Here is a 115343-nt window from a genome sequence, read left to right on the forward strand (position 1 = left end):
TGAAACAGTGCACAGTAAAAAACTAAAAAGTAAGCTGCTCACTTCTGATGAGCTATAAATGAATCCCACAAATAAGATTACGTTAAATGCAGCTAGCAGTGCCCATCCCCTAAACTCATAGCGCTTTTCTAAATCAATGACCTTCATTTTTGTTCCTAGATTTTTATTTTTTGCGATGGTGTCAGCAAAATGTGGAAGAAAAATGGATTTACCTAAAAGCACGCTAAATTAGCATTTATTTTATTCTCACTTTCAGCTTGTTACATAAAAGGTACAAAGGTGTTGATCGAAACTTATCATTAGCAATTCAAGTTACATTAAGTTTTAGTTATTACACTATTAGTAAATTTTTAGAACACAAAGGGAAGAAATGATGAACTTTAAAACTACATTACTTAGCAGCGCCGTTTTATTTGCACTTGTTGGTTGTGGCTCAGATGACGACAAGAACGATTCGGTTGATCCTCAGCCGCAAACTGCACAGTTCACGTTAGGTGTGTCTGATGCACCTGTAACAGGTTTAAAAGCTGTAAATGTTGTGTTTGATTCAATCACATTGAAAACCCAAGGTGGTGAAGAGTTCACTTTTGAGACCCGTGAAGATGATGATGAAACCATGCCTGAAATGGTTAATTTATTAGACTACACAGGTGATGATGTATTTTCTTTATTAGAAGATGAAGAAGTAGCTGCGGGTGAATATCAATGGATCCGTGCAGATGTCATCAATGGTGACACAAACGATTTAACCATGACTTCGCATGTTGTTTACGAAGATGACAGCATTGCACCACTGGTTGTTAAACGTAAAGGCAACGATGGTATCGGTGAAATTCAACTTGATGGTTTTACCCTAAACCAAGCTGGTAACGAGTTTGTTATTGAATTTGACCTTAAAAAGTCACTAGTTGATCCACAAAATAGTGATGAGATCTTCTTAAAACCACGCGGTGTTCGCTTAGAAAACCTTGCTGAATCTGAAGATATCGAAGGCACTGTAAGCGATGTACTTATCGCTAACTGTGAAACTGATAATATCGATATCGCACTGGAAGATGGCTCATTCGGTCATGCTGTTTACTTATATAGCAGCGATGTTGAAATGCCAATGGACAACTATGAAGTTAACGAAGATGAAACACCATTAGATGCACCTCTTGCAACGGCGGATGTTGTTTTCGATAGCGAAGATAACCAATACGAATTTGAACTTGCGTTCATTCAACCTGGTGATTATCAACTTGCTTATACCTGTGCAGCACATATCGATGACGTTGAAACGCAAGACGAAGCATTTACGCTTTATCAAGTAAAACCAATTACAGTAACATCGGGTGAAGACTTAGACGTGTCTTTCACTGTTTCTGAATAATATTGGCATACCCCATCAAAAGCCCGCACTGCGGGCTTTTTGTTGTTTATAATGTATCGTAACGAATAATTACTTCGGATATTTGATCCACCACTTTATCCGCACCGGTTTTAATGTCTTCCATGATCATGCTGACTTCTTCAACATTTTGCTGAGACTCGCCAGACAGAGCTTCGATTTCTTCGATAAGAGCCGTCATTTTTGCTGCGATTTCTTGCGTCTTACCAATTAAGCCTGATATTTCACTGGTCGACACAGAAGTACGTTGCGACAAATTTCTTACTTCATCGGCAACCACCGCAAAGCCGCGGCCATGCTCCCCGGCTCTGGCAGCTTCAATCGCTGCATTTAAGGCAAGTAAGTTTGTTTGCTCTGCGATGCTATTAATGGTGGTTACAATTTCACCTATTTGTGATGACTGCTGCGCTAAAACATCCGACAGTTCGCGGGTTTGATGAACCTGCTCGCTCACTTTTTTTGAAGACGCAACACTACTTAAAATTCGCTGCTGACCATTAGTCACGACTTGCGAGGTTTCTTCAGACGTGTGGCCGGCATTTTCAGCTGCATGTTTAACTTCTTCGGTGCTGTTAACTCTGGCAGTGACATCAGATGCAAACTTAATGATCTGCGTCACTTTACCCTGTTTATTAAAAATAGGGTTATAGGTTGCCTCTAAGTAAAGCGGGCTGCCATCACGTTTTTTACGAGAAAATTGCCCAGAGAAAATGCGCCCGTTAGCAAGCTCTTGCCAAAAGTTGGGGTTCTTTTGATAAAAGTCGTCATAACAAAACAGTTTGTGATGCTGACCTTGGATTTCAGCAAGACTGTAACCTACAACATTTAAGAAATTATCATTTGCAGAAATAATATGACCATCCGGCGTAAAGCGGATCATCGCGGTGCTTTTATTAACGGCATCATAGATTGCCGACATTTCATCAAGTTTTTCGACTTCTTTAGTAATTTCTGAAGCGAACTTAATTGCACAGCGCACCTTGCCATCATCACCGCGTACCGGAAAGTAGGTTGCACGCAGCCAAATATTTTCGCCGGCACCATTTATGCGCGAGAAAACCCCTGACTTTGCTTGGCCTCTAGCAATATCTTGCCAAAACGTTTGATACTCTTTTGAGCTGCTATATTCAGGCGCACAAAACTTACTATGATGCTGACCAATAATATCGCCAGCTTGCACTTTCATTGTTTTACAAAACAAATCATTGGCTTCGAGAACAGTTCCATCTGGTGTAAATTCGATATAAGCAATATTTTCTCTGATCCCAGCTAAATATTGCTGACTTTTATCAACATCATGCTGCAAGGCATCAATGAGTTGATCTTTATTTTTACTAAACCACATTGAAACACCAGTTATTAGGGTAGTTAAATAAATATTAGCTCAGTAGCACAAGAAATAGAATTACAAAATGGTTCTTTTTTCTTAATGATTAACAGGTTAACCAACTGCCAGTTCTAACACTCAAGCGCTTTCTTCTTAAACATTGAGCAAATATATAATATTATAAGCCTTACCTAAACAGCCTAGGCTTTGTTATGACCTCGCGTATTCTCAAATCGATTTTTTACTCATCTTTTCTATTAGGCTCTGCTGTATTTTTGCAAGGCTGCCAAGAACAACCTCAATCAGATCAAATCGCCGTCACTGGCGGGCTTATCCAAGGGCAAAAAGAAGGGCGTTTTATTGCCTATAAAGGCATTCCGTATGCTGCACCTCCGGTGGGAGAGTTACGCTGGCGAGCACCAGAGCCTGTGCCTAAGTGGCAAGATGTAAAAGTACTTAACGATTATGCGCCTGACTGTATGCAAAAACCATTTGCAGCCGATGCAGCACCGCTTACAACAACCCCTTCGGAAGATTGCCTTTATTTAAATGTATTTAAACCCACTAAACACAGCGATACCCCTTACCCTGTTGTGGTTTGGATACACGGTGGTGGCTTTGTAAACGGTGGCGCATCACCCGCTGTTTATTCAGGTGAGAGCTTTGCTAAACAAGGGGTTATTTTTGTTAGCTTTAATTATCGCCTAGGCCGATTTGGCTTTTTTGCGCACCCTGCTCTTAGTCGTTTTGAGAACGATGCACTGGGCAACTACGCTTTAATGGATCAAATTGCGGCTCTAGAATGGGTTAAACAAAATATCGCTCAATTTGGTGGTGATGCTGCAAAAGTAACACTCATGGGTGAATCTGCGGGGGGCGCATCGGTACATGCGATGATGCAAACCCCTGCTGCTAATGGCTTATTCCAGCAAGCGATTATTATGTCAGCAGGCGGACGAGAGCTTTTTAAGCAGTTGCCTCTAACTAGTGATGATGACACCGTATTAAGCGCCGAAAAAATTGGCGAAAACTTTGCCAAGCAACACACCATTTTAGGCAGTGATGAAAATGCCCTTGCTGCACTACGTGAGTTATCTGCCGAAGACGTGGTTGATGACCTAAATCTGAGCACATTAAACCGACAAAATGATGTTGAACCTACGTACGTTGGCGGGCCAATTATTGATGGCACCATCATCAATTCGGCGACTGAAGCGCGCTTGAGTAAAGGCACATTTAGCCATGTTGCGACCATGGTTGGCACAACAGATATGGATTTAGGCTTTGCTAATTTTGCTTCTAAAGAGGCGTTATTCGCAAGTTTTGCTCCACACAGTACACAAGCAAAAATGACTTACGATGCAAGCGGCGAAACGCCATTGCCTTTACTCAATTACCAAGTTGGTCAAGATGCTTTAATGCAAGAGCCTGCAAGGTTCGTTGCAAAACGTGTGACAGATATGGGGAAAGATGCCTTTTTGTATCGTTTTGGTTATGTGGCGCAAACCTTAGATAAACCTGGTGCAGAGCACGCTAGCGAAATTCCATACTTTTTTAATACTGTGGCAGCGAAATATGGTCATGTCACCACTGAGCAAGATAAGCAAGCCGCTAAAATAGTGCACCGTTATGTGACGAATTTTATTAAATTAGGCACACCAAATGGCCCGGGTTTACCGACTTGGCAAGCATATAAAAATGATGAATCTTTTATACTGCAAATGAGTAAATCAGGGACTGCAGAGTTTTTACCGGATCCCTTACAAGCAAGGTTAAACATCACAGAAACAAAAGCTGAAAATTAATCAAATAAGGCGCTTAATATAAGCGCCTTATTTTTACCCTTGCTGCTGAACATACTCAAGTGCAGTCATTTTGTGATATGTCACATTAGGATGAAATACATGAGTAGGATCTGGGTCAACCACTTCAATTGGCGTGCCTTGACTGCGTGCAATATCGAGTGCCATTTGGGTAATATTGACGCTAAATGAGGTGCCAATAAAGACGATTTTATCGGCATCAAGCATACGCTGTTGCGCCTCAGAGATTCGATAAAGCTCAGTGTAGTATTCGTCAAATAACAACACGTAAGGCTTAAACGACTCGTTGAGCTTGGGGCTTTCATTAATAATATTGAACACCTCAAGTAGTGAGTGGTGGAGGTTGTCTTCGTTGACTTTATCCCACGGCGCGTTAAAAGCCATTACATCGTCACCTTGATGGTGAAACAGTGTCATTTGATCTAAACGACCATGAATCGCAATAAAGTCAGTGTTACCTGCTTTACCATCAAGGCCATCGATATTTTGCGTAATGAGATTTTTATCACTCAACCAATGATGCACCTCATTGGGACCGTGATGGCGATAGGTTGCAAAACGATGATAATACCAAGCTAAAAATTCGCGGGGATTATTTTCGTACATAGCACGCGTTGCCATTTCCATCGGCGTATAATTTTTGCTGCCAATGGTCCAATAACCATCCTCGCCACGAAAGGTCGGTATACCGCTAGCGGCACTCACTCCCGCCCCTGTAATATAGAGTGTATTCATAGAGATAACTTTACCTTGTAACCAAGTGCATCGGCTGTCACTTGTTGATTATTATCCATACCACCAAGACGATACAAACTTCCTTGGTGCTCTAATAAACCTCGATGATCCATGCTCGCGGTACCGGCTTTTGGCATCACTTGCCACGTGTTTTTATCAACATCAAAGCGCCAAACATGATCACTCGCTGGCGCTGGTTTACCATCGTACCCCATACCATTGTAGTTATATGGGTTATCAGAGCCGCCCATCATATAAATGTCGCCATTAAAACTGGTTGCTGCCATACGGTAATGGGCAACACCTGTTGGGTGTGGCACGGTACGCCAATCTATCTTTAATGGGTTATCAGCATCAATCGTACCTTTTAAGCACTGTGCAACCGCAGCGAAAGAACGGCGTTTATCAGCATTCGCCTGTGTTTTAACGCCATCACATACCAATATAGTGTTTCCACTAATTGCCGCCGCTTGGCCAAACACCGGTTGACCTAAAAATGGCGAAGCCTGTTGCCAAGTATCCGTTTGCGTATCATACACTTGTACTAAGTTAACATTGCCATCGTTATGCCAACCACTGACTAAATAGATATAACGCTGCTGGTACGAAAGCGCCACGCTGTCATCCACCGGCACTGGCATATTGGCCAGTTGCGTATATGAATTAGAGAGCACATCATAGCGATATACATCGGGTGTAGAGATTTCTTGATGATCGGCGCTAACGGTATACCCACCAAATACATAGGCATGTTGACCCACACCCACCGCAGTACTCGCCAAGCGGCCACTAAGAGGCAACGTACTTGGTACGGCTTTAGCTGCTTGCCACGCCTTATCGCCCACTTTAAGGACCCACACTTTATTGTGAACATCTGTATGTGCTTTGCCTGAGCTCAAGCCCATAAAGCTTAAAAAGTATGCTTGTTCATCAATAACAACTTTGGCTACAGCGTTGTTCGCGACGGGTTCAGGTAAGGCAGGTATGGTTGCAAGTGCAATAGAAAATAACAGGCTCATAAATTAAATAGGTAACTTAACACATCGCTAAAGAATACCATTTTATGAGCCTGAAGAAAGGCTCGCTATTAGTAAGCAATACTAATACGTTGATTTAAATGAGCTGCCGATTGTGCTTCATCAAGCATCGCTTTAGCATAATCAGTGACTGATATTTTGCTTTCGCCGTTTGCATCAGTAAAGAAGCTGTCGCCACCAACACGGTACGGGCCTTCTGACTCACCTGGGTAAATGACCGCAGCTGGTGATACAAAAGTCCAAGCTGTATCTGCTGTTGATGCTCTAAATACATCAAGTGCTTCACCTTGAGCTATGGCTTCTGCTTTGTATTCAGCAGGAAAGTCTGGGCTTGATACCAGTGTTACACCAGGTGCCACTTCTAAGCTACCTGCACCACCCACCCATAAAATGCGTGTGCCTGTACCTGCAAGCGCGTTTAATAATTGCTTTGCTGTGTTTGCAACAATTTCATGGTTACCTAAAGCACGACCACCAATTGCCGCAATAACAACATCACTACCTGCAGCTGCAGTTGCGATATCGTCTTTTGTTAAATCAAATTCAGTCACAGTAACGTTATCTTGAGTTACTTTACTTACGTCTCTAACTAATGCATTTACTTGATGACCACGTGCGATTGCTTCTGAAGTAATGTGGCTGCCAATCCAACCTGTTGCGCCAATAACTGCTAATTTCATGAGGAATTCTCCGTTGTTTGTTTCAATGATTGCAGTTTACTTGTTCACTAATTACTGATAAATACACTAAATAGATACACATTGTTTCACTTTAAGATACCAATGGATAAACTCAATTCAATTACTAGCTTTGTCGAAGTTGCCCGTACAGGCAGTTTTACTCAGGCTGCAGAGCATTTAGGTTTAAGCCGATTACAAGTTTCTAGACATATTCAAGATATTGAAAAGTGGCTAAATTTAAGATTGTTTCATCGTACAACACGCAAAGTAAGTTTAACCCTTCAAGGCGAAGAAGCCCTTAGCTATTGCCAGCAAATATTAAATCAAGTATCTGATTTACAAAGCCGAGCGCATAGCCATAACAACGAATTAGTGGGTACTATTCGCGTTGCCTCACCGATTGGGCTTGGCCAACATAAACTGTTTGATGCCATTAAAGAGTTTACCAAACGCCATCCACAGACGCGCTTTGAACTGTTACTTTCAGATAGTTTATCGCAGCTGGTTGATGACCGCGTTGATATCGCTTTGCGCTACATCCACCAGCCTGACGAAGGTCTTATTGCCCGTAAGCTAATGTATATCGCAACCGCCGTATGTGCTTCTAACGATTATTTAGCTGCGAACCCACCGATTAATGAGCCGAGTGAATTATCTGTTCACAATTGCCTTGTTCATAACAAACACACTATTTGGCAATTTCAACACGACGACAACACACAAAAAGTCACGGTTAAGGGCAACATTGTTGCCAACGATATGGGCGTACTTTTAAAAGCAGCAAAACAAGGAATCGGGGTAGCTCACCTACCATGTGATCTCGCCAATGACTATTTGGCATCAGGTGAGCTTGTAAAAGTACTGCCAGAGCACACTACTATGGGCTCTCACTTATGGGCGGTGTACTTATCGCGTAACTTCCAACAAAATGTGGTGAGAGCGTTCATCGACTTTTTAGCAGAGCACTGGCAACACGATATCTTATAATCTAAACCTGCTGCAAATACGTATAGGCTATAAAAAGGAGCCGAAATGCAGCACTTAGATCATGAAATATCACGCATCATAGAGATGGCGTGGGAAGATAGAACCCCGTTTGAAGCAATAAACCAACAGTTTGGATTAAACGAAAAAAACGTTATCGCGCTAATGCGTGAGCAATTAACACCTTCGAGTTTTAAACTTTGGCGAAAACGCGCAGCGGGTAGGCAAACCAAACACTTAAAACTACGCCATCCAGATATATCCCGTGGTTATTGTAAAACCCAATATAAACATAGATAGTTTACTCGGCTTAAAACCTAGTATGAAAAAGATTACTGATTCAGTTGATTAGCAAATTGCCCTACTGCATCAACCACTTGCTGGGCACCGTGCTGTATGTCTTCCATCACTTGACCAGACTCATTTGATAAAGACACGCCTTGTTCAGCTTTCACCTTACCTTGCTCAATAACCTTTACTGTATTTTGCGTAAGTGACTGATTATTATTTACCACTTCAACAATTTCTTCGGTGGCTTTTGAGGTTCTTGAAGCAAGCTGTCTGACTTCATCAGCAACCACCGCAAAACCTCGACCTTGCTCACCGGCACGAGCGGCTTCAATTGCTGCGTTTAGCGCCAGCAAGTTCGTTTGCTCCGCAATGCTACTTATACTTTGCACAATGGCTGCAATTTGTTGTGACTGTTTATCAAGAGCTGAAATCTCTTGGGCTGCTTGCTCCATCTGCTGGGCTAATTCATTCATCACCGTCATGGTGTTTTGTAACACCTCAGCCCCTTGTTGAGCCAGTTTATCGGTCTCAGTTGATGTGCCATACGCAATTTCGGCCGCTTGTGAAATTGCCTGTTCACGATTAACTTGCTCAGTGATCACAGTGGCAAACTTCATCACTTTGTAAAGCTCACCAAAATCATTTGAAATGGGGTTGTATGAAGCTTCAAGCCACACTTCATTGCCATGACGGTCAACACGTTTAAAGCGATCAACAACAAACTCACCACGCTTTAAGCGCTGCCAAAACTTCTCATACTCAGCTGACTCAGCAAGTTCAGGCTCACAAAACATACTATGATGCTTGCCAACGATCTCATCTTTTTTATAACCCATACTCTCTAAAAACGGTTCATTTGCGTTAATAACCTTGCCCTCAAGGTCAAACTCAATAACCGCCATCGAGCGATAGATAGCATTAATAGTATCGCGCTGTTCACGAGAAGTAGAAATTGCATCGGTAAGCACAGTGCCGTAAATAGCAAAGTAATTAAGTTCGCCTTGCTCTGTGTGTACCGGGTGTGCAATCAAACGGAGCCACTCAAGCTTGCCATCATAGCGAGTTATTTGTAAGTGCCCTACTCCATGCTGCTGATTTTCAATGGCGTTTTTTAAGTCTTTAAATTGGTCAGTATTTCGAGATTGTTCAGTAATAATATCTTGGAAGGGCGAGTCAATTAGCTGGTTGTGCGAGTAGCCTAATTCATCTAAAAAGTTCTGGTTAATATAAGCCATCGTGCCATCAGCACGCAGCCTAAGCACCAACATCTCTTCATCAATACCCGAAGTGAGATCTTTTAGCGGATAAAGCTCAGCTTTTAACGCATCAATTTCAGCTTGTAAGGATTTACTAAACCACATAAAACGCCCTGATTTTTTATTAACGTGTTGTTGTTCATAAAATTGTAGAACAATTAACGCAGGGCGCTACTTTAAAATAAGGAAAAAGAATTAAGAAAAGTAATTTAACTAAGAAACTTGAGAGGTCAATTTAACGTATTTCTCAGCCAGCTCATCTAAAGTTTCACGATGATTTGGATCTGGCTTAATGCAATCAATAGGACACACACTCACACATGTAGGATTATCGTAATGTCCAACACACTCAGTGCATTTATTTGGATCTATTTGATATATCTTCGCGCCCATATATATAGCCTCATTCGGGCACTCAGGATCACACATATCACAGTTAATACATTTGTTATTGATGAGTAATGCCATGACACACCTTTAAGCACGATGATGGAGTATTGCCTTTAAAAGCTAATATAGATTTCAAAAAGCAGCGAAAATTGCAGCCGCGTAATATAGATTGCTGCGAATGAAGTTTCTTTGATCTGGATCAAGTTTAAAAGTAGTTAAGATTCTCCAAGAGAGATATTACAGAACTAATGCACTGGGATTATCTATCGAACCAAGCTATGTGACGAAATAAGTGAGGGGTTTTATGGTGACTAGATGAGTTTTCGGTATGGGCAGAGTCTTAAGGGCATAGCTCGTTTATGGACAAAGGTGCGATCGAGGATTTAATCGTAACGCTCCGCAAGCCTGTTGTAGGCGCGAAGTGGCTAAAATTTATAAATTTTAGCCAGGTAGTGAAAATAAGTATTTAGCGGCTTGTTATGTATTTTCTTTAAAAGAATACTCTTCTATTTCACTTACAGAGCGTAGGGTAATCTCTGGGAAGTCCACACAAATACGCAGGCTATAGGGAGCCTGCGTGTTTGTTTCCCAACGAGCACTAATGAGCGACTAAAGAGGTTGCTTTTAAACCACTTGCTCTGCACTACCTCTCAAGGTTTTTGGAATATAGCGAATTAATTGTTCATAACTTTGAATAGTTAAACGCTGCTTTGGGAACTCATGTAGTTGAATATTTAAGTACTCAGTTTTTGAAACTGGTTTAGCCATACGCTTCAGAAAGCCCGGAGTACTTTCTGAAAACAAACCACTTTCTAATGTAACAGCCGAGATTTCTTGCCAGGGAATAAACAGGTTTTTATGACCAAACTTAAAGGGAAAAAGCACTCTTAAATAAAGCCCCCTGTTATTTGCTGCAACCTTTAAGATTCCGTTATGTCGTATTTTACCAATATACCCACTTCCAATTCGGAAGCTTTCTTCTAAACCCCAGTCATTATTTTTTCTGTATCTTTTAGCTAAGTTTTGCCAGCCACTTTCTTTTCCTAGTCCATAACAAACTCCAAACCAACCAACTACAAAAACAACATAAAACCAGTTTGAAGTGAAAAAAGACGATAAAACTGTCTGAGAGTAGATCACATACTCTTGAACTAAAGGAGATATTTCACCTCCAATTCCCACGTAGATGAATAGAACAAAAAACGAAAGAAAAGAAATAGTCCAAATCAATCCAATAAATTTAAAAACAATCTTCATACTTTCCTTGTGTCCTAATCAGCTTGCGGGCGACATAATTTTTTATATACGAGTTTATTACAACCTATCAAATTTCATTACTCTGTAAAACTCACCAGAATTAGAGCATTTATAGTTGCTACCATTTAAACCTCCGCCTTTGATCTTAACGAGAGTTTTGTCTTCGAAATAACACGTATTCAAAGTGGACGTGAATATAGCCTCACCTCTGAAATGATTAAAACCACCATTAATGGAGGCACCATTTTCAGTCATCTGTGATATTGCAGTTACAAACTTTAATTTTCGAGACAAGTGCAGAAATCTTCCATAAGTATCAAGGCTTCGATAAGGGGCTAAAAATTGTTTGCTAAATGTTGAGGAGCCAAAACAGCAAACTGTTTTTTGTCCTTGTTTATTAGATTGTTAGGGCTACTTTTACCCAAATGGTGATTTAAAGCAACTACGTTTATACTCTTTAATTGTTATATCAGCACTGAAGAGACTTTAAGGCTTAATTTAGCTTCGCTTACTAACTCTTCTGAAAGAGCCAAGAACCTGAAGCTGATATTTAGTTCAATGTCTGCGCCCATTTGGTCTGTCCCTAGATGCATAAGAATTTGATAGTGCGAGTTACATATTTTTCTGCTTATTCGGAATGCGAAAAGGCTACAGCAATACGCAGCTTTAATTTGTTATGCAACTTCCAACCACAAATCAATATTGAATTCCTTTAGGTGTTTTTTAATTGCACCAATTAGATTAATAATTTCTTGTTCAGGCATTACTTGGGCTTTGATATAAATATCGCTATTACCCTGACCATACTTGGATATCCACTCATCGGAGAAGATGGTATCCGTATAACTTTGAATCTTAGTTTTCAGAAGTTGTTCGTGATACTCACAATCCCTTAGTGCACTTGACAATACAATAACCAAATCGACACCACCATCTTTTCTTTCTCCAACGATATCGATTTTATCTAAGTTCTCAATAGGGTCATCCATGTTCAGATTCCTTAAGTTACGTGATATTCAAGTCTTTGTGACATGCGGTTTGTCAGGCAAGAGCAAAGCAACTGGTTTTGTCAGCGCTTTTAATTTGCCTTGCTATATGCAAGTGACACAAATTTCATTATGTCATCTAGCAATATTAGTATTGCAAAGCTAATGATTAAAACAATTAAATAGTACAAATTATAAGGTGACCAACTAGCAAGTAGTGTGGCTTTATCACTATCTGATAAACAAGACTCTAAGATGCCATTTAAGCAGCGTTTTTGAGCTAAAATGAACTGCTCACTACTTCTATATGACATTCCAAACATAGTACTTGTGTAGCCTAATATGCCAAACAAGAGTCCTTTCAAAATCCTTTTATACATTGATTAGACACCCTAAACCTTCATGTGAATATAATTTTATAGTGATCTTCCCCTGAACAACTACTCCTTTATTCGATAACCCTTTACTAAAGATTCGTTTTAAATTGACTGACGGCCTCAACCACTTCTTTAGCACCTTTTTGAATATCATCGATTACACTTCCTGCGCTATTAGATAACTCTAATGCATCTTTTGCTTCTACTAGACTAGATTCAATTTGAGTTACCGCATCTTGTGTTAGTACTTTATTTTCCGTCACGACACCTATTATCTGCTCAGTAGCGGCACTCGTTCTTGAAGCAAGCTGCCTCACTTCATCAGCCACAACAGAAAAACCGCGTCCTTGCTCTCCAGCTCTTGCAGCTTCTATTGCAGCATTGAGAGCAAGAAGATTAGTTTGGTCTGCAATACCTTTAATACTATCGACCAAGTCAGCTACTTTAGCTGACTGTACATCTAATTTATTGATACCTTCACTGGCTGTTTCGAGTTTCTTAGAGAGGGCTTTCATCGTTGATATTGTTTGCTTAACAACTTCTAAACCGTTTTCTGCATCTGCGTCTGTTTGCTTTGAAATATCGTAAGCAATCTCTGCAGTCTGTGAGATTGCTTGCTCTCTTTTCATTTGTTCTGTAATGACAGTCGCGAACTTAGCAACTTTATATAAATCACCATTGTCGTCATGAATTGGGTTATATGAGGCTTCAAGCCATACCTCATTACCGTGGCTATCAATCCTTTTAAAACGGTCTGAAATAAAGCGCCCTTGCTTCAGCTCAGACCAAAACTGTTTATAAGCACTCGATTCAACTTCATGTGGATCACAAAACATGCTGTGGTGCTTTCCTAATATTTGATTTTGAGAGTACCCCATGGCTTTCAAAAAGTTATCGTTAGCATTGAGTATTATGCCATCCAGGCTAAATTCAATCACAGCAGAAGAGCGACTGAGAGCAGTAAGCATATCTTCTTTCTCTCTTGATTGAGATATAGTTCTTGTCAGTTCAGCTGAATACACGGCAAGTTCGCCATTTATTGGTTGTAAAATGCTCCTGAGCCACAGTTCACGACCTGTATTAGTTTGTAATTGTAAGGCGCCGTGCCAATGGTTTAACTTATTTATTGCCGAGAGTAATTTTTGTGTGTGGGGTTTATTAATTGATTTTTTTAAGAGCAAATCATTTAAGTTTTTACCAACTAGATCATTCGCTTGAAGGTCTAGCGCTGCTGCAAATCGCTCATTTACTTCAATGATGGTGCTATTTTTGTTCAGCAGAAAATACAACATCTCTTCTTTGAGCTCATGCTTTATATTTTCGTATTCAGCAGCCTGCTCTTTTAAATAAATATTTTCGGATAACAGTTTGCGATTAGTAAACCACATTAGGTATGTTCCTTTGGATTATGAACTCAAGATTTGAGTAATTTTTATCATAATACAAATATAATTGCTTATTAATAGTACATTAAGATGAATGGGTACAAAGAGAGGTTAAAAACCAGGACGTTAACTCAGAACTCCAAACTTTGTTTTAAACAACACTTTCACACAAGTATAGTTCCGTACCTTATTGACCTAGGGTGATTTACTCGCGCGTTGATAATCTCTGATGAATTGAGGTTTTGATGTACTCATGCGTTTCCAAGTTAGTGTTTGACCCAACACTAACTTGGCTTGATGATAACGAATGGTTAGTAACACAGATAAGTTTCATTGCTGTGTTACGAAATACTTAAAGTGAAAATCGAGAAAAAAATGAGTAGCCTCGTTGCGTCATGAGCAAGCCCTAATAAATCCGAGTATAGGATTTCAAGGCTTATCTATGGTGACCTAACTAAACTTTACTTTTTTAAAGGCAACATACGTTTTAAGGTATTATCAGCCAAAATGTAATGATGGAATAATGCAGCTGCGGCATGCAAGCCTATTAAGTAATAACCTACTTCACCCACAGTCTCGTGTATTTCTTTGATAGTTTTAGCAAGATCTTTATTTTCACTTGCTAATGGAGGTAGCTCTAAGCCAAAAAATGGCACTGGTTTACCAGCCATACTCAATATCAGCCAACCTGCTATTGGCATTGCAATCATGAAGACATAGAGCGCTAGGTGCACAAGTTTGGCTAATGTATTTTGCCACATTGCAGGCTCAGGTTTTATTGCAGGCGTTGAGCCTGCCAGCACACGCGCCACTAACCTTATAACTACTAGAGCTAAAACAGATAAACCCAACATAAAATGCCACATTTTAAAAGCGTCGCGGGTTTCAGTGCCTTTATCAAATAACTCGCGTAATTCAATACTGCCAAACACTGTCACGATTAAAATAAACATAAGCCAGTGCAATACAATCGAGAACGAACTGTAATGAGTCGTTGTATTTTTAATCTTCATAATGCCCCTTTCGTAAAACGCGTTCAGATAACTGCTAAATTTATACGTGATATAGACTCACAATTACGCTATCCTTTGAACGCTCTTGCTGTAATGATCTAAAACAAAAAATGAGCTATCTTAAATTATCTTGTTTACTTATTAGCGAAACTTTACTGTACTTGTTTAAACTTAAAATAAACTTAAGTCATTTAATTATATAAGCTTACTACTCTTTATAGCCCTCAAGATCCACCTTACATTATCGCAAGCAATACCCAGTTTATTGCCCCAACTGACATGCATATTTACGAACAACTCTCACCATCTACTTCTATTTGAGTTCGTAGACTTTGAAATAAAACTCTCTGAACATTACAGTGAAAATTAAAATCCAGTTTTTCGATTGCAACAATCTTTTTATTCCATTTTAAAGATTGAAAATAATGAGCAATACTAAACTCATCAAATTATGAGAGTTAGGGTATTCAAAATGATTAAGACAGTTACTTTTGCAATGATGCACTTCGCAATCGCTTTTACAGTGACTTACTTTTTAACCGGTAGTTTTTTAATTGGCGGCTTGGTTGCTATTGTTGAGCCAGCTGTGAACACTGTTGCGTTTTACTTCCACGAAAAAGTATGGCGTAAAGTTGAAACTCAGAATAACTTTAAACAAGATTCAGATGGGATAATGTTTGCATAAGAATTAACTAGATTGAATTGGCTCACAAACCAACGAATATCCCCATATTACACCTCGAACTGTAAATTAAGCTTTGCCACTAGAGCCGGTGGCAGAGCTTCAGAGCAAAAAGGCTAAAGCTGTTTTTAATTATTAGCCGAAATTAACGAGCCCTTTTAATACTTCTTGTAAAAGAGCTCAAAACTCCCTTCCCTAGATGCATGATAATTAAAACTAAACAAAATAAACATATAACCTTGAATTAAATAAAAAAAGAAAATTAATCCATTCTTTTTTCATTAAATATAACCCCCTAAAAGCAAGGTTAAGCCCTTTCAATTTAGAGCTAATACTCAAATTAGGCTTGCAATTATCACTTTTCAGCTTACACTTGCGCGCCAGGTGAGCGTACACTTGTAAGCTAAAGGCGAAAAATGAGAGCGTTATTAAATTCATTATCAAAACATTTATTGCATCATCAGTCATGGGCAGGATACTGGGAGCCTGTGATTCAGTGCTTTAAACCAGGCTGGCGCGAAGGCTACTTTCGTGCACAAGTAAAACATGTACAGGTGTTTGCTGAACAAAGCGTTGAGTTGATTATAGAGCCAGAGAAAACATGGCCAGTTCATCAAGCAGGCCAGCACATTGCGTTAACAATCCAAACGAATGGTCGAATGCTAACGCGTGTATTTACAATCGCAAGCGAACCACAATTGGCAAGGCAGCAGCGACAAATTCGTTTATTGATCCGCAGCCAAGAGTTCGGCGCATTTACATCAAAGCTAATAAATTTGAGGCTAGGGCAATGGCTTAATATTTCTGAGCCTAAAGGCCAGTTTGTTATACCAAATACCGCGCGCTCTTTAATCATGCTTGCCGGTGGCTCAGGCATTACGCCATTTATAGCCATGCTTAAATCTTTACCTGCAGATAGCAAACACACTATAACCCTGCTTTACTATGCAAAGCCGAACAGCCACTGGCTTAAAGATGAGCTTGAGCAACTAAAGCAATCACTGAGCAATTTTGATTATCACTTACTTGAGCGCAACAAAGATGGCGATGCGACGACATGGCTGACAAAAAATGCGCATAAACACTGGTTAGTGTGCGGCCCAGCTGCTTTGTATAAGCAAGCAGCCGCTTTAGCTAAGCAATTAGATACGCCTATCGACAGTGAGCATTTCAGTGCAGTCCCTGCAGTTTTAGCAACCTCTGATAAGCACGAACTAACACTCACTCATCAGGGCAAAACATTCACGATTGATAACCAACAAACCTTACTGTCCCACTTACAAGCGAATGAACAGCCGGTGTCAGTTGGCTGTGGTATGGGAATTTGCCATCAATGCCAATGCGTTAAAAAGCAAGGCATCGTACGTGATATTCGCACCGGTGAGCTCTCTGATAGCTCAGAGCAGTTAATTCAACTTTGTATATCGCAACCAGTCAGTGACGTGGAGTTATCAGCATGAAGACAACAAAAACAGTCAATTTTGAAAAATTAGCAGCTCAACTCGATAGCGTTAAAACAGATGTAAAATCAAAACTCGGTGAGCAAGATGCAAAATACATTCGCCGCGTTATTGTTTGCCAGCGAGTGTTTGAATGGAGTGGCCGAATTTTATTAATGCTAGGCTTTATTCAGCCTGTTTTATGGCTCGTGGGTGTGCTTAGTTTAGCCACAGCAAAAATCCTCGATAACATGGAAATTGGCCACAATGTGATGCATGGCCAATACGACTGGATGAATGATAAATACATAAATTCAAAGTCTTACGAGTGGGATATAGCGTGCGATGGGGCTAGTTGGAACCGCGTTCATAACTACGAACACCACACCTATACCAATATTATTGGTAAAGATCGCGACTTCGGTTATGGATTACTGCGCTTATCGAATGACTTTCGTTGGCGAGTAAAAAACCTATGGCAATTTGTCACTTACTTATTGCTCAGTGTGCTGTTCCAATGGGGTGTGTCGTACCATGAAATGGCAGCCGAGCGAGTATTTTTTGGCAAGAAAAAAGATGACCGCGATTACAAAGTACCGCATAGCGAACTGAAAAAGCGCTTTTTTAGTAAAGGGGCACGCCAGCTAGTGAAAGACTACCTGCTCTTTCCGTTGATTGCTGGGCCTTTATTTTTGTGGGTTTTGGCGGGCAACTTAGCGGCTAATTTATTACGTAACCTGTGGACCTCAACCATTATCTTTTGCGGGCATTTTACCGGTGAAGTTGAAACATTTAACCAGCAAGACTGCGAAAATGAATCACAAGGTCAGTGGTATTACCGCCAAGCGTTGGGGTCATCAAATATCAAAGGGGGTAACCTGTTTCATGTAATGACTGGGCACTTGAGCTATCAAATAGAGCATCACTTATTCCCAGATTTACCTGCAAAACGCTACCGCGAAATTGCCCCTAAGGTGCAAGCTATCTTTAAAGAGCACGGTGTTCACTACAATACCGGCGGCTTCTTTCGCCAGTACTTTTCTGTTGTAAAACGGATTGTGCGCTATTCTTTTCCATAATTGATAAACGCCAGTGCATAGCGCTGGCTTTTTTATAAATAATTTTAAGGCAAGGAATTAGCTTCGAGGATCAGTTCGTTAATTTCTAACTGTAATTCATCATCTGCTGCTTGTTCCGCGAAAGTTAAAGCTGTATTAGCAAAATTTAGCGCTTGGGCCTTATCGGCTTTCTCTAGGTAATTCTCTGCAATCGCAAAATTAATCGACGCTAAATAATCCTCTAGTTTGAATAGCATTGCTAACTCTAGCGCCTTGAAATAATAGCTAAGTGCAACTTCTGGCTTTTGATAGGTAAAGTCAGCGAGCGTTTCCCATTGAAACGGATGATCAAGCGGTGTGCCTGCAAACTTGTCGCATATTTCTTTTATTTTATTGTACGCCGCCCACTCTTGTTGTTTATTTGGAGCATTAACAATATCAAGCGCAAGTTGATGAATCGCCTCATAATGAGGTGGCTTTTTAATTGATTCAACCTCTCCAAATTGTGCCTTATGCATTCCCTGCCCTCTCTAAGCTAATTAAATCTCATTCGATTCAGACCAAACCCGTAACTCATCGAGAATATGCAGTGCTGAGCGGCCAAAGTCAGTAAGCTCATAGGTCACCGCTATCGGGCGGGTGCTAATAACATGACGGGTGATCATCGCTCTACTTTCAAGCTCTTTTAGACGTTGGTCGATCATCTTTTTGCTTGCACCACCCAGCATACGCGTTAAATCATTAAAACGCACAGGGCCATCTTTTAAATGATAGATAATAGATCCCGTCCATTTACCGCCAATCAAACGCATGCCTTTTTCAATTGCACACGGCTCCATGCAAGCATTTAAAACTTTTTTTCTACCCTTACTATCTGTTTCTACTGAACTTTCCAAAACATCCTCGCATTTTTCAGACTAGTTACAAAAAGGTGACTGGTTGATTAAATAATCTAGGTTACTATTATATACCACAGAATACATTTTGAACACGATAAAGTAATTAGCAAACGGATACTCAACTATGAAAAACGTATTAATTCTTAACGCACATCACTATTACCCTTTTTCTGAAGGTAAGTTAAATGCTGCTTTAATCGAAAAAGCCGACGCTTTTTTTAAAGCAAAAGGCTATCAAACTCGTGTGGTTAATACACAAGACGAATTTGATGTAGAAACTGAACTTGAGAACCATCAATGGGCAGATATCGTCTTTTTGCAATCACCTATTAATTGGATGGGCATGACTTGGTCATTCAAAAAATACATGGATGAAGTGTACACCGCGGGCATGGGTGGAGCGCTTTGCCATGGTGATGGTCGCCATCAAGACAATCCAAAAGCCAATTACGGTAAAGGCGGAACCTTAAATAACACTCAATATATGATGTCGCTGACTTTAAATGCACCTGCAGAATCATTTGCAGATGCCACTGACTTTTTTGAAGGTAAAAGTGTTGATGACCTTGTTTTCCCAATGCATATGAACTTTAAGTTTTTCGGTATGCAAGCGTTACCTACTTTCGCCTGTTATGACGTGATGAAAAATGCAGACATCGAGAGCGACTTTGCGCGCTTTGAAAAACACTTAAACGAGAACTTTTAAGGAGCACTCATGAGTAACGAATCTATTTATAGCAATAAACTTCATCCGGGCAGTGCTTTTCCTAGTATTAGTGCTGCACTATTGAATGGTGAAGAGGCTGTTCTTGGTCAACCTCAACACGGTGCAAGCTGGCAGCTTGTTGTTGTTTATCGTGGTAAGCATTGCCCTTTATGTACTCGCTATTTAAATAGCCTCGAGCAGTACAAAGCTGCGCTATTAGAAACGGGAGTTGATGTAATTGCTGTTTCAGGTGATAGCAAAGAGCAGTTAGAAGCGCATTTAGAACAGTTATCTGTGTCATTTCCACTTGCTTACGGTTTGACTACAGAGCAAATGCAAGCATTAGGTACTTACATATCTGATCCCCGTTCACCGCAAGAAACAGATCACCCTTTCGCAGAGCCTGCACTGTTTGTGGTTAACGAGCAAGGTAATGTACATGTGGTTGATTATTCTAATAACCCATTTGTAAGACCTGATTTAGCAACCTTGGTAAGTGGACTTAACTGGATACGCGATCCAAAAAATAACTACCCAATTCGCGGTATGCATAAATAGAGAGTAGCCATGAGCAAATTTACAACTTTGCTGATTGGCTTGGTGAGCATAATGATGTGCTCACCACATGCCTTTTCAGCACAACTCCCCCATGCACATATTGCTTCACCTAATCACTATGAAGTATTGCTAGATAACAGTGAAGTACTTGTTTTGCGTATGACTTTAGCACCTGGTGAGCAAGATAATTGGCATAAGCATAATGCTGAAACTGTCTACTTTGAGACAGGTGGAAAGGCAACCATCAGTACAAAAGAGTCACAAACAACACTCGAGATCCCCAATGGCTATGTGATGTGGCATGACGCATGGACTCATCAAGTCAAAAATGAGGGTGAAACCACCATCACTGCAATTATTGTTGAGAGCAAATAGGTAGGATCAATTATGGCATTAGAAAACCACCCAATGTGGCGCTTACCTAAGCATCACCTAGATTTAAAAAGTTCACATGACCATGTTCATTGGGTTGAATTATTTTATGACCTTATCCATGTGGTAATCATTTTTCTGCTAGGTAATTTTTTAAGCGACCACTTACATTTAAGTGGTTTTCTTACTTTTGCAGGTTTATTCATCACCGTATGGTTCGCGTGGGCTGACTCCAGCGTTTTTAACTCACTCTATGTCAGTACCGATGTAAAACATCGGCTGATCATGGCCTGCCAAATTGTCACCGCCATGGTTATGGCAGCCTCTATTCCCCATGTACTTGACAAAGGCTGGACATATTTTGCATTGGCCTATGCCGCAAACCGACTTATTACAGCGTATTTATTTCATCGCACCAATCAATTGGGGATCGAATCAACAAAATTAGCACGCACTGTGAGCCGTAACTACTTTGCTCTTGCCATTATCTTTGCGACCACAGCTTTTATGCCTGCACCCTATCGTTATTGGGTATTTGGCACTGCGATTGCCGCTATCCAAGTTTTATATATGGCTCCAAAAATTGGTGTACTTGAAAATAAACGTTTTTTACCACGCCTTGGGCATATGTCTGAGCGCTTTGCCCTTTTACTGCTCATTGTCGTAGGCGAAGGTTTCTTTAAATTGGTGATTACTTTATCAGAAAAAGGAATTTATAAAGTCGACCCCTCTGTACTAGCTAACTTTATGTTTGGCGGTATTGCAGTATTTGTGCAATGCTGGATTTACTTTGACTTTGTTGGCAATGGTAAACCTAAAAATCAGCATAAATGGACACTCGTAAGTTGGTGGTTAGCACACCTATTTTTAATGTTATGTGCAGTTATGGTTGGCGTTGCACTCGCCGGCGAAGTGAAAGCTGGGTTTTGGCAACCTTACCCACTTAAATATGGTGTCATTGGCTGTGTAGGGTTAGCAGGCTACTTATTGAGTTTATTGTGGATCCAGTTAATGATCGAACACCGCGTAGCCCATCGTTTTGCAACAGCTAAAGTAAGAATGTTTGGCGTTATACTCGCTTTAGTTACCATTCTCATTTTACCCCATGTACCTTCGCTCATTGGCAACTTACTTTGGGGCACAGCACTGATTTCACAAATTGCCTACCCAGTCACTCGCGCATACTTTACCCTTTCAAAAGAAGAAGCTAATTCATAACGATTAAAACACCTTTGCAAAAATGACAAAGGTGTTTTGTTATCCCTGCTGTTTTTCGCAAAGACTTTCCTAGCAATAATATCGCTATTCAATCATCCCTTCTTAGGGGTTGAAACAAGCATTAACGGACTCATGTCATAACTAAAGGCAATGAAAAATGCCGGTGTGAATCACATTGGCCTGCACTTTAGACGTAACGAATTACCCATCGAATGGGCATTAAAGCACATCGGCGAACATGTTTTGCCCAAGTTCCATAATTAAGGAGTTATGATGTCACAATCAATTATGCCAAAACTGGGTTTTGGTACATTTAGATTACAAGACGAAGTTGCATATCAAAGTGTGCTAACAGCTATTGAAGAGGGCTTTAGACACATCGACACCGCGCAAATATACGGTAATGAAGAAGCTGTTGGCCGAGCGATTAAAGACAGTGGTGTTGCACGTGGTGAGTTATTTATTACCACCAAAGTATGGAATGATAAGTTAAATAAAACGGACTTTATTAACAGCGTAAAAGAGAGCCTGACTAAACTACAACTAGATTACGTCGATTTACTGCTTATTCATTGGCCAAGCCCTGCCAATGGCGAAAGCATGGATGAGTATTTAACCGAGTTACAATCAGCAAAAGAGCTTGGTTTGACTAAAGAAATTGGTGTTTCAAACTTTACCATTGCACAAATGGAAGAAGCCTTAAGTATTTTGCCAAAAGGCGCGTTATTTACCAATCAAGTAGAAGTACACCCCTACCTAACCAACCAAAAGGTACGTGATTTTTGTACGCAAAACGACATTCTCGTTACCGGCTATATGCCATTTGCGGTAGGTAAAGTACTTAAAGATCCAACCATTAAAGCGATTGCAAACAAACACCAAGTAAGCACTGCTGAAGTGGTCATTGCTTGGGAATTAGCGCATGACATGGTGACGATACCGTCATCGACCAAACGCGAAAATATGGCTACCAACTTAAAAGCCCTTTCGCTTAGCTTAAGCCAAGACGAGATTAATCAAATTGATGCCCTTAGCTGCGGCGACAGGCAAGCAAACCCGGACTTTGCTCCTGACTGGGATCATGATGAAGTAAAAACAACTCATGCTTGGCAATTTCAAGGTGCTGATAAAGCGCTCACTTTGGGATTAAAAGCTGTACCAGCACTTAAAGCAGGGCAAATTTTAGTTCGTAACCTTGCGATTGGTATCAATCCAGTTGATTGGAAGTTTATTCAAGCTGATCCTATTAATTGGCCAGATACACACACACCTGGCGTAGACGGTGCTGGGGTTGTTGAGCAGGTAGGCGATGGCGTAGATACCAAACTAATTGGTAAAACAGTCGCTTATCATCATAGCTTAAGTGAAAACGGCAGCTTTGCTAAGCACTCGGTTCTTTATGCTGAACGTGTTATGCAATTACCAAAAGAGTTAGCTGCTAATGTTGCTGCTGCATTGCCTTGCCCACTGCTTACTGCGTGGCAAGCCTTTAGCAAAATACCACTACGCAAAGGCGAAAAAGTATTAGTTACCGGCATGGGAGCTGTTAATAAACTGCTGACGCAAATGCTGAACCACAGTGGCTTTGAAGTTCATGCATTATCAAAAAGCTTAACTTCAGAGCAAGCAGAAAAGCTTGGCGTTAAGTTAGTATTACGCGACGCGCCTTCTGAGGGTGGCTACTTTGCACTCTTTGATGCTAATGGCCCTGAAGAAGCTAAAAAGTTAGTGCCACTCCTACAAGCAAATGGTCATGTGATCAGTATTTTAGGGCGTATTGAAACCCCAGTCGATGAGCCATTCACACGCACTATTTCTTATCATGAAATTGCCCTTGGCGCATTACACGATTATGGTGATACACAGCAATGGCAACGTCTTGTAAGTGATGGCGAAAAGCTCCTTAATGACATTGCGTCGGGTACTTTAAATGTTGAAGAACCTACAGACTTTGAATTTAACAATCTCAACGATGCGCTTGAGTTTTCTAAAGTTCAAAAGCAAAAAGCCGTTGTAGTTGTTTAGTGATCATTTAAAAGGCCTCTTTTGAGGCCTTTTTTATTTTATGCGACTGTTTCGTTGGCTGTATTATTGATTACAGCTAGGTGATAAATAATCACTAAGTTTGCAATAAACCACAGATCTTTAATCACAAATTGACCAAGTCCTGCTAAAACCGTCGAACTGCTAAGCGCATTCGGTGCGGTAATTAAAAATGTTTGTGTCATGATAAAAACAACGCAACAGGCAAGCCCTGCCAATACTATTAATTTGTTGTTTTTAATCAACAAGCCAACACAAAGCAACAGCACACTGACAATGTCAAACACACCAATTACATTCGATGCACCCTGCACACTAAAAACCTGATATAACCACGACATAAACGGCGATGTTTCGACAAGTGTTACAATCCCCTTCGCTTCAAAAGCAAAAAACTTCATGGCGCCAATCCAAACCAACACTAATGCCACCGATGCATAATTTAAAGCAATATGCGCTTTATCACTTAAAGCCTCTTTGTAAAACACAAATAAAAACAGTGGAATAACAGCAAAATACTTAATGATCCCCTGCCCTGAACCAATCACAGGAAAGCCTCCTTCACTTGCAAGCCAACGATTAGCGCCAAACAGCGTAATCAAACAGAGCATTGATATAGAAAATGCAGTGATGGTCGGAAGCGCTCTATTGATAAACCCCAAATGTGAATGAAGGCTGGTAATGCCAACAAAGCAAAAAGCAAAGCCTGCGATCATACTCATGATGTGAGCTGGCACCTGAGCGTCTAATTTATAGAACGAAAAAATACTGCCAATGGCATTGGGGTTTGCTCCCAAGATAAAAGACAAACCCAATAACGAAAAACTGATGGTGATAAGTGCAATCACTAAATTATTTGATGTACGTAAATTCATTTAAACCCCTCTCTACTGCTTGTTTAAAAGACCTCAGTTAGGGATAAAAACATTCACACTGAATTAAAATATAAGAAAATTCTGATAGTCATTTTTTATAAACCATTGAAAAATTATGAAAAGAATCGACACTGCTTGATTTTATTTAGGCAAAAAATAAACCTCTTTTTTTCAATATCAGCAATTTTGTTCAAGTTTTTAGGTTGCCTGCTTCGCTATATTGGCGTAGGAATAATAACGAAGCGCACAACCTTCAGGAGCATCTGTGAGCAAAGACAATCACTTTAAGTACATCAACAACGAACAGCATCAGAGCATCTCGATGTTGACTGCGACTATGAGTGATTTTACCTATGCAAAGCATGCTCACGAAGAGTATTCAATTGGCATTACTCTACAGGGGCGGCAAGATTTCTTTTGTCGTAATGCGTTTTATAAAAGCGTACCTGGCAATGTTATTTTGTTTAACCCTGAAGATATTCACGATGGTCACTCTGGCACTGAGCAAAACCTAGAGTATCTAATGCTGTATATTCATCCCGATGAATTTCAGCCTTTGTTCAAAGCGCTAGGATATCAGCAAGATTGTACATTACGTATGGCAAACACCTTGTATGCTGATCCATTACTGCGTAATCAAGTGATTCACTTATCAAGGCTTTTACAAACCAATAGCACCAGCAAAATAGAGCGAGAAGCTGCAGTATTGCAAATGGCGCAATCTTTAGTAAGGCTCAACGGCAGCCTTGATTTACCGACTTTAAGCACCCGAGTTGATAGCTTACTTCTGCGCGCAAAAGACTATATTTTGGCAAATATCGACAATGACATTGCTATTGATGACATTGCCCATGCTGCCACTATGTCGAAGTTTCATTTTATCCGCCGCTTTCGCGAGCACTTCGGTATTACTCCACATCAATATGTTTTGAACTGTCGTATTAATTATGCCCGTAGAGCGTTACAAGTTGGCCGCGATGCCACCAGCGTGGCGGTTGAATCTGGCTTTGCAGATGCCAGTCACCTCAATCGTAACTTCAAACGAGTATTCGGTATGACACCAAAACAATTTCAACTGCAATGGGCTCGTAGATAGAGCTAAATTACTGATTTGGAGCTGTTATGGCAGATATTTTTGCATATGCTATTGGCATTATGTACACCCCTGGGCCAATCAATTTACTCGGTTTAAGCAGTGGCTTAAATAAACAAACACGTTCACACCTTGGGTTTTTTATCGGCGTGGGTAGCGCGATGTTTATCTTATTTGTGCTGCTTAGCTACCTTGGCTTACAAGTGATCAACCCGCAATTTTTGCCTTATGTGAGCTTAATTGGTTGCGGCTATATTTTGTATATTGCTTGGAAGGTCGCAAAAGCAAAAGTACAGGTGAGTGATACCTCAGCGGATGCCTCACTTAGCTTTTTCGATGGCCTGTTTATGCAGCTATTAAATCCAAAAGCCTTGGTGGCCACTTTGCCAATTGCTACGATTCAGTTCCCAAGCGCAGATATTACCGGCGCTGCAATCGTATTTTGGTCTCTTATTTTAACCATTCTTGCCTTTGGTGCGCCTACAAGTTACTCGTTAGCGGGCTTAATGCTTGGCAAGCAAGTATCACGGCCGGGTGTTTTTAATGTGTTTAATAAGCTGATGGCTATTTTGTTGGTTTATGTCGCACTAATGATTGCCTACGAGCATGTGCTAACCCCGTTAATGGCCTAAAATTGATCATCCCTCGCAAACAGGCATAATAGCGTTATTCAGCAAACGGTTATCACAAAATGATGCAAGGCAATCTATCTATCCGCTCTTACAGTACTAAGCCTGTTAGTCATAGCCATGACTATCATCAACTTGTACTGCCCTTAAAAGGTGTGATTGCTATTAGTGTCGGTGATTTTCAAGGTAAAGTCGCCCCCGGTGAATGCGTGGTTGTCAAAGCCTCGCAAACACACCTGTTTACCGCAATGCCAGAGGCGCGATTTGTGGTGGCCGATATGCCAAAGCTACCAAGTAACCTAGCCACTGCTGAGCGCTGCGTGTTTGCAATTAATCAATCACTTTGGGCATTTTTGCAGTTTGTGGCAAAGCAACTTGAGCAAGCGGTTAATCGTGAATTAGAACTTGCCATGTTTAACACCTTCAATTTGCTGTTAGCTGAGCAAATTATGCAGCCTAAGGTCGACAGCCGTATTAGCGAGGCCTTGCTTTATATTGACAGTCACTTAGGTACTCCTCTTCAAATCAAACACCTTGCCAGCATTGCCTGTTTAAGCCCAACGCAATTTAAGCTGCTGTTTAAGCAACAAACCGGATTGACTGTCATGAACTATGTAACCAAACAGCGAATGGAAAAAGCCCAAGCCTTACTCAGTCATACCGACTATCCGTTACAACGTATTAGTGAGTTAGTTGGTTACAATGAGCTTTCATCTTTTAGCCGTAGTTTTTCAAAGTACTTTGGTTTATCACCAAGTAAATTCAAAAAATAACTTTAGTTTTAAACGCCAACAAAACCGTCCTTTTTGTCAAAAATTGTGCATTGATTTTGATTATGCTTTTGATATCTTAAATTTAAAGCGAATCACCAATGAACCATACCATCGCGACCATTGCCGTTTTAGTTGCCAGTGTGTTTTGGGGCACAACTGGTACAGCCGCAAGCTTTGCACCAGACATTAGCCCTTTTGCAATAGGTGCGTTTGCGATGGGATTTGGCGGGGTATTACTTTGCCTAACCTCAATAAAACAGCTAATAAACAATACTAGTACATTGCGTAAGCATTACCACCTAACCCTACTAGGCTCAGCCTGTGTTGCTATTTATCCGCTGGCATTTTATACCTCAATGAATAGCGCTGGTGTGGCAATAGGCACTGTTGTTTCGATTGCCAGCGCCCCTTTATTTACCGTCTTATTGGAATACTTAATTGAGAAAAAGCCTATTGCAACTCGCTGGCTAGTGAGCTTTTGCTTTGGTGCAGTAGGCATTAGCTTAATCGCGTTAGGTAAAGAGCATAACCTTGCTGCTAAGGGGCTGTTTAGCCAAAACATCGGAATTTTACTTGGCTTAATTGCAGGGCTTACCTATGCGGGTTATTCATGGGTTGCCAAACGCTTAATTAGCTACGGCATTCATTCAAGAGCGACCATGGCAAGCCTATTTGGTGGCGCTGCATGTGTACTCTTGCCTTCGTTATTAATCACTGGAGATGCGCTTTTTGCCACAGTTACCAATACCAGCGTGGCGCTTTACATGGCCATAGTACCGATGTTTTTAGGTTATTGGCTATTTAGTATTGGCTTAAAAACCATAGCGGCTAGCCAAGCCGTGCTCATTACTTTACTTGAGCCTATCATCGCCACCATACTGGCTATTGTGATTTTAAATGAGCAATTTCAGCAAATTGGCTGGCTTGGCATTGGCTTAGTGAGCATTAGCTTGGTAATTCAAACAGTCAATATTAAGCAGTTCGTGATACACTGCAAAAAACGCATATTGACGATTTAAGATGAGAAAAGACAGCCGACTATCACGGGTTTTACATGTGCTGATCCATTTAAACAGTTACAGCCACCCTGTTACATCAGACACATTAGCAAACATGTTAATGACCAACCCTGTGGTTGTGCGCCGTACTATGGCGTTACTGCGTCAAGCAGGTTATGTATCGGCAATTAAAGGTCACAATGGCGGCTGGCTACTGGCCACTCCCTTAACAGACATCACCTTATTTGATATTCACCAAGCGCTTGGCGAAAAGAACCTGTTTGTAATTGGTCTAACCGATGAGCACAGCAACTGCCCTATCGAGCATGCAGTTAACAGCGCCCTGCAAAACGCAATGGATGATGCAGAAGCACTGTTATTAAAACGTTTTGCTGAAGTGTCGCTTGCAGAGCTTGCCAGCCAATTTAAAAAATAAACGTCGTTACACTGCCTATTAATTGGCTTACAGCAATAAAAATAGGCAATAATAGCTTCATAGCGAGCCTTATACTTATAAAGCAAGCGGCATTTCGATTTTAGAAATAAAATCTCATCATTATCATCATGTAGAACAAGTACTCTAAACACCCTGCAAACCCCACCATTTCAAGCGATTAAGTAAATTCTTAATCTATTCTGGTCATTTTCCGATTGCCTGCCATAGGGCTTTTTCGGCATTTTAGACAAACACCCTGTCATTTTAGGCAAACATTCGTTTCAGCCGACTTCTATACTTAATCTCAATCAAGGACGCAAAGCAAACAGCTCTGCAATCGAGAATAGTCTCTGTCATTACTTATTAACCCAAAGAGAATTTACGCTCATGAACAAAGTTACTTTTCCAAACACTAACGGTTTAGATATTACTATCGCTGGCTTATTAAATTTACCTGCTGATTTTGATGAAACGAAAACATACCCAGCCGTTGTCGTATCGCACCCAGGTGGTGGTGTTAAAGAGCAAACAGCAGGGACTTACGCACGTAAACTAGCTGAGCAAGGTTTTGTCGCTATTGCATACGATGCATCTTACCAAGGTGAAAGCACTGGCGAGCCACGCCAACTTGAAAACCCACATGTTCGTACCGAGGATGTGAGTGCAGTAATCGATTACTTAACGACCTTACCTTATGTAGATAATGATCGCATTGGCGCAATGGGTATCTGTGCAGGGGCAGGTTACACCGCAAATGCTGCAATTAACGACCGCCGTATTAAAGCCGTTGGCACAGTAAGCATGGTAAATATTGGCCAAATGTTCCGTAATGGCTGGGATAACAATGTAAAAGACAGCGACGCTATCCCATATATCCAAGCTGGCTCTGATTCTCGCACATCGGATGCAAGTGGTAACGACATTGCGACCATCCCAATGGCACCGCTGAAAGAAGAAGATGCACCAAACGAAGAGCTTCGCCAAGCGTGGGAATACTACCACACAGACCGCGCAGCTTATTGCACGGCACCGGGTTTTGCGACTGCACGCAGCTTAAATCAAATCATCACTTATGATGCATTCTTTAAAGCTGAGGCATTTTTAACGCAACCATTACTGACCGTCGTCGGCAGCAATGCAGGCAGCAAGTGGATGAGCGATGACCTAATGGCACGTGCAGCATCAAGCAGCAAAAAAATGTACATCGTTGAAGGTGCAAACCACATGGACCTATACGATGGCGAAAGTGAAATCACTGAAGCCATCAGCGTATTAACCCCTTTCTTTACAAGCAACCTGTAATTATTAATCCGTATGAGCCCACACAGGGCTCAAACCTAAACGGTATTTAGGAGAAAAACATGAATATTCAAACAGTTAGTATTAAAAACCACGATATGGCATGGGCTATCTCAGCACTTGTTTTAACACCTGCTAATTTTGATGAGTCAAAAACCTACCCAACCATGATCAGTGTTCACCCATTTGGTAGCTGTAAAGAACAAACCTCAAGTAGTGTATATGGTAAAGCACTTGCTGAAGCGGGTTATGTGGTTATTGCCTTCGATGCCAGCTATCAAGGTCAATCTGGCGGTACACCTCGCTTTATTGAAAACCCATCACAACGTGTTGAAGATATTAGCCATGTTATTGATTATGCGGTGACACTCCCTTATGTCGATAACGAGCGCATTGGTAGCATTGGGGTATGTGGTGGGGGTGCTTATGTATTTAACTCAGCACTGACTGAAAAACGCGTAAAAGCCGTTGTCGGCATTACGCCAGTTAATTTAGGTCGTCTTTTCAGAGAAGCATTCACCGAGTTTAACCCGCTAGGCTCACTTGAAGCGATGGCAGCACAACGTACTGCTGAAGCACTTGGTGGTGATTTACAAGTTAACGAATTACCCCCACCAAGCATTGAGTTTGCCCGCGACAATGGCCTGACTGAACGTGATGTTTTCGAAGCGACTGATTACTACAAAACACCGCGTGGTCAAAGCGAAGGTGGCGCAACACGTATGTTATTTTCTCATGCACAAAAAACCCTCACTTGGGATGCTTTCGCGTTTGCCGAAACATTAATGACTCAACCTATGATGGCTGTAATTGGTCAAAAAGTAGGGGCATTTGGTGCATACCGTGACGGTAAAGAAATTTACGGAAAATCATTTGCATCAAAAGACAGACAACTCGTTGAACTAGAAGATTGGTCGCACTATGACCTGTACGATAAGCCTGAACCAGTTGCGTTAGCGATGCAGCAAATACTGCCTTTTTTAACCAAGCATTTATAAAAAGGCACTTGTAAGCTGAGCATGCATAAAGCAAAGAAGTTAGGCCTCATGCTTGGCCTAACTTACTTTTTTTGTTGATTTGAATTTGTGATTTTAGGAGTTAACACAATGATTAAATGGCTATTTATAATACTCGCAGTTGTAATATTAGGGCTTTTATCTGTTTCCATTTGGGTCACACAAACTGAGAAATCACAGCATGCTAAAAACAGCTTACGTCTACACAGTGCTGAGCCGAGAATCACGCTTGATGCCAAAACAGCCGTCGTGGTTTTTTCTCGCTCTGGGAATACTGGGGTTTTAGCAGATCACATAGCACAAAAGCATAACGCGGAGCTGTTTGAGATAACGGCTACCGATTACGAACTAGGTATTCCTGGTTGGATAGCCGCTCTAAACGATGCCAGAAGCAACGTAGCAACAATTACCCCGAGCAATATTAACCTTGAAAAGTATCACACCATTTATTTAGGCTCGCCTATTTGGCTTTATAGCCCTGCCCCACCGATTTGGCAGTTTGCAAAAAATAATGACTTTTCAGGTAAAAATGTGATTTTATTTAATACCTTTAACAGTAAATTCGAACAGCATTTTATTGATGATTTTGAAAAGCTAGTTCGGGCAAATGGCGCAAAAACGTTTTCTCACAGGTACGTGAATCGTGGCCGTATGGGCTCTCAAATTAGTAGCCAAGATATGCTTAATAAATTTGACAGCCAAGATAACTAACCGTGAGTTTTAAACATGATAGACACCAACCATCAAGAGATTGCTAAACCACTCGCGCAAAAGATTATGTTATTCGCTAATAAAGCGGGTGATATTACCTCTCATACACCAGAGCTCACATTGCACATTCGTAATGCACCAACCGACCCCTTGCATTGTATTTACACATTAAGCCTTGCGGTGGTGCTGCAAGGTGCAAAAATGCTTTCAGTTGAAAACAGTGTACTGCCCTGCTCTGGTGGACAAACCATGTTAACCACTTTCGACTTACCTGTAGTATCCCATGTGACCGAAGCGACACGCCACCAGCCATTTGTTGCCATGGTGCTAAAACTTGATTACAACTTAATTTTGCAAACAGCCGCAGAACTTAAACTGCCTAAGCAATCACGCAACGAAACGTTTGAGCCGATTTCTATTCATAATATCGATGCAGGCTTAACTGATGCACTCACTCGATTATTTGAGCTTGAATATAATCCCGCACTTCGCGACGGCTTACAGCCATTACTCATGAAAGAAATTGTTATTCGCCTTTTACAGGGGCCTCATGGACCTCACCTTAGAAAGTTGGCATCAGAGGGGTCACCAAGTAGTCATATCGTTAGAGTTGTGAGCTGGCTTAAAACCAACTTTATGCGCCCAGTGCAAATTGACGAGTTAGCAAAACAAGCGCATATGAGCTCATCAACATTTCGCCAACACTTTAAAACCATTACTGGCACCAGCCCATTGCAGTATTTAAAAACCTTACGCTTACAAGAAGCTCGCGATCAAATGCTGATCAATGGTCTTGATGCTGGTCAAGCAAGTGGTGTGGTTGGTTACGAAAGCCCTTCGCAATTTAGTCGCGAGTACAGCCGTTTATTTGGCCTGCCTCCGCAAAAAGATATGCAAAGGTTAAGACAACAACAGATTTAAATAAGCTTGTTATAACTTGCTAATTGAAGCCAAATTAGATTGTTTACCGGTCACAAATTCGTACAGCACTTTAATTGGCAGGGGTTTACTGAAGTAATAGCCTTGTACTTGAGAACACTCAAGCTCTTTAAGTATGTTCAGTTGCTGCTCGCTTTCAACACCTTCAGCAATTGATTCCATATTTAACGCGCTGGCTAAATCAATCATAGCTTTAACAATTGCTTTGTCAGCGTCGCTGGGGGTTTCTAAATCATCAATAAATGATTTGTCGATTTTGAGCTTATCGAGAGCAAAATCTTTTAAATAATTCATTGACGAATAGCCTGTGCCAAAGTCATCAATCGACATTTTAAACCCTGCTTCACGCAGTTTTGTAATCGTACTTAAAGCAAACTGAGGATTACCAATGGCAATGGTTTCCGTTAATTCAAGTTCAATACACTCAGGCTCTATAGAGTAAGTTTGTAATACAGAGATTAAATCGCCAAGTAGCTGTTTTTTGACAAACTTCGTTGCAGATAGATTTATTGCAAAGGTAATTGGTGGCATGTTGTCGTCTTGCCACTGGCGAATTGTTTTAACGGTATTTTCGAATACCCAGTCATCAATTTCACTAATGCGGCCACTGCTTTCAGCAATAGGTATAAACTCAGCAGGTGATACATTGCCTAATGTTTCGCTGTGCCAGCGTATTAATACTTCAACAGCCACCACAGCGCCTGATGCAATATCTATTTGTGGTTGAAAAACTAAATAAAGCTCATTATTTTCAAGGGCATAATTAAGGGCATTGATGATTTGTAATTGCCTAAGCCCGGATTTATTCATTTCTTCGGCGTAGAATAACGCATTGTTTCTACCCTGCCTTTTAACCTCAAACATCGCTGACTCGGCCATCTGCAATAGCGGCTCAAATTCTTTGCCATCCATCGGAAACAGGGAAACCCCGACCGATGCTGTAACAACAATGAGTTCATCATTAATCGTCAGTGGCTCACTGATCACTTTTAATAAATCGTGGCTGCTCTTATTTATAGCGCCGGTGGAGGTATAAGGCGTAATAAATGCAAAGCGGTCGCCTTGCAGCCGGGCAACCATAATATCCTCCCCCATAAAGTTACAAATTCGCGCACTCAAGCTTTGTAACACTAGGTTGCAACTTGCCATCCCCAATGCTTTATTGAGAATCTTAAAGTTGTCTAAACCAATTAAAATAAAGGCTGCTTTAGTATCTGCTTGAAGCTTAATAGTTTGTTCAAATTCCATCTGCAACTTGTCTTGGTTTGCAAGCCCCGTTAGCTGATCAAAATAAGAAAGTTGATGTATGAGGGTTTCACTTTCGACTTCTTTAGTTACATCATGCTGAAACGAAATGTAGTTACTCACCTTCCCTTGCTGATCCTTTAATGGGTAAATGGTAGTTTGCTCAACAATCACTTTACCGTGCTTAGTCATGTTAACCAAAGCACCCACCCAGGCTTTTCGATTTTTTAAGTGCTCCCACATTGCTTGGTAAACAGCCGGTTCAGTTTGTCCGGCACTGATTTTATGCGGGCTCTGACCTATTAGTTCATCATACTCGTACTGGCACATATCGAGGTAAGCGCGATTCATATACTCAATTTTTGCATCTGTATTGGTAAACATAATGGGGTGTGGATTTTGCTCAACCGCTTGAGACAGTATGTGCATGCGTTTGTTTAGAGTAATTTTATGAAACCATTGCCACACTGACTCAGCCCAAACCGTTAGCATGTTTTTATCTTGCACACTAAACACCTTAGTTCGATGCTGTAAAATAATGGCCATATGGCACTGACTATGGCGTATCACTGGCACCACTAACAATGAGTTAGAGTCGCCAGGTAACCCGTATTCTTTCGCATGTTTTCGGTTAACAATGACAGCTTGCCCAGCCGCAATTTTGCCTTGTAACTTTTCAGTGCACACATCAAAAACATTACCTTTCTGGGCTCGATAATCATGTTGCTTTTGTTCGTTACAAATAAACAAGGCTGCGCCATCGCAATTGGTAATTTCGAGGGCTTGATTAACTGCATAATTCAACAACACATCTTGATCGTCTTGAAACGAAATTTCGGTTAGCTGTAATAAACCCCGATTAAATTTACTTTGCTGAGCAAGTGCCGCCATACGCCCAACTTTTTCTGACACATCGCGGGCGTTTACTAAATACGTTGGGCCATCATTATCGTGCTCAAACAAGGTAATCGAAAATTCAAAATGAATAACCCAACCATTTACGCTAATGGGTAAGGTATTGACCAAACACACAGCTGATTTTTTTGCCTCCATTAGCGTGCGCATAAAGTCTTGTGCATCAGATTTTTCAAACATACAGCTAATATTTTGCCCAACCATCTCTTTAGTAAACACATGGCTATCGGAGTTATCACTGAAGACTTCGCGAAAAGTACCGTCTTTTTCAAGCTCAAAAACAGAGTCTGGCAGTGCGGTGAGCGTTGCTTTTAACTGATTAGAGGAGTTATCTAGTGCTGCATACGGTTTAGTGACGGTTTCAACAAAGAGGATTTTATATAGTAAAAAGTAGGTGAGCCCTTTATATACATGCCCAAAAAAATTAAAGGTGTTGGTGGTATGCGACACATCATTAGACACCACAAAACAGGCCTCACTTAAAATAGCTAATAGGCAAACTAATGTTTTACCGGCAATATTTAAATTTGTTCTGGGCTTACGAAGTTGTGTCGAAAACATCAAAACAGCGGCACCGTATAGCGCCAAAACAAGTAGCTCAATTAGAAACTTAATATGGCTACCGCCTACTCCTTCGATGTGTATTTCTGGCAGTAAATCAGGAAAGTAAAAGAATGTGCTTGCGATGAACAAACTACCAAGCAACAAAGAGCTAAGTAAAGCGCGCGCATTTAACGGTTTATATTTAACCCAAATCCCTGCTGCAATAATTAAAAAAGCAGCTCCATTAAATAACCGAGCAATGAGCCAAAAACTTAATACCAAGTTCATGTCTGCATTGCCTTCATGCATGCTGTCAAAAGCCAAGAAATGCAATGAATCAAAAATAGCAACGCACAACATGGCACAAGAGAGCAGTAACAGTTTGTAGTTATTGGTGAAATGCCAAGTATTCCAACCAATTGCAAAAATTAAAAACGAGATCACAACTGAGAATAATTCGACGCTCGTATGCATTGCTACATAAAAAGGAATAGCAGCAATAAGCCCTAATCGCTCAAGTAGTAAGACAACAGCCAGCAGCAATACCCCTACCGCAACATAAGGTACTGTGTGTAAAAGCTCTTTTTGATGTGATGGATGAACAACGTATTTCACTATAATTTTTGACTATGTTTAATTAACACCCTTAGAAAAAAGGATAGTAAAAATAACTAGTAACGACAGTGAAATACCAAAAAAGATGAGAGCAATGCGCTAAGTATGACTTAGCGCATCTTCTATTAGGCTTTATTGAATGGATTACGGGTATCTTGGTCGGCATCTAGATTACGCATCAAAATTGCGTGATCTAAATCGATATCTTCTGGCAGAGGAATTTTAACAATATGACCTGAGCCTTTTGCATCGCTAATGGCTTCGCCTTTTTTGTTTTCCATAAAATCCAACTTAAAGTTGATGTTACCTTTTGGTGTCATAAGCTCAAGTGAATGACCAGTACAGAACTTATTTTTCACATCAATTTCAACTAAGCCATTATCGTTGCGGCCTAATACTTCACCGACAAACTGCTGTTTATCTGATACCGAATGACCGTACTCATAGTTTTGATAGTCTTGATGTGCATGGCGTTTTAAGAACCCTTCGGTGTAGCCCCGGTGCGCTAAGTTCTCAAGAGTTTTAAATAAGTTTGCGTCAAATGGACGACCAGCAACGGCATCATCAATGGCTTTACGATACACTTGTGCAGTACGAGCAACATAGTAGAAAGACTTGGTACGGCCTTCAATTTTTAAACTATGCACGCCCATTTTCGTTAGTTGATCAACATATTGAACGGCACGTAAATCTTTTGAGTTCATAATGTAAGTACCATGCTCGTCTTCAAAAGCAGGCATGTACTCACCTGGGCGCCCTTGCTCTTCAAGCATGAATACTTCGTTACTTGGTGCACCATCACCTAGGGTTGGGATCACCGCTTTAGGGTCAATTTTATGTACCATTTCGCCGGTTTCATTTTCGGTGCCTGGTTTCACATCGTAGTTCCAGCGACATGCATTAGTGCACGTTCCTTGATTTGGATCGCGTTTATTAATGTAACCTGATAGCAAACAACGGCCAGAATACGCCATGCAAAGTGCACCGTGAACAAACACTTCAAGTTCTGTATTAGGGCATAGTTCACGAATTTCAGCGATTTCTTCAAGCGATAATTCGCGCGATAAAATGACTCGTTCAATACCCTGCTGAGCCCAAAAGTTCACTGTGGCATAGTTCACCGCATTGGCCTGCACAGATAAGTGAATTGGCATATCTGGCCATTTTTCACGCACTAACATGATAAGCCCAGGATCTGACATGATCAGCGCATCTGGCTGCATCTCAATAACTGGCTCAATATCGCGTAAATACGATTTTACCTTGGCATTATGAGGAGCAATGTTCGACACTACATATAATTTTTTATTTTGCGCATGGGCTTCGTTGATACCGGTTTGCAGATTATCTAGGTCAAACTCATTGTTACGAACACGAAGGCTATAACGAGGTTGGCCTGCGTAAACGGCATCTGCACCATAGGCAAAGGCATAACGCATATTCTTTAAACTACCCGCAGGTGATAACAACTCAGGCGTAAAAGGACGAGGGGTCAAAATAGGTGACGACATGAAAGCTCCACACATCGAACCGAGTACAAGTCGGTTGCATGAATTAATACAAGAATGAAGCGCGGCAGTATAATAACCTGTCCAGTAATTTTATTGATCTAGATCATGATTGATTCATAGAGCTTATTGTTGAGTAGGTGACAAACGAAAAAAGCGCCATAAGCGCTTTGGTCATAACAACAATATAGAGGAATAGTTAATGGGCTGAGCCATCTCCGCCACGTAATACGTTACTAGATGCTTTACACCCATTTTCAGCGATATAATCAACAGCTGCTTTGGCTTGCACTATGCCCCAGCCGTAAGCATGATCATAACCCATATCCCCCTGATCATCGGCAGATGCCCTCAGTGCTAAACGAATACCATTCGCAGAACACTCAGGATAATTACTCCATACCAATGCAGCTACGCCGGAAACATGGGGAGTTGCCATCGAAGTACCTGATTTAAAGTCATGATCTGAAAACTCAGCGACTGTTATTGTGGTTTTCTTACCGAGGTTGTCCATTAAATTAAGACCCTCATTTCTTGTCACAGAGCCAGCAATCATAGAAGTAGGGTTAATAGTGCCGATTAGCTGGCTTTGGTTATTATTACGAATAATAACTCCCACACCGCCATCCGCTTCACACTGCTCTACTTTTTTATAAAACGGAATTTCCCCTCGTTCGATTAGACAGATTTTTCCTGTTACATCTCCACAGCTCTAAGTACCTAAACCACAATCAACGAGCTCCCCTGTCACAGTACCAAAACGCGAGCCATCCATACCATAATATTGGAAATTAATAGTATCTTGCGTGACATTAAATTTTGAAAAGCGCGCGCGGTCAACAGGCACAGTTGAGAAAATATTAACGCCTGGCGCTGCTAGTTCAATTTGACTGCTTCGCTGAGAAAAGATTGCATGATTTTTAGTGCTATCAACCGCTGCGACTGAAATCACACTGTCATAAGAGGCAGGATAGCTATGTAAAGCTTCACCAGCATTTCCTGCTGCCGCAACCATTAATATATTTGCACGAGCAACTTTATCTAACGCTTTTTCTTCAATCGGGCTTGAGTATTTTCCACCAAGGCTCATTGAAATAACCGTTGAACCGGCTTGCTGGCACTCATCAATCGCACCTGCTAAATCCGAAGCGTAAGCCCAGCTACCATTACCTGCAAAAACACGCACAATGTGCATATCAAGGGAATGATCATCGACAATCCCTGTCGTACCAAATTCATTGTCGATTGCGGCAATCGTGCCAGCAACATGAGTGCCATGACCAAATGGATCTTGATACCACACACCAGCACCACCATCGTCTGAGCCTGTAACACCAGCACTCGGCAAATCTGGGTGCTCTAAGGCATAACCGCTATCAATTACACACACTTTTTGTCCGCCTTGATATTGAACTTGATCAGCTTGAACCATCGATAAACCATACGGAATATATTGCGAAGCGCCTTCAGACATTAACTTTCTTGGTACGTCAGGGTAAAAAGTCTTTACGTTTGTAAGCCCTGTAACATTGGCTAACTGAGTTTTATCAATCGAAATTGCAAAACTTTCTAGTGAACTAAGCTCTTTTTCTATTTTAATATTATTTGATAACAACTCAGATTTAAGCGCTGAGGCTTTATTACTATTTGCTTCTAGAACAATTCGCATTGATTGATCAGCTAAAGAAGGAAAACTATAAGCAAGAGCAATGCTTGCCGCTAAAACTGTTTTTTTATTTATCATCATTAAACTCCTTCTCTACTCTGCGTTGTCGTCATTTTTGCTACTTGGGCAATCTTTCACTTGTACATTGCCACTTATTGTTCCGGCATTGTTATAGCCTTGGTATGGACCAGACTCGAGTAACATCACATTCAATAACCCATTTGCACCAAATCCAGATTTAATACCTTCAGAAATATCCATCATGCATGCAAAGCCAACCCCCTCTCCAGGCAGGCTAGGATTGGTTGAGTTATAATTAAACTCAACTTGATACATCCCCTCAGTGCAAATATCTTGTTTGCAGAATAACCGCTCATCACCAGACTCTGCCCCATCAGGCGACACTGGATCTTCACTACATAAGCCTGCACCATAAACCTGTGCGTTAAATGATACTCCTCCAGATTGTTGCCAATCTAATGCAGTTACATCTTTGTAATTTACTTTTCCGCTTACTTCTCCATCACAACGAGCTGCATGTGCTGTAAACACAGCTTTTCCAGCCCCACCCTTTGAATTAAGAGTGCCGCCAGCGTTAACTTGAGCGTCTAACTTTGCACATCCACCCATAATAGCGAATGATGTGATTAACAAACCTAACTGCGCTTTTTTCATATTAATTCCTTGTTGTTTGTTTTTATTAAAAACAGCTAAAACCACTCAATAATAAAATATATTTAATTTATACAATTAGTTATGAGTGACAAAACAAGTAATAGAGGAAGTGAAATGAGAATTCAACACACTAAAAAGGGTAAAAATTATGGCAAGAAAAACAATTAATTTGACTGTAAAAAAACACCTTTATTAACAAACTGTTAAAGACACATTCACACAATATAAGAGTGTATCAATCTGTACCAAAATGTAACCAAGCACTTAAATATTATAAAAACAGATGCAAACTAGCACTTTAGAACTACATAAATTAAACTAAGTAAGGACTTATACAGAAAAGAAAAAAGGTGACCAATCCTATGGCCACCTTTTTAGATCAAACTCAATTAACTATCCAGGGTAATTGGTTTTGATTTGCTAATGTTAACAGCAAAGCCCTTAACATTGATATTTTTATACGCCAGTTAAGCGTTCTCGGCGTTTTTTCCACAATAAGAACTGATAACCAAGTAGGCCATCGGCCTGAATATTGATCCGCCCACCTGCGGCTTTTATCACTTGCAATTGCTTTGGCTTATCGTCGAATTCAAATTTGAATTTATATGACTTCAGTGTTTGCTTAATCAAACTAATGGCAAGCTCGTGCTCTTTTGCAGCCTGAATGGTGACCATTTCATCCTGATTAAAGCGGTACTTAATTTGTTTATTTGTTGCGATTAGTTTCGGCATCAAATTAGCGATATGTTCATTCCAGTGCGCAGACTTTTTTGCGTATTCCATTGAAGCCGCCTCATCTAGCTCCCATGTGGTCAATAGCTCTTCAGGAACATTAAACCCTTTGTTGGTTGAGCTTGCAGCTTGATGGGTTTGCGCACTAGCTTGATCAGGAATAAAGCTTAGAATACATAACCATATTATTGTTATTAATGAACTTTTATACATTAGCAGGCCTTTGTTACAAAGATATTGAAATAAAGGCCCAGCCACCTAGCCGGACCTTTAAGCGCTTAACACAAAATGGTATTAGTCATTAATATGTGCGCAGCGGCCAAATTCAGCACCTGCCGACACCGCATCAACCACTTGCTTAGGGAAGCTAAGTTCACGGTCGCGGCCGTTATCACATACAAATGCCTTATTCGCGTCAATTTCAATTGATAACACTGCGCCAGCAATGCCTGCCATGATCTCAGAACCATCAGCACTTAGGCCAAACATGTTATCGGTAAGTAAGCCTTTTGCTTCAGTAACACCTTGCTTAGCAAAGAACTCTTCTGATGACATCCAGCCAATACCTTTTAAATAAATAGCGCCAACAAAACCGCCAGATAGAGGGCTACCAGCGCGTCCGGTGATCATCGATAAGTCCTCATTTGCATCAAGAACCATCACTGAAGGTAAGCCAAACCCTAGTTCAACTAATTCTTCATGGTTGTAGCCTAGGTCGCAATAGTTGGTCCAGAAATTAGTCGCAGGAATGTTGTCACACCAACGTAAGCTACCAATTTTTTGAGTTGTATTGGTTACTGTATCCCATACTTTTACGCCAGCAGGGCGACGGTTTTCGATGGCGCCAAAGGCGACATAACGACCATTTTCAGAAATAACTGAATTGTCGATTGCACCAAACTCCGTATAGGTATCAACAAGCTCGCCATTCACCCAGGCAATTTGCGTAAAGCCATTCGTTGAACCTGTAATGGTTTCGCCATTACCAGAGATACGATCTGCTCGTGCCCATGCCGTACGACGAATTTGCTCATCGCCATTCATAATAGCGATTTCTTTACCGCTACCATAAGAACGGTCAACCATTTGGGTGCCAGGTAAAACGCTTGCTTTACCCGTGTTTGCATCCCAAACAGTAGGCATACCAACTGAACGCGCAGCTTCGCCTTCAGCACAGCGATTTGAACCATCGTATGGGAAGCGTGTTGTACCAACAATCAATTTACCATCATCATCCATATCCCAGATGCTATGTGAGCTTTGCCCCTGCTGACTTGAAAGCGAGCAACTATTCCCCGTTAAATCTTCAAGCATTGATACTTTGCCAGAGTTTATATCCCAGACGCCGCCTTGCATCACTCCATTATCATTAAAGTGTGCGGTAATAGCAGCTTTAGTGGCTGTTTTGTTCATTGCTGTGCTTGTAGAGCTTAATAAAGCGTAGCCATCAGGGCTTACTAAAGTATCAAACGAATTAGTCGCACTGTCGTATAAGAAAGGAATACCCGAAGAGGTTGTTCCAAGTGCTTTTTTACCGTTTTTAGCGTGATCCATTACAAACGCTGAAATCAGTGGCGTATATTGAATACCATCTTGATAACCGTTGAAGAACATCTCAACTTGTTTAGTTTCACCCGCTGAAACAACTATCTCTGTCATCGCACAGGCATTATCTATTCCCGGGTTTGCACTTTCGTTGTCATTCCAATATTCAGCTTCAGAAAGAATATTCGTTTGCTGAGTTGGATAACCACCGGCATTGATCTCTTGAGTATAAAGAGCATAACGTGCCCCAGGCGTTAAGCCATTAATGGTAAATGAGCCATCTGGGCCGATACGGCCTTGTGTCATGTTACCTGACTGTTGGCTGATCACATCTTCGTAAGGGTTATCAAGGTTACGCGCTATTAAATTCACCCCTGAGTACTCTACTCCCTCTTTTGTTAAAAGCTTACCTTGAATAGAGCCAAACTGTGATTTGTACTCACTGGTAGGATAGAGATCTGAAATATTAACGATGTCATCTTTCACATTAATGGTGTGTTGATTTGCACCAGCACTGCCGCGCACATTAATAAACGGAAACATGGTCTCAATGGCAGAATAATCCAACATACTAGAGCTGGTAAATTTAGTGACACCCTCACAACCTGGTACACCGTCGTATTGCGGACTATAGCTTGCCGACATATACACTAAATGGCCATTTGCTTGCGAGTGAGACATATTGATCGCATGCCCAAATTCATGGGTGAATACCCCACCAACTTGCGTGCCATCGGTATCACTGATATCAACAAACCAGCCATTCATTAAAGCTGTCGCTTCGATAATTTCGCCAGTTTCTTCATCGGCCCATTCAGGGAATGCAATACCTAAAACAGCGCTTCTTGGCACACCAAAATAGTTTTCTAAAATGCCACCATCAGTGTCGTAATTGACCCAAAAGCCATAACCGTTTTCAACACCATAAATTTGATCAACATTTTCTGCTGTCACATCCGCAATGCCTGTTTTCTCAAAAATCGTGCCCTGTACTGACATCTCGAAAGTCGACGTTTCTACATCAGACCACTCTTTCACAGCATTCGCCGTTACTTTGTTGGCTTGCTCAATCGTTAAAAACGTATAATCTCGGTCAAGTTCAGTGTATGCAGGGATCACTGTGCCATCAGGTAAGGTAACATCAACGTTAAATACAGTGCCTTTTTCAAGTACAGTGAAGGTTTCGACATCGTTACCGTCTTTATCTTTGATAAGTTGGCCGCCATCTGTCCACACTGGAATACTGCCTTTTGAGGTGTCCCATTTATATGGCTGCATTGTCGGTTCATGAATATAAAGTGGGCCACCGGCTAACGCACCTGTCGAAATAGTTGCAAGGGTTAATGCTGCTGCGATTTTAGAAAATTTCATTATTGTTTTACTCCAGACAGTTCACCTACTAAATCCATAAAAACTCCCACATCGACTGCACCTGGTGTGGTTAAGAGATTTTGTTGCTCTGCTGATAAGCTGCTGGTATCTAACCCTTCAAAAACGCCTTTGTTAGCAAAAATGTTTTCTACTTTGCCATTGCGCACTACAAATTTACCTTGAGCTAAACCAACGGTCGTTTGAAACCCTGTGATTGATGCTGGCTTATACATAAAGGCAATCACTTGTTCGCCTTCACGCCATTTAGAAAAGCCCTCTGGTGTTGCACCTAAATACACTTTGCCATTGCCCATAGAGCGGGGCTTGATCAAGCCAAACTGACGAAAAGTGTAATTTGAATCGTCTTTTAACTTGCCTTTTGCATCTGACGAAACCTGAATAGTCACTTCGGTATAGGGACGATTATTATCAAAACCATCTGTTACGCTTACCACCTGGCCAGCAATAATGCTCTGTGACTCAACAGCCATCTCTTTTAAGTTTTGTTGTTTTAGTTTCATTGCATTGGCTGCGGGGCTCAAAGTCAGCATGGTGCCAAGTGCAAAAGCTGACGCGCATGACAACTTAGAAAGTGCACTGCGTAGTTTCATTGTTCTCTCCTTTGATTATTCAAAATAAAAATGGAAGTAAGATTTTTGGTTTATAAAAAATCAATTCACTAATATTTTATGATTGAATAAGTTCAGGAATTCACGAAAAAACATGTAGCGTTTTGTACACTTAAATTTAACATTTCGATTACAATTTTATTGTTGCTATTTTTCTCTGAAAAGATAGATTAAAGATTCAAATTAAAAGCAGATATTATTGATTTTAAATGATTTAAAATACCCCCAACTTATCATCGGAAATTATCTTACCCGCACAAAATTGAACAAAAGGTTAACAATAACAGTTGATGTTATTACACTTTTAAGATGCATTATAGAAATGGTAAATTAATAGCAATTAGCTTAGCTAAGTGAGCACGTTCTAAGCGAGTAGAGATTGGGTATGTCAGCAGAGAAACCCGCTGACATTAAGTGAAGAATAGTAAACTAAAACAGCTGAATTTCTTCAGTTTCAAGCGCAAAGGTTTTGCCGTTTGCAAAACTTATATCGATATAAAAAATATGACTACTCTCAACTTCAGGAGCTTGGTTAGGTTTTAGTTCAATAAATATAGGTGCTGTAGTGGGTAATACGCTCGTGAAGTCTTCTACACTGGCATAGTTGCCATCACTGTAATAATCAAAATCATTAACAAACATCTCTGTGATATCAAACACACTATTTAAACTCATACCCGCAGTGAGTTCATTGTTGTAATCAGCGCTTGAGTATATATTAATCGCTGTAATGGTGTTCGCGCTCCCTAGTACCACTGCAGGGATAGCACACTCTGCATACTCTTTATTAGGGTCGGGCTCATTTCCTTCACTATAAACGCCTTCACCAACACCGCCTAATTTAATGGTATAGGCATCATAAGCGAGTGCTGTATTAGCCTCGTTTTGCTCTGGGGTGACAACATAATTATTAATATCGATTGCAATGGGGTAAGGTGAGCACTCAAGCTCATCGTTTGAGTCTGAATTACAACCAGCTAAAAAGCTTGCAAGTAGAGTGACCAGTAAAAGATTTTTCATTATTGTCCTTATTAGTTTTATCATTTCCTGAGTTAATAATTGCCCATAAAATAGACCACAACAAGTACTTAACTGCTAAAATTCGCTCACACTTTATACCCGTGTTGCTATAGATGGTTAAGGTTCATGAAAATGCCATCAAATGACTATTTAATTAAATTAGGAATTTTCACGTAAAGCGCGTATAATTCGCGCCCGTTAATATTTAACCTTTTAAATTTAAAATTATTGGAGCATAAAGATGGCTTTAGAGCGTACTTTTTCAATCGTAAAACCTGATGCAGTTGCTAAAAACCACATCGGTGCTATCTACAACCGTTTCGAAACTGCTGGTCTTAAAATCGTTGCAGCTAAAATGGTTCACCTTTCAAAAGAAAAAGCTGAAGGTTTCTACGCTGAGCACAGCGAGCGTCCTTTCTTCGGTGCTTTAGTTGAGTTCATGACATCTGGTCCAGTAATGGTTACTGTTCTTGAAGGTGAGAACGCAGTTCTTAAAAACCGTGAAATCATGGGTGCTACTAACCCTGCTGAAGCACTAGCTGGTACTTTACGTGCTGACTACGCAGACAGCATCGACGAAAATGCTGTTCACGGTTCTGACGCTGTTGAATCAGCTGCACGTGAAATCGCATACTTCTTCGCTGACGAAGAAATCTGCCCACGTACTCGTTAATTTCGAGTTCACAGCTAAGTCTGTGATGCAGAAGAAAAAGGGCTTTCGGGCCCTTTTTTAGTCATTAGCTAAGCTTATTGTAAATATGTTTAGCTAATGACTAAGTCGATTAAATAATATACAATCGCGCACCCAAACTACTTACCACCGTCACTGATTGAGGTTGTTTCATGGCCACTGAAAAAAAGATTAATTTATTAGATTTAAACCGAGATGCAATGCGTGAGCTTTTTGTATCATTCGGTGAAAAGCCATTCCGTGGCGATCAGGTGATGAAATGGATTTATCATTTTGGTGTAGACAATTTTGACGACATGACAAACGTCAACAAAAAGCTAAAAGAGAAACTAAAAGCTGAATGTGAAATTGTTGCTCCTGAAATCTCAGTTAAGCAAGTAGCAAGTGATGGCACCATCAAATACGCTCTGATGCTACAAGGTGGCCAAGAAGTAGAAGCTGTTTGGATCCCAGAAAAAGACCGTGCAACTTTATGTGTTTCATCACAAGTAGGTTGTGCCCTTGAATGTACTTTCTGCTCAACAGCACAACAAGGCTTTAACCGTAACTTATCAGTATCTGAGATCATCGGTCAGGTATGGCGTGTTGCAAAAGACATTGGTTTAGATGGCGATAGCACTAAGCGACCAGTTACTAACGTGGTAATGATGGGTATGGGTGAGCCATTACTAAACCTTAAAAATGTAGTACCAGCAATGGAACTTATGATGGACGACTGGGGTTTTGGTTTATCAAAGCGTCGCGTTACATTAAGTACCTCTGGTGTGGTACCTGCTCTTGATTTATTAAAAGAGAAAATTGACGTAGCGCTGGCTATTTCACTTCACGCGCCAAACAATGAACTACGTGATGTACTGGTACCAATTAATAAAAAGTACCCTATCGAAGAGTTTTTAGCGGCGTGTCGTCGTTATATTGATGGCTCTAAAGCAAACAAAGATGTGACTATCGAATACGTTATGCTACAAGGTGTAAACGACAGCACAGATCAAGCTCACGAATTGGTTAAAACTCTTAAAGGTACACCTTCAAAAGTGAACCTAATTCCGTTTAACCCATTCCCAGGTAATGAATATGGCCGTTCGAGCAACAGCCGCATCGACCGCTTCTCTAAAGTATTACAAGCAGCGGGAATTACCTGTATTGTTCGCCGTACCCGTGGTGATGATATTGACGCAGCTTGTGGTCAATTAGTGGGTGATGTTGTAGACCGTACTAAACGTTTAGCGAAAAAGAAAATGCGCGAAGATAACGCTATTGCGGTAAATGTTCACCAAGCATAAGCGTAACTTTTAAAGATAAGCCTTTGTGACAAACTCGTTATTTTTAAAATAATAGATGCAACACAAAGGCTTTTCGGTAAGATAGGCATACGGAATCAAAGAAGAGATTAGGTAATGCGTTCTATACTTGCCATTACTGTTAGTGCAATAGCATTAACAGGGTGTGTTACAGAAAACAGCTACAATGGTAGCGACAGACCCGTTGTTGAAAAAAAGATTAATAATACCGGTGCTGCTCGTACTCGTATCGCCCTTGCGTTACAGTACTTAAAGACAGGCAACAACTCGCAAGCAAAATATAACCTAGAACGTGCCGCAGACTTTGCCCCTGACCTTCCTGAAGTACACTATTCTTTAGCTTATTACTATCAACAGGTTGATGAACCTGAGCTAGCAGATAAAGCCTATCAACGCGCACTAAAAATCGCCCCTAATGATCCGAACACCTTAAATAACTACGGTGTATTTTTGTGTGGCATTGGCGAATACGACCGCGCAGCAGAAGAGCTTCTTAAGGCGATTTCAATTCCTAGCTATATCCGTGTAGCTGAAAGTTACGAAAACTTAGCCTTGTGCGCGATTGAATTTGATGATTTTGAAAATGCAGAAAAATACCTTAAGTCAGCACTAAATCACAGCTCACAGCGTCCTTCTTCAATGATAAGCCTTGCTGGTTTGTATTACGCAAAAAGCGATCTTCATAAAGCTGAAGATATCATTGAAAAATACGAATCTTTAGGCCGAGTAACACCTCGAGCACTCATGCTCAGCTACTTAATTCAGCAACGCATGGGCCATATTGAAAAAGCTGAAACAACGGCAGGTATTATTCTACAAACCTATCCAGGTTCAGTAGAAGCGAAAACCATTTCATCTGGGCAAACTAAACGCTCAGAATTTGAAGTTCTACGAGAAAAATACCGTCAAGCGCAGCTTGAAGAACTGAAAATCTCAAGCGATAACAGCATAGTTAGCAAAGATCAGCCAAAAATTCGCATCGTGAAAAGAAAAGCGCCTGCTAAACAAGCTGTTGTTGCACAGGCGTCAGTGGCTGCTACCGGGCAAAGCCTTGTAAAGACCACAAATGTTCCAACAACTTATGAACAAACTTCTCTAGTTGAGCAGCCAACTGTAAACAAAACTCAACCCGAGCCACAAACTGTAGCGCAAAGTAATAAGCAGGTGCCTACTGAGGTAAACTCAGACAGCGAAGAAAAGCCCGTAACAGAGACTTTAGCCTCTTCACAAACGAGCGATACAACGCCAGAGACGCTCACAAAGCAAACTGACGAAGGTTTCCAAACAGTTTCCTCTCGTAAAGTTGAACAAACTCCAGTTATTGCAAAGCAGCAAACAGACGCGCAAAGCAATGATGAAGTGACCATAGTGTCATTTGGTGCACCGCAAACGCCAAGCGTTCAACAACAAACGCCAGCAAACTCGCAAAATACCAAAAATGATGCCAGCACTGTGGTGTTTTACGAAGCAGAAAAAGACGAAAACGTATTTAGTGGCAGTCAAACAACGGCGTCAACCGCAAATAGCACTGACTTTAGCGTGACAAACGAGCCGCTTAACTTACCCATGCTGAACGCAAATGTACCGGCGCTGAATATCCCGTATCATATTATTGAAAATGGTGAAAACCTCTTTAGCATTTCGGTGCGATACAATGTTAAACTACAGAAGATTTTGCTGTGGAATGGCTTAAAAGAATCGGATCGTGTACAAAACGGTACTCGCATTTATTTGAACGATCCGAACATTTATCACGACATCAATGATGGCGACACACTCTTTAGCATAGCCACACAGCATAGCGTATTGATCGATCAGTTAATGCGCTGGAACAAATTGAGCCCAGATGTCGCCCTAGAACCTGGGCATAGACTCTTATTGGTAGATCCAGACTCATACGCATTATGAATGAAGAAAACAATTTAGAACAACCACAAGAAACGCTCGGCCAAGCGCTAAAAAAGCGCCGCGAAGACGCAGGAATGAGCCTTGAGCAACTTGCTGGTGCATTAAAGTTATCAGTTTTACAGTTACAACGACTAGAAAACGACGAGCACGAACTACTAGGCCCTGCGACCTTCGTAAAAGGTTATATCAGAAGCTATTGCCGTGAGCTTAAAATCGATAGCCAAGCCATGCTTGAATTACTGCCTGAGCACGTTGAGCCTGAGAAAAAGTCAAAAATGCAGAGCTTTTCTCGCCGCACAGAAAAAGAAGCACATGACAGCCGTTTAATGCTGTTTAGCTACTTTATCGTAGCGGTGATCATTGGCTCGTCTGTGTTTTGGTGGTGGCAAAATAGCAACCAGAATATCGAAGAGCCGGTCACGACTGCGATGCCAAACCAACTTGAAAGCAGTGATATTTCACCTGACTTAACTGTAGAAGCACCAGCTGAAGAAACCATTCAACCACTCGCTGAAGGCGAGCAAGAAATCGCTCAGCCTGAAGCTGATGCGCCAACGACCAGCAACGAAGCACAAAATCAAGCTGCATCACAAAACCAATCTGCTGCTCAGCCACAAACTGAAAAGGCAGATCCTGAGCACAGCGAAGTGGTGATGCACTTCAATGAAGATAGCTGGGTAGAAATTCACGATGGCAACGGCGATCGCATCGCTTTTGGTGTTAAAAAAGCAGGTTACATTATGACAGTAACCGGCCCACAGCCGTTTAATGTAGTATTAGGCAAGCACCAAGTAGTCGACATTACTTTTCAAGGTCAAGCCGTCGATACCTCACATTTTGCCAAAAATCGCTTAGCTAAATTTACTTTACCGTTATCAGAGTAACCGCAATGTTTTCAGAATCTCCTATTAAACGCAGAAAATCGACCCGTATTAACGTAGGTAACGTGCCAATTGGTGATGGTGCGCCAATTGCCGTTCAGTCGATGACTAACACCAACACCCTAGATATCGATGCAACGGTTGCACAAATTCAAGCTATTCAAGATGCCGGCGCCGATATTGTGCGTGTGTCTGTACCAACCATGGAAGCAGCTGAAGCATTTAAAAGCATTAAAGAACAAGTCACTATCCCGCTGGTAACAGATATTCACTTTGATTACCGTATTGCATTAAAAGTGGCTCAGTATGGTGCGGATTGTTTACGTATTAACCCGGGTAACATCGGAAGCGAAGAGCGTATTCGTGCCGTTGTAGACTCTGCACGTGAGCATAACATTCCGATTCGTATTGGTGTTAATGGCGGTTCATTAGAGCGCGACTTACAAGAAAAATACGGTGAACCAACGCCAGAAGCTTTACTTGAATCAGCTATGCGCCATGTTGAGATCTTACAACGTTTAGACTTTGATCAATTCAAAGTATCCGTTAAAGCGTCAGATGTATTTTTAGCGGTTGGTGCGTATCGATTACTTGCCAAAGAAATTGACCAGCCTCTGCATTTAGGTATTACCGAAGCCGGTGGTATGCGCTCAGGTTCTGTTAAATCAGCTGTTGGCTTAGGTATGCTACTAGCCGAAGGCATTGGTGACACACTGCGCGTATCCCTTGCTGCCGATCCGGTACAAGAGATCAAAGTTGGTTTTGATATTTTAAAATCATTACGCATTCGCTCTCGCGGCATTAACTTTATTGCTTGCCCGAGCTGCTCACGCCAAGAGTTTGATGTGGTAAGCACCATGAACCAACTTGAAGAGCGCCTTGAAGACGTGGTTGAGCCTATGTCTGTGTCGGTAATTGGTTGTGTAGTAAATGGTCCTGGCGAAGCACTTGTAAGTGATATTGGCCTTGCTGGTGCGAACCGTCGCTCTGGCTTATACATCAATGGTGAGCGCCAAAAAGCACGTATCGATAACGATAACATTGTCGACCAACTTGAAGGCTATGTGCGCGACTTTATCGCTAAAAAAGAGAAAGAAACGCCAATCGACATCAAAATCGTTGAATAATTCGCATATACTCGGCAAACCCTTGGGTTTGCCGTTTACCTTTACCGCTTAGACGGTATAATGACGGGTCAATTTTTTAGTTTTTCTTGAGGCGCGATTTTTTCAGCGCAAGTACAGTATTTAGGATTTATCAGTGGCAAAACAAATTCAGGCAGTTCGTGGTATGAACGATTGTCTGCCAGGCGATACGCAAATTTGGCAGAAAGTAGAAGACATTTTACGTGAAACAGTTTCATCGTTTGGTTATCAAGAAATTCGTTTTCCAATTGTTGAATCAACCGACCTATTCAAGCGCTCTATCGGTGAAGTAACCGATATCGTCGAAAAAGAAATGTACACCTTTGCAGACCGTAATGGCGATAACTTAACACTTCGCCCTGAAGGTACGGCAGTATGTGTGCGTGCAGGTAATCAAAACGGTTTACTGTATAACCAAGAACAACGTTTATGGTACATGGGCCCTATGTTCCGTCACGAGCGTCCACAAAAAGGCCGTTACCGTCAATTCCACCAATTTGGTTTAGAAACATTCGGCATTGCCACTGCTGATATTGATGCAGAAGTTATTTTGCTGACAGCCCAATTATGGAAAGAATTTGGTATCAGTGAGCACGTTCGTCTGGAGCTTAACTCATTAGGTTCAAATGAAGCGCGTGCAGACTACCGCGATGCACTTGTTGCTTACTTAGAGCAACACGTCGATGTACTTGATGAAGACTCTAAGCGTCGTATGCACACCAACCCTTTACGTGTGTTAGATAGCAAAAACCCTGATGTACAAGCTATTTTAACTGATGCGCCTAAACTATCTGAGCACTTAGACGCTGAATCAAAAGAACATTTTGAAAATTTATGTGAACGTTTAGACGCTGCAGGCGTCGAATACACGGTAAATGAAAAGCTTGTACGTGGCCTTGACTATTATAACCGCACCGTTTTTGAGTGGGTAACTGATAGCCTAGGCGCACAAGGAACCGTTTGTGCCGGTGGTCGTTACGATGGTCTAGTTGAACAACTAGGCGGTAAAGCAACACCAGCGGTAGGTTTTGCAATGGGTCTTGAGCGTTTAGTGTTATTACTTCAAGCACTAGAAAGTGTAGGTGACATCCGCCGTAGTGCTGATGTATATTTGGCAGCCATGGGCGATAAAGCCAGCATTCAAGCGCCAATCATTGCCGCTCAATTACGTAAAGATGTTGCAGGTCTACGTGTTATGGTGCACGCAGGCGGTGGCAACTTTAAAAAGCAATTAAAACGCGCAGATAAAAGCGATGCGCTAGTCGCGGTTATTATCGGCGAAGATGAATTAGAACAAGGCGTTGTGACTATTAAGTACTTACGTGAGCGTAAAGAACAAGTCACCTTAAAACTAGAAGAAGCGAAAACGCTACTAGCTGAACTTATTTAAGCCCAGCTAGCAACAGAGGTAAGCATGGAAATTTATTCAACAGAAGAACAACAAGAAGAAGCGATCAAACGCTTTTTCCGTGAAAATGGTTTAGCACTTGCAATTGGTATTGTTGCAGGTTTAGGTGGTTTATATGGTTGGAAAGCTTATAACCAAAACCAAATCACCACAGCTGAGAAAGCATCTGACTCTTTCACACAACTTGTTGAAAGCGGTGCCGTGCTAGAAAAAGCGGATACGTTTATTAAAGACAATGGCGAGTCAAGCTACAGCACGCTTACAGCATTTGTTGCGGCAAAAGAAGCCGTTGAAAAGAATGACCTTGATGCAGCAAGCGAAAAGCTGAACTGGATCATCACCAACGAGCAAAACCCTGAGCTTAAAGCAACGGCAACAACGCGCCTTGCTCGTGTTCACCTTGCACAAAAGCAATATGAGCAAGCGCTAACAACGCTAAACGCCCAGCTTCCAGCATCATTTGCTGCTGCAGTCGCTGAATTAAAAGGCGATGTTTATGCTGCACAAGGCGACAAAGATCAAGCTCGCAGCCAATACCAAGCTGCTGCTGATAATGGCGGCCTTGAAAACAATCCGTTATTACAAATTAAACTTGATGACTTAGCACAAACTAGCCCAGCGGCGTAAGGGGTTAAGATGAAGAAGTTAACAGCGGCAACACTTGCTCTGTGTATCGCAACCCTGACTGGGTGTTCGTCAAGTGATGACGAGGAAGAACTAGTACTGCCTGAAATTGTTAATCAATTTGAGACAGAAGTAGTTTGGCAAGAATCAATCGGTGATGGTGTTCAGCACTATTTCTCGCGCTTAACACCGGCTATTCATAACGATGTTGTGTATGTAGCAAACCGCGAAGGTGAAGTTGAAGCCCTATCGCTTGAAAATGGCGATACGCTATGGCAAACAGATGTGCGTGAAAACCCAGCTTTCTGGCCTTGGGAAACCACAGAAAGTGCCAAGTTATCGGGCGGTATTTTACAAGCTTACGGCAAAATCTTCGTTGGTTCTGAGCATGGTTACTTAACTGCTCTTGACCGTGAAACAGGTGAAATTGTTTGGCGTAAAACGATGCCAGGCGAAGTACTTGCTAAACCAGCTGCAGGCGACGGCCTAATTTTTGTAAACCTAGGTTCAGGTAAATTATTAGCTGTACACCCAGATACAGGTGAAGAGCGTTGGAGCTTTGAACAAGAAGTGCCACCTCTGACGTTACGTGGTCAAAGTTCACCAACTGTAGCCAACGGTGGTGTATTGCTAGGCCTTGAAACAGGTAAATTAAGCGTATTAATTTCTGAAAATGGTTACTCTGCGTGGAGTGCTGAAATTGCTTCTCCAAAAGGTGCGTCTGAGTTTGAACGTTTGGTTGATGTAGATACACAAGCATTAATTAGCGGTCCATATGCTTATGCAATCGCCTATAATGGTAACTTAGCAGCCGTTGATATTCGTTCTGGTAATGTTGTTTGGAAACGTGAGTACAGCAGCTACCGTGATTTATCAATGGATAGCCAGTCTATCTATGTTGTTGATAGCGATGGTGTTGTTTACGGTCTAGATAAAACATCAGGTATTGAGCGTTGGAGCCAACCGGCACTGCGCGGCTGGTACTTAACAGGCCCTACCGTGGCTGGTAAATATTTAGCACTAGGTGACCAAGAAGGTAACCTACACTGGTTAGACAAAGAAACGGGTGAGCTTGTATCGCGCGAAGACTTTGACAGCTCAGGTTTCTTTATTGAGCCAGTTGTTGCCGGTGACAAGTTAATTTTATACACCCGAGATGGTGAAGTTAGCGCGGTTAAAATTCCAAACTAACTTACTAATAGTAAACGTTATTTTTCTAAGGCTTCGCTTGGCGAAGCCTTTTGTTGTTTTTTTAAGAGGTAGTTTATGCTTCCCGTGATCGCTCTTGTTGGGCGACCCAATGTGGGCAAATCCACATTATTTAACCGTTTAACACGTACTCGTGACGCCCTCGTAGCCGACTTTCCAGGCTTAACACGAGATAGAAAATATGGCCAAGCTGATTACGATGGCTATGAATTTATCGTGGTAGACACGGGTGGTATTGACGGTTCTGAGCAAGGTATCGAAACTGAAATGGCTGAGCAATCGCTACTAGCGATTGAAGAAGCCGATATCGTGCTATTTTTAGTTGATGCCCGCGCAGGTATGACTGCCGCAGACCAAGCGATTGCTAACCACCTTCGTAAACAACAAAAGAAATGTTTTGTTGTGGCAAACAAAGTTGATGGCATTGATGCAGATTCATACTGTGCAGAGTTCTACCAGCTAAGCTTAGGCGACGTACATCACATTGCAGCGGCTCACGGCCGTGGTATCACGCAATTACTTGAAACAACTCTACAGCCTGTTATTGCAGAACTTGCAGGCGAAGCTGAAGAGCTTGAAGAAAGTGATGACGAATTAGTTGATCTTTACAGCGAAGATGAAGAAGGCGAAGACAACCAGCAAGCCTTTGCTGACAAACCAGTAAAGCTTGCTATTATCGGTCGCCCTAACGTTGGTAAGTCAACACTTACAAACCGTATCTTAGGTGAAGAACGTGTAATCGTTTACGATATGCCGGGTACAACCCGTGACTCTATCTATATTCCGATGACACGTAACGACAAAGAGTACATTCTTATTGATACTGCGGGTGTTCGTAAGCGTAAGAAAGTAAGCGATGTTGTAGAAAAATTCTCTGTGATCAAAACCCTTAAAGCGATTGAAGACGCTAACGTGGTATTGCTTGTGGTTGATGCGCGCGAAGGTATTTCTGATCAAGATTTAAGCTTACTTGGTTTTGCCTTAAACGCAGGTCGTTCATTGGTTGTTGCTGTTAACAAATGGGACGGCCTTGATGATTACGTTAAAGAACGTATTAAGTCAGAGCTTGACCGTCGTTTAGGTTTCATCGATTTCGCACGTTTACACTTTATCTCTGCTTTACATGGCACAGGTGTAGGTCACTTATTTGAATCGGTAGACGAAGCATACGAGTCAGCAACTAAGCGTATCAGCACAGCGATGCTGCGTCGTATCATGGATATGGCTCAAGCTGATCACCAACCGCCACTTGTTCGCGGTCGTCGTGTAAAACTTAAATATGCTCACGCAGGTGGCTATAACCCACCACGTATCGTGATCCACGGTAACCAAGTTCATGACTTACCTGATAGCTACAAACGCTACTTAATGAACTACTACCGTAAAGCATTAGGTATTATGGGTACGCCGATTAAAATTGAATTTAGAGAAGGCGATAATCCATACGCGGGTCGCACTAATAAAGTGACTTTATCGCAAAAACGTAAAATTCGTGCATTTGCGAAAGAAAACCGCAACAAGTCGTAATTTCTACAGCTAAGCTTTAAGTATTAAAAAAACCTTGTGAGTATGACTTACAAGGTTTTTTTATTACTAAAACTATGCTTTATTTAATAAACGAACAATAAATAGAGCAGCATAAATGGACTTTTTAAGTCAGGTTATTTACGTCGATAACGTAGAAGAAGTACTCGACTTTTACTATCAAGCATTTGGTTTAAATACCAACCATATCAGTGACGATGCCGAATACGGTGAACTTGTGACAGGATCTGTAAAACTTGCTTTTGCGACCCACCCGCATGCGCAATCATACTTCAAGCAAGGCTATATTCGCGCCCATCCTAAGCAACCAGCTCTTGGTTTTGAGCTAAGATTCAGCTGCCATAATTTAGTCGAAAGTTACGATAAAGCTGTGCTTGCTGGTGCTGAGCCATTGTGCCCGCCAACTAAAAAAGACGCCCAGCATTATGCGTATGTTCGCGCTATTGAAGGCACTTTAGTGTGTTTAGTAGAAGATTAGCTTTTTGTAAGGTCCGTTTTTGTTAGGTCAGTATGCAGCTCAAGGGTTAACTCGCGTAATAACTCGATTCGCTCCAAACTCATATTTGAGCGTGCCATTAACTTAGCCGTTAATTCTTCAGCATCAACTTTAAGTTGCATGCCCTGCTCTGTTAACGAAATTACTTTTTTACGCTCATCTTCACTTGATACCTGACGAGTCAATAAACCTTTGCTTTCTAGGCGCTTAACTATTGGTGTTAAGGTGCCAGAATCGAGGTGCGTGTCATGAGAAAGTGCTTTTAAGCTCACTTGGTTATTATACCAAAGTGAGTGCATCACAATATATTGCGGATAGGTTAAGTCATAAGCTTCGAGGATTGGTCGAAACGCTCTGATCAACGCATTTGTTGCACTGTATAAAGTGAAACATACATTGTCTGATAAGTTGTTGCTCATGCTGCTACCCTAAACTGAAATACAGCCGTATTATTGCCTTAATTTAGTTTGCGCGCAAATTATTTTCCGACGATCTATTGCCTTTTATAGTAAAGATCATTAAATTGATCGCAAATAGTTTGCGCACAAATGTTTTGTGCAACTCATTAATTGATTCTAATCTAGCAGATTCGAGGTTTATATGGCGACAAGTCAACAAATTCATTTAGTTTCACGCCCAACGGGTGTACCAACACAGGCTAATTTTGCGCAGGTAGACGTAACACTTCCTGATTTGAACGACGGCGAAGTGTTAATTAAAAATACCTGGATGTCAGTTGACCCCTATATGCGCCCGCGCATGATTGATCGTAAATCATATATCGCGCCATTTAACTTAAACGAAGTGATGGAAGCCGGTGCTATCGGCGAAGTAGTTGAATCACGCAATGATGACTTTCCTGTTGGTAGCAAAGTAAGTCATATTAGCGGCTGGCGTACCATGCACATTAGCGATGGCAGCGACTTAACGTTACTGCCAAACGTACCATTACCAGACCAACTGTTTTTAAGTACTATGGGCATGACTGGGTTAACTGCATGGGCAGGTTTAACAAAGGTAATTAGCCTAAAAGAAACCGATACCGTGTTTGTTTCAGCTGCATCAGGCGCTGTAGGTAGCGTTGTTTGCCAAATTGCTAAGCTAAAAGGCTGTAAAGTGATTGCTTCGGTTGGCTCTGACGAAAAAGCACAAATGGTTAAAGCGTTGGGTGTTGATGCAGTAATTAATTACAAAACGGTAGCAAACCTAACAGAAGCCCTTGAACAAGCGGCACCACAAGGCATTGATGTGTACTTTGAAAACGTAGGTGGCGATCACCTTGAAGCCGCACTCAATGTAATGAACGATTACGGCCGTATTCCTGTATGTGGCATGATCTCAGGTTACAATAACGACACTGCACAACCTGGGCCAAGCAACCTGTTTTATATCAACTCGAAAAAGCTCACCATGCAAGGCTTTATCGTGATTGATTACTTTGATCAGTTCCCTGAGTTTATTGAACAAATGGGCGCGTGGATCAGCGAAGGTAAAATTAAATCTGAAGAAACGGTATACCATGGCATCGAAAATGCCGTTGATGCATTTCTTGGCCTGTTCGAAGGTAAAAATAAAGGAAAAATGCTAGTTAAGCTTTAACGCTTAGCATGCAAATAAAGCCTGTATCTTAGTTGGTACAGGCTTCTTATTATCAGTCATTCAAAATCGATAAATACGCAAGTTCTGCTAGTTTCTCTAATGATGACGTTGCATTAGACTCAGGCTTTTCAGCATGAACTGAGTAGCGCCTTTTTGGGATTTTAACTTGAATAAAACCATGATTATTGGCCATATCAATACGCAGCATTTCACGTTCTTTTGGCGTTAAATGATTTTCATGGATCTTTTCAAGCTCACCATGATCAAGCCAAATAGCAGCACAATTTGGACATTCGTCTATTTCAACCACTTTTAGTGGGGTGAAAAAGCGTCGCATCATCACCACGTCAGGGCAATTCGGACAATTAATTCGCTTTGCTAAATCAACACATTCTGTTGGCAGGGTTTGTAAATGAGCCACCAGCACTTGCGCGGGTTTTAAATTCGGATCGCTAAAGTGAAATATTTGTCGGTTATCAAAAAATACCCCACCGCTTTTTGATAAATACACGTTAACGTCGCCAATGCTCACTGCTTCAAGGGCTGTTTTAGTACGCGGGCAAAACATAGTACATCCTTGTTTTATAATTAATTTAGCGCTTTTGTAATTAACGGTTTAAGCGGCTCAGGTAAGCTGATGTTACCAGCTAATACAAAGTCATGTGCTTCATTTGACATTTTTTGCCATGTTTTACGAATAATACCCAACCATTTTTGCTCATCGTAATCAGGCTTACTACTTGCAAAATCAAGCATGTAATGCTCAATAAACACAAGGCTTGCAATGTCTTCAATCAATTGGCTATCAGGGTTTCGTTTTATGTTCTTTTTAGCAACGGCTGCGTATACGCGCTCACATTCTTCCGGCGCGTAACCCGCCGTTTTCATAAGGGCTGTTACACGCTCGGCATGAAAGTCATATAAAGCAGTACGCCATTGATAATAACCTTGCTTACCCATAGGAAAATCACTGCGAGGAGAGCGCCAACGCTCAATATGTTGGCCTCGCGCAGCAATATGCATCAACTCATCGGCTTGTGGATTAAAGCGGTTTAGCATATCGGTCATACGCATTGCATATAAAGACTCTTTTGCTAGCTCTTGATCATCTTGTTTTACACGATTTGGGTCGACAGCATTCGCTGCATCTATCGCTTTTATAACGGCTTGGTACATAGTGTTTAATCTTACTTGTGCTTGCAATTCATTGTATTTAGGTACAATTATTTTTTTAACTTGCTAAAAATTCAACTAAAATTCTAGATCTTCGCTAGACAACCAGCTAACCCTAAACTAGTATTTTTAAAAGCAAGATTAGCACTTAAATACCTACTTAATTCAGAGACGCCATTGCGTAATATTACATATTTTTCGTTGTTATTTACTTCTTTTTTTCTCAGTTTCTGTTTATTTTCGGCGATCGCACTAAAAGTGTTTTACGATAGACAAGAAATGCATGAAATTGAGCAAAATGCAGCACTTAACAGTTACAGCAGTAACCTTGAAAAAGCACTTGATAGCGCACTCCTTGGTCCTTACCTTGTTCGCGCCGCGATGCGTGACTTTACATACACACAAACTGAATTCGAAACCCTTGCCACTGAGATATTAACTCATAGTGATGGTAGCCAAACTATTCAACTTGCACCAAAAGGGGTTATTCAATACAGCTACCCGCTAACCAGTCACGAGAGTGTGATTGGTGTCGACTTATTCAAGATGCAAAGTATTGAAAAGTCATTACAAACAGCCATTGATACTCAAAAAATGCAAATCGATGGACCTAAAGAGTTGGCTCAAGGTGGTCAAGGCTTAGTCGCTCGATTACCAATTTTTGATCAAAATGAGTTTTGGGGGTTTGCAATCGCGGTGCTGCGTTTTCCAGAATTTATAGCAAATTTGAGCCCTGAGACTACTTCACACCCTCACCTCTATGAGGTTTGGCAAAAAACAGCGAATAGCTACGCGCCGCTTTTAAATAACCACAGTTTTGAGCAAAGCCACTGGTCAACTTACAACCTCGATGTTGAAAATCAACATTGGGTTGTGGGTATTAAAGACGAGTTTGCTTATCGAGCGCATGTTGAATTTTTAGTATTACTACTCATAGCTCTGTTACTTTCATCGGTTAGCTGCTATTTGATTACGATTACTTGTCGGTTACGTGAGCATGAGCAAAACCTCGAAAAACTTGTGCAAAAGCAAACCTTAGAGCTGTCTGAACAGGCACTTGAATTAAAACAAGCTCAGTCACTCAGTGGCGTAGGCAGTTGGCATCTGTCGCCTGATAAAAGCATTAGGCAATTATCATCACAAGCTAAATCGCTATTCAAAGAACAAAGCAAAGCGCAATCAATTACTGATGTCTGTGAAAAAATCGATAGCTTTTATAAAAATTCGTTTTTAAATTTTATTCATACTAAGCCTAGTAGCCCAACTGAAATTGAGTACACGATTAAACTCAATGGAGAAAAACGCTGGTTTCATGAACACGCTGAATGGAACCCTAAAACTAACACCTTGGTTGGTACGATTAAAGACATAAGTGCTGAAAAACAACGCCAACATGAGCTTTACCAACAAGCACATTTTGACTCGGTCACTGGCCTTGCCAATCGCCATTACAGCGAAAAATATATCGCTAGTTTATGCCCTGAAGACCAATACAGTAGCGGTCTTACTTTATTGTGTGCCGAGATCAAAGGCTATCGTCAATTAGAAGATATTTACGGTCAAGATTACTTAAATGAACTACAGACAGCGATAGCTAACCGGCTAATTGAATTTTCTGACTTACATCAAGCGTTTTGCGCTCATATAAAACCTGGCTGTTTTTTAATATTACTAAAAGAAGCCATTTTTGATGAAAAGCTTGCCGCTCTATTAGATAAATTACAGCATCAGGTCGGCGGTATTATTGAAACCGCTGGTAGCGCTCATTTTTACCACTTATACATTGGCGTGGGTTATCCACACTTACAAAACATCGATGCGGCTGAGCAAATCAATACAGCCCTCATTGCGATGAATGAATGCCCCCGTACACAAAAAACATTTACTGTTTATAGCCAATCTCTGAAAGATAAGCTTATTGCACAAAGTAACCTCGAAAGTGATCTACGTCATGCGCTTGCGGCCAACGAACAGCTAAGTATGGTGTATCAGCCAATTGTAAACACTATAGATGGCACACTGATTGGCTGTGAAGCGCTTGTACGTTGGCAGCACCCTGTTAGAGGGTTTGTGTCACCAGTGGAGTTTATTGCAATCGCTGAGCAATCAGAGCTCATTAATTTATTATCACGTTGGATTGTTGCTAAGGTTGCTGAAGATTGCCACCGCATGGTTGATAACAATATTCGTATTAAAGTATCGATCAACCTGTCGCGTAAGCAGTTCTCTGATGTGCATTTAGTTAAACGACTCAGTAAAGAAAAAGCTAAGCTATTTCCGGCTAATCAAAAAATTAATCTTGAGATCACCGAATCCGCCCTATTTCAAAATACCCAGTACGCCATAAACCTAATGCATGAACTTAAATTAGCAGGTTTTAATTTATCACTTGATGACTTTGGAACGGGTTATTCATCACTGTCGTCGATTCAGCAGTTTCCGCTAGATAACGTTAAGATTGACCGTGCCTTTATTTGTAATTGCGTGGATAACCCACGTGATGGTTTATTTTTACAAACGATGAGCGATTTAGCCCATCAACTAGACTTAACGATTACCGCAGAAGGAGTCGAAAGCTCAGAGCAGTGGCAATTGGTGAGTGATAAAGGCATTGATTATATTCAAGGTTACTTAATTTCAATGCCCTTATCTATTGATGATTTTATAGCGTTTGACCCGGTTGCGTAAGATCCAAAGCCAAGCTTTGTTTTGGCTTTTCGATCATACGGGAAAGCTCTTTTTCGCCATCAAGGACAATAATGGTTGGCGTATACATTAAGTCATACTGTTTTGCTAACCCTGCAGGGTCTAGCTTGTCGTAGCCAACGGCCACTAGTTTAAGTGAGCCTAACTGCACCTTTGCAGTATCGAGAAGCTTCAAAAATCGAGGCACTTCACGTTTTGAGTCATGACACCAAGTGCCTAAAAACACCAAAACTTGCTTACCTTGCAGTGCTTTTATCGTGGTTAACTCTTCTTCACTCGGTGTGTATTCATCGTACTCTTCACTAAGTGCAGAGTAGTCTTTAAGTAAGTCATCACGACTTATCTCTCCACTGTATGGAGCGGTACCTGCAAATGTCAGGGCAGAGAATAACAAAGCGGCGATATAAATTAGTTTTTTCATTTTTTTTGTTCTCAAGATATTTTCCTCACCTTAACCAATTTAGCAACAACACTCCAGCAGGCTTTGTGCAAAGAATCGTTATTTTTTGCAGGTTAAATTGGCATGTAAAGTAAAAACAAACTACTATATTAGATATATCTAATGTAAGGTTTTACTATGTTTTCCTTCAGAACAATTGTGATTTGTACTGTGTTACTTTCACCTAGTCTTTATGCCGAAACAAAATCAGCGACTCTAGAAACTCAAGCAGCGCAGCGAGCAACTGAATTTGCCACTACGCTTAAATCAGCTTTAGGAGCCGCAATCAAGCAAGGTGGTTTAGTCGAAGGAATTAACGTGTGCAAAATGCAAGCCCCGGCCATTAGCGATAGCTTATCAACTGATGGTTGGACGGTAGCACGTAAAAGCACTAAAAACCGTAATCCAAATAATCAACCCGATGAATGGGAAGCTGAAAAAATCGCCCAGCTGCTCGATATGATCAGAAACACTGAGAGCATCGACAATGTGACTTTTTCAACCAATAAAGATGGTCAATTTCGCTTTGCTAAAGCGATAAAAGTCGCGCCAGTTTGCCTCAATTGTCATGGCCAAACAATTGCGCCAGAAGTAAAACAAGCACTCAACGAACATTACCCAAATGATTTAGCCACAGGCTATCGGCTTGGTGATCTAAGAGGAATATTCTCTATTACCAAAACGCTCGAAACGCCTGAGCCATAAAATAAAAGCCTTGTACTCGCATAGTTTGCTCTTAGCCATTAAAATACCCTTTTAAAATCAACCATGGTGCCATTTATGTCTTTTCCTCCTTGCCCACAATGTAACTCTGAATACGTGTATGAAGATCAAAACAATTTAGTATGCCCAGAATGCGCTCATGAGTGGGATCCTAATGCGGTTGATACCGATGATGTGATCAATGTGAAAGATGCTAACGGCACCTTATTGGTCGATGGCGATAAAGTGACTGTTGCGAAAGATTTAAAAATCAAAGGCAGCTCACAAGTGATTAAAATAGGCACCAAAGCCGTGATTCGCCGCGTGTTAGACAAAAAAGACCACGAATTAGACTGTAAAGTTGATGGCGTTGGTGAAATGATGGTAACCGCTAAGTTTGTTAAAAAAGCTTAATAAGCAAATAAAAAGCCACACTGGTTTAAGTGTGGCTTTGGTATACATAACCTAGGGGGTTATTATTTAGCGGTAACAAATTTGCGTCGAGTTACCACCAACAAGCCTATTGCCAGACATGTAAGGAACGATAGCGAACCGCTACTTGATTTTTTAGACTCTGGCGCAACATTAATTGTCACCTGTTGCGACACACTTTGGCCGTATTCGTCTGTTGCTGTAACACTGAAAATAAGTGTTGTTGCTTCATCAAGCTCAGGCAAATTAAGAGTTAATACGCCTGCATTGTCGTCATTTAATGTAACATTCACGCCAGAAACTTGGCTCCACACTAACGAAGTGCCTTCATTTGCTGACGCAGTCAATACCAGTGTAGCTTCTTCTATTGCACTAACTATTAGGTTTTGTTCACCATTAACTGTCAATGTTATAGGGTCTATCACCTTAATAGATTCAGCGGTATAGCTATCAGTTTGCTGTTCTGACACTTCAAAAGACACACCAAAGTCAAGTTGAGATCCGACCATATCAGTAACATCTACCTGCATGCTAATGTCAGTTTGTCCGTTTAAGATCAGCTGAGTTTTTCCCTCTGTAGTAACGAGTTCTGCACCGTCTACAGAGAGTACTTCGGCCCCTTCAGTTAATAGAAACGATAGAACAGCCTCACTCGGAATTGATGAGCTATTAATCGTTATTTCATAACTCACCTGTTCACTACGTAATACAACGTCTGAATCTGCTTGAATACTTAATAAAGGGTTTGTAATAACAAAATCAATTGGGGTATCTGCAAAACGTTGTCCTGATTTTGTTTTTGCGGCAAGTACACCTAAATAACGGTCACCTGGTTTTGCATCTTCTAGCTGCCAATTCGCTTTGATAGAAAATGCGCCTTCTTCACCAGCAATTAACTCTGCAGTTAAATTGTCCATTGATTCATCCTGTAACGTAGCGACTGTAAAACGAACATCATCCACCGCATTTGCTGCAGAACCTTCAAAGTTGTGGATCACGATGTAATACACACCTGGCTCAGGTTGTAATAGGTCGCATTGTTCATTGGAGTCAACTCCTGCACTGATACAAATCATCTGATTTGAACCTTCATACGCGCTGACATCACCGTCTAAATCTTCATCTAGACCAATGTAAACATCTAAGTCTTTACTTGTCGTACTTTCGATATTTACCCAAACACGTTGCGTACTGTTGTTTACAACTAATGGCAGAACATAGCGATTGTCTTTTACATAGCTCCAATCCATATTGTAAGGCTGAGTTTCAGGCGCTTTTATTTGAATTTGATACTCTTCTACACGTTTCAGACCACGCGCAAGCAAAGTTAAATCATCTAACTTAGCACCGCTTTTAAAACCTGATACTTGAAGGCTACCTGCTGCACTATGAGTTTGCACTTGTTGTGCTTCAGGACCAACACCCGCAATAAAATTAACCACTGCTGGCAGTGTTAATGTATGGCTTGGCTCGCCATCTTTCAAAATTAGATGCCCCATTTGCACATCGGTATCCGAACTATAACTACTGCTTGCGGTGATGGTCAGCGTTTGCGTTTCCCCTTCATTTAATGTGAATGAGGCAGGTTCCGCTGTTAATGTAATATCGCCTACTCTCGCAGCCGATGTTACTTGCCAGGTCCCTTTACGGGTTGCCTTAAACGTTCGACTCCACTGACAACTAATAACACAAGCTTGATCTACAAGTTGTGCAAGATTGAGTGTTGCAGGGTTTCCGCCAGATTGTGGATCAGCCGCTAAATAATTTGCTTCTGTTTCGTTCAGTACAAGTCCTGCTTGTGCAGCATATTGCACCTGCAGCATACCGTTACCCATTTCATAAAAATTAGCTGGGGTTGGTTGTCCTGTATTGTCATCATCAACAAAAGCATTACTATCGGCAGTCATAACAATCGCAGATTGTGCTTCGGCTGGTGTCCACTCTGGGTGCAACGCTTCAATTAGCGCATATGCTCCCGCAACGTGTGGGCTTGCCATTGACGTTCCATCTAAAAATGCAAATTTAGCTTCAGATTTAGTGTTACTAAATGGCTGGTTTTCAGTGAAAGGTGCATAAATACTTACCCCTGGAGCGGCAATATCTAACGAAAAATAGCTATCGTAAGGAAGTCCTGGACCACGTGATGAGAAATACCCAGCAATAGAGCCAGCATCAGGATCGCTCACCATTTCACCTTCTTCGATTACGGCAATATGGTTGCTACCTTCTGCTAGCCAATTAACTAAACTCTGACCTTTAGTTGCATCTAAATGAATTGATGGCAGCACATGAAAATCATTATCTACCGTTTCACTGCCACCATCGACATTGATAAGTACTAAACCACCAGCGCCGCCAGCTTTAACATTTGAGCCTTTTGCCACACGCGCAATTTCACCGCGTCGACACACAACGATTTCACCATTAAAAGTACCAGCGGCAAACTCCGTTAAACAGTCACCATCACCAAAGTCAGCAGCATCCACTATTTCAGCTGTTAAACCACCACTGGCACTGCGGCCAACTAAAGGTGACAAACTAAAATTACCACCAGTGAAGCTGATCTGTTTTTCTGCAAAGGTACGGTCATGTGTGAACGCAGCAACCGTTGTCACCCAAGGTAAGTTTGCAGGGGTACCTATGGTGCCACTATCTGGCCCTGAGTTGCCCGCCGATGTCGCCACATGGACACCAAAGGTACGTGCATTTAAAAAGGCTTGGCTTTCAAATCCATACCAAGGATCTGTTGCAGAACCACCAACTGAATAATTCAGTACGCTTACACCATTTGCAATCGCATGCTCTACAGCTTGTAAAGTCAGCTCTGGTAAACAACCTACTAAATAATCATCGCTATTACCCGGATAACAAACCTGATAAGACACAATATTAGCGTGTGGTGCCATGCCACTTATTTGCTCGAAAGCGAAATTAGACTCTTTTCCTTCTGCATTATAAGCAGGTACATTTTTTAAGATATTACCTGCAACAGTACCCGCAACATGGCTACCGTGACCATTAAAATCAAACCCGATTTCCAAACGGCTTCCTAATTCATCATAGCGCTCTTCATCGATTGGCACTAAAGGATAGCCATTTAAGATATCGGCATAACTCACAATACCAATCAGTTTGCTATTACAAAATTCACTATGGGTTTGGCAGTCACCAAGGTATTGCCCATCGCCCAGTGGATTTACATGGGTATAACCGTCATCACCCCTTGCTGCAAAGCTTGGGTGATCAGCATTAATTCCTGTATCCATAATGCCGACAATGACGCCTTCACCTTTTGTCGCAACACCTGTCTCACCATCCCAAATAGCAGGAGCACCAACATAGCGAGGTCCTGAATCTGTGTGAAGATAATGAATTTGACGTTTTTCAACGCGCTTTATGCCAGTTTGTTTACGTAACACATTCGCCGCATTTTCTGACATACGAACGGCAGCACCATTCATACTGTACTGATACTGAAAGAGGGTATTAATTTTCTCACCAGCATGCAGGCTGGCTTGTTGTAAGATGCTTGTCTGCCCTGCTTTTAAATCAGCGGCATAATGTTTTACCGCTGGCATGCTGGCGTTCAGTCGCGACAAGCCCGAGAATTGGGATGATTTAGCAACCGATGGGTCTGAAAATTCAACTAGATACACATCATCACTAATTACAGCGCGACCTTTTAGCGCTGCAAGCGGTTGATAATTCAAGCGTGCATTATCATCACCTTCAACAGCTGAAACATGACTAACACTTAATAGGCCGACCATACTGGCTAAAATGGAAAGTTTTTTCATTATTTTTATTCCTTAATTCCAAATACTGCGGTGCGTTGAGCTCGCTTGAAGTACACCCATAACGCCATCATCAGCAAAATAAATAGACCCGTGCTACCACTTGATTTATGTGTGCTTTGTTCAGCTTCTTGGGTAACCACCAAGGTAAAGTCTTGAGATGTTTGGTGACGAGAGTCTGAAACACTAATGGTGAAATCATAGCTTGCCGCACTGCTCACGCTACCCGCTAACACACCGTCGTCGCTTAGTGTCAAACCAGCAGGTAAGTTGTTACTTGAAAATAATAATGTGTCACTATCAGCATCGGTAAATAACGCATTTATAGCGATATTTAGCGCTTCACCAGCACTAGATTGAAGTTGTGTATTTGCGCTGTCCACTAGCACCGGCGCGTTAATGTTCAAGCTGCTCACATTGACCGTAATATCTGTCGTTGAGCTCATGATCACGTTGTTATCGCGCATTTGCCCGAATACGCTCAACACATATTCTGAATTAGTCTCTGCATTTAAAGAAGCGGGGTTATTTACTAAAATGCGACCATCAGGCATTAAGGCTAGTGAATCATCAATAAGAGGGTTTGCTAGATAGAATTGATAAGTGCCAAAAATATCACCCGCTTCACCAGGCCCAATATTGAAGAAGTTGATAGACTCTAGTTGGATTTGGCCTACAAGATCACCCGCTTGCGCGCTCTCAAATACATCAAACTGCTGACCCGCAGATGGTTTAGCAATTGCACCTGACTGATCTGATAGCTTGGTTCTTGACCACATATGATAATCAGCGTTGTTGCTGAACAGCACAAATCCTTTACCGCATACAGCGCGATAGTCACAATAGCCATCATGCATAGCTGTTAAGTAAGCTTGCTCACCGGGTGCAAGAGTCATTTCGCTATGGTAATTTTCAACCGCTTGCGCGCCAGGTGCCTTACTTAATTTTACGTAATTTGCTTCGTTAGAGATTGATTCAATCTGATTACCAAACCAGTCATAGCTTATAGTCACCACTTTAGGCCCCATGTTGACTGGGTTAAATAATAAAGGCGCATCGCCTGTCGATGGAATTTGATCACGAACAGTTCGCACAAAATACCCTAGATTGCGATCAAACTCTTCTGCAGGTAAATCTTCGCGGATAAGTTCATCGGTACAATAATCAACGAGTAAACCTCGCGAGTCAGTTACAAATCGAATCGGCAAGCTTGACTGTTTTAAGTTTGCACTTGGATTCGATGGATCAGCTGCAATAGACGCATCGACATAATAAGCGGTAGGTACATTTTGCTCATCAATATCTATGAAACCATATAAAAGCAGATCCGCATTAGAGGCATAGTTCAGTAATGTTCCCGCTGCAGTGTCTGGGTACATTTCTAAGAATGATTCTCTAAAAATAAAAAACTCAATCGTACCGTTCATATCACTACGGTCGAAATACGTTCTAAATGCTAAGTCTTGTTTACTATGAAACGTTAAGCCTAAGCTTAATTTTTGCTTGCTCTCACATTGCTCCTCTGGCACAACTGCACTGGCTAGGTTTTCAATAATCATGCTACTTTTAGCACCATTTGCAGCTTCTGATATTTCGGTTTTGCGACCAACGGTCGGCAATACAGTGAATGTTGCATCGGTAGCAGAGGTATTTTCAAACGCTTGTTCGCGAGCAAAAAAGTCTTCAAATAAACTCTCACCCAGTGGATTATCGCCCGGTTCATTCAAGAAAACAGAACCGTAATACTCTTGATAAGTATCGTAATGAGCTTGAATACTCGTTGCCGGTCTTGCACGTAGCAACCAAGGCAGATGCATAGCTGACAGAGACTCATCATTAGACGCAGTTAGATGCAAATCACCATCGAGTTCAGTGGCACGCCAGTTCTTTAGGGTGTAGTCTTTAGCATCAACCAGAGGCCATTTTTCAAGTAAAGCGCCATCAATAGTCACTGACACAGGGAAGGTCATGGCACGATGAGCTTCAACCGTCACTGAACTTGGTAATTGCCATGTCAATGCAGCGTGCGAAGGGCCGCCTGTTTTTTGTGTTATCGATAAATCATAGGTAATTGCTTTGTCTGTTAGATTTTTAACATACACTTGCTCGGTTACTGTTCGCGTTTCATTGTCAGCAATATCAAGATTTCCTAAATGCAAAGACGGCTGACCATCTGGCAATGAAAATGCCACAGCTGTATTTTTTAAAGCCTCGGCTTGCTGTAATTTTCCTGCGCCGCTATGTGTTACTTCAGCTTGTTCTGAACCATCACGATTTAACACATTGCTATTTGCGCTATTCATCAAAATAGCTTTTACTTCTTGCCCTGTTAAGGCGCTATTTTCACTTTTAACAACCGCTGCAGCGGCTGCAACTTTAGCAGCGGCAAAAACAGCATCGCTTGCCGAAACCTGTTCACTCCCTGTGCCCACTAATGCCACCTGCACTGCGTCAGTCGAGTCGACTAAATCAGGTTTAATAGCATCAATGTCACCACGAACAGGACCATGTAATGAAGTGCTAGACATATAAATAGCACTGTCATCTTCAATTGATTGTGTTGTGCCTACAGATATTGCAGCTGGGGCTACAGCTTGAATAGGGGTTGCATAGTGACTCAATTGTTCACCACTGCCTTGTGGTACAATCACCACACTGCCTAAGGTTGCCGCTTTTTGAATGTTGACACCCAAACGTGCGTAGTCGCCAATCCAAACATCTTGGTTACTGTAATAACCAGGCCCAAAACCTGAGATATCTAATAAAATAATATCTGCTTTATCACTCGTATCTCCATCACCGTCTGGGTCCAATGCCCATTCAAGTGCTTGTGCGACAATATCAACAGTAGGCTGATATGGAACCACATTAGCCCCAACTTTAGAGGCACGGTATACCTTCGCAGCCCATAACTCAGCTGATGGTGCTAATTGATGGATGATTGAGGCTAATGCCGTACCTCGACTGCCACTTTCGCCATTCGGGTCGTATGCAGAATCAATTGGATTAAAGTCATGATAAGCCGCATATGACACACGCTCACCAAAAAAGTCCAATCCTTTGGTTACCACCGAGGTAGGGAAACCATCAAATGGCACATCCGCATATTTCCATGCTTTTTCATATGCTTCGACAGTCCCCTCTCCACCAAGAAGTTGATGAGTGTAATCGATACCGGTAGAAATAATCGCAACACTTACACCGCGGCCTAAGTCACTATCGACAACCTGCGACTGTTCAACTGCTGTAAGCGTTTGCTTAATCGTCATTGGTTTTGGTAAAGGCACTAGTCCCGTTGTTGCATGAACATGTTGTACACCCGGCATAGACGAAACTAACTCGGCTTGTTCAGCAGTTAAATTGACCGTTAAGGTATTCCCCAGAACTCGCCTTTGAGAGGCTAAGCTAATATCTGCAAACTCTTTTTTTAATGATTTAATAAAATCAGCTTGTTGCTCGGCTATTGCTTGAGTTTGATTTTTGTTTTGAATGGCTGAGCTTGCCACATCACTCAACACAATTAGGTACTGCTCTTTTTTGTTCGATGTTTTAATTTGCTCACCTGTTTGTGGTAAGGCAAACGCAGCAGAGCTGAGTAAACTTACACCACATAACAAGGAACAACCCCGTCTTATGGAATGAGATAAAAATCGCATAGTTATTCTCTTTTTGGTTATTTTTATGGTTAGGAGCCCAGTACTCCATTAACACCGGCTTGTTATAAAAGCCGAAACACGCAAACACCATCTTAAGAACCTCAAATTTTTATCTTTTTTTATTTATTATTATTTTTCAACAAATTAGATGACCGCCGTTTATCTCAACTTTATTACTATAATATTTTTTAAATGTTATATTTGTTCACATTGCTGAAACTGAAGGCGCATTTTTTTAACTTTATTTTGCCTTCGAATGTTAAATAAGTAGTCGAGTTCACTTTGTCATTGATTAATAAATCAAAATTAAAAAACGTCTCTTTGAATGAATGGACTGTCGTGCCAGATCAGCTTTTAATTAGAGGTAAAAAGGGTGAAGCAAAAGTACCTGCTAAAGTCATGAATGTACTTTTACTCCTTATCTCTGCTAAAACAAAAACCGTCGCACGAGAAGAATTCATAGAGAGTATTTGGCATAGCCAACCAGAAGTCGGCGAAAAAGCACTCAATCAAGCGATATGGCAGCTAAGGAAAGCATTTTCACAAACAGGGGCTGAACAAGATGTCATTCTTACAGTAGCAAAAACAGGCTACCGTCTTGATGAAGATTTATTCTCTGAGCCAGTAAAAAATGTAAAAACCGCTCATTGGTCACTTAAACACACCATTTTTATCATGTTGGCAATATTCATTTTGCCCATTTTATATTTTCAATTAGCACACTTAATGGCTGAAGAGGGCTCAAGTTCAGTGACTCAACGCCCCACTAATCTGTCATATTTTAAAGGTGCCGAAGAGAACCCTGCATTTACGACTGATGGAAAAAAAATGGCCTTCCAATGGGATAATGGCGTCAATGTCCCAGGTATTTACTATATTGATTTAACAAAGAAAAGCTCTGTTCCCATTGCAGTTTCTGAGCTAGATGAGCATGCTGTGTCACCCACTTGGTCGCCCGATGGTGAAGCCGTCGCTTATATGGTTAGTAATGATGAGCACTGTAAAATCATCATCAAACATTTAAATACTGAAACGCGGCAGCAACTGAGTCCATGCTATGCGGGTAACCTGACCACAACGTTAAGTTGGTCTCGGATTGGTAATCAATTAGCCTATGCAAGACAAAATGATAAAGGTGGCGTAAACCTTCATAGTGTCGATATGGACACGGGTCTTGATAGTGAAATATCAATTGCTCAAGGGAAATTTCATGATTTCCCTTTTGCTTGGGCAAATACGAGTAGCGCGATTGCATACGCCAGCCGACAAGACCCTCTTGGCAACATTTATCTGCGCGATAAAAATGGTAAAACTCGGCCGTTATTGAAAGAAGAGCGAGAGATATTTTCACTGGCATGGAGCCCTAATGATACCTACCTTTATTTTGTGACGATTTGGCAATCAGAACTTGCCATATTACGTATCACATTAAGTGATGGCACTGTTACGCCTGTTTCATATGAAAATATTCCAGGCCGGATCGCAGTACGTTTAGGTGAGCAACCGCAATTAGTCTACCCCCGCTATACTTCAATGGAACAGCTCTATCAAATAATGCCAAGCGGAAATATCGCTGCTATGCCATTTTCATATGGCCGTGATCTTTATCCGGCTTATTCGAAAAGCCAAGAAAAAATCATATTCTTTAGCAACAAAGGTGGATTCTTCCAACTTTGGTCTGCAACACTGAATGAGAAATTCGCTCATAAATTTACCCGCCTAGATGGCAGTCCTTATATTCATGCTATTTCTCATAAAGGCGATAGATTTGTGATCCCCATGCAGGATAAGAAAGATAATCCATACCAACTTTATTTAGGTAATGTTGCCGATGGCAAACTTACCCAATTAAAATTTCTAGATTACGCCACCAAAAACTTTAGTTGGAGCCAAGACGATCAATCACTTCTTTACAGTGCAAATTTAAATGGTAACTGGCAAATATGGCAGCAAAATCTTCAGTCAGGGATCACCGAGCAATTAACCTTAGATGGCGGTATTTTTGCTCAGCAATATAAAGATGGTCGTATTTTTTATGTTAAAGCCGACAGTAATGGAATTTGGTTGCTTGATGACACAGCTAAACAACCGCTTATCGCAGATTTACAACCCAAAGACTGGGGCAATTGGCAGCTAACTGAGCAAGGGGTGATATATTTATCGCGGACAGACAGTGCAGATGAAATTCGCCAATTTAGCTGGCAAGGTGAAGACCGCATTTTACATAGTTTGCCACCACGCTCAGTCAAAGATGACCGCTCAATTGCGATGATGCCCGATGGCAGTATTATCGCTTCTATGTATCTGGGCAAAGAAGCGGATATTGTGGCCGTTGATTTAAAAGACGATTAATAGCCAAACTTTTCAACAATAATCCCTGTTACTTCACAATGTTCGCAGCTCAACTGCCAACCTGCGGCCCATGAGGTTGCGTTAAGCTTTGCTTTGCAAAGCGGGCAAACTTCGCCAGCAAAGGTACTGGGAGTAATATCTTTAGCTTGCTTAGAAAACGGTCTTAAAAACCATAGAATATTATCGTCGATACTGATGGTTAGATCGTGGCGTAACGTCTCGCAATAAGCATCAAACACCGCTTGTTTGTACTGTTTTTCGTGCTCAGTAGATTGACTAGCATAAACACTCAACGCATTTTCGATTTTTTTTAGACGTTCGGGCCATGCTTGTGCGTCTATATTCGCTTTGCAATCTAACAACTCTTCAAGAGTGTAACTTGTATAGTTTGGTTCAAACATCATTGCCATCCTTGCTTTGGGTTATTAATTCTTTGGGTACTCAGTGCTTTAGATATAACGTACCATTTTTATTTATTTGCAAAAGCCATTGTTCAAATAAATTGTTCGCAATACTCAGCTCTTCATCTGAAAGTGTCGGGTATTGCCTTTGCTCAAACCACGCATAACGATTATACACATCGTTATTTTGCGTGATTTCCATAATGAGTCGATTTATAGCGTAGGCTTTTGCTGCACTATGCTCACCAACTTGTTCGCTGTAATACATGCTCGCTAAACTCATCAGCGCTTGTTCACTACCCTGCTTCGCTGCTTGCTCTAAAAATACGGTTTTACGCTCTTTAAAACTATCACGATTTTTGATGAACTCTGCACGTGACAACTTCTCAGGAAATTGCGACTTCATGTAAAATTCGGGCGTTAGCCCAGCAAACGTTTGCTGCGCATAAGCGGAGCCATTTTCTGCAGCCTCTGCCAAATAACTGTAAAAAGAACGCCGCGTTGCTAAATCTAATCCTTGGCAATGCTCATATTTATCTAAAACACGGCTTTGTATCTCGCCAGCATCACTAAACTCATAGATTTCAGCCAACTTTACTTCCAGGACCTGTTCATCTAAAGGCGCATTAAAACAATACTTAAGGTTTTGCGCGATGAGGTAGTTAGCCTCCACATCACCTTGCTGAGCACGTTGCTTTAGCTCTGTAAAATGGTCTAGAAACACGCCATCAAAACGCCAGTTTGGTGGGTTTTTGATAATAAGCTCGCGACTATTATTTACCTCATTCCCTTGCTCAACTAATTTATCTGCTAACAAACTCGTTTCAAGCTTGGTAGCGGGCATGCTCACTTGTGCGTCAACTTGCTGCGTAGCTCTTTTATTATTCGATAGTTCTGAACTGGTAGCTAATGGAGCAGTTTTTTGAGAGACGTAACTGTTAATAAATATTACGCATACTAATACCATAGCCACAGTTAAAAGTGGCTTTTTCCGTTGTTTAATAAAAGCATACCCAGACATAACAACCTACTTATCACTCTTGTTGCTAAGTAAGTTACAAGAAAACAATAATAAAAGCGAAGCTAAACTTCTAAATATGACAGCCTAAAATCATGATGGCGATCAAACAAACTAACAACTTTGTACCCAAACATTGAGTTAAAGTTATTAACTTGCTAGATTATTTTTTGTTCGAAAAATAATCCCTTTACTTAAGTTTATGCAAAATATGGAGATCATCGAATGCGCCTCATGCTCAATACATCGATTTTTATAATTGCCGGTCTTACCCTTGCTGGCTGTGGCGATAATAAAACAGAAACAACAAATTCTGAAGATATAAAAACTGCGAGTTCTACTATTAAAAGCACGCAAAAATTAGTCACTCCAGAAAACTACATAAGAGCTGAAGATGACTTTTCATTTTTCGACTTTCAACTAAGAGCAGGCGGTAAAATCAATGAGTTCTTTTACATCACTGAACCAACGCCACTGGATCAGCAAAGTGTAGTGAGAATGAATAAAGATACTCTGTATGCAGGCGCTGTAGTAGATACTGAAGGAGGTGCTACTGTAACAATTCCTGAGTTTCCTGATGATCGATATTTCTCGGTCTATGTTGTTGATAATGATCACTACGCAACAGCGGTATTTTATGAATCAGGAACTCATGCTTTACCTAACACAACAAAGTATCAGGCAGTTATTCAAAGGATCCAGCTTCTTGCTCCAGATGACTCTGCTGATGTTGCTCTTGTAAATGAATTACAAAAGAAAATTATCATTTCTACAAATAGTAATGACACTTTTCCAAAGCCTGACTGGGATAAGCCATCAATGCTTAAACTTCGCGCCGATTATGAAAAAGAGTTTCAAAAATTCGCACAATACGAAGCTGATTGGATGGGCAAAAAAGGAGAAGTTAACGAACAAAGCCGCCACTTAGCAGTGGCTGGTGCTTGGGGTCTATTTCCTGAAAAAGACGCTGTTTATATAAACTATACAGGCCCTGCCGATCCAAGTAAGTGCTATTCTGCAACATACGAAGTACCTGATAATGATGCGTTTTGGTCTATTACTGTTTATGGTGATGATGGCTTCATGAAATCAACGAACAACATAATTAATGATCGTAATGTTACCCTAAACGAAAATGGAACATTCACCGCATTTTTCGGCTCAGAACAAGCTTGTGGCGATCAAGCTAATAGAGCTGATATTACTCAAGGCTGGAACTTTCTCATGCGAGTTTACAGGCCTGGCGAAAGTATTTTAGACAGAACATATAAGCTACCTGAAGTCACAGAAATTTAAATTACTATCTTGAGCCTGAATTATGAACTTTAGGCTCATTACAGCCATTTTCACTGCTTAACTGCGGTTTCGCTTCGCTTGCTTTGAACAGGTGAAAAACTTAAAGTTAGAAAGTTACCAGAGCCTACTAAGGGTCTAGTTCGTCTTTATTAGGAATATTGTGTATGGACGCATTACCGTATCTTCAAAAGATGACATTCAAACGAGAGCACGTTTTCTCTTTTGATACATATCCATTCTCTATTCCTGCGGTTAATCAGCTCTTTGAAATAGACTTTTCAAAACATGTCACAATATTTGTAGGTGAAAATGGTTCTGGGAAATCGACTCTTTTAGAAGCAATTGCTATCGCCTTAGGTTTTAACGCCGAAGGTGGTTCTAAAAACTTTAACTTTCAAACTCAGCAATCGCATTCAGAGCTTCATAAGTACTTGCTACTCTCAAAATCGTTTAAGAGATACAAAGATGGTTTTTTCTTGCGAGCTGAAAGCTTCTATAACGTTGCATCAAATATTGATGACTTGGATTCGGGATTTTCTGGAGGATCTAAGCTGATAGATGCCTATGGTGGTACATCCCTTCATCATCAATCACATGGCGAATCGTTTTTAGCGCTTATGGTAAACCGCTTCATCGGCAATGGGCTTTATATTTTAGATGAGCCTGAGGCTGCACTTTCTCCTGCTAGGCAGTTGGCTGTTTTAAGTCGCATGTTTCAACTAATTGAACAGAACTCTCAGTTCATTATTGCCACACACTCACCGATTTTAATGGCATACCCGGGTGCGAGGATCTACCAAGTGGGAGCACAAGGTATTGAACAAATAAATTATGAGGATACTGAGCATTACCAAATTACAAAGGCATTTTTAAACAACCCACAGCCAATGCTCGAAGAGCTTTTCAAGCCTGAAGGTGACTGATACCAATCCGCAATAAGACTTAATCATTTTGAGGGATTAAACCTGTCGCTACCTGCGTTAAAAATTTCTGAGTTAGAACAACTAAATAACGAAATTTTTGCCTTGCTATCAACGAGGTTTCTTTGCCTCAAAATAGACTACTAAATTAAGCGAATTGGTATGATTTTATTATTTCTGATGCTATGCATGAACAAAGGTAAGCAATAAAGCATGCTTACCTTTGTAGGGCGTGTTTAGATTTAACTAAATTTGTTTTGGTAATTTAGTCGAAATAACGGCGGTAATAACAATAAATAACAGCGATATAGCCAAACAGGCTGCTAAGCCATAAAGCTGAAACACTAAGCCCGACAACATAGTACCAATTAAGCGTCCCATGGCATTGGCCATATAGTAAAACCCGACATCAAGTGATACGCCATCGGCATCAGCCATGCTAACAATTAAGTAGCTGTGCAATGATGAGTTAATCGCGAAGACTACGCCGAACAACATCAGTCCGCCTATCAACATTGGTTTTACTGCCCAGTCAAAACCAATGGCAAGAGCAATGGCTAAGGTGACTAAAGCAAGCAATGATGCCCACTTAACTGTCTCTGCACTTGGTGATGTTTGCTTATTAAGCTTAATGATTTTAGGAGCAAAAGATTGCACAGCCCCATAGCCAATGACCCAACTAGCTAAGAAGGCCCCCACGGTCCAGTGGTCCCAATCAAAGGCTTGCGATAAAAACACCGGAAGTGCAACTACAAACCAAACATCACGCGCACCAAACAAAAACAACCTCGCGGCTGACAAGATATTGATTGAACTACTTTTTGAAAATATCTCGTTAAACTTAGGTTTGTTTTTAGCTTTGCCTAAATCATTTTTAAGTGCATAAATACTAAAACACCACACCACCAGCAAAGTGGCAGCCATGGTTAGCATTGCGCCTTTAAACGACATTAATGTGAGAAGTAAACCACCTAAAAAGAAGCCCACACCTTTTAATGCGTTTTTAGAGCCTGTTAGTATCGCTACCCATTTAAACAAGGTGCCTTCTTGGCCACTGGCAACCAGCATTTTAATTGAGCTTTTAGCACTCATTTTATTGAGATCTTTTGCAATCCCAGACAGAGCCTGCGCCAGCATCACATAGGCAACACTTAGCCATTCAGGGGGGACTGCCAACATGAACAAGGCTGCAACCTGTATGGCAAGGCCAATATTCATGGTTTTGTTTAAACCAAGCCTTGCGCCTAAATAGCCGCCCACTAAGTTAGTGACAACACCAAAAATCTCATAAAACAAAAACAGCATGGCAATACTCAAAGGCGAGTAGCCAAGCGCATGAAAATGCAGTACCACCAACATTCTCAATGCGCCATCTGTAAGCGTAAATGCCCAGTAATTCCCAGTGACAATTAAGTACTGCTTTATATCAGCGGGAAGATTAGCCAAACGCGTCATTGCTTTTAACCTTGAAGTGATCGCGCAACTTTTCGGGCAAGTTCGGCGGTACGGTTTGCATAACCCCATTCGTTATCGTACCAAACATACAGCTTAACTTGTGTCTCGTTGACAACCATGGTTGATAGCGCATCAACAATGCTTGAGCGTGGATCAGTTTTATAATCGATAGAAACAAGTGGCTTTTCTTCATAGCCCAAAATGCCTTTTAGCTCGCCCTCTGCGGCTTCTTGCATCCATTGGTTAATTTGCTCAGCAGTGGTTGGCTTTGTCACTTCAAACACACAGTCAGTGATTGATGCATTGGCTAACGGCACACGAACCGCGTGGCCGTTTAATTTACCTTTAAGTTCAGGGAAAATATGTGTAATCGCTGTTGCAGAGCCGGTTGTAGTTGGAATTAAGCTCATGCCACATGCGCGAGCACGGCGTAAGTCTTTATGGGGCGCATCTAAGATAGTTTGCGTGTTAGTGATATCGTGAATAGTGGTCATTGAACCATGTTTGATACCAATTTTTTCTTGCAATACTTTAACCACAGGCGCTAAACAGTTGGTAGTGCACGATGCTGCTGTAACAATATCATGCTGATTTACATCGTATAAATCATCGTTTACACCCATTACAATATTCAGCACACCGTCTTCTTTTACAGGGGCGGTGACAACAACTTTCTTCACACCTTGATCAAGATAGGCTTGCAGTAACTCGGTTTTTTTCATCACACCAGAGGCTTCAATAACGATATCGCAACCAGACCAATCAGTGTCTGCAATCGTTTTATTTTGCGTAACGTTAATTTCGTGGCCATCGATGATCACACTGTTGTCTTTACTTTCAACCTCATGAGGCCAAATACCGTGCACCGAATCATACTTTAGTAAGTGAGCCAATGTAGCTGCATCACCCGCAGGATCATTAATTTGCACAAACTCAACGTCGTCCCATGCAAACGCTGCTCTTAGTGATAAACGACCCATACGGCCAAAACCATTAATGCCTACTTTAATTGCCATTGTTAAGCTCCTACTTTTTGAAAATTGTCGAAAAATGAACGTTGTACTGGGTTATGCAACGATTTAGGGCGAATAGCCTGCACTTGATTAACTATGTCATTTTTAGCATAGCCAAGCTCATGCATTAATAAACCAATAACTAAGCCTGTACGGCCTGAGCCGCCTTTACAGTGCACAGCCACGCTACCACCGCTTTTTATGATGGCAAGAATCTCGTTAAGGTGTTTGTTGAAAGCTAAACTAAACGCTTCGCTTGGCGCGTCATCATCGATAATAGGTAATTGAAACCAGCTGAGATCTGCTCGCTCACATTCGATTGCAAGCTGCTGCGCGCCATTTTTAACAAGCTCTTCATCGTACATCAGAGTAATAATTGCTTTTGCATCTGCCGCTTTTAAATCAGCAACAGACTGTGATAAACCAACGTCTTTTGTGCCAGGGCAAGGGGTAAAAATAAATGCCCCAGTTTCTAGTTGTAAAATATCAAATGGATGTGATTGCATTATGATTCCCCAATTATTCTTTAAACCAATGTGTTGTTTTATTGACGATTGCAACCAACGACAGCATCACAGGTACTTCGACCAACACCCCAACAACCGTTGCTAATGCTGCACCCGAGTGCAAACCAAATAATGAAATAGCCACTGCGACCGCTAACTCAAAAAAGTTAGAGGTACCAATTAAACATGCTGGCCCGGCAATGTTATGCTTAAGCTTAAGTTTTAACGCAATGAAATAGGTGATTGCAAAAATACCGTAGGTTTGCAAAACAAGCGGAATAGCAATCAGTACAATGTTTAGCGGTTGGGCTAAAATCGTGTTCGCCTGAAACCCAAACAGTAAGACCACAGTGGCCAATAAGCCAACAACTGAATACGGTTTAATTTTCTCTAAAAATGACTGCACTGCAGCTTCATTTTGTGCTGAATTATTAAGCGCTTTTCGTGTTAATACCCCGGCGATAAGTGGCAGCAATACATACAACACAACCGAAATCATCAATGTAAGCCATGGCACATGAATATCAGATACACCCAGCAACACCCCCGCAATAGGTGCAAAGGCAAAAATCATAATGATGTCGTTCACAGACACTTGCACTAAGGTGTAATTTGCATCGCCTTTGGTCAGTTGTGACCACACAAACACCATTGCCGTACAAGGTGCAACACCAAGCAAAATCATCCCAGCAATATATTCTTGCGCCGTTTCAGGGCTAACCAAATCAGCAAATAACCCTTCAAAAAATAACCAACCTAACGCGGCCATTGAAAACGGTTTGATTAGCCAGTTAATGATTAAAGTGAGTATCAGCCCTTTAGGGTTATTACCGACTTCTTTAATCGTTGAAAAATCAACTTGCACCATCATTGGATAGATCATTACCCAAATAAACAGTGCAACAACAATGTTTACATGGGCCACTTCGGCTTTCGCTATTAGCTCAAATAAAGGCGGAAACATCACCCCAAGCGTCACACCGATGGCGATAGCAGCAGCAACCCATACAGATAAATATCGTTCAAAAACACCCATTTTCAGTCCTTAATTGCAGCAACGAGCAACACGAGTTGGGCGATCATCACCCATCGCATTTAGCCTTGCTAACTCGTTTTCTATGAAATTTGGTTCGTTTACCACGGTCGAGGTAATTGTTTGTTTCATCCACATAGGTAGAGTCGGGTTTAAAGAGTAAAATACCCACTGCTGGTGTTTTCTATCCGACAAAATGCCCTGTTTTTTAAGCTGCGCTAAATGCCTTGAAACCTTTGGCTGACTCTGCTCGTTAAGTGCCGTCATTAGCTCGCATACGCAAACCTCTTGCTCAACGGCGATAAGCAATAAGCTTTTTAAACGAATATCATCTGCAAGGGCTTTATAAAATGTGGTTGGCGAAATCGATGCTGGTTTTTCTTTGTTATGGGATTGCACAAACTGTTTAATTCGCTCATTGAGCTCTTGCAAGGTTTTTTCAAAGGCGTGAGGTTCAGGACGCGTTTTTGGATCAATAAAGTCCCAGCCTAAACAATGTGTACCATCAACGCGATTAGCGCATTCTTTTGCAGCGTCATCACATAAGGTAATGACGTAATCAAAATGTAGGTTAGTTACATCGTTTAAGTGCTTTGAGTGTAAGTCATCAGTTTTTAGACCAAAATGCTCAATCGCCGCAAGCGTACGAGGGTCTACCGCATAAGGTTCTGTGCCCGCACTAAACACCTCAAACTCACCTTTACCATGATGTTTAAGCAACGCTTCAGCCATAATTGATCGGGCTGAATTTTCTGTACATAAAAAGAGAACTTTCACGACTCACTCCATAACAATTTGGTTATATAATATTTTTGTTATATAAAGTGCGCAAGTTATTTTTCTTGATGACTTAGTTTAAATTGAACTAAAGAAAGAATCTGGCGCATCTTTGCGCCAGCTTAGATCTTGCCGTTTTTAGAGGGTTATTTTGCTTGTAAGGTTAAATAGTCACTCATGACTTTTTCAAGATGATCGTAATCTTTTTGCTGAGTAACAGCCCCTGCGACCACCACCTGCGTTGTTGGCTCATACATCACCAAAGTGCCCCAAAAGCCACCATGTTGATAAACCAAGGTGCCGTTATATTCTTTTGCAAATACACCTAAACGGTAAGGGCTATCTGCTGGTAAGCCTTTATCCGAGAGCATGAGTTTGAGCGTTTCTGGATGTTTGAAGACCTTACCTGAAAATAAAGCCTGATAAAATTTAGCCATACCGATTGGGCTGGCAACAAGCCCACCGCCACCATATAAATCGACAGTTGGGCTCCAATTAAAAGTATCGGTGCCATGCAAGTATTGATGTACGCGACGAGATTCATCCACAGCAACCGAATCACCCCGTTCCCAGATCACATTTTCAATATGATTTTTGTCGAAACTTAAGTATTGGCGAACCGCTTCAGGTAGCGGTAAATCTGTCACTCTTTCAATAATATGGCCGAGTAACACATAACCGGTATCTGAATATGAAAAACGCTCACCAGGTTTACCAACTGGGTCGCCCCACTCTACACACCCTTTAATTTGCTCGCGCATCGTAATATCTTGCTGCGGATTTGCCATTATGCCAGCTAAATACTGATCGCTTTGGGCGTGATCGTATAACCCTGCCGTGTGACTCAGCACTTGCTTAAGCGTCATTTTATCAAGGGCATAACCATCGCTTTCAAGAAGCGCAAAAAAGTCGTCAGAAATTAACTTATCAAGCGTTGTATCAAGGCTTAGTTTTCCTTCCTCGTGCAAACGTAGCACCGTTGCCGCAGTGAAAGTTTTGGTCACACTGGCAATTCTAAATAAACTATTTGGGTTAATAACTTGCGGCGCATTTTCTTTACTTTGCTTTGCCGTTGAAAAAGCATGTCCATCATCAACAATCACATGAAGTGCAAAACCTGTAAGGGGAGCTTGTTGGTTTGCATTGAGAACTTGGCTCATTAAAGCATGGTGAGTTTCGAGTGGCTTTGTAGGCTCAGCAGCCACTGGCAAAGCCATTAACGATAGAGCAACAAATAAAGAGCTTAGTGTTTTTTTACTCGCTTGAAAGCACCAGCGTTCCATAACATTTTCCTTAAAAAATAGTCCTTAATTAGCGCCTACAGCTTTCGAAAAAAGCAGTTAAGCAGCCTAAATACTGCTTAACTGACATTAACAAACGACTTTCCTCTTGTCGAATTAATACGTTAATGCTATTTAGTAAGCATAATTGCAGCCTTAGCAAACGTATTTTGAGGCGTTTTAAGAAGTTACTGATGCTCCCTTAAGTCTCTTTCAAATTCAGTTTCTGTTTTAACTGGAGTGCAATGTGTAGTGACTTCAGTTTTGCCAATTTTTTCTGGTTCGTCTGAGCTATAAATCGTGGTGTTATAGCTTCGATCTATTTCCCCTGGGCAGTGATGATCTGCGATTACTACATCCTCAAATTCACCCATTTGCTGCTGTGAGGCACAGCCAGATAAAAGTAATGCAATAAAGGTTAGTGTGTATTTCATAACAAATTCTCTTCAAAAGTTCGAGGTGAGTTTTTTGGCACATTGTCTTGGCGTAAAATCCATTTTGCTATGTCATCTTTACGCATAAACTTAACCCCCTTGTGCTGCTTTGCATAGGTTATAAAGTCATCCAACGCTTTCACTCTAGCGGGAGTGCCCGCTAATCTATCGTGAGCACTGATAGACATCATTCTTCTGCGTTGTTTGCCTTCCTTGTAGAGCACATCAAACTCGTCCTTAAGCTCTTGTAAATACGCTTTACCAGTCATGGCTGTGCTGCCAGTGTACCGAACTATATCGTTGTTTCTATAAGTGTATGGAACAACAACAATGTCGTCACTTCCGACAGGTGTTAGCGATGGCTCATCACGAGATAAATCGTCTATATGATAAATAAAACCTAATTCTTTAAGGATTTTGAGTGTGTTTTTTGAGTGCCTCATCCAAAAAGCGTTAAACCCCACAGGCCGTTGCCCTGTGACTTTTTCAATGATATTTGCACTTTTTATGTATGACTGTCGCTCTTGCTCTTCACTCATAGAGTATTGAGGGGTCCATGTTTGTCCGTGCCCTGATGCTTCATGCCCGCGCCGAACGACTTCTTTTGCTAATTCAGGATTTAATTCAACAGCTCGGCCAACCATATGAGAAGTTACTTTAATTTGATGCTTATCCCATAAATCTAGCAGCCTGGGTATGCCTTCATTCATGCCGTACTGGTACCAAGAGGGTGAAATAGTGTCTGGATAACCCAGCTCTTGCGGTGGAAACGGGCCTGGATCTGATTGGTCTTGCGCTGTTGCCTCAAACTGCATCGAAATTGAGATCACAAGTTGAGCATCATCAGGCCAAAATACAGATGTTGCCTCCTTAGCTTGAGCTACACCTAAGGAGCTTAGAACAAACACCGACGCAATTAAAATTGGCTTTAAAAATTTCATCATTTATTTCCCTGATATACTGGGTAGTCTGTGTAACCTCGCTCATCACCACCAAATAAAGTAGTAGGATCTGATATTTCATTCAAAGGTAAATTGTGCTCTAAACGATAAGGTAAATCAGGGTTTGCAATAAACTTTCTGCCAAATGCAACATAGTCAACTAAGCCTTCACCAATTAGTTTATCGGCCTTTGCTAATGTGTAATTTCCTGCAACCACTATTTTGCCACCAAAGCTTTCACGTAATTTAACTCTAAACTCATCTGTTACGAGGGGAGCATCATCCCAATCAGCTTCCGCTAAATGCACATAAGCAATTCCAAGTTCATCAAACTTTTTAGCTAGATATAAAATGGCATCGATTGCTTGCGGATCATCCATGCCTCTTTGTGTAATAAAAGGAGCTAATCGAATAGCCGTTTTTTCTGGGCCGATAGCTTGGCTAATTGCGGTAATGATTTGCAGCGCGAACTTTGCTCTATTTTCAATATTACCGCCGTATTCATCGGTACGTTTGTTTGATGTTTGCCTTAGAAATTGATCAATTAAATAGCCATTGCCTGCATGTACCTCAACGCCATCAAACCCTGCTGCAATCGCATTTAAAGCAGCTTGTTTATAGTCTTCAACAATGCCCTTAATTTCATTGGTCGATAATTCACGTGGTGTAGGACAATCAAGCATTTGGCCTTCGCCATTTTCATCAACCACCCACACTTGCGCATTTGGAGCAATAGCACTTGGCGCAACTGGCAAGCCGCCTGGATGAAAGACACTATGCGACATTCTGCCAACATGCCATAACTGAGAAAAAATGAGACCATTTTGCTGATGAACAGCCTGCGTTACTTTGCGCCATCCATTGATTTGCTCTTCAGTATAAATCCCGGGGGTAAATGAGTAGCCCTTTCCTTGTGCAGAAATTTGCGTCGCCTCTGATACTATAAAACCTGCACTGGCTCGTTGCGCATAATATTCTGCCATTAAACTTGTCGGAATATCGCCTGGTTGAGCCGTACGTGAACGGGTCATTGGAGCCATCACTATTTTATTTGCGGTTTTATGATGACCAATTTGGTCTGTATTAAATACTCTATTTTTCATGTGTGTACCTTTTAAATAAGCTCGCTGCGTGTAAATAAAATTTCTATTTTTAAGCCATCAGGCCCTTGAATAAACACTTGATGCTCATTCGCTGCCGGCACTTCCCGCTCAACGAATGGTATTGAAGTTGCTTCTAGCCGTGCTTTAACTTCTTGATAATCAGTTGCAAAGAAAGCAAGGTGGTCAACCGTTGATAAGCCAACTGCTTCTGTTGATACCGAAGCTTGGGTTAAGTAATCAGATTGCGATTCATTTATGCCAAACTTAGCTGCTATATGAATGCATGGTGTATCCAAGTCGTCATATAACCAAACACCATCAAAACCAAATGCTGGCCTTGGCCCCTTTTTAAGGCCTAACGACTCTAAAAACTGAGCCATGTGCTGGATATTCGTTGCTAATAACAGAGCATGATTAAGCTGCATTTCTATCTCCTTCAAGTGATGAAATGAGTTTAACTATTTTGACTAAATTGATAATTAGCCTTAGAGTTAAATAAGTATTCATTAAAACTGAAGAATAATGTCAAAAATTGATGATATGGCGCTTTTTGTTCACGTTGTAAAAGCGGGAGGTTTAGCCGCTGCGGGAAGAAAATTGGGGCTTTCGCCTGCAAGTATGACAGCACGAATTAATAAAATTGAGCAAAATTACGATACGCGATTGTTAACGCGTAATACGCGCAGTATTGCCTTAACAGATGCAGGTGAACGTTTTTATAGTGGCTGTTTAAGAGTATTAGCAGAAGTCGAAAACACAGAAAACATACTTCAAGAGTCGCAACAAAGCCTAAGAGGCCAGCTGAAACTCTCTGCAACATCTGACTTTGGTCGCCAGTTTGTTGCACCCGCATTAGCAGAATTCATCAATAGCCACCCAGATGTTAAACCGCACTTAGTACTGACAGATGGGGTTACCAATATTGTTGAGGAAGGTATTGATCTGGCATTTAGATTCGGCAATTTGCCTGATAGTAACTTGATTAGCCGCCCGCTATGTAATAACCGCCGTGTGCTTTGCGCCTCACCTAGCTATATAGAATCGTTTGGCTTGCCAAGGCATCCCGAAGATTTAAAAAATCATCGTTGCCTTGTACTTGAGCGACTTGGGCAACCGCTAAATGACTGGCATTTTGAGGTAGATAACACGCACTTTTCTATTAAAGTAGCTCCCCACCTTTCATGCTCAGACGGTGAGGTGGTAAGACGCTGGGCAAATCAAGGCCATGGCATAGCCTTAAAATCATACATTGATATCAAAAATGACCTCAAAACAGGCGACCTTATTTTGATACTAGATGAGTATGTTCGAGGCTTTAGCCACAGCGATAAAAAAAGTGTCGGCCTACAGGTGATATATCCAAGCAGGCAATTCCAACCTCGGCAAGTGAAAGCGTTTATAGAGTTTTTTGAGTGTTGGTTCAAAAAGCACTGCTAACTTTAAATAAATCGCAAAGTAGATTTAATAGTTAACACTACTTTATAAGCATATTCACAGCCATAATTACCAAAAGCCCTGCAAAGATTTTCTTGATGGTAGACACAGGCAAATGATGCGTTGCTTTTGCACCTAATGGTGCGGTAAACCACGAAGTACAAACAATACCAAACAAGGCTGGTAAATAAACAAAACCGGCAAAGCCCTCTTTTAATGTAAGGTACTGACTGCCCGAGCTGATGTAACCCACTGAACCAAATAGCGCAATGACAATACCGCAGGCCGAGGCACAGCCAATAGCTTTTTTCATATCCACCGAGAAAAACGTTAGTAACGGCACAAGTACCGCACCACCGCCAATACCTATCATGGCAGAGAGCCCCCCCGTGATGCTTGTATAAAATGTTAACAGGCCTTTATTAGGTAGCGAGCGTAATGTTTGGCTGTCATTTTTACTGCCTAAAATCATTTTTAGTGCAATAAGCAATACACTCACAGCAAATACAATTCGCACTACATGTTCTGGTAATAGTGAAGCCAAAAAGCCACTGATAAGTGCACCTAGTGCAACCCCAGTCATCACCCACGGAGCCAATTGCCAAGGCACATTACCATTTTTATGGTGAGCGATAGCTGATGACGTAGATGTAAACAGAATTGAGGCAAGCGATGTAGCAATCGCCACCAGCACAACTTGCTCAGCAGGTAACACCTGAAAGTGCAGCAAGATCATGCTTAATATGGGCACAATCACCAAACCGCCACCAATTCCTAATAGCCCCGCTAAAAAGCCAACCCCACTGCCAAGTACGGCGCAAGCGATAATAAGCACGATTAATTCATTCATTGTATTTGTCTATGTTGTTGGTTTAGGGAACCGAGTATAACAACAATAAAGTACGGGGTTGCTCTCAAAAGTCCTGTTAAGTAGTGAATATTACTCACGTTTTATATGAAATTACTGCAACTCTAACAAACCCATTTAGAAATCCAGACGTCCAAAATGACTTTAAAGCATTTTTTCACTATCCCTTCCTAAATGTTTTACTAAAACAGTAAATATTTATGAATCTGCCTCATGTTTTACCTGAAATAAAAACGTTTTTCTTCATGATACTGAGCACGTATAAATTGATACCAAGCCACCTCAAGGTTAATGACCTAGCGATTTAAGGAAGGTGAGCAGCAATCATTTATCTCAGGAAATATGGACACATTGCTATGAACAACGATTTTAAATATACAGTTAAAAGTTTAAAGCTAGACGAAAACTATCACCCATCTAACAGCACGCGTATTACAACTAACTTTGCTAACTTGGCACGAGGCGCAAGCCGTCAACAAAATTTGCGTAATGCATTAAAAATGATTGATAGCCGCTTTAATGCACTAGCAAATTGGGATAACCCGCAAGGCAACCGCTATTCAGTAGAACTTGAAATCATTTCGGTTGATTTAGAAATTGCGGGGAGCGCTGAAGCTTTCCCATCTATTGAGGTATTAAAAACCAATATCATTGATCACCAAACTAATGAACGTATCGAAGGAATTGTTGGTAATAACTTTTCATCGTATGTACGTGATTACGACTTTAGCGTACTGCTGCTTGATCATAACAAAGCGAAAAACGAATTTAGCATTCCCGAAAACTTTGGTGATCTTCATGGCAAACTTTTTAAAAGCTTCATAAATTCAGAAACCTATAAACAACACTTTAAAAAACCTCCTGTTATTTGTTTAAGCGTGTCTGATAACAAAACGTACCATCGTACAGAAAACCAACACCCAATTTTAGGTGCTGAGTACCAACCAAATGAGTCGTCATTAACCGAGCAATACTTTAAAAAAATGGGCTTGCAGGTGCGCTATTTTATGCCACCAAACACAGTTGCTCCGCTGGCGTTTTATTTCTTTGGTGACCTGCTGAACGATTACACCAACTTAGAGTTGATCAGCACGATTAGCACCATGGAAACATTCCAAAAAATCTACCGTCCAGAAATTTATAATGCCAATGCCGTGGCGGGTAGTTGCTATCAACCAAATTTAAGAAACGCCGATCACTCGATCACGCAGATTGTCTACGACCGTGAAGAGCGCAGCCAACTTGCGATTGCACAAGGTAAATTTACAGAGCAGCACTTTATTAAGCCTTATCAATCAATGCTTGAGAAATGGTCTGCTAACTACGCGATTTAAAGAGAGTAAAAATGAGAAAGTTATTACCCACATCGACAGCTGGCAGCTTACCAAAACCTGCTTGGCTTGCTGAGCCTGAAACCTTATGGTCGCCTTGGAAATTGCAAGGCGCAGAGCTTATCGACGGCAAACAAGATGCGCTGCGTGTTGCCTTACAAGAGCAACAACAAGCTGGCGTTGATATCGTGAGCGACGGCGAGCAAACTCGCCAACACTTTGTAACGACCTTTATCGAACACTTAAATGGCGTTGATTTTGAAAACCGTAAAACAGTGACCATTCGTAATCGCTACGAAGCCAGTGTACCAAGTGTAATTGGCCCGGTATCACGCAGCAAACCAGTGTTTGTTGAAGACGCCAAGTTTTTACGTTCGCAGACCAAGCAACCTATAAAATGGGCATTGCCAGGGCCAATGACCATGATCGATACCTTGTATGACGCCCACTATCAAAGCCGTGAAAAACTAGCGTGGGAATTTGCCAAAATCCTCAATCAAGAAGCGAAAGAGCTCGAAGCTGCTGGTGTTGATATTATTCAATTTGATGAGCCTGCGTTTAATGTGTTCTTCGATGATGTTAATGACTGGGGCATTAAGTGCCTAGAAAGAGCAATCGAAGGCTTAAAGTGCGAAACCGCCGTGCACATTTGCTACGGCTATGGCATTAAAGCCAACACTGATTGGAAACAAACACTAGGCAATGAATGGCGTCAATACGAAGAAGTATTCCCAAAACTTCAAAAATCGAATATCGATATTATTTCACTTGAGTGCCACAACTCTCGCGTGCCCATTGAGCTATTAGCACTCATTCGCGGCAAAAAAGTGATGGTTGGTGCCATTGATGTAGCGAGCAATGAAATCGAAACCCCTGATGAAGTAGCACAGACATTACGCGAAGCCTTGAAATATGTTGATGCCGACAAGCTTTACCCATGCACAAACTGCGGTATGGCTCCCCTTCCTCGCAACATAGCAAGCGCCAAGCTCAGTGCGCTAAGTAAAGGCGCAGAGATTGTGAGGGGGGAGGTTTTAGGGGCTAGGATTTAGGCTCTGGGCTCTAGGCTCTAGGCTCTAGGCTTTAGGAGTAGTTAGCGAGTTACTAGGGGAAAGGTGCGAGGTTCGAGGATCGAGATGCGAGGTGAGAGGATCGAAGTGCGAGACGCGAGGGTCGAGTCCTTGTCGCCATAAATGACGACCTTGTAGGTCGGGCTTTAGTCCGTCAGATTTTATATTTGCTATGGACCTGATTGTGTAGCAGCCATTTTACATCGCGTTTATGGTTGTTTAATTGCGAGGGTAAGTTAGTGAGTTACTAGGGGAAAGGGGAAAGTTACGAGGAGCGAGATGCGAGATGCGCTTCTACCTCACCCCTAGTCGCCATAAATGACGACCTACATGTAGGTCGGGCTTTAGCCCGTCAATTTTTGAATTTGGTCTGAACCTGATTGTGTAGCAGCCATTTTACATCGCGTTTATGGTTGTTTAATTGCGAGGGTAAGTTAGCGAATTTTTAAGAGAAAGTTGCGAGGTGCGCGTCTACCTCACCTCTAGTCGCCATAAATGACGACCTGTATTGTAGGTCGGGCTTTAGCCCGTCAGATTTTAAATTTGGAATGGACCTGATTGTGTAGCGGCCAATTTACATCGCGTTTTATCTCGCCTCTCGTTTCTCGTTTCTCGTTTCTCGTTTCTCGTTTCTCGTAAAATTTATCAATGACGCGGCATAAAGCCGCTGCTACAACGTAGGCGTGAAACCTGTTTCGCGCATCCTATCCTCTAACGACTATTCTCTATCAACTAACTCCTACGTCCCCCCTAATGCTTTTAAACCACCCCGTTCAGAAAGTGTTAATCCAAAAGATGCAAAATTGAATTGGCTAGATTAATTATTTTTTGCTAGATTTCAGTTGTACCCAATGGATGGGCAAAAATTGAGGGATTAATATGAACGAATTTGATATTTTCATTAAAAATATTGTTTTAGATTGTATTCGTGAGCAAGGCACCTGTAGTGACATTTACGAAGAAGACGAGCAATTAACTTTTTATGTTGAGATTGAAAACCACGACAACGTGATATCACGCAAACAATTTAAAGTTACTTACCCAATTAACTACTCTATTCAGTCAGCTCTCAAGCATGAAACTGATTTACTTAGGTATTTAGACTCTGGTGAAATCAGAACGCCATTTACAAACGACATTGTCGAAGTACTTAAATCTGAGTTACAAGCCTTTATGTTCAGCAACAAACCACATGGCGAATATCATATTTGCTGATTCTTGATTTATAGCCTGAAGCAAAACAACCAGGCTATAATTTAACTAAATCACTATTATAAATACGGTAGCGTAAAGTGGTTTTCTTGCTGGGGCAGCAACGAGGATCACTTTCATCATATGTACGTAATTGTATAACAAGCTGTTCGCCAATCTTTTTCGTACTATCTACTACGCCGTTAATAGAAATAGACGACAATTCGCTATAACCATCATCTTGCACCTTAATGAGAGTCAGCTTCTCTAACCAAACATTGCCTGATTGATAAGTCCAAAATATAGAGACTCTTCCATCACTATGCTCATAAAAACGCTTTAATCGGCCAATTTCATCATCAGAGACTAATTCTGGAAAATGATCTTTATATTGACTCTGAATAAACGCATCTACGTGCTGCTGAACTTGCTGCTCGGTGGCATATCCTGTTAAGGATACAAAAAGTGCTATTAATCCAAAGCTTTTCAACACAAAACTATGGGGCTTTAGTTTGTTATTTTCAGACAACCCCATTGTTTACTCCATTGATAACTGTTTGTTGATAAAACTTGGTTTAATTAGTTTGATAATAAAAACTTGTCTTGGAGAGTGGTTTGATTATTTCATACTCAAGGCCAAAAGCATTCCTATCCCCCTCCCTAGGTATACTATAATTGTCTAAAAGGACCACCCCCCAATGATTATCACTAAGACCACCGAAAATCACATTAATGTTGTCATACTCATCTTTTGTAATAGCTGCAACCTTATACTCAACCATTAAATCTCTGAGTTCTTGTGTATCAGCTGATAGCTCCATCAAGTTTGGCTCTGCATCAGGGCTTAGAATTTTATAATCGGCAGAGGGTACAAACCCAGCATATCTTGATGGTGTATAGCTTATTAATTGGGTGGGAGAGTAAAAAGTATTGTTAACACGGTAAACGTGCGGCGCAGATTGCTGTATGAGTTTCAAATTTTGGCTATTTTTAAATGCTAAAATTTGTGCCTCTGATACATCTAAAAAAGACCTAATTAACTTAAGCCTTTGTTCAGTACACTGATCTTTTTTGCAAATAAATAAATTAGGGAGTTTTGTTCCGAACTGCTGTTCAACATTTAAATACTGACTACCAAGCACTCCTAAATTAAAGTTAGTGAACGCTTGCTTATCTTTGTCATTTTTAAATTTTGTGGCATGTATATCAAAGATGCTAAACGGGTAAAAAGAGGGTAAATAGGCAAGCTCTACATCGGTTTGCGGCATCATTTCGTCCATATGCTTTAAAACCGCGAGATACTCTTGCTCTATCTCATCATTAAAATAGTCTGGTCTTTCAGCCAGTGCTGTAACAGAAAATAACAAAGCACTACACAGTAATATTTTGTTTAACATGAAAAAAACATCCTTTTAATTAAAACTATTTAAAATAACCATACCATTTTAGGTACACAATTCCATTACTTTGTGTTGAGCTGCTTTCAAATCCCAAAAGTAACCAATCATAGCTTAAAGCATTAAATTATTTATATTTTTCAACGCAAAATCTTAAAAGCAAAAATTTCATTATGCTAAGCTAACTTCAATTATAAGAAAATATCATTGATTGGTATCAGAGTAGCTTTATGGAGTAATGCTCAAATGATAAGGATATTGTGCTTGTTGCTATTTTTTGCAACCAATGTGGCTGCAAAGGATGTTCAGAGTGAAATCAGCCGTGTTCTTCACGGTTATACAACATATTCTGAATCTGTCGAAATTTTAGCTAGATTAGAAAAGCAAATGCCTTATGAAAATGCGCTAGATGATGCGCAAGTGATGGCGTTTAAATGTTGGTTTTCTAATGTATCAACCCCAAACAGGGTTAGCGAATATAAACATTTTCTAGAAACAGCCAAACCAGTCATTCATCAAGCAAACAATTTAAACTTAATACAGGAACTTGCTGTCTGTGAAGCAAACCAAGAGTATACACAAGGTAATTATCAAACAGCTCTAGAACACTTAAAACCAATAATTAACACGTCGTCATTAGACGAAATAACCTCTTCAAAAAAATTGTCAATCATTGCTCTTGCCCACATAGTACTTAACCGTATTCAGTTAGCTAAAGGCAACTATCAAGAAGCATTCGACTCTGCTAAAACTGCTTATCAGTTATTTGAAAAAGCAGGTAATGACTACGAAAAAGCACTCGCATTAAAAGAAATTGCCGATATTCACATAGCGTTGTACAACTATGAACTTGCAATTGAACAACTGCAGCGAGCCAAATTAGCGTTAACGAAATTCAATGAGCAAGAGCAGTACAAAGTAGCGGATCAACTCGCGTATGCCTATGAAGAAAAAGGCGACTTAATAAAGGCTATTGAGCTATACGAGTCGATTAAAAAAGATGTTCGCCGTTTCGAAAGCGACAACGGATATGCTTACATATTAATTAAACTTACAGAACTCAATATAAAACTTAACAGTCTATCTCAGGCTGAGTCATACCTAACTGAGTCGAACACGCTCTCTGTTACTGACAGCTGGATTTTGACTCTTTACAACTTCACTAAATCAGAATGGTACTTGGCTACAGCTCAGTTGCAAGCCGCCCTTTCATTTCATGAGAAGATAGCCGCCGCGCAACAACAATCTTGGCCCAAGAGCTTAAAGGAGCGTTATTTAAATTTAACCTCGCAGCTTGCAGCTGCAACAGGAGATACTTCCTTACAAATAGCATCTCAACAACAATTAATCTCTTTAATTAAAGATAAACAACAAGCTATCGCAAATAATACGCTTATTTCTGCCAGATTAAACTTTAATTATGAACAGCAGATCCTTGAGATTTCTCGTTTAGAACATGAGTCAAAGCTACAACAAAAGCTATTATCAGTAGCCGAAGATAAGTCTTTTTGGCAAGGCTTAACTATGATGATAACTTGCTTGTGTTTACTCTTATTCGCCGTTTATACATTCAAACAAGTTCGCCAGAAAAAGTACTTTGAAATACTCGCTTTAAAAGATGAACTAACAGGCATAGCGAATCGCAGAGCTATATTAAATTTAAAACGAAGCGTCATGCTGCAAAACAAACTCAATCAGCAAGTCAGCTCATTAATTTCTATCGATATCGATCATTTTAAAGCGGTCAATGATCAATACGGTCACGATATTGGTGATGAATTAATCATTTCCATAACCAATACGATTGTGCAAACCGTCCGTTGTTCTGATCGGGTAGGTCGTGTCGGCGGCGAAGAGTTTTTAATTGTGCTTGAGAATCAATCTTTAGAGCATGCAAAAGATATTGCCGAGCGCATCAGACTTTCTGTTGCCGAAAAGGAACATACATCATTGTCTATAAGCGCAACGATAAGCTTAGGTGTTATAGAAATTGCACCAAATGAAACGTCTGAACAGGCAGCCAAAAGGGTAGATTTACACCTTTATGAAGCAAAAAGAGGCGGCAGAAATACTGTTTATTCTTAGCTTTAAGAAGAGTTCAACAGCAATCAAAAAAGACACAGACTAAAATCCGACCAAACGAATGAAACACTCAACTTGTTCTTTCTGATCCAAGACTGGAATTAAGCTAAAGAAATAGTGGGAAAATTTAAGAGCACTTTCTGATTTGTATAGCTTCAAGTTTCTGATTAAACGCTAGAATTTGTTATTTTTCACGATTAATCGCTGGAATAAATTTGCCATTAATATTTTGAGCAAAATCCAAACGAAAAAAAAGGCCAAGTGCATTAAATGCACTTGGCCTATTATTAGAGTGATTTCAACTTTTTGTCAAATCAAGACAGCTAAGCGAAACTAAACAAGTCGACTAAAAACTCTAGCTAATGACGTCGTTTGTTTCTAAAAATGATGACGTCTTTTGATAAATCTATGTTTGATTTACTAAAATGTGTAAATCGTGATTGTAATTTTTGCATACAACAATCATTGAGATGTGCTTTGTCATACAGAACAAAATCTGTCCTATTTGGATCCATGTAGATTTGAAAGATTGGCTGCACGTTACAGCACCCAGTAATACGTTTTTCGCACGTTCTCGCTTTTTCAAAATTAGCTTTTCTATTTAATATTAGGTAGTTAGAAACAAATTCACGTATGCTATCTGCATCTATTTGTTCACTGTTTTTCGTTGATAGTTTTAGATACTCATTTTCAATCAGTGTATCTAAAACATCAGCATTTATTTTCAACATACGAATAGCGTCATACTTATTCACATCATCTATTGCTTTCCACTTTTCTTTCAATAATTGCTTTAACCCTTTCTCACTTACATATAAATGATTAACACGCTCAATGCTTGTATTGACTTTATATAAACCTTCGACATGACTATTTAATACACAACTAACAAGCTCATCTCTCGATAAATCAAACAAATCATAGATGCCATTGGGCACATCACTTACTTTCAAGAATTTATCATCACATTCAGAAACTAGCTCAAATGATTTCGATAAAGCTTCTGCAACTTTTCTCATGTCATAAAATGACTTATCTTGTTGCTTACAAAGATAGATTGCATCAAACATGTTTTGCTGAGCAACATGAGAAAGCGACTTCATATTGATACCCAAAAACTCAGAAAGAGCTGCCCCGTCGACTTGGTAAGAAAAACTTTGTGAATCGAATTTACTGTCAAAGCGATGAGTAGAAACGTATAAAGACTTGTCAATCTGAGCACCATGATATTTTAATAAAAGAGTCTTTGCTTCTACCTCTTCAGTCGATTTTAAAAAGTTATACTCATGCTGAATTGAGTAGATTGAGTTAGCAATCTCATCGAATCGATGATGCATGACTAACTCACCACATTTCTCAAATTGCGCTCTGTGCTTTAATAATAAGTGCCTCCACGTTTCACTTAGGGATGGGCATGACAAAACCTTGAACACATCATCTAATAAAAACCTCATTTCCTGAACACTAAATTTTTGAAATTTAATTTTTGCTTGAATAAAGTCAAAGGGTCTGAATAAAAGGCTTGAGAACCCTAGTAGCTTTTCAGCAAACTCTGAGCTTTCAGTCTCACTCAAACACAGCATGTATCGCTCAAAACTCAGTAAATCATATGACTCTTGTAAGTCATAAAGAGGCAGGTTTTTTACATTGATTAGCGAACATTCATGTACCCGACAACTTGTCACTTCAATATGCTGCCATTGATAAAGTTGAATCCCCGTGTTGTGATAGCAGTGAGGACAAATCTTAATATTATCAGAGTCATTTATTGTGCCGCTTTTTTCAAGCACTTGCGCATAGTCTAATAATTTATATTGCTCAATATCCTGTTTAATCTGCTCATTTTCAAGTAACTTTTCAAAGTGAGAATGTGCATAAAGTTCAAATCGCGTTGGTGTCTGAATAGCATTAGATAGCATCAACTTTTTAACTGTTGCAAATCCATAAAAGCGAGCCACGGCCGCACACGCTGCATATGGTGATATAAAATGATTAGAGTTCATAATTAACTCCTAATTCTACTTTTAGCAAAGAGAACTTTTTAGAAAATGGATTTGCTTGATTTTTCTTTGACGCACTAATTGAACTAAACACAGCAGCAAAATCTTTCACGAGAACTTCATCTCTATTTTTGTCGCATGCATGAAAAACAGCCTTGCGAATAAGCATGCTCAGTTGACGCAAATCACCTTTTGTCATGGCAAAAATAGGCAAGCTGATTTCAGGGTTTGTGAAGTCAATTTGAGAAAATTTCAAATGTTCATTCAGAGTTATTAGATATTTCACAAAGTGAACATAATTTTTTCTTGTCGAGACTGAAAGCAGTTTCTTCTCAATTATGAGTGAACATCGTGATGCGAATTGTTCATTAATTTCAAGTATATTCATGACTTTTGAAGTGCCTGCAAACACAAGAAACAACCCTAATTCATCAACTAACTCTTTAAGGTAATCAGCAATTTGGCGCGCCGATTTCACACCCACTTTTTCAACAACTTGCTGAAACTCATCAAACACAAGAACACGATAACGCTTGTTCTTAACTTGCTGCGCGATACGTCGACGAAGCTCAACTTCAGAGCCTTGTATTGAGCCGGGCTCGGCCATACTACCTAAGATTGCACGGTAAAGGTCAAGCGGGCTCATGTTCGACGGCGAGCGAATATAACATGCTTTTATTGACTTGTTTTCACTTACGTCTGTGCTGTGCTTTTCATTGAATCGCTTTATAAAAGCTTTAACCAGCGTTGTTTTACCACTGCCTGAGTCACCTACTATTACACTACAACTACCCACACCAAGACTCAGTGTCTGCTGTGATTCTTCAAGCAAATCAGCAAGCTCAAGACGATTATTCGCGCAATCAAATGTTTTACTGTATAACAATTCAGCCTTGCCTTTTAAACAACTCATAGCTCACCACCGGGCTCAAAATCATCAAAAGTTGCACCAGTGTCGATATCTTCTTCGACAGCAACTTGCGCATTTAGCGAGTTTAAAATTTGCTCGCGCGCATCAATAGAATCAACATCAATTGCTTTATCGTTATTGTATTTTGTCCGAGCTGCCTGTTTGCGACCTGTTTCAATCTCACGCTTTTCAGCTTGCTTTTGCTTAGCTTTTTTGAAATTAGGCAAACCCAGCTTGCTGCCATACTTATACTCATAATGCTTACGCTCAACAACATCACATTCACTGAATTGCGCGTTACGAGCAGCATCAAGCTCAGCTTGTTGAACCCCCACGTCGGTATGATGATTCATCTCACGCAGTGGCACGATAAATGTGTCGTTTTGATGCTTCACAACAACACTACTTGTATCAATATCACTGTAAAAACATTCAACACTTTTCACATCTGACAAGCTCAAGGCTTTCAGCTCATCACTTACATACTGCTCATTTTTAAGCTTAATTGAGCCGTTACCGTATAGCTTACACTTTGCACGATAACAGCCGCGAAATTCAGATAACTCTGCATTTTCAGGTACGGTTTGCAGCAGTGGATTTTTACTGATTGCATTCATCCACACATCAAGCGGCGCACGATTTTTAAGTCCACTGTGAGCTGATTTCATATATGTATTTGTGATGTAATCTTCAAACGCAGCGACAAATTCTTCAAGCGTCATTGATGCATGAAGTTCAGCATCTTCTGTCGCTTCTAGATGACTATTATTTATACGCGTTTTTGAGCCTAGATAGCCCGGCAGTTTACTTAAAAACTCACGTCGTAGCGTGCGGAAGAAGCTTTCAATAAATGGCTTACTCTGCCCCTCGCCACTACGCGTGACGATTGGGTTCGAACCCAATTGCAAAGCAAGCGACTTGTACATATTGCCTTTAGTCGCAGTTGTTGCGTCTGTGATAATTTTTGACGGTATACCATACGCAGGCCATAATGGGTTATCTTTGGGAGTCACAACACTTTTCAAACATTCGATAGCTAAATCAGCAGATTCAGATGCGTTTTTACCTACATGAATTGAATAGCCGAGAGGGCAACGCGTACAAGTATCAATCGCAATCATCATTACAATAGTGCCAAGATATTTGCTCGCGTCGTTGTTTAAACCTTGATTGATATAAACCGCGTCCATTTCAACCCGTTCCAATGGGTCTTCAGGCACAAACTCACGACCCAGTTTATAACGCAGTTTTTTAGCTTCAGCTTTGCTTAAAGTCTTTTGTGTCGTCAATAATGCAAGCGATTCGTGAAAACGACGATATATAGTGTCGACACACGGTATGACTGGATAACACGCTGGCTTTGATTTACTAAGCTCGCGTATCTTGGCTCTCAACATATCTGCTATTGCATGTACAGATTTTGCAGTTGCATCGCTTCTAACTAGATAATAATCACAAAAATACCCGTAGATTAAATCTTCTGTTGCAGCCGTCATTCGCTTTGAGCTTTTCTTTGCGTGATGGCCATGGCCAATTGATGAACGTATATCACAACCAGAATCTCGGTACGCTTTTATCTTCGCTTGGCACGTGCTACGCGAGTATTTTCTTGAGTTGTAACTTTGCCAACCGAAAGCTGCGATGCTTTCATCAACATTATGCTTTGCAGTAAAATTTTTACTGTGTTTCTCGAAATGCAAGTCAAAAAACGCTTGCCACATACTCATCTGATTTAATTGATTTTCAGTCAGCAATTGTTGCATTGGTATGTCAGAAGCGCGCTCATACAAAAGCGCTTCGCTATTTATTAGCTTTTTATGAAGCTCAGATTGTGTCATGCACTCAATTCTTGCATTACTCATTTTCTGACTGTCATCATCAAGCAATGAGTAAAAAATCATATTATCGAAGTGCTCTTGCGCTATCGAACGCACTATATAAGAACTGTTATCCATTCTAAACTTTGTGCCTTGTTTAATCACACCGCTCATTATGCATCACCGTGAATATTGTTAGTTAAAACGGTTTCATTACAGATATTGCATGAAACATCCATTTTTACATAATCTTTCAAAATAAAATGACAAATCAGATTTCTATTTAAGTTCAGAGCATCACAAATTGCGTGTGCTTTCTGTAGAGTCAGCTCACTCGGTAAGACATTAAGCAGTATGTTCACATGCTCATCATTCACAACTTTCATTGACAAAGCATTGCGTAATATCATCTTCATGTTTGATAAAGCCCTGCGTGACGGTAAGTCTTCTTCGGTCAAAACCGAAAATTTAAAGCCCAGCTTCGCAAGCGCTTTTTCAATCAAAAAATGAGTGCGTTTTGTCTTTTCATCAATCGCTTTTGAGTGCTTCACTTCGACCACACAAATACTTTCATCACAATAACTTAATGAGAAATCAGGTGTATACAACCGCTTCTTATTGTCATCTGTATAACTGATTGAAAATGGCTGGGTTCGAACAGATTTTATCGTTTGATCAAACTCAAACATCAATGCAAAATGTGACTCATTGAACGATTCGAAAAAATGCGGCTGGTTATCTTTCAGTGTCGGGCAAAGGCCGCTGATATTAAAACGACTGAACCGATCAAGGCGACGTCGCATACTTTCTTTGTTATATACACTATCAATATTGCTGTGATTTGAATGTTCATTCATAACGCTAACTCTCACTCTAAAATTCAATCTCTTTTTTTAAAGTAGCGGCTAAACTCACAAAATCAAGCTATTTACCATTTATTTTTAAGCTTAACGTCATTTCAAGCAATTAACGCCATATAAAGATAATTTAAAATAATAACTAATTGAAAAAGAAATATCTTTTTTTGTCACAAATACAAAAAACAAAACAATAAGCTCTCAAATAACCGGCCGTTATTAGCAGTAACTTTTTATGGGATGAAAATCTAAACGGAGAAACTTCAAAAGAGTGGAATGACACAGACAATCAAACTATACTGTATGCATATACAGTGAGGTGCATATGTTTGTTATTCCAATTTTTATCGAAGCGGGCATTACCGGCTTTGAATCACCAGCAGCAGAATATACTGAGCTAGGCATATCGTTAGATGAGCTTGTTATTCGCCACCCTAATGCGACCTTTATAGGCCTTGCATCTGGGCAGTCTATGCAAGATGTCGGGATTTTTGATGGTGATTTACTTGTCGTTGATAGAGCTGAGAACGTATCTTCCGGTGATGTTATCGTTGCAAGCTACAACGGTACATTCGTGTGCAAAATTATCGATAAATCGAATCGCTTGCTAATCTCTGCATCTAAGAATTATTCATCTGTTTATATCTCACCTGAAGACGACTTCAAACTCGAAGGCGTCGTTACAACCAGTATTCGGCTTCATAAAAATAAAGTCGCACTCAGTAAATGTTTGCCCTAGTTGATGCAGTGGCATTTTATGCCAGTGCTGAGAAAGTGTTTGACCCAGCTATACGACACAAGCCCGTTGTTGTTTTAACAAATAACGATGGGTGTATATGTGCTGTATGTCCTATTGCTAGACAAATCAACATCCCCAAGTTTCAGCCTTACTTTAAAATTAAACGCTACTTAGAGCTGCATGATGTTGTTGTACGCTCATCTAACTATGAGCTTTATGCTGATTTAAGTGAGCGAATGATGACGGTTATCGGGCGTTTTTGTGATGACCACTACGTATACAGTATTGATGAATCATTTTTAAGTTTCTCTGGATTTTCTAAAGTAATTAGTGATTGGGCTGAGTATGGGCAGGTTATTCGTCGTGCCGTGTGGCGTGAAACGGGATTGCCTGTTGGTGTTGGGTTTGGGCCTACCCCCACGCTCGCAAAAGCAGCCAATCATGCCGCTAAGAAGCTGTTTGGATATAACGGTGTCGCCGTTATCAATGATGATAAATCACGCTGTGAAATTTTATCTAAGATGGCCGTAACCGATGTGTGGGGAATTGGCTCTCGCCTAGGTAATAAATTAAAACAACTGAATATACAAACAGCCTTGGATTTAGCAAATCAAAACCCTAAAGCAATGAGAAAAATGTTCAGCGTCGTGGTTGAACGCACAGTTAATGAACTCAATGGTGTAGCGTGTTTAACTTGGGATGAAGTAAAACAAAATAAGAAAGAAATCTTTTCAACACGCAGCTTTGGCGAGCGCATTACTGATATCACTCCTTTAAAAGCTGCGCTTGTAACACATGCTGCTATTGTGGCTAGGAAGTTAAGACGACAACACTCTTTAACAAAGCGTATTGTTATATTTGCAGCCAGCTCCCCGCATGAAGAAGTCTATTACAAAAAGTCGATGCTGTATGACTTTATCACACCAACATCCGATACTCGCGTCATTGCAAAAGCGGTGTCAGAAGTTATCAATACACTATATAAACCCGATACCCGTTTTTATCGATGTGGAATCGGTGCAATTGAACTTGAGAGTGAGTACTTTTATCAAACAGATATGTTTAACAAAAGTGCTGACAACCCTAAAATAATGACGTGTATCGACACAATTAACAACCGCTATGGTGTTGGCGCTTTAAGCATTGGCAGTGAAAAGCTCACGCAAAAATGGGCTATGAGACGCGCTTTTTTATCACCACATTACACTACCCGATGGTCAGATATTCCCGTGATTGACTGTGACTGAAACAGTGAAGTGAAAATATTTAGATAAAACTAAGCTAAACAGTCATCATGCTGTGAAACCGTACTGAAGCTGCTTAATAACATTTTTAATTAGCTCACGTCCGCGTATTGAGTTCAACACTAATCGAGGTGCTCGACTGTTAAATTGAATATGAGCAGTATTTAACCATGCATTCCAATTTTCGATGCAACCAAAATAGTTAATTCCAATCATACTTAGTCTTGCAACTTCAATCGCATGTTCGCTAGTTTGTGAACTTAATGATTTAGATTTACATCGCGATAATGTTGCAGATGTTGTACCTAATGCGTTTGCGACTGTTGCCATATCCCACCCCATTAGACTGGCAAAAGCATACACTCCGGATGCATTCACACCATTTCTTACAACTGTTATTTCTGACAAAGGGTTTGAATGGGATGTAAGTTCTCCACATGAAATTATTTGAACTAAATCAGAGTTACTTGATAACTTTAACTGGCTTTCTGTCATTTGACACCCGCTTAAAATCACGCATTGATTTAAGTTTAGCAGAGAAATCTTTTGAATTAGCATTAACGAAATGGAATGTATCGAGTCACATAAAAACACATGTTAGATTAGTTGCTATATCGATTTCAGCGTAACTAAGAAATTGCTTATGATACTTACTTAATGTAAGGGCTAATTTACCTTCTACGGCTTCGCGAATTAAAGTATCACCTTATTTAACCCCCAACTCTTCACAATGCTTGTCTGACAGTGGAACGTCGACGTTTTAACCTCCTTTTACAGGCCATTAGCTTAGGACTTGTAATAAATTAATTTAACACAAAGTAAAACAGAAGCTTTATTTCAGCCTATCACAGCCTCTTTTCCGGCATAATAGATCGTAAATTGACTTGTATTAAACTTATGATTTCCGAGCACTTTATATTTATGGTAAAGCCCTGTTCTCTCAGCGTTTTCAGATGCCATACGAATCACAAATTTATTAAGCCTATTCTGATGTGATATATGAATCGAGTCCTCAATTAGCTGTGTAGCTATAGACTGTCGGCGATTAGCAGAGTCGACATATGTATTGAATAATTCGCATACTCTGTTATGAAAGTAAAAATACCTAAACGCCACAATTTCGCCCTCTACGATAGCTAGCAAAATGTTATGGGTATCATCAAGGCTTTCATAGCCTGTAGGAAAAAAATCCCTAAAAAACATTAATTGATTCTCAAGAAATAATTCATATTCATTCCTTACTTCCATGGTCATTTTAGACACTATAGCTTTTGAAAGTTGCAATGATTTTATATGCTTTAACTGCATTGTAATCGACTCCTTGGTAATTTAATTATCTAGACTAGCATAAGAAAGCTATCTAAGTGATTCATACATCAGAAAAGATTATTGGCCCGAGCTCACGTCCAAAGTTCTCTGCTCCTGCTACATCAGGTAGTCTATAGCGCCTCATATGCGGTCCTTTGTCATGCGGTCTTGGAGGAGTAATAGAATTTAGACTATTTGCTGAAGCTACTAGTCTAGTTAAGATTGGGAAGTCCAGACATTAGTTGGATCAAAAAGACGTTCACAGTTGTTCTTGCCCGTACTGTGGAAGAGTTACGAGGAAAACCTGCGGTAGAATTGAAAGATATTAACGACTCTCGCGATAGAATTTGCGTATCTCAAAGTATGGGAATACCGGTGATTGAGCTTACGGAGCTTTCTGAAGCTGTTACAGCACATGCAACAAAAGCAGCGTTTAAGCTTCGTCGATTTAAATCTTATACATCAGCAATAACAGTATTCATCCACACAGATTCATTTAGACAGGCAGAGCCGCAGTATCATAAGTCACAATCAATAAAACTACCCTACTCCACAGCGGATACATCTACACTGGTGTCTTATGCAAGCTTTGCATTAAAAGCTATTTTTAAGAAGGGGTTCAAATACAAAAAAGCCGGTGTTATTTTTGAAGAACTTTCATTACACGATGATATGCAACAACTTGAGCTTTTATCGGAGAATTTACCACTGAATATTAGCTCAAAAACGTTAGTCATTGATGATGATAAATAGAAAATTTGGACGAAGTACATTGAAACTTGCAAGTGAAGGATTCTCTCACCCTTGGAGACCTAAAGACGATTTAGCACCGTTAAATTACACGACTAAACTTTCAGATATCCCTACTCCGAAAGCAAAGTAAATTAAAAGTAATTTTCAATTATTATAGCTCCCGAGTACAAGAGACAACCAAGGCCGGCTAGAATAATAGCAGTATTGAAAATAGACATGCCGATCTTGAATTTACGAGGTACCGTTTCTTCTTCCATGTTCAGACCCATTATGCAGTAATTGCTAAACTGTAGTTATTACTAAAGTCCAAATTAAAGTATTTTGGTAGTTTAAATTGGAACGCCAACCCTAATTAAGGTACATCATTCTTGACATAATATAGCACATATTTTGTGATGAAAAGAGTGAGCCTTTCTTACTGAGCTAACGTAAGGTTAGAAATTACATAAGTATAATATCGTAATCAATAAGTCATGAAGAGCAACAAGTGCACCTATTAATTACACATGGCGTTACCATATTTTTAGAACTTATGTACTATACTTCATTGTGATTAGTAGCTCTGGAGTTCGAATGGCTGGATATCCTTATACATCACTTCACGATTTGGCACTTAAAGATATTGAGTGGGAACGTTGGCAAAGGCTCGTTAATTCAATTGCAGCGTTGTTCAACTCGCCAGTGGCATTTATAAATCAAGCTTCCAACAAAGGCATTGAAGTTCTAGTTGCTTCAGAATTACCTACGACCCATTATTCCCCAGGCGGCTCTGCAAGTATTGAAACTAATGTTTATTGCCATAAAGTAGTTAGAAGTAACTCGCCGCTCTACGTCAAGGATGCCTCAAAAACTAATGAATGGGATAATAACCCAGAAGTAACAGAAGATAATTACGTATCGTACTTGGTTTATCCTATCCATTGGCCTGATGGTAAGTGCTTCGGTACTTTATGTGTTATGGATACATCGCCGACTAATTACAAGCAACCTTTTCTTGAGATGCTTGAAGTATTAAGAGATGTGATCAGCAGTGATTTGGCACACCTTTATAAAGAGAGTGAATTAAAAATAGAAAGTCGATTAGATCCCTTAACTGAAATACATAATAGACGAGGCTTTGAAGAAGCCTTTATCCAATTTCAAAAATTAGGTAACCGTCTTAACAGAGCAGCTCAATTACTTTTTATAGATCTAAATAACTTTAAGAAAATAAACGATACTCTAGGCCATAATGCTGGTGACGAAGTCCTTAAACGTTTTGCCAATGTTCTAAGATCATGCATCAGAAAAACAGATTTGCTTTGTCGCTGGGGTGGTGATGAGTTTGTTATTATCTTAAATAATGAAGATAAAGTTGCACAAAAAGAGTTCATTGAACGAATTAAAGAAAAACAAGAGAATGATTTTAAGAACTATGGTTACAAAGAAATTTGTTTTTCTGTGGGTGCTGTAGAAGTAGTGCCAAATATAAACTGCGACTTAGCTCAGCTATTACACAAAGCCGATAACATCATGTACTCTTGCAAAAAAGATTAACCGCTTACAGTAAACAAGCTCTTACTACCAACCTTCCGCTTAAGCTCTATAGCAATATACAACAGCTGTGCTACCTGTCCTTAAAGGCGCCTAGCAATACTATAAGAACAAGGTTTATTTTTCCCTAAGCTATATCTAAAGAAACTCACTACCAAATGGAAACTTGACTGAAAAAGAACTATTTTCTAGGCTTATTTTAGTATGACGCTAAGGCGCATTAAGAGCCGTAATGAAAAAAAACAACTTTGAAACTAACTCAACCTTCAGTCCTACAACAAACTTGCCTGACGTTCGCTTCTTAGAGCTCATTGAATCACTCTCAAAAGTAGCTGTTCAAGGCTACAATCGACATCGTGAAGTAATTTATTGGAATAAAGCAAGTACCTTTCTATATGGGTACACTCAAACTGAAGCTTTAGGAAAAAAACTAGAAGATTTGATCATCCCTCCTTCAATGAAAAAGGATGTCATTGCAGCACATAAAAATTGGCTTGAACACAACATTCCCATTCCATCATCCGAATTAACTTTACAAGATATTAAGGGTCAGCCGGTGCCTGTTTTTTCATCTCATGTTTTATTAAAAACTAGAGGAGATGAATTTGAAATGTTTTGTTTAGATATTGATATTTCTGAGCAAGTATCTGTTCGTAAAGCTTTGGAAAAAATGGTGTCTTATGATCCAATAACTAACTGTTTGAATCGTCATTCCATCGAGTTAGTTATTAATGAGCTTATAACAAGCAATATAAAGGGCTTTTCTCTACTATTTATCGATATAGATCGATTCAAAGATGTGAATGATGTTTTCGGCTATGAAGCGGGTGATGAATTACTCCTTAAAGTTTCTGAGCGCCTCTCTACCCCATTAGAAAAAACTGACTACATAGCTCGCTTTAGCGCTGATGAATTCATAGTTATTTTGAGTTCGAAGCCCTCATCAAATCATGAAAAATTAACTCAGCTTTTGGTTGATTCATTTAATTCACCTTTAAAACTGCATGACCAACTGATTTTTATTTCAATTAGTGTCGGGATCTGTCGTTTTCCGAATGATGGAAATTCAGTAAGAACTTTATTACAGTGCGCTGAAACCGCAATGTACGACGCCAAGGAAAATGGACGTAGTCAGTTTAGAATTTATAACAAAGCGATGAGCGATAGCTCGCATTTCCAGATTGAGATATCACAGCGCCTCAGAGAGTCACTAATACATGAAGAGTTTCACCTTGTATATCAACCCATCTACTGCGCTCAGTCTGAAAAAATAGTTGCTTGTGAGGCTCTATTGCGTTGGGATTCTAATGCTAATAAAAACAATACCACTCCTGATACTTTTATACCCATTGCGGAAAAAGTCGGTCTCATGATCCCAATTGGTAACTTAATATTTCATATGGCCCTCAAAGAACTAAAAAAATGGCGCTCTAATGGTATAAATGATGTTCGCATGCTGATTAATATTTCAGGAAAGCAATTGCTCCAAAAGGAGTTCTTTTCACAGCTTTCTGAATTACTTGAAATATATGAACTTATCCCATCAGATATTGGACTAGAGCTAACAGAGCATGCCTTAATTGAAGCTGATGATGAACTTCTAAAAAACTTATCATTACTTCAAGTACAAGGCGTAGACATTGCTATTGATGATTTTGGGACTGGCTATTCATCTTTAAGTTACTTAAATAAACTCCCAGTTAACACGTTAAAGATCGATAAGTCATTCGTAGACTATGCACCATACAGAAATAATGATAGTGCCATATTTGAAGCTATTGTGGGTGTTGCGCATAAACTAGATCTTTTAGTTATTGCTGAGGGAGTAGAAACAACGCAGCATGTTGAATACTGCAAGTCTAAAAATGTCGACATGCTTCAAGGTTATAGCTATTCTAAGCCATTATCTTCACAAGATCTGGAAAGTTTTTTGTTACCGTTTAAATCTTAAATAACTTGCTACACCACCCATTTGAACATTAGTTTGGAACGTGATTTTAATGAGTAGGTAACGTATTTTACCTAGTATTCAACACGGTTTTTCCCTTCTTTTTTCGCTTTATATAGTAGTTTATCAGCTTGCTTTATCACATCTTTAATGGACAATTTTTTATGTAACTCAACCACACCGGCACTAAATGTAAAATTCAACGCTTTGTTACCATGGTTAATCAACATAGTTTTAACTCCACTTTGCAGCCTTACTAGAGCATTCTTAGCCTCTATGACATTGACCCCCTGAAACACAATAACGAACTCTTCACCTCCAAAGCGAAAAATTAAATCTTCACGCCTAAGAAAAGTCTGAGCTATCTTTGAAAACCCCTTTAATACCTCATCACCTGCTTGGTGACCGTACGTGTCATTTATTGATTTAAAATTATCGAAATCAATAAAACCAATAGCCAAAGGCAAGCTTTTTCGTACATGGAGGCTTATAGTTCTTTCAATGGCATCAAAAAAATACCGACGATTATAAACACCAGTTAAGTCATCATAAAACACTAAGTTAACAAGCTTATCTTCTAGCTTAGCTTGTTTTTGGGCCATAAATCGATATGTACAACAATCAGCAATCAACTCAGCAAAATAAACTTCATCCTTATTCCACTCTCTGAAATTGGCTTTTTGTTCAAAACAAACAACCCCGATAGGACTCCCTTCACTAAAGATAATTGTATCAAGCATCGACTTGATATTTTCTGTTTTTAAATAAGTATAAGTGAAGTCGATTGTTCTATGATCAGTATGCGCATTATCAGCTATAATTGGAGCGCCGAATTCTATTGCTTCAAAATAGCGCGGGTAATCACTCTTAGTTAGATATGGTAGGTCTTTAGGGATATCATTAACTCCCCAATCAGTATTTGCAACACACTCTAAAATGCTTTTTTCTGGGTCCGAATTAAGCAACCAAACAGAAATACGACTGACATCCAAAGTTTCAAGTGAATCCTGCAAAACTTGCCACATAAATACTTGCACCGGGGCACTGTAATCAACCTTCATTGATGCATGGCGCCGGATTAAATTGGAGCTAACTAGAATTTTATCGTAATTATCCAAAAACAACCCTTATAACTAACTATAGAAATCTTCAAAGAAATGTAACTTACACATATAAGGTTAAAATAACGTAATCGGTTAACACGTAAATAACATACACAATTCCATGAAAACTCCAATTTGAATTAGAACAAAACACTTAGAGTGGTAACTTGATTTCAATTCAATGCAGAGAAAACAAAGAAGTACCCCCGACGCCAACCAAATCACAAACTTAACATGGCTATCACATCGATAAAATCAATCAACTCAAAACAAAACTTAAAAAAGCACTCAAGCGTGTAGATGAGCTTTGGGACGTTGCTGAACCTAACACTCCTAAAGGAGAAGAGCTTGTTATGCTTACTCAATTAATCGAAGATTACAAGTTAGCAAACACTGTTTCTCAAAGGTGAATCGCCCCGAGTTTGCCAGAGACTCAATAACTTGAGAAACTGGAACTATGAAAAAATCAAATCGATATACATTATAATTTCGTGAACGTGCAATTAGGCTTGTTACCACACAACAGCATGAATACCCTTCTCTTTGGGCTGCGCTAGTATCGATTTCAGATAAACTGGGATGTACCCCAGAAACACTTAGAGCATGGGTCAAGAAATCTCAAGCTCAACCGTCTAAACCCTCTTCTAATACGCAATCAACTGAAGAAAGACTTGCCGCCTTAGAGCGCGAGAATAAAGCGCTCAAGCGAACGAATGATATCCTGAGGCAAGCTGCCGCTTTTTTCGCCCAAGCGGAGCTCGACCGCAAACAGAAGTAATAGTGGATTTTATTGATGCTTGCAGAGAGCATTACGGTGTCGAGTCAATTTGCAAGGAATTGCCGATTGCACCATCAACGTATTATTCTCATAAACAGATACAAAGAGAGCCTGAGCGACTGTCTAACCGCAAAAAGCGTGATGCTGAGCTGATGATACTCATTCGCGAAGTGTGGGAGGGTAATATGTCAGTTTATGGTGCAAGAAAAGTATGGAAGCCGCTACAGCTTGACGACCATCAAGTCGCCCGCTTTACAGTCGAGCGATTGATGCGAGTTATGGGAATTCAAGGTGTTCGACGGGGTAAAGCACATAAGACAACGATACCTGACGAGCAACAAGATAAGCCACTGGATTTAGTTAATCGTCAATTTACTGCTGAGCAGCCAAATCAACTTTGGGTCGCTGACATCACCTATGTTGCCACATGGAATGGGTTTGTTTATGTCGCTTTCATGATAGATGTTTTTTCACGATACATTGTAGGTTGGCGTATATCAACGACAATGCACACAGAACTTATTCTTGATGCGTTAGAGCAAGCTATTTGGCATCGTGGCAACCCCGGGGGGTTAATTCACCACAGCGACAGAGGCAGCCAATATTTGTCTATACGATACACTGAGCGACTTGCTGAGGCTGGAATTCAAGCGTCTGTAGGGAGTGTGGGTGACTCTTATGACAATGCATTGGCTGAAACAATAAATGGATTATTTAAAACAGAGATTATTCGCAGAAATGGCCCGTGGAAGAATGTTGATGCTGTTGAATACGCAACGTTAGAGTGGGTTAATTGGTTTAATAATCAACGCCTATTATCTTCAATTGGGTATATTTCACCAGCTCAATATGAAACAGACTACTATGATAATTTAAACGAGTCAGGTAAGGTGGCCTGACTTAAACAAACTAGTCTCCGATGAACTCGGGGCGATTCATGAGTAACATCCGTATTCTTTTTTATATAAGCGGTATTGTAAAATAAGCTTTATTTAAGCCCATATTCCACTTGCTTGATCCTTAACAAACTTTTCATTTATCTTACTGGGTGGTCAAGTTAACTAACCACAATACCACTGAAAAACAGTAAAACTTATTCGACAAGCGAAAGCCACTGCTCAAATTGCTTAATAGTAGTTTCATGCTTTCTTTTTAAGCCCAGTTCAGAGCACATCTCTTCTACAGGGTTTGAGCTATTATTACTTTTAGCAAAAGTTGCTAATCCTAGAGCTTCCTCAAAAGCAAGCTCTTTCCAGTTTCTCTCGTATCCAAACGCGTTCACACCACGCCAATGTATTAACTCGCAAGTATCTTCTGGCGATAACCAAACTGTTGGCGAGAAACCCGAATTCTCTTTAATTCCTGCCCATGGCTTTAAAAGCTCATAAATGTAATCAACTTGCTTTTTACTCGTACGTGTTAAGCCGTGTAAGTTAGCAATCTCCAATGCCAAAGTATGTAATGTGATACCGGGTCTTTCTTTCAATGTTTCTTGAGCAATTTCGGTTAACCGTGGCTTATACTCTTCTTTAAAGTAGTTGCTTGCATCAAGCACATTACTGGTAAGCTGTTGAGTATTTGCTACAAGAGATGTTTCATGTTGAGCTGAAGATGTTTTGCAATTGGTATTAGCAGCCGTTTTTAGAACCTCTGCTTCTGCTTCTGCTTCTGCTTCTGCTTCTGCTTCTGCTTCTGCTTCTGCTTCTGCTTCTGCTTCTGCTTCTGCTTCTGCTTCTGCTTCTGCTTCTGCTTCTGCTTCTGCTTCTGCTTCTGCTTCTAACAAGCTATCCTTTTCTCTCTCAGTAGCAAGTATTTCATTTAACTTTGAATCTAACTTTTTCAGTGCACTTTCTGAATCTACAAAATAGTCCGTAGACCAGAGCCTAACGATATTCCAACCTAAACTTTCAAGGATTATTTGTCTTACGCGATCTCTATCTCTAGCTGCTGGTGAGCCGTGATATGTAGCACCGTCGCATTCGACACCAGCAATGTAGCATCCGGGTTTATCTGGATGAAGAATCCCTAAATCAACTCTGAACTTACTGACACCAACCTGTGTTTGGACCTTCCAACCCATGTTGCGTAATTCGTTTGCAACGGCTTGTTCAAAATCACTATCAAACTGATCCACTCCGTAACGAGCCGACGTACTTTCCGCAAGTGAAATAGGCCCTCTTTCAGCAAACTCTAAATAATGTTTTAAATGTTCGATAGCAGTTGAAGAGGTACGGCTCAAATCAATCATTGAAGAATCAAAACTACTGAAAATTACGACTTCAGTCGTTGCTCTCGTAATGGCAACATTAAGTCTGCGCTCACCACCTTGTTTGTTTAATGGACCGAAGTTCATACTCATCGTTTTCGCTTCTGGCTCAGTAGGACCATAACCTAAACTAAGCATTATGATATCTCGCTCATCACCTTGAACTGACTCTAAGTTTTTAACAAAAACAGGCTCTCTAGTTTCTGCTTCATGAAAATACTTTTCAATTTTTGGGTTATTCCTTCTAGCATCGTCGAGTAAGTCTTCAATAGTGCGTTGCTGCTCTGTGTTTAAAGTAACGACACCAATTGACAATTTCTGTTGCTGCTTGTTGAGCAATCGCTTAGTGATTTCGTTTACAACAGCCTGTGCTTCTTTGATATTGTTCCGACCCTTGCCCTTTGCATAAAGGCCATTAACCCGATGTAAAGAAACAGCTGACTCTTTTGTCTCTGATGATGGGTAAGTTACTAATGAGTTTTCGTAGTACTTGCTGTTTGAGAATGCAATTAGAGTCTCATGTTTGCTTCGGTAGTGACCCATCAACCTTTTTAGCGGTAATCGAGCAGCTAAAGCTTGATCTAAAATAGATTCAAGATCTTCTTCATCTGGGGCATCGGAAGTACCGGCCGCGAAGAAGTTGGTTGGAGGCATTTGTTTAGGATCACCAACAATAATTACATTGCGCCCTCTGGCAATTGAGCCGACAGAATCCCATGTTGTCATTTGAGATGCTTCATCAAACACAACTAGGTCAAATCCTCTAAAGTCTGATGGCAGAAATTGAGCAACAGATAACGGTGACATCATCATACATGGAGTAAGCTCCAGCAATGACTCACCAAGCTCTTTAATCAAAGCTCTAATTGGGATATGACGAGTTTTTTTCTGGATCTCTTTCGACAAAACTCCGAAGTGAAGGTCGTTTTTAGCATCTTTGATTTCACTAGTTGGCACTCGACTTGAAGCCAGAGCAATAATGTAATCACTTGTTACTTCAGCTACTTTTTCATCTAATTTACGGAATGCTTCAATAGTAGCTTCATGTGTTGAAGCCTTAAATTCTCTTAAAATTTCACTGTCATCAATCAAAAGAGGTGCAAGCCAAGAAAAATAAGCTAATTCAAATTGCTCTAGTAATTCTGAAGATGAAATAACACCTTGGCTTAATGCCTGCTCAACAGACTCTAAACCAACGCTATTAGCTTTTGCTTTGGCACAAACCCACTCACACCAGCTTTTAAGTTTCGCTTGATTGTTTTTTATTACACTTAAGGCTTGACTTAATTCAGTTAAACTTGAACCTGAAGTATCTGTAACATTGAAATCGAGTAAGTTATTGTGCGCCTGTTCAAATTCTTTATAACTAAAGGCGAAATCATCTAATTTAGCCTCTAGTTGAGAGTTTTCAATAAAATCTCTGCCGTCAACAAATTGCTTTTTAATTACTATTAAAGCTTCTGTTGGGTCATTACATAACGAAAGAGCGCTATTTAACTTAGCTTTTACTTTTCTTCCGAACCCCACGGTAGCTATTAAGTCTTTCGAAGTTGTTAACCAACCTTTCCAAATACCTAACGCTTCAAGTTCATCATTAGTTTCAGAAATATCATTGGCAAGCTGCTTTGCTTCTAATAGCTCAGCTAAAATAGAAAGATCACTAAACTTCTTAAACCCAAACTCATTTGCTTGTTTATTAACTTTCCACTTAGCAAATAGAGATTTAAGCCAACTACTATTTGCAGCTTCATATTCTGAGTACCACCTGCTTATTGGAGCTTTCAATAGCTGACTAACTTCAATATTGCTACCTAGCTTGCTAATAAGCTCATCTAACTTTTCTTTTTTGAGAGCTAAGTTCTCTATAAGCTCAAATCGCTCGTTAAAGCCTGATTTTAAGACAAAAGTTATATCACGGTACTTCACAAGTTCTTTTAATTCATAAAATGAATTCAAGGCCAAGAAATTCTTGTTGTTCAGCTCAGGTGCATCGATGCCTAGGGTAGAAAGAGCCGATTGGAATTTATCTGTAATACTTTCAAATTCAATAAACCAAGCTTCAACTTTATTTATTAGCTGGCTTTGCCAAACATTTGACCATGCAGTAGCATTTATATAAGAGAAGCTAGTAAAGTCGAGTTCTTGAATATCTTCAAAGGCAATTTTAAGCTGCAAAACGATTTCATTTAGTGTGTTCAAGTCACTTTTTAAGGTTTTATCTGCACTTAAATCTAATGGCCAATTTAAGTTAAGTTTGACTTTCCCCTTATGAAGAGCAAGCCTTGATATTGCGTCTCGAACGGATACTCCTGACTGTGATTTTTTATGTAGCTCTCTCACATAATCATTTAACTTATCTTTTTTATCCTTTAGCTCAGAAACATGCATAGACCACGCATTAGGATTTAATCCCTCTCTTGATTGCCAAGCCTGAGCTAATTGCTCTAAAACGACCTTTTTGTTCGCTTTATTACTGTGAAGCTCTAAACATAGATGGTCCAAACCTACTTTTTGCAATCGCTTGTATACTACATTCAATGCAGCCATTTTTTCAGCTACAAATAAAACCTTCCGCCCCTTACCAATATTATGAGCGATAATGTTAGCTATTGTTTCGGATTTACCTGTCCCCGGAGGTCCTTCAAGTACAAAATCTTGCTCTTTTGCTGAAGCATCAACAGCAACTAATTGCGAACTATCACAATTAAGAGGCGTAAACACTTCAGCAGGGTCTATAGCCTCATCAACTTGATGTTGTTCAACAAACTCAGCAGATTGAATATAAGCATCTTTTGGACTTTCTACTAAGTGCTGAACAAATCGATTTTCTTTTAAGTCATCCAATCTGTCTCTTAAATCTTTCCACATCAAATATTTTGCAAATGAAAATGAAGATAAAACTAATTCCTCAACTACCTCAAATCCCTTTTGCTCACTGACAGCCTGCCTTACCTGACTCCAAATAAATGGAACATCTATCCCACTTTCATCTTCAGGCAGCTCATCTTTAAATACATTTAAGTTGATATCGTGTTCAGATAGCAAAAACTCGATCAAAGTAAGATTAAAGATTGCTTCCTCACCTTGTAATTGCTCAACATAAATGGGAGCTCGAGCACTTTTTCGAGTGAGGTTAACTGGAATAAGAATTAATGGGGCTTTAAAGCTTCGGGTATCCTCTGGGTTCTCTTTCCACTTAAGGAAACCCAGTGCTAAGAAAAGTGTATTTGAACCACTTTCTTCTAAATCATTTTTTGCTTTCCGAAACAGCTCGATAGCATTTTTTTCTACCTTTTTAGGAGGCTGATTAGCTAATAAAATTTTATTATTTAACTGA

102 protein-coding genes, 2 pseudogenes and 1 other annotated feature (2 of these 105 cut by a window edge) are annotated in these 115343 nt (G+C 40.5%); of the genes and pseudogenes, 51 read left to right on the forward strand and 53 right to left on the reverse strand.

Annotated elements, in window-relative coordinates; genetic code table 11:
- On the reverse strand, nucleotides 1-147 hold the beginning of the coding sequence (locus PASHI_RS12295) for a hypothetical protein (protein ID WP_062565823.1). The gene continues 294 nt to the left of window position 1, outside the view; only the first 147 of its 441 coding nucleotides appear in the window; its start codon is at nucleotides 145-147; its stop codon lies off the left edge, out of view.
- 226 nt (nucleotides 148-373) lie between these two features.
- Between PASHI_RS12295 and PASHI_RS12300 the strand changes: the two genes are divergently transcribed.
- Nucleotides 374-1372 carry a DUF4382 domain-containing protein gene (locus PASHI_RS12300; RefSeq protein WP_062565824.1) on the forward strand — a complete coding sequence of 333 codons (999 nt, stop codon included), beginning with the start codon at nucleotides 374-376 and terminating at the stop codon, nucleotides 1370-1372.
- 46 nt (nucleotides 1373-1418) lie between these two features.
- Here PASHI_RS12300 and PASHI_RS22345 read toward each other — a convergent pair whose 3' ends face one another.
- Nucleotides 1419-2735 carry a methyl-accepting chemotaxis protein gene (locus tag PASHI_RS22345; RefSeq protein WP_062565825.1) on the reverse strand — a complete coding sequence of 439 codons (1317 nt, stop codon included), beginning with the start codon at nucleotides 2733-2735 and terminating at the stop codon, nucleotides 1419-1421.
- Between the two features lie 194 nt (nucleotides 2736-2929).
- Here PASHI_RS22345 and PASHI_RS12310 point away from each other — a divergent pair, with 194 nt between their 5' ends.
- A complete protein-coding gene (locus tag PASHI_RS12310) occupies nucleotides 2930-4522 on the forward strand; it encodes a carboxylesterase/lipase family protein (protein ID WP_062565826.1) in 1593 nt (530 codons plus the stop codon).
- Nucleotides 4523-4555: 33 nt separating this feature from the next.
- Here the strand turns inward: PASHI_RS12310 and PASHI_RS12315 are convergent, their stop codons facing one another.
- From PASHI_RS12315 to PASHI_RS12325, 3 genes are all read right to left on the reverse strand, one after another.
- The gene (locus PASHI_RS12315) at nucleotides 4556-5275 is read right to left on the reverse strand and encodes an SIR2 family NAD-dependent protein deacylase (protein ID WP_062565827.1); all 720 of its coding nucleotides are present in this window, start codon (nucleotides 5273-5275) and stop codon (nucleotides 4556-4558) included.
- Nucleotides 5272-6294, reverse strand: coding sequence for a Kelch repeat-containing protein (locus PASHI_RS12320; RefSeq protein WP_062565828.1), 1023 nt, complete (start codon nucleotides 6292-6294; stop codon nucleotides 5272-5274). Before PASHI_RS12320 ends, PASHI_RS12315 begins: the two co-directional genes overlap by 4 nt.
- A 68-nt stretch (nucleotides 6295-6362) precedes the next feature.
- Nucleotides 6363-6992 (reverse strand): NAD(P)-dependent oxidoreductase, encoded by a 630-nt coding sequence (locus PASHI_RS12325; RefSeq protein ID WP_062565829.1) that lies wholly within the window; start codon nucleotides 6990-6992, stop codon nucleotides 6363-6365.
- A gap of 102 nt (nucleotides 6993-7094) precedes the next feature.
- Here PASHI_RS12325 and PASHI_RS12330 point away from each other — a divergent pair, with 102 nt between their 5' ends.
- Nucleotides 7095-7979, forward strand: a complete 885-nt coding sequence (locus PASHI_RS12330) for a LysR family transcriptional regulator (protein WP_062565830.1) — start codon at nucleotides 7095-7097, stop codon at nucleotides 7977-7979.
- Nucleotides 7980-8024: 45 nt separating this feature from the next.
- Nucleotides 8025-8276, forward strand: a complete 252-nt coding sequence (locus PASHI_RS12335; protein WP_062565831.1) for a TIGR03643 family protein — start codon at nucleotides 8025-8027, stop codon at nucleotides 8274-8276.
- Nucleotides 8277-8308: 32 nt separating this feature from the next.
- On the opposite strand, the gene PASHI_RS12340 is transcribed toward PASHI_RS12335, so the two are convergent.
- From PASHI_RS12340 to PASHI_RS12370, 6 genes are all read right to left on the reverse strand, one after another.
- Complete coding sequence (locus PASHI_RS12340; RefSeq protein ID WP_062565832.1) at nucleotides 8309-9628, reverse strand: methyl-accepting chemotaxis protein; 1320 nt, start codon at nucleotides 9626-9628, stop codon at nucleotides 8309-8311.
- A gap of 108 nt (nucleotides 9629-9736) precedes the next feature.
- On the reverse strand, nucleotides 9737-9991 hold the full coding sequence (locus tag PASHI_RS12345) for a YfhL family 4Fe-4S dicluster ferredoxin (protein WP_062565833.1): 255 nt from the start codon (nucleotides 9989-9991) through the stop codon (nucleotides 9737-9739).
- Between the two features lie 546 nt (nucleotides 9992-10537).
- Nucleotides 10538-11170, reverse strand: a complete 633-nt coding sequence (locus PASHI_RS12350; protein ID WP_062565834.1) for a hypothetical protein — start codon at nucleotides 11168-11170, stop codon at nucleotides 10538-10540.
- 674 nt (nucleotides 11171-11844) lie between these two features.
- Nucleotides 11845-12159 carry a DUF6572 domain-containing protein gene (locus tag PASHI_RS12355; protein WP_054562606.1) on the reverse strand — a complete coding sequence of 105 codons (315 nt, stop codon included), beginning with the start codon at nucleotides 12157-12159 and terminating at the stop codon, nucleotides 11845-11847.
- 463 nt (nucleotides 12160-12622) lie between these two features.
- Nucleotides 12623-13921: a PAS domain-containing methyl-accepting chemotaxis protein gene (locus PASHI_RS22465; RefSeq protein ID WP_062565836.1), complete on the reverse strand. Its 1299-nt coding sequence runs from the start codon at nucleotides 13919-13921 to the stop codon at nucleotides 12623-12625.
- Between the two features lie 458 nt (nucleotides 13922-14379).
- On the reverse strand, nucleotides 14380-14931 hold the full coding sequence (locus PASHI_RS12370; RefSeq protein ID WP_062565837.1) for a cytochrome b: 552 nt from the start codon (nucleotides 14929-14931) through the stop codon (nucleotides 14380-14382).
- A 472-nt stretch (nucleotides 14932-15403) separates the two neighbouring features.
- Here PASHI_RS12370 and PASHI_RS12375 point away from each other — a divergent pair, with 472 nt between their 5' ends.
- From PASHI_RS12375 to PASHI_RS12385, 3 genes are all read left to right on the forward strand, one after another.
- Nucleotides 15404-15616 carry a DUF2061 domain-containing protein gene (locus tag PASHI_RS12375; RefSeq protein ID WP_062565838.1) on the forward strand — a complete coding sequence of 71 codons (213 nt, stop codon included), beginning with the start codon at nucleotides 15404-15406 and terminating at the stop codon, nucleotides 15614-15616.
- 413 nt (nucleotides 15617-16029) lie between these two features.
- On the forward strand, nucleotides 16030-17073 hold the full coding sequence (locus tag PASHI_RS12380) for a flavin reductase family protein (RefSeq protein WP_240701542.1): 1044 nt from the start codon (nucleotides 16030-16032) through the stop codon (nucleotides 17071-17073).
- Nucleotides 17070-18131, forward strand: coding sequence for a fatty acid desaturase family protein (locus tag PASHI_RS12385; RefSeq protein ID WP_062565839.1), 1062 nt, complete (start codon nucleotides 17070-17072; stop codon nucleotides 18129-18131). The genes PASHI_RS12380 and PASHI_RS12385 overlap by 4 nt, the downstream gene beginning before the upstream one ends.
- A 44-nt stretch (nucleotides 18132-18175) precedes the next feature.
- On the opposite strand, the gene PASHI_RS12390 is transcribed toward PASHI_RS12385, so the two are convergent.
- Nucleotides 18176-18628: a hypothetical protein gene (locus PASHI_RS12390; protein WP_062565840.1), complete on the reverse strand. Its 453-nt coding sequence runs from the start codon at nucleotides 18626-18628 to the stop codon at nucleotides 18176-18178.
- A 21-nt stretch (nucleotides 18629-18649) separates the two neighbouring features.
- Nucleotides 18650-19006, reverse strand: coding sequence for a winged helix-turn-helix transcriptional regulator (locus PASHI_RS12395; protein WP_054553546.1), 357 nt, complete (start codon nucleotides 19004-19006; stop codon nucleotides 18650-18652).
- A gap of 127 nt (nucleotides 19007-19133) precedes the next feature.
- Between PASHI_RS12395 and PASHI_RS12400 the strand changes: the two genes are divergently transcribed.
- The 6 genes and pseudogenes from PASHI_RS12400 to PASHI_RS12425 all read left to right on the forward strand — a co-directional run bounded on the left by PASHI_RS12400 (nucleotide 19134) and on the right by PASHI_RS12425 (nucleotide 23888).
- Nucleotides 19134-19715 carry an NAD(P)H-dependent oxidoreductase gene (locus PASHI_RS12400; RefSeq protein WP_062565841.1) on the forward strand — a complete coding sequence of 194 codons (582 nt, stop codon included), beginning with the start codon at nucleotides 19134-19136 and terminating at the stop codon, nucleotides 19713-19715.
- Nucleotides 19716-19724: 9 nt separating this feature from the next.
- Nucleotides 19725-20273: a redoxin domain-containing protein gene (locus PASHI_RS12405; protein ID WP_062565842.1), complete on the forward strand. Its 549-nt coding sequence runs from the start codon at nucleotides 19725-19727 to the stop codon at nucleotides 20271-20273.
- 9 nt (nucleotides 20274-20282) lie between these two features.
- Entirely contained in the window at nucleotides 20283-20648 is a 366-nt protein-coding gene (locus PASHI_RS12410; RefSeq protein WP_062565843.1) for a cupin domain-containing protein, read from the forward strand.
- Nucleotides 20649-20660: 12 nt separating this feature from the next.
- On the forward strand, nucleotides 20661-21863 hold the full coding sequence (locus PASHI_RS12415) for a low temperature requirement protein A (RefSeq protein WP_062565844.1): 1203 nt from the start codon (nucleotides 20661-20663) through the stop codon (nucleotides 21861-21863).
- 273 nt (nucleotides 21864-22136) lie between these two features.
- Nucleotides 22137-22943, forward strand: a pseudogene (dkgB, locus tag PASHI_RS22255) (2,5-didehydrogluconate reductase DkgB); the annotation flags it as partial.
- Nucleotides 22944-23003: 60 nt separating this feature from the next.
- A complete protein-coding gene (locus PASHI_RS12425) occupies nucleotides 23004-23888 on the forward strand; it encodes an alcohol dehydrogenase catalytic domain-containing protein (protein ID WP_062565946.1) in 885 nt (294 codons plus the stop codon).
- Between the two features lie 38 nt (nucleotides 23889-23926).
- On the opposite strand, the gene PASHI_RS12430 is transcribed toward PASHI_RS12425, so the two are convergent.
- Complete coding sequence (locus PASHI_RS12430) at nucleotides 23927-24781, reverse strand: DUF417 family protein (RefSeq protein ID WP_062565845.1); 855 nt, start codon at nucleotides 24779-24781, stop codon at nucleotides 23927-23929.
- A gap of 265 nt (nucleotides 24782-25046) precedes the next feature.
- Between PASHI_RS12430 and PASHI_RS12435 the strand changes: the two genes are divergently transcribed.
- The 9 genes from PASHI_RS12435 (at nucleotide 25047) to PASHI_RS12475 (ending at nucleotide 32657) form a co-directional block, all read left to right on the forward strand.
- A complete protein-coding gene (locus tag PASHI_RS12435) occupies nucleotides 25047-25877 on the forward strand; it encodes an AraC family transcriptional regulator (RefSeq protein ID WP_062565846.1) in 831 nt (276 codons plus the stop codon).
- A gap of 26 nt (nucleotides 25878-25903) precedes the next feature.
- A complete protein-coding gene (locus PASHI_RS12440) occupies nucleotides 25904-26506 on the forward strand; it encodes a LysE family translocator (protein ID WP_062565847.1) in 603 nt (200 codons plus the stop codon).
- Nucleotides 26507-26565: 59 nt separating this feature from the next.
- Nucleotides 26566-27276, forward strand: a complete 711-nt coding sequence (locus PASHI_RS12445; protein ID WP_244269396.1) for a helix-turn-helix domain-containing protein — start codon at nucleotides 26566-26568, stop codon at nucleotides 27274-27276.
- A 98-nt stretch (nucleotides 27277-27374) separates the two neighbouring features.
- Entirely contained in the window at nucleotides 27375-28295 is a 921-nt protein-coding gene (locus tag PASHI_RS12450) for a DMT family transporter (protein WP_062565848.1), read from the forward strand.
- Nucleotide 28296: 1 nt separating this feature from the next.
- Nucleotides 28297-28710, forward strand: coding sequence for an Rrf2 family transcriptional regulator (locus PASHI_RS12455; RefSeq protein ID WP_062565849.1), 414 nt, complete (start codon nucleotides 28297-28299; stop codon nucleotides 28708-28710).
- A 387-nt stretch (nucleotides 28711-29097) separates the two neighbouring features.
- Nucleotides 29098-30012: an alpha/beta hydrolase gene (locus PASHI_RS12460; RefSeq protein WP_062565850.1), complete on the forward strand. Its 915-nt coding sequence runs from the start codon at nucleotides 29098-29100 to the stop codon at nucleotides 30010-30012.
- 59 nt (nucleotides 30013-30071) lie between these two features.
- Entirely contained in the window at nucleotides 30072-31007 is a 936-nt protein-coding gene (locus tag PASHI_RS12465; protein ID WP_062565851.1) for an alpha/beta hydrolase, read from the forward strand.
- 108 nt (nucleotides 31008-31115) lie between these two features.
- The gene (locus tag PASHI_RS12470) at nucleotides 31116-31736 is read left to right on the forward strand and encodes a flavodoxin family protein (protein ID WP_062565852.1); all 621 of its coding nucleotides are present in this window, start codon (nucleotides 31116-31118) and stop codon (nucleotides 31734-31736) included.
- 15 nt (nucleotides 31737-31751) lie between these two features.
- Nucleotides 31752-32657 (forward strand): AraC family transcriptional regulator, encoded by a 906-nt coding sequence (locus tag PASHI_RS12475; protein ID WP_062565853.1) that lies wholly within the window; start codon nucleotides 31752-31754, stop codon nucleotides 32655-32657.
- A gap of 9 nt (nucleotides 32658-32666) precedes the next feature.
- On the opposite strand, the gene PASHI_RS12480 is transcribed toward PASHI_RS12475, so the two are convergent.
- The 10 genes and pseudogenes from PASHI_RS12480 to PASHI_RS12520 form a co-directional block, all read right to left on the reverse strand.
- Entirely contained in the window at nucleotides 32667-35993 is a 3327-nt protein-coding gene (locus tag PASHI_RS12480; RefSeq protein ID WP_062565854.1) for an EAL domain-containing protein, read from the reverse strand.
- Between the two features lie 125 nt (nucleotides 35994-36118).
- Entirely contained in the window at nucleotides 36119-37504 is a 1386-nt protein-coding gene (trhP, locus tag PASHI_RS12485) for a prephenate-dependent tRNA uridine(34) hydroxylase TrhP (RefSeq protein WP_062565855.1), read from the reverse strand.
- A 196-nt stretch (nucleotides 37505-37700) separates the two neighbouring features.
- Nucleotides 37701-38057, reverse strand: a complete 357-nt coding sequence (locus PASHI_RS12490) for a S8 family serine peptidase (RefSeq protein WP_156426490.1) — start codon at nucleotides 38055-38057, stop codon at nucleotides 37701-37703.
- Nucleotides 38031-38192 (reverse strand): annotated as a pseudogene (locus PASHI_RS22350) (PA domain-containing protein); the annotation flags it as partial. The pseudogene PASHI_RS22350 and the gene PASHI_RS12490, both read right to left, overlap by 27 nt.
- Nucleotides 38193-38213: 21 nt before the next feature.
- Complete coding sequence (locus PASHI_RS12495) at nucleotides 38214-39248, reverse strand: S8 family peptidase (protein ID WP_082710923.1); 1035 nt, start codon at nucleotides 39246-39248, stop codon at nucleotides 38214-38216.
- A 12-nt stretch (nucleotides 39249-39260) separates the two neighbouring features.
- Nucleotides 39261-39842: a hypothetical protein gene (locus PASHI_RS12500; RefSeq protein ID WP_058584534.1), complete on the reverse strand. Its 582-nt coding sequence runs from the start codon at nucleotides 39840-39842 to the stop codon at nucleotides 39261-39263.
- A gap of 456 nt (nucleotides 39843-40298) precedes the next feature.
- Nucleotides 40299-40787: a hypothetical protein gene (locus PASHI_RS12505; protein ID WP_062565858.1), complete on the reverse strand. Its 489-nt coding sequence runs from the start codon at nucleotides 40785-40787 to the stop codon at nucleotides 40299-40301.
- A gap of 81 nt (nucleotides 40788-40868) precedes the next feature.
- Nucleotides 40869-43490, reverse strand: a complete 2622-nt coding sequence (locus PASHI_RS12510; protein ID WP_062565859.1) for a zinc metalloprotease — start codon at nucleotides 43488-43490, stop codon at nucleotides 40869-40871.
- Entirely contained in the window at nucleotides 43490-44101 is a 612-nt protein-coding gene (locus PASHI_RS12515; RefSeq protein WP_062565860.1) for a hypothetical protein, read from the reverse strand. Before PASHI_RS12515 ends, PASHI_RS12510 begins: the two co-directional genes overlap by 1 nt.
- Nucleotides 44102-44548: 447 nt before the next feature.
- Nucleotides 44549-45139 carry a hypothetical protein gene (locus PASHI_RS12520; protein WP_062565861.1) on the reverse strand — a complete coding sequence of 197 codons (591 nt, stop codon included), beginning with the start codon at nucleotides 45137-45139 and terminating at the stop codon, nucleotides 44549-44551.
- A gap of 241 nt (nucleotides 45140-45380) precedes the next feature.
- Between PASHI_RS12520 and ndk the strand changes: the two genes are divergently transcribed.
- The 10 genes from ndk to PASHI_RS12570 all read left to right on the forward strand — a co-directional run bounded on the left by ndk (nucleotide 45381) and on the right by PASHI_RS12570 (nucleotide 56329).
- Nucleotides 45381-45812 carry a nucleoside-diphosphate kinase gene (gene ndk, locus PASHI_RS12525; RefSeq protein WP_036972405.1) on the forward strand — a complete coding sequence of 144 codons (432 nt, stop codon included), beginning with the start codon at nucleotides 45381-45383 and terminating at the stop codon, nucleotides 45810-45812.
- 170 nt (nucleotides 45813-45982) lie between these two features.
- Nucleotides 45983-47113, forward strand: a complete 1131-nt coding sequence (rlmN, locus tag PASHI_RS12530; protein ID WP_062565862.1) for a dual-specificity RNA methyltransferase RlmN — start codon at nucleotides 45983-45985, stop codon at nucleotides 47111-47113.
- A gap of 114 nt (nucleotides 47114-47227) precedes the next feature.
- Nucleotides 47228-49039, forward strand: coding sequence for a type IV pilus biogenesis/stability protein PilW (pilW, locus tag PASHI_RS12535; protein WP_062565863.1), 1812 nt, complete (start codon nucleotides 47228-47230; stop codon nucleotides 49037-49039).
- Entirely contained in the window at nucleotides 49036-49923 is an 888-nt protein-coding gene (locus PASHI_RS12540) for a RodZ domain-containing protein (protein ID WP_062565864.1), read from the forward strand. Before pilW ends, PASHI_RS12540 begins: the two co-directional genes overlap by 4 nt.
- Nucleotides 49924-49928: 5 nt before the next feature.
- Nucleotides 49929-51047, forward strand: a complete 1119-nt coding sequence (gene ispG / locus PASHI_RS12545) for a flavodoxin-dependent (E)-4-hydroxy-3-methylbut-2-enyl-diphosphate synthase (protein WP_054553525.1) — start codon at nucleotides 49929-49931, stop codon at nucleotides 51045-51047.
- 133 nt (nucleotides 51048-51180) lie between these two features.
- Nucleotides 51181-52455, forward strand: a complete 1275-nt coding sequence (hisS, locus tag PASHI_RS12550; protein WP_058584526.1) for a histidine--tRNA ligase — start codon at nucleotides 51181-51183, stop codon at nucleotides 52453-52455.
- Between the two features lie 24 nt (nucleotides 52456-52479).
- Complete coding sequence (locus tag PASHI_RS12555; protein WP_055022059.1) at nucleotides 52480-53100, forward strand: YfgM family protein; 621 nt, start codon at nucleotides 52480-52482, stop codon at nucleotides 53098-53100.
- A gap of 9 nt (nucleotides 53101-53109) precedes the next feature.
- Nucleotides 53110-54288 (forward strand): outer membrane protein assembly factor BamB, encoded by a 1179-nt coding sequence (gene bamB, locus PASHI_RS12560; protein ID WP_062565865.1) that lies wholly within the window; start codon nucleotides 53110-53112, stop codon nucleotides 54286-54288.
- A 75-nt stretch (nucleotides 54289-54363) separates the two neighbouring features.
- On the forward strand, nucleotides 54364-55833 hold the full coding sequence (gene der, locus PASHI_RS12565) for a ribosome biogenesis GTPase Der (protein ID WP_054553521.1): 1470 nt from the start codon (nucleotides 54364-54366) through the stop codon (nucleotides 55831-55833).
- 115 nt (nucleotides 55834-55948) lie between these two features.
- Nucleotides 55949-56329, forward strand: a complete 381-nt coding sequence (locus PASHI_RS12570; protein ID WP_062565866.1) for a VOC family protein — start codon at nucleotides 55949-55951, stop codon at nucleotides 56327-56329.
- Here the strand turns inward: PASHI_RS12570 and PASHI_RS12575 are convergent.
- The gene (locus tag PASHI_RS12575; RefSeq protein WP_062565867.1) at nucleotides 56326-56766 is read right to left on the reverse strand and encodes a MarR family winged helix-turn-helix transcriptional regulator; all 441 of its coding nucleotides are present in this window, start codon (nucleotides 56764-56766) and stop codon (nucleotides 56326-56328) included. The genes PASHI_RS12570 and PASHI_RS12575 overlap by 4 nt on opposite strands.
- 181 nt (nucleotides 56767-56947) lie before the next feature.
- Here PASHI_RS12575 and PASHI_RS12580 point away from each other — a divergent pair, with 181 nt between their 5' ends.
- On the forward strand, nucleotides 56948-57946 hold the full coding sequence (locus PASHI_RS12580) for an NADP-dependent oxidoreductase (protein WP_062565868.1): 999 nt from the start codon (nucleotides 56948-56950) through the stop codon (nucleotides 57944-57946).
- A 52-nt stretch (nucleotides 57947-57998) separates the two neighbouring features.
- Here the strand turns inward: PASHI_RS12580 and PASHI_RS12585 are convergent, their stop codons facing one another.
- Together PASHI_RS12585 and PASHI_RS12590 are read right to left on the reverse strand one after the other, a co-directional pair.
- Entirely contained in the window at nucleotides 57999-58514 is a 516-nt protein-coding gene (locus PASHI_RS12585; protein WP_062565869.1) for a TFIIB-type zinc ribbon-containing protein, read from the reverse strand.
- A 20-nt stretch (nucleotides 58515-58534) separates the two neighbouring features.
- Complete coding sequence (locus PASHI_RS12590) at nucleotides 58535-59122, reverse strand: DUF4202 domain-containing protein (RefSeq protein WP_055021842.1); 588 nt, start codon at nucleotides 59120-59122, stop codon at nucleotides 58535-58537.
- A gap of 255 nt (nucleotides 59123-59377) precedes the next feature.
- Between PASHI_RS12590 and PASHI_RS12595 the strand changes: the two genes are divergently transcribed.
- The gene (locus tag PASHI_RS12595; protein WP_156426484.1) at nucleotides 59378-61807 is read left to right on the forward strand and encodes a bifunctional diguanylate cyclase/phosphodiesterase; all 2430 of its coding nucleotides are present in this window, start codon (nucleotides 59378-59380) and stop codon (nucleotides 61805-61807) included.
- Here the strand turns inward: PASHI_RS12595 and PASHI_RS12600 are convergent.
- Nucleotides 61782-62246 (reverse strand): TlpA family protein disulfide reductase, encoded by a 465-nt coding sequence (locus PASHI_RS12600; protein ID WP_062565871.1) that lies wholly within the window; start codon nucleotides 62244-62246, stop codon nucleotides 61782-61784. The genes PASHI_RS12595 and PASHI_RS12600 overlap by 26 nt on opposite strands.
- A gap of 156 nt (nucleotides 62247-62402) precedes the next feature.
- Between PASHI_RS12600 and PASHI_RS12605 the strand changes: the two genes are divergently transcribed.
- Both PASHI_RS12605 and PASHI_RS12610 read left to right on the forward strand, forming a co-directional pair.
- Nucleotides 62403-62969, forward strand: a complete 567-nt coding sequence (locus PASHI_RS12605) for a Tll0287-like domain-containing protein (protein WP_062565872.1) — start codon at nucleotides 62403-62405, stop codon at nucleotides 62967-62969.
- A gap of 75 nt (nucleotides 62970-63044) precedes the next feature.
- Nucleotides 63045-63380: a zinc ribbon domain-containing protein YjdM gene (locus PASHI_RS12610; protein WP_055199035.1), complete on the forward strand. Its 336-nt coding sequence runs from the start codon at nucleotides 63045-63047 to the stop codon at nucleotides 63378-63380.
- A gap of 62 nt (nucleotides 63381-63442) precedes the next feature.
- On the opposite strand, the gene PASHI_RS12615 is transcribed toward PASHI_RS12610, so the two are convergent.
- Nucleotides 63443-67195 carry a S8 family serine peptidase gene (locus PASHI_RS12615; protein WP_062565873.1) on the reverse strand — a complete coding sequence of 1251 codons (3753 nt, stop codon included), beginning with the start codon at nucleotides 67193-67195 and terminating at the stop codon, nucleotides 63443-63445.
- Nucleotides 67196-67200: 5 nt separating this feature from the next.
- Complete coding sequence (locus PASHI_RS12620) at nucleotides 67201-70848, reverse strand: S8 family serine peptidase (RefSeq protein WP_082710924.1); 3648 nt, start codon at nucleotides 70846-70848, stop codon at nucleotides 67201-67203.
- Between the two features lie 339 nt (nucleotides 70849-71187).
- Here PASHI_RS12620 and PASHI_RS12625 point away from each other — a divergent pair, with 339 nt between their 5' ends.
- Nucleotides 71188-73200, forward strand: coding sequence for a winged helix-turn-helix domain-containing protein (locus PASHI_RS12625; protein ID WP_062565875.1), 2013 nt, complete (start codon nucleotides 71188-71190; stop codon nucleotides 73198-73200).
- Here PASHI_RS12625 and PASHI_RS12630 read toward each other — a convergent pair.
- Both PASHI_RS12630 and PASHI_RS12635 read right to left on the reverse strand, forming a co-directional pair.
- Nucleotides 73197-73604 (reverse strand): hypothetical protein, encoded by a 408-nt coding sequence (locus PASHI_RS12630; protein WP_130167753.1) that lies wholly within the window; start codon nucleotides 73602-73604, stop codon nucleotides 73197-73199. The two genes, PASHI_RS12625 and PASHI_RS12630, sit on opposite strands and share 4 nt — an antisense overlap.
- A 37-nt stretch (nucleotides 73605-73641) precedes the next feature.
- Entirely contained in the window at nucleotides 73642-74622 is a 981-nt protein-coding gene (locus PASHI_RS12635; protein ID WP_062565877.1) for a hypothetical protein, read from the reverse strand.
- A 222-nt stretch (nucleotides 74623-74844) separates the two neighbouring features.
- On the opposite strand from PASHI_RS12635, the gene PASHI_RS12640 reads away from it, so the two are divergent.
- Both PASHI_RS12640 and PASHI_RS12645 read left to right on the forward strand, forming a co-directional pair.
- Nucleotides 74845-75915, forward strand: coding sequence for a DUF1214 domain-containing protein (locus tag PASHI_RS12640; RefSeq protein ID WP_205990977.1), 1071 nt, complete (start codon nucleotides 74845-74847; stop codon nucleotides 75913-75915).
- A gap of 164 nt (nucleotides 75916-76079) precedes the next feature.
- Nucleotides 76080-76838: an AAA family ATPase gene (locus PASHI_RS12645; RefSeq protein ID WP_062565878.1), complete on the forward strand. Its 759-nt coding sequence runs from the start codon at nucleotides 76080-76082 to the stop codon at nucleotides 76836-76838.
- Between the two features lie 243 nt (nucleotides 76839-77081).
- Here the strand turns inward: PASHI_RS12645 and arsJ are convergent, their stop codons facing one another.
- From arsJ to PASHI_RS12695, 10 genes are all read right to left on the reverse strand, one after another.
- Complete coding sequence (arsJ, locus tag PASHI_RS12650; RefSeq protein WP_062565879.1) at nucleotides 77082-78290, reverse strand: organoarsenical effux MFS transporter ArsJ; 1209 nt, start codon at nucleotides 78288-78290, stop codon at nucleotides 77082-77084.
- A gap of 5 nt (nucleotides 78291-78295) precedes the next feature.
- Nucleotides 78296-79306 carry an ArsJ-associated glyceraldehyde-3-phosphate dehydrogenase gene (locus tag PASHI_RS12655; protein WP_062565880.1) on the reverse strand — a complete coding sequence of 337 codons (1011 nt, stop codon included), beginning with the start codon at nucleotides 79304-79306 and terminating at the stop codon, nucleotides 78296-78298.
- Between the two features lie 2 nt (nucleotides 79307-79308).
- Nucleotides 79309-79809, reverse strand: a complete 501-nt coding sequence (locus PASHI_RS12660) for a phosphatase domain-containing putative toxin (protein WP_062565881.1) — start codon at nucleotides 79807-79809, stop codon at nucleotides 79309-79311.
- Between the two features lie 13 nt (nucleotides 79810-79822).
- The gene (gene arsB, locus PASHI_RS12665; RefSeq protein WP_062565882.1) at nucleotides 79823-80845 is read right to left on the reverse strand and encodes an ACR3 family arsenite efflux transporter; all 1023 of its coding nucleotides are present in this window, start codon (nucleotides 80843-80845) and stop codon (nucleotides 79823-79825) included.
- Between the two features lie 9 nt (nucleotides 80846-80854).
- Nucleotides 80855-81619 carry a metalloregulator ArsR/SmtB family transcription factor gene (locus PASHI_RS12670; RefSeq protein ID WP_062565883.1) on the reverse strand — a complete coding sequence of 255 codons (765 nt, stop codon included), beginning with the start codon at nucleotides 81617-81619 and terminating at the stop codon, nucleotides 80855-80857.
- A 146-nt stretch (nucleotides 81620-81765) separates the two neighbouring features.
- Nucleotides 81766-82902, reverse strand: coding sequence for a serine hydrolase domain-containing protein (locus tag PASHI_RS12675; protein ID WP_062565884.1), 1137 nt, complete (start codon nucleotides 82900-82902; stop codon nucleotides 81766-81768).
- A gap of 185 nt (nucleotides 82903-83087) precedes the next feature.
- Complete coding sequence (locus PASHI_RS12680; protein ID WP_058584498.1) at nucleotides 83088-83333, reverse strand: hypothetical protein; 246 nt, start codon at nucleotides 83331-83333, stop codon at nucleotides 83088-83090.
- Nucleotides 83330-84277, reverse strand: a complete 948-nt coding sequence (locus PASHI_RS12685) for a polysaccharide deacetylase family protein (RefSeq protein ID WP_240701543.1) — start codon at nucleotides 84275-84277, stop codon at nucleotides 83330-83332. Before PASHI_RS12685 ends, PASHI_RS12680 begins: the two co-directional genes overlap by 4 nt.
- Nucleotides 84274-85377 carry an alkene reductase gene (locus PASHI_RS12690; RefSeq protein ID WP_062565885.1) on the reverse strand — a complete coding sequence of 368 codons (1104 nt, stop codon included), beginning with the start codon at nucleotides 85375-85377 and terminating at the stop codon, nucleotides 84274-84276. Before PASHI_RS12690 ends, PASHI_RS12685 begins: the two co-directional genes overlap by 4 nt.
- Before the next feature lie 11 nt (nucleotides 85378-85388).
- Nucleotides 85389-85802, reverse strand: a complete 414-nt coding sequence (locus PASHI_RS12695; RefSeq protein ID WP_062565886.1) for a VOC family protein — start codon at nucleotides 85800-85802, stop codon at nucleotides 85389-85391.
- Between the two features lie 97 nt (nucleotides 85803-85899).
- Here PASHI_RS12695 and PASHI_RS12700 point away from each other — a divergent pair, with 97 nt between their 5' ends.
- Nucleotides 85900-86814 (forward strand): LysR family transcriptional regulator, encoded by a 915-nt coding sequence (locus tag PASHI_RS12700; RefSeq protein WP_171037175.1) that lies wholly within the window; start codon nucleotides 85900-85902, stop codon nucleotides 86812-86814.
- 37 nt (nucleotides 86815-86851) lie between these two features.
- Here PASHI_RS12700 and PASHI_RS12705 read toward each other — a convergent pair whose 3' ends face one another.
- Nucleotides 86852-87661: a sulfite exporter TauE/SafE family protein gene (locus tag PASHI_RS12705; protein ID WP_062565888.1), complete on the reverse strand. Its 810-nt coding sequence runs from the start codon at nucleotides 87659-87661 to the stop codon at nucleotides 86852-86854.
- Between the two features lie 374 nt (nucleotides 87662-88035).
- Here PASHI_RS12705 and PASHI_RS12710 point away from each other — a divergent pair, with 374 nt between their 5' ends.
- From PASHI_RS12710 to PASHI_RS12720, 3 genes are all read left to right on the forward strand, one after another.
- On the forward strand, nucleotides 88036-89013 hold the full coding sequence (locus PASHI_RS12710) for a DUF1852 domain-containing protein (RefSeq protein WP_062565889.1): 978 nt from the start codon (nucleotides 88036-88038) through the stop codon (nucleotides 89011-89013).
- Nucleotides 89014-89024: 11 nt separating this feature from the next.
- A complete protein-coding gene (locus tag PASHI_RS12715) occupies nucleotides 89025-90062 on the forward strand; it encodes a methionine synthase (protein ID WP_062565890.1) in 1038 nt (345 codons plus the stop codon).
- A gap of 897 nt (nucleotides 90063-90959) precedes the next feature.
- A complete protein-coding gene (locus PASHI_RS12720; RefSeq protein ID WP_062565891.1) occupies nucleotides 90960-91295 on the forward strand; it encodes a hypothetical protein in 336 nt (111 codons plus the stop codon).
- Nucleotides 91296-91329: 34 nt separating this feature from the next.
- Here PASHI_RS12720 and PASHI_RS12725 read toward each other — a convergent pair whose 3' ends face one another.
- Together PASHI_RS12725 and PASHI_RS12730 are read right to left on the reverse strand one after the other, a co-directional pair.
- A complete protein-coding gene (locus PASHI_RS12725) occupies nucleotides 91330-91806 on the reverse strand; it encodes a hypothetical protein (protein ID WP_062565892.1) in 477 nt (158 codons plus the stop codon).
- A gap of 40 nt (nucleotides 91807-91846) precedes the next feature.
- Nucleotides 91847-92668, reverse strand: coding sequence for a hypothetical protein (locus PASHI_RS12730; protein WP_240701544.1), 822 nt, complete (start codon nucleotides 92666-92668; stop codon nucleotides 91847-91849).
- A gap of 264 nt (nucleotides 92669-92932) precedes the next feature.
- Here PASHI_RS12730 and PASHI_RS12735 point away from each other — a divergent pair, with 264 nt between their 5' ends.
- A complete protein-coding gene (locus PASHI_RS12735) occupies nucleotides 92933-94753 on the forward strand; it encodes a GGDEF domain-containing protein (RefSeq protein WP_062565893.1) in 1821 nt (606 codons plus the stop codon).
- Nucleotides 94754-95109: 356 nt separating this feature from the next.
- On the opposite strand, the gene PASHI_RS12740 is transcribed toward PASHI_RS12735, so the two are convergent.
- The 4 genes from PASHI_RS12740 to PASHI_RS12755 are packed head-to-tail and all read right to left on the reverse strand — an operon-like array spanning nucleotide 95110 to nucleotide 100334.
- A complete protein-coding gene (locus PASHI_RS12740; RefSeq protein ID WP_062565894.1) occupies nucleotides 95110-96753 on the reverse strand; it encodes a hypothetical protein in 1644 nt (547 codons plus the stop codon).
- Nucleotides 96743-97663, reverse strand: coding sequence for a TniB family NTP-binding protein (locus tag PASHI_RS12745; protein WP_062565895.1), 921 nt, complete (start codon nucleotides 97661-97663; stop codon nucleotides 96743-96745). Before PASHI_RS12745 ends, PASHI_RS12740 begins: the two co-directional genes overlap by 11 nt.
- Nucleotides 97660-99651 carry a DDE-type integrase/transposase/recombinase gene (locus PASHI_RS12750; RefSeq protein WP_062565896.1) on the reverse strand — a complete coding sequence of 664 codons (1992 nt, stop codon included), beginning with the start codon at nucleotides 99649-99651 and terminating at the stop codon, nucleotides 97660-97662. Before PASHI_RS12750 ends, PASHI_RS12745 begins: the two co-directional genes overlap by 4 nt.
- Nucleotides 99651-100334, reverse strand: coding sequence for a TnsA endonuclease N-terminal domain-containing protein (locus tag PASHI_RS12755; RefSeq protein ID WP_062565897.1), 684 nt, complete (start codon nucleotides 100332-100334; stop codon nucleotides 99651-99653). Before PASHI_RS12755 ends, PASHI_RS12750 begins: the two co-directional genes overlap by 1 nt.
- Before the next feature lie 325 nt (nucleotides 100335-100659).
- Between PASHI_RS12755 and umuD the strand changes: the two genes are divergently transcribed.
- Nucleotides 100660-101073, forward strand: coding sequence for a translesion error-prone DNA polymerase V autoproteolytic subunit (gene umuD / locus PASHI_RS12760; protein ID WP_062565898.1), 414 nt, complete (start codon nucleotides 100660-100662; stop codon nucleotides 101071-101073).
- Complete coding sequence (locus tag PASHI_RS12765) at nucleotides 101061-102320, forward strand: Y-family DNA polymerase (protein WP_062565899.1); 1260 nt, start codon at nucleotides 101061-101063, stop codon at nucleotides 102318-102320. The genes umuD and PASHI_RS12765 overlap by 13 nt, the downstream gene beginning before the upstream one ends.
- A gap of 45 nt (nucleotides 102321-102365) precedes the next feature.
- Here the strand turns inward: PASHI_RS12765 and PASHI_RS12770 are convergent, their stop codons facing one another.
- Together PASHI_RS12770 and PASHI_RS12775 are read right to left on the reverse strand one after the other, a co-directional pair.
- The gene (locus PASHI_RS12770) at nucleotides 102366-102812 is read right to left on the reverse strand and encodes an antitoxin Xre-like helix-turn-helix domain-containing protein (RefSeq protein WP_062565900.1); all 447 of its coding nucleotides are present in this window, start codon (nucleotides 102810-102812) and stop codon (nucleotides 102366-102368) included.
- A gap of 342 nt (nucleotides 102813-103154) precedes the next feature.
- On the reverse strand, nucleotides 103155-103625 hold the full coding sequence (locus PASHI_RS12775; protein WP_062565901.1) for a GNAT family N-acetyltransferase: 471 nt from the start codon (nucleotides 103623-103625) through the stop codon (nucleotides 103155-103157).
- A 282-nt stretch (nucleotides 103626-103907) separates the two neighbouring features.
- On the opposite strand from PASHI_RS12775, the gene PASHI_RS12780 reads away from it, so the two are divergent.
- The 4 genes from PASHI_RS12780 to PASHI_RS12790 all read left to right on the forward strand — a co-directional run bounded on the left by PASHI_RS12780 (nucleotide 103908) and on the right by PASHI_RS12790 (nucleotide 107862).
- Nucleotides 103908-104378, forward strand: a complete 471-nt coding sequence (locus PASHI_RS12780) for a DinB/UmuC family translesion DNA polymerase (RefSeq protein WP_082710926.1) — start codon at nucleotides 103908-103910, stop codon at nucleotides 104376-104378.
- Nucleotides 104368-104508 (forward strand): DUF4113 domain-containing protein, encoded by a 141-nt coding sequence (locus PASHI_RS22435; RefSeq protein ID WP_368737278.1) that lies wholly within the window; start codon nucleotides 104368-104370, stop codon nucleotides 104506-104508. The genes PASHI_RS12780 and PASHI_RS22435 overlap by 11 nt, the downstream gene beginning before the upstream one ends.
- 443 nt (nucleotides 104509-104951) lie before the next feature.
- Nucleotides 104952-105914, forward strand: coding sequence for a sensor domain-containing diguanylate cyclase (locus PASHI_RS12785; protein ID WP_062565903.1), 963 nt, complete (start codon nucleotides 104952-104954; stop codon nucleotides 105912-105914).
- Nucleotides 105915-106143: 229 nt separating this feature from the next.
- Nucleotides 106144-107862, forward strand: a complete 1719-nt coding sequence (locus PASHI_RS12790) for a sensor domain-containing protein (RefSeq protein ID WP_062565904.1) — start codon at nucleotides 106144-106146, stop codon at nucleotides 107860-107862.
- Nucleotides 107863-107933: 71 nt separating this feature from the next.
- On the opposite strand, the gene PASHI_RS12795 is transcribed toward PASHI_RS12790, so the two are convergent.
- Nucleotides 107934-108977, reverse strand: coding sequence for a sensor domain-containing diguanylate cyclase (locus tag PASHI_RS12795; RefSeq protein WP_062565905.1), 1044 nt, complete (start codon nucleotides 108975-108977; stop codon nucleotides 107934-107936).
- Between the two features lie 487 nt (nucleotides 108978-109464).
- Here PASHI_RS12795 and PASHI_RS12800 point away from each other — a divergent pair.
- Nucleotides 109465-110639, forward strand: a protein-coding gene (locus PASHI_RS12800) for an IS3 family transposase (protein ID WP_244269400.1) whose coding sequence is annotated in 2 segments (ribosomal slippage) — nucleotides 109465-109699 and nucleotides 109699-110639 — 1176 coding nt in all. Because the reading frame shifts where the segments join, the coding sequence is not laid out codon by codon here.
- Nucleotides 109698-109814, forward strand: a sequence feature (AL1L pseudoknot). It overlaps the preceding gene by 117 nt.
- 194 nt (nucleotides 110640-110833) lie before the next feature.
- Here the strand turns inward: PASHI_RS12800 and PASHI_RS12805 are convergent.
- On the reverse strand, nucleotides 110834-115343 hold the 3' portion of the coding sequence (locus PASHI_RS12805; RefSeq protein ID WP_062565907.1) for a DUF4011 domain-containing protein. 1397 nt of this gene lie beyond the right edge of the window; 4510 of the gene's 5907 nt are visible here — the last part of the coding sequence; its start codon lies beyond the right edge, outside the window; the stop codon is at nucleotides 110834-110836.

Source organism: Pseudoalteromonas shioyasakiensis (assembly GCF_001550135.1).
Lineage (GTDB): Bacteria > Pseudomonadota > Gammaproteobacteria > Enterobacterales > Alteromonadaceae > Pseudoalteromonas > Pseudoalteromonas shioyasakiensis.

Excerpts from the sequence above, each read along its gene's own strand:
- PASHI_RS12300 (WP_062565824.1), top strand. The coding sequence starts at position 374 with ATGAACTTTAAAACTACATTACTTAGCAGCGCCGTTTTATTTGCACTT.
- PASHI_RS22345 (WP_062565825.1), bottom strand. The coding sequence starts at position 2,735 with ATGTGGTTTAGTAAAAATAAAGATCAACTCATTGATGCCTTGCAGCAT.
- PASHI_RS12310 (WP_062565826.1), top strand. The coding sequence starts at position 2,930 with ATGACCTCGCGTATTCTCAAATCGATTTTTTACTCATCTTTTCTATTA.
- PASHI_RS12315 (WP_062565827.1), bottom strand. The coding sequence starts at position 5,275 with ATGAATACACTCTATATTACAGGGGCGGGAGTGAGTGCCGCTAGCGGT.
- PASHI_RS12320 (WP_062565828.1), bottom strand. The coding sequence starts at position 6,294 with ATGAGCCTGTTATTTTCTATTGCACTTGCAACCATACCTGCCTTACCT.
- PASHI_RS12325 (WP_062565829.1), bottom strand. The coding sequence starts at position 6,992 with ATGAAATTAGCAGTTATTGGCGCAACAGGTTGGATTGGCAGCCACATT.
- PASHI_RS12330 (WP_062565830.1), top strand. The coding sequence starts at position 7,095 with ATGGATAAACTCAATTCAATTACTAGCTTTGTCGAAGTTGCCCGTACA.
- PASHI_RS12335 (WP_062565831.1), top strand. The coding sequence starts at position 8,025 with ATGCAGCACTTAGATCATGAAATATCACGCATCATAGAGATGGCGTGG.
- PASHI_RS12340 (WP_062565832.1), bottom strand. The coding sequence starts at position 9,628 with ATGTGGTTTAGTAAATCCTTACAAGCTGAAATTGATGCGTTAAAAGCT.
- PASHI_RS12345 (WP_062565833.1), bottom strand. The coding sequence starts at position 9,991 with ATGGCATTACTCATCAATAACAAATGTATTAACTGTGATATGTGTGAT.
- PASHI_RS12350 (WP_062565834.1), bottom strand. The coding sequence starts at position 11,170 with ATGAAGATTGTTTTTAAATTTATTGGATTGATTTGGACTATTTCTTTT.
- PASHI_RS12355 (WP_054562606.1), bottom strand. The coding sequence starts at position 12,159 with ATGGATGACCCTATTGAGAACTTAGATAAAATCGATATCGTTGGAGAA.
- PASHI_RS22465 (WP_062565836.1), bottom strand. The coding sequence starts at position 13,921 with ATGTGGTTTACTAATCGCAAACTGTTATCCGAAAATATTTATTTAAAA.
- PASHI_RS12370 (WP_062565837.1), bottom strand. The coding sequence starts at position 14,931 with ATGAAGATTAAAAATACAACGACTCATTACAGTTCGTTCTCGATTGTA.
- PASHI_RS12375 (WP_062565838.1), top strand. The coding sequence starts at position 15,404 with ATGATTAAGACAGTTACTTTTGCAATGATGCACTTCGCAATCGCTTTT.
- PASHI_RS12380 (WP_240701542.1), top strand. The coding sequence starts at position 16,030 with ATGAGAGCGTTATTAAATTCATTATCAAAACATTTATTGCATCATCAG.
- PASHI_RS12385 (WP_062565839.1), top strand. The coding sequence starts at position 17,070 with ATGAAGACAACAAAAACAGTCAATTTTGAAAAATTAGCAGCTCAACTC.
- PASHI_RS12390 (WP_062565840.1), bottom strand. The coding sequence starts at position 18,628 with ATGCATAAGGCACAATTTGGAGAGGTTGAATCAATTAAAAAGCCACCT.
- PASHI_RS12400 (WP_062565841.1), top strand. The coding sequence starts at position 19,134 with ATGAAAAACGTATTAATTCTTAACGCACATCACTATTACCCTTTTTCT.
- PASHI_RS12405 (WP_062565842.1), top strand. The coding sequence starts at position 19,725 with ATGAGTAACGAATCTATTTATAGCAATAAACTTCATCCGGGCAGTGCT.
- PASHI_RS12410 (WP_062565843.1), top strand. The coding sequence starts at position 20,283 with ATGAGCAAATTTACAACTTTGCTGATTGGCTTGGTGAGCATAATGATG.
- PASHI_RS12415 (WP_062565844.1), top strand. The coding sequence starts at position 20,661 with ATGGCATTAGAAAACCACCCAATGTGGCGCTTACCTAAGCATCACCTA.
- PASHI_RS12430 (WP_062565845.1), bottom strand. The coding sequence starts at position 24,781 with ATGAATTTACGTACATCAAATAATTTAGTGATTGCACTTATCACCATC.
- PASHI_RS12440 (WP_062565847.1), top strand. The coding sequence starts at position 25,904 with ATGGCAGATATTTTTGCATATGCTATTGGCATTATGTACACCCCTGGG.
- PASHI_RS12445 (WP_244269396.1), top strand. The coding sequence starts at position 26,566 with ATGATGCAAGGCAATCTATCTATCCGCTCTTACAGTACTAAGCCTGTT.
- PASHI_RS12450 (WP_062565848.1), top strand. The coding sequence starts at position 27,375 with ATGAACCATACCATCGCGACCATTGCCGTTTTAGTTGCCAGTGTGTTT.
- PASHI_RS12455 (WP_062565849.1), top strand. The coding sequence starts at position 28,297 with ATGAGAAAAGACAGCCGACTATCACGGGTTTTACATGTGCTGATCCAT.
- PASHI_RS12460 (WP_062565850.1), top strand. The coding sequence starts at position 29,098 with ATGAACAAAGTTACTTTTCCAAACACTAACGGTTTAGATATTACTATC.
- PASHI_RS12465 (WP_062565851.1), top strand. The coding sequence starts at position 30,072 with ATGAATATTCAAACAGTTAGTATTAAAAACCACGATATGGCATGGGCT.
- PASHI_RS12470 (WP_062565852.1), top strand. The coding sequence starts at position 31,116 with ATGATTAAATGGCTATTTATAATACTCGCAGTTGTAATATTAGGGCTT.
- PASHI_RS12475 (WP_062565853.1), top strand. The coding sequence starts at position 31,752 with ATGATAGACACCAACCATCAAGAGATTGCTAAACCACTCGCGCAAAAG.
- trhP (WP_062565855.1), bottom strand. The coding sequence starts at position 37,504 with ATGTCGTCACCTATTTTGACCCCTCGTCCTTTTACGCCTGAGTTGTTA.
- PASHI_RS12490 (WP_156426490.1), bottom strand. The coding sequence starts at position 38,057 with ATGATTGCTGGCTCTGTGACAAGAAATGAGGGTCTTAATTTAATGGAC.
- PASHI_RS12495 (WP_082710923.1), bottom strand. The coding sequence starts at position 39,248 with ATGATGATAAATAAAAAAACAGTTTTAGCGGCAAGCATTGCTCTTGCT.
- PASHI_RS12500 (WP_058584534.1), bottom strand. The coding sequence starts at position 39,842 with ATGAAAAAAGCGCAGTTAGGTTTGTTAATCACATCATTCGCTATTATG.
- PASHI_RS12505 (WP_062565858.1), bottom strand. The coding sequence starts at position 40,787 with ATGTATAAAAGTTCATTAATAACAATAATATGGTTATGTATTCTAAGC.
- PASHI_RS12510 (WP_062565859.1), bottom strand. The coding sequence starts at position 43,490 with ATGAAATTTTCTAAAATCGCAGCAGCATTAACCCTTGCAACTATTTCG.
- PASHI_RS12515 (WP_062565860.1), bottom strand. The coding sequence starts at position 44,101 with ATGAAACTACGCAGTGCACTTTCTAAGTTGTCATGCGCGTCAGCTTTT.
- PASHI_RS12520 (WP_062565861.1), bottom strand. The coding sequence starts at position 45,139 with ATGAAAAATCTTTTACTGGTCACTCTACTTGCAAGCTTTTTAGCTGGT.
- ndk (WP_036972405.1), top strand. The coding sequence starts at position 45,381 with ATGGCTTTAGAGCGTACTTTTTCAATCGTAAAACCTGATGCAGTTGCT.
- rlmN (WP_062565862.1), top strand. The coding sequence starts at position 45,983 with ATGGCCACTGAAAAAAAGATTAATTTATTAGATTTAAACCGAGATGCA.
- pilW (WP_062565863.1), top strand. The coding sequence starts at position 47,228 with ATGCGTTCTATACTTGCCATTACTGTTAGTGCAATAGCATTAACAGGG.
- PASHI_RS12540 (WP_062565864.1), top strand. The coding sequence starts at position 49,036 with ATGAATGAAGAAAACAATTTAGAACAACCACAAGAAACGCTCGGCCAA.
- ispG (WP_054553525.1), top strand. The coding sequence starts at position 49,929 with ATGTTTTCAGAATCTCCTATTAAACGCAGAAAATCGACCCGTATTAAC.
- PASHI_RS12555 (WP_055022059.1), top strand. The coding sequence starts at position 52,480 with ATGGAAATTTATTCAACAGAAGAACAACAAGAAGAAGCGATCAAACGC.
- bamB (WP_062565865.1), top strand. The coding sequence starts at position 53,110 with ATGAAGAAGTTAACAGCGGCAACACTTGCTCTGTGTATCGCAACCCTG.
- der (WP_054553521.1), top strand. The coding sequence starts at position 54,364 with ATGCTTCCCGTGATCGCTCTTGTTGGGCGACCCAATGTGGGCAAATCC.
- PASHI_RS12570 (WP_062565866.1), top strand. The coding sequence starts at position 55,949 with ATGGACTTTTTAAGTCAGGTTATTTACGTCGATAACGTAGAAGAAGTA.
- PASHI_RS12575 (WP_062565867.1), bottom strand. The coding sequence starts at position 56,766 with ATGAGCAACAACTTATCAGACAATGTATGTTTCACTTTATACAGTGCA.
- PASHI_RS12580 (WP_062565868.1), top strand. The coding sequence starts at position 56,948 with ATGGCGACAAGTCAACAAATTCATTTAGTTTCACGCCCAACGGGTGTA.
- PASHI_RS12585 (WP_062565869.1), bottom strand. The coding sequence starts at position 58,514 with ATGTTTTGCCCGCGTACTAAAACAGCCCTTGAAGCAGTGAGCATTGGC.
- PASHI_RS12590 (WP_055021842.1), bottom strand. The coding sequence starts at position 59,122 with ATGTACCAAGCCGTTATAAAAGCGATAGATGCAGCGAATGCTGTCGAC.
- PASHI_RS12600 (WP_062565871.1), bottom strand. The coding sequence starts at position 62,246 with ATGAAAAAACTAATTTATATCGCCGCTTTGTTATTCTCTGCCCTGACA.
- PASHI_RS12605 (WP_062565872.1), top strand. The coding sequence starts at position 62,403 with ATGTTTTCCTTCAGAACAATTGTGATTTGTACTGTGTTACTTTCACCT.
- PASHI_RS12610 (WP_055199035.1), top strand. The coding sequence starts at position 63,045 with ATGTCTTTTCCTCCTTGCCCACAATGTAACTCTGAATACGTGTATGAA.
- PASHI_RS12615 (WP_062565873.1), bottom strand. The coding sequence starts at position 67,195 with ATGAAAAAACTTTCCATTTTAGCCAGTATGGTCGGCCTATTAAGTGTT.
- PASHI_RS12620 (WP_082710924.1), bottom strand. The coding sequence starts at position 70,848 with ATGCGATTTTTATCTCATTCCATAAGACGGGGTTGTTCCTTGTTATGT.
- PASHI_RS12630 (WP_130167753.1), bottom strand. The coding sequence starts at position 73,604 with ATGATGTTTGAACCAAACTATACAAGTTACACTCTTGAAGAGTTGTTA.
- PASHI_RS12635 (WP_062565877.1), bottom strand. The coding sequence starts at position 74,622 with ATGTCTGGGTATGCTTTTATTAAACAACGGAAAAAGCCACTTTTAACT.
- PASHI_RS12640 (WP_205990977.1), top strand. The coding sequence starts at position 74,845 with ATGCGCCTCATGCTCAATACATCGATTTTTATAATTGCCGGTCTTACC.
- PASHI_RS12645 (WP_062565878.1), top strand. The coding sequence starts at position 76,080 with ATGGACGCATTACCGTATCTTCAAAAGATGACATTCAAACGAGAGCAC.
- arsJ (WP_062565879.1), bottom strand. The coding sequence starts at position 78,290 with ATGACGCGTTTGGCTAATCTTCCCGCTGATATAAAGCAGTACTTAATT.
- PASHI_RS12655 (WP_062565880.1), bottom strand. The coding sequence starts at position 79,306 with ATGGCAATTAAAGTAGGCATTAATGGTTTTGGCCGTATGGGTCGTTTA.
- PASHI_RS12660 (WP_062565881.1), bottom strand. The coding sequence starts at position 79,809 with ATGCAATCACATCCATTTGATATTTTACAACTAGAAACTGGGGCATTT.
- arsB (WP_062565882.1), bottom strand. The coding sequence starts at position 80,845 with ATGGGTGTTTTTGAACGATATTTATCTGTATGGGTTGCTGCTGCTATC.
- PASHI_RS12675 (WP_062565884.1), bottom strand. The coding sequence starts at position 82,902 with ATGGAACGCTGGTGCTTTCAAGCGAGTAAAAAAACACTAAGCTCTTTA.
- PASHI_RS12680 (WP_058584498.1), bottom strand. The coding sequence starts at position 83,333 with ATGAAATACACACTAACCTTTATTGCATTACTTTTATCTGGCTGTGCC.
- PASHI_RS12685 (WP_240701543.1), bottom strand. The coding sequence starts at position 84,277 with ATGATGAAATTTTTAAAGCCAATTTTAATTGCGTCGGTGTTTGTTCTA.
- PASHI_RS12690 (WP_062565885.1), bottom strand. The coding sequence starts at position 85,377 with ATGAAAAATAGAGTATTTAATACAGACCAAATTGGTCATCATAAAACC.
- PASHI_RS12695 (WP_062565886.1), bottom strand. The coding sequence starts at position 85,802 with ATGCAGCTTAATCATGCTCTGTTATTAGCAACGAATATCCAGCACATG.
- PASHI_RS12700 (WP_171037175.1), top strand. The coding sequence starts at position 85,900 with ATGTCAAAAATTGATGATATGGCGCTTTTTGTTCACGTTGTAAAAGCG.
- PASHI_RS12705 (WP_062565888.1), bottom strand. The coding sequence starts at position 87,661 with ATGAATGAATTAATCGTGCTTATTATCGCTTGCGCCGTACTTGGCAGT.
- PASHI_RS12710 (WP_062565889.1), top strand. The coding sequence starts at position 88,036 with ATGAACAACGATTTTAAATATACAGTTAAAAGTTTAAAGCTAGACGAA.
- PASHI_RS12715 (WP_062565890.1), top strand. The coding sequence starts at position 89,025 with ATGAGAAAGTTATTACCCACATCGACAGCTGGCAGCTTACCAAAACCT.
- PASHI_RS12720 (WP_062565891.1), top strand. The coding sequence starts at position 90,960 with ATGAACGAATTTGATATTTTCATTAAAAATATTGTTTTAGATTGTATT.
- PASHI_RS12725 (WP_062565892.1), bottom strand. The coding sequence starts at position 91,806 with ATGGGGTTGTCTGAAAATAACAAACTAAAGCCCCATAGTTTTGTGTTG.
- PASHI_RS12730 (WP_240701544.1), bottom strand. The coding sequence starts at position 92,668 with ATGTTAAACAAAATATTACTGTGTAGTGCTTTGTTATTTTCTGTTACA.
- PASHI_RS12740 (WP_062565894.1), bottom strand. The coding sequence starts at position 96,753 with ATGAACTCTAATCATTTTATATCACCATATGCAGCGTGTGCGGCCGTG.
- PASHI_RS12745 (WP_062565895.1), bottom strand. The coding sequence starts at position 97,663 with ATGAGTTGTTTAAAAGGCAAGGCTGAATTGTTATACAGTAAAACATTT.
- PASHI_RS12750 (WP_062565896.1), bottom strand. The coding sequence starts at position 99,651 with ATGAGCGGTGTGATTAAACAAGGCACAAAGTTTAGAATGGATAACAGT.
- PASHI_RS12755 (WP_062565897.1), bottom strand. The coding sequence starts at position 100,334 with ATGAATGAACATTCAAATCACAGCAATATTGATAGTGTATATAACAAA.
- umuD (WP_062565898.1), top strand. The coding sequence starts at position 100,660 with ATGTTTGTTATTCCAATTTTTATCGAAGCGGGCATTACCGGCTTTGAA.
- PASHI_RS12765 (WP_062565899.1), top strand. The coding sequence starts at position 101,061 with ATGTTTGCCCTAGTTGATGCAGTGGCATTTTATGCCAGTGCTGAGAAA.
- PASHI_RS12770 (WP_062565900.1), bottom strand. The coding sequence starts at position 102,812 with ATGACAGAAAGCCAGTTAAAGTTATCAAGTAACTCTGATTTAGTTCAA.
- PASHI_RS12775 (WP_062565901.1), bottom strand. The coding sequence starts at position 103,625 with ATGCAGTTAAAGCATATAAAATCATTGCAACTTTCAAAAGCTATAGTG.
- PASHI_RS22435 (WP_368737278.1), top strand. The coding sequence starts at position 104,368 with ATGATAAATAGAAAATTTGGACGAAGTACATTGAAACTTGCAAGTGAA.
- PASHI_RS12785 (WP_062565903.1), top strand. The coding sequence starts at position 104,952 with ATGGCTGGATATCCTTATACATCACTTCACGATTTGGCACTTAAAGAT.
- PASHI_RS12790 (WP_062565904.1), top strand. The coding sequence starts at position 106,144 with ATGAAAAAAAACAACTTTGAAACTAACTCAACCTTCAGTCCTACAACA.